The sequence below is a fragment of the Streptomyces sp. NPDC058646 genome (assembly GCF_042716875.1).
GTDB lineage: Bacteria > Actinomycetota > Actinomycetes > Streptomycetales > Streptomycetaceae > Streptomyces.
This window is the reverse complement of sequence record NZ_JBHXRK010000012.1, coordinates 1-114838: the sequence shown is the minus strand read 5'-3', so window position 1 is coordinate 114838 and position 114838 is coordinate 1. Positions and strand designations below refer to the sequence as shown.

At 71.3% G+C, this 114838-nt stretch carries 103 protein-coding genes, 1 tRNA gene and 1 pseudogene (1 of these 105 cut by a window edge); 45 read left to right on the top strand and 60 right to left on the bottom strand.

What is annotated here, in order from left to right:
- A protein-coding gene (gene glgB / locus ACFWUZ_RS16965) for a 1,4-alpha-glucan branching enzyme (protein ID WP_384372811.1) crosses the window boundary here: on the top strand, positions 1–1906 show its 3' portion. Its footprint begins 434 nt before the window's first position; the window shows 1906 of its 2340 coding nt (coding positions 435–2340); its start codon lies off the left edge, out of view; it ends in the stop codon at positions 1904–1906.
- Here glgB and trxA read toward each other — a convergent pair.
- Together trxA and ACFWUZ_RS16955 are read right to left on the bottom strand one after the other, a co-directional pair.
- Positions 1896–2249 (bottom strand): thioredoxin, encoded by a 354-nt coding sequence (gene trxA / locus ACFWUZ_RS16960; RefSeq protein ID WP_384372809.1) that lies wholly within the window; start codon positions 2247–2249, stop codon positions 1896–1898. The two genes, glgB and trxA, sit on opposite strands and share 11 nt — an antisense overlap.
- 49 nt (positions 2250–2298) lie before the next feature.
- Positions 2299–2691: a MerR family transcriptional regulator gene (locus ACFWUZ_RS16955; RefSeq protein WP_384372807.1), complete on the bottom strand. Its 393-nt coding sequence runs from the start codon at positions 2689–2691 to the stop codon at positions 2299–2301.
- Between the two features lie 383 nt (positions 2692–3074).
- On the opposite strand from ACFWUZ_RS16955, the gene ACFWUZ_RS16950 reads away from it, so the two are divergent.
- Positions 3075–3698, top strand: a complete 624-nt coding sequence (locus ACFWUZ_RS16950) for a helix-turn-helix domain-containing protein (protein ID WP_384372994.1) — start codon at positions 3075–3077, stop codon at positions 3696–3698.
- Positions 3699–3888: 190 nt separating this feature from the next.
- Here the strand turns inward: ACFWUZ_RS16950 and ACFWUZ_RS16945 are convergent, their stop codons facing one another.
- Positions 3889–4914: an ATP-dependent 6-phosphofructokinase gene (locus ACFWUZ_RS16945; protein WP_384372805.1), complete on the bottom strand. Its 1026-nt coding sequence runs from the start codon at positions 4912–4914 to the stop codon at positions 3889–3891.
- A gap of 225 nt (positions 4915–5139) precedes the next feature.
- Between ACFWUZ_RS16945 and pta the strand changes: the two genes are divergently transcribed.
- From pta to pyk, 3 genes are all read left to right on the top strand, one after another.
- Positions 5140–7233, top strand: a complete 2094-nt coding sequence (gene pta, locus ACFWUZ_RS16940) for a phosphate acetyltransferase (RefSeq protein ID WP_384372803.1) — start codon at positions 5140–5142, stop codon at positions 7231–7233.
- Between the two features lie 47 nt (positions 7234–7280).
- A complete protein-coding gene (locus tag ACFWUZ_RS16935) occupies positions 7281–8507 on the top strand; it encodes an acetate kinase (RefSeq protein WP_384372801.1) in 1227 nt (408 codons plus the stop codon).
- A 62-nt stretch (positions 8508–8569) separates the two neighbouring features.
- The gene (gene pyk, locus ACFWUZ_RS16930) at positions 8570–10000 is read left to right on the top strand and encodes a pyruvate kinase (protein WP_384372799.1); all 1431 of its coding nucleotides are present in this window, start codon (positions 8570–8572) and stop codon (positions 9998–10000) included.
- Between the two features lie 153 nt (positions 10001–10153).
- On the opposite strand, the gene ACFWUZ_RS16925 is transcribed toward pyk, so the two are convergent.
- From ACFWUZ_RS16925 to ACFWUZ_RS16910, 4 genes are all read right to left on the bottom strand, one after another.
- A complete protein-coding gene (locus ACFWUZ_RS16925) occupies positions 10154–11500 on the bottom strand; it encodes a hypothetical protein (protein WP_384372992.1) in 1347 nt (448 codons plus the stop codon).
- Entirely contained in the window at positions 11490–12074 is a 585-nt protein-coding gene (locus ACFWUZ_RS16920; protein WP_384372797.1) for a DUF6114 domain-containing protein, read from the bottom strand. Before ACFWUZ_RS16920 ends, ACFWUZ_RS16925 begins: the two co-directional genes overlap by 11 nt.
- A 108-nt stretch (positions 12075–12182) precedes the next feature.
- Positions 12183–12836, bottom strand: a complete 654-nt coding sequence (locus ACFWUZ_RS16915) for a DUF6230 family protein (RefSeq protein ID WP_384372795.1) — start codon at positions 12834–12836, stop codon at positions 12183–12185.
- A 595-nt stretch (positions 12837–13431) separates the two neighbouring features.
- Entirely contained in the window at positions 13432–14436 is a 1005-nt protein-coding gene (locus ACFWUZ_RS16910) for a tetratricopeptide repeat protein (protein ID WP_384372793.1), read from the bottom strand.
- Positions 14437–14728: 292 nt separating this feature from the next.
- On the opposite strand from ACFWUZ_RS16910, the gene ACFWUZ_RS16905 reads away from it, so the two are divergent.
- On the top strand, positions 14729–15379 hold the full coding sequence (locus tag ACFWUZ_RS16905; RefSeq protein ID WP_384372791.1) for a TetR/AcrR family transcriptional regulator: 651 nt from the start codon (positions 14729–14731) through the stop codon (positions 15377–15379).
- Between the two features lie 204 nt (positions 15380–15583).
- Here the strand turns inward: ACFWUZ_RS16905 and ACFWUZ_RS16900 are convergent, their stop codons facing one another.
- The 4 genes from ACFWUZ_RS16900 to ACFWUZ_RS16885 form a co-directional block, all read right to left on the bottom strand.
- Complete coding sequence (locus ACFWUZ_RS16900; protein ID WP_384372789.1) at positions 15584–17284, bottom strand: methylmalonyl-CoA mutase; 1701 nt, start codon at positions 17282–17284, stop codon at positions 15584–15586.
- 77 nt (positions 17285–17361) lie between these two features.
- Positions 17362–17691: a DUF3817 domain-containing protein gene (locus ACFWUZ_RS16895; protein ID WP_384372787.1), complete on the bottom strand. Its 330-nt coding sequence runs from the start codon at positions 17689–17691 to the stop codon at positions 17362–17364.
- Positions 17692–17771: 80 nt separating this feature from the next.
- Positions 17772–18281 (bottom strand): MarR family winged helix-turn-helix transcriptional regulator, encoded by a 510-nt coding sequence (locus ACFWUZ_RS16890; RefSeq protein WP_384372785.1) that lies wholly within the window; start codon positions 18279–18281, stop codon positions 17772–17774.
- Between the two features lie 21 nt (positions 18282–18302).
- The gene (locus ACFWUZ_RS16885; protein ID WP_384372783.1) at positions 18303–19574 is read right to left on the bottom strand and encodes an MFS transporter; all 1272 of its coding nucleotides are present in this window, start codon (positions 19572–19574) and stop codon (positions 18303–18305) included.
- 153 nt (positions 19575–19727) lie between these two features.
- Between ACFWUZ_RS16885 and ACFWUZ_RS16880 the strand changes: the two genes are divergently transcribed.
- Both ACFWUZ_RS16880 and ACFWUZ_RS16875 read left to right on the top strand, forming a co-directional pair.
- Positions 19728–20720, top strand: a complete 993-nt coding sequence (locus ACFWUZ_RS16880) for a DUF5937 family protein (protein ID WP_384372781.1) — start codon at positions 19728–19730, stop codon at positions 20718–20720.
- 134 nt (positions 20721–20854) lie between these two features.
- Positions 20855–21853 (top strand): annotated as a pseudogene (locus ACFWUZ_RS16875) (glycoside hydrolase family 6 protein).
- Between the two features lie 7 nt (positions 21854–21860).
- On the opposite strand, the gene ACFWUZ_RS16870 reads toward ACFWUZ_RS16875, so the two are convergent.
- Positions 21861–22157, bottom strand: coding sequence for an MTH1187 family thiamine-binding protein (locus tag ACFWUZ_RS16870; protein WP_384372779.1), 297 nt, complete (start codon positions 22155–22157; stop codon positions 21861–21863).
- Positions 22154–22498, bottom strand: coding sequence for a DUF3817 domain-containing protein (locus ACFWUZ_RS16865; protein ID WP_384372777.1), 345 nt, complete (start codon positions 22496–22498; stop codon positions 22154–22156). The genes ACFWUZ_RS16870 and ACFWUZ_RS16865 overlap by 4 nt, the downstream gene beginning before the upstream one ends.
- A gap of 187 nt (positions 22499–22685) precedes the next feature.
- On the opposite strand from ACFWUZ_RS16865, the gene ACFWUZ_RS16860 reads away from it, so the two are divergent.
- The 5 genes from ACFWUZ_RS16860 to ACFWUZ_RS16840 all read left to right on the top strand — a co-directional run bounded on the left by ACFWUZ_RS16860 (position 22686) and on the right by ACFWUZ_RS16840 (position 26043).
- Complete coding sequence (locus ACFWUZ_RS16860; RefSeq protein ID WP_384372775.1) at positions 22686–23324, top strand: AIM24 family protein; 639 nt, start codon at positions 22686–22688, stop codon at positions 23322–23324.
- On the top strand, positions 23324–23974 hold the full coding sequence (locus ACFWUZ_RS16855; protein ID WP_384372773.1) for an AIM24 family protein: 651 nt from the start codon (positions 23324–23326) through the stop codon (positions 23972–23974). The genes ACFWUZ_RS16860 and ACFWUZ_RS16855 overlap by 1 nt, the downstream gene beginning before the upstream one ends.
- Positions 23971–24780: an AIM24 family protein gene (locus ACFWUZ_RS16850; protein ID WP_384372771.1), complete on the top strand. Its 810-nt coding sequence runs from the start codon at positions 23971–23973 to the stop codon at positions 24778–24780. The genes ACFWUZ_RS16855 and ACFWUZ_RS16850 overlap by 4 nt, the downstream gene beginning before the upstream one ends.
- Positions 24781–24844: 64 nt before the next feature.
- Complete coding sequence (locus tag ACFWUZ_RS16845; RefSeq protein WP_384372990.1) at positions 24845–25348, top strand: MarR family winged helix-turn-helix transcriptional regulator; 504 nt, start codon at positions 24845–24847, stop codon at positions 25346–25348.
- 125 nt (positions 25349–25473) lie between these two features.
- On the top strand, positions 25474–26043 hold the full coding sequence (locus ACFWUZ_RS16840) for a PepSY domain-containing protein (protein WP_384372769.1): 570 nt from the start codon (positions 25474–25476) through the stop codon (positions 26041–26043).
- A gap of 76 nt (positions 26044–26119) precedes the next feature.
- On the opposite strand, the gene meaB is transcribed toward ACFWUZ_RS16840, so the two are convergent.
- Both meaB and ACFWUZ_RS16830 read right to left on the bottom strand, forming a co-directional pair.
- A complete protein-coding gene (meaB, locus tag ACFWUZ_RS16835; protein WP_384372767.1) occupies positions 26120–27079 on the bottom strand; it encodes a methylmalonyl Co-A mutase-associated GTPase MeaB in 960 nt (319 codons plus the stop codon).
- 41 nt (positions 27080–27120) lie between these two features.
- Positions 27121–28320 (bottom strand): acetyl-CoA C-acetyltransferase, encoded by a 1200-nt coding sequence (locus ACFWUZ_RS16830; protein WP_384372765.1) that lies wholly within the window; start codon positions 28318–28320, stop codon positions 27121–27123.
- 137 nt (positions 28321–28457) lie between these two features.
- Here ACFWUZ_RS16830 and mce point away from each other — a divergent pair, with 137 nt between their 5' ends.
- From mce to ACFWUZ_RS16795, 7 genes are all read left to right on the top strand, one after another.
- Positions 28458–28886 (top strand): methylmalonyl-CoA epimerase, encoded by a 429-nt coding sequence (gene mce / locus ACFWUZ_RS16825; RefSeq protein WP_384372763.1) that lies wholly within the window; start codon positions 28458–28460, stop codon positions 28884–28886.
- A 181-nt stretch (positions 28887–29067) separates the two neighbouring features.
- Positions 29068–33537: a polarized growth protein Scy gene (gene scy / locus ACFWUZ_RS16820; protein ID WP_384372761.1), complete on the top strand. Its 4470-nt coding sequence runs from the start codon at positions 29068–29070 to the stop codon at positions 33535–33537.
- Positions 33538–33730: 193 nt separating this feature from the next.
- Positions 33731–34669, top strand: coding sequence for a cellulose-binding protein (locus ACFWUZ_RS16815; protein WP_030386920.1), 939 nt, complete (start codon positions 33731–33733; stop codon positions 34667–34669).
- A gap of 127 nt (positions 34670–34796) precedes the next feature.
- On the top strand, positions 34797–35810 hold the full coding sequence (locus ACFWUZ_RS16810; protein WP_384372759.1) for an ABC transporter ATP-binding protein: 1014 nt from the start codon (positions 34797–34799) through the stop codon (positions 35808–35810).
- A 2-nt stretch (positions 35811–35812) separates the two neighbouring features.
- On the top strand, positions 35813–36571 hold the full coding sequence (locus ACFWUZ_RS16805; RefSeq protein ID WP_384372756.1) for an ABC transporter permease: 759 nt from the start codon (positions 35813–35815) through the stop codon (positions 36569–36571).
- Between the two features lie 176 nt (positions 36572–36747).
- A complete protein-coding gene (locus ACFWUZ_RS16800; protein ID WP_384372754.1) occupies positions 36748–37860 on the top strand; it encodes an ABC transporter ATP-binding protein in 1113 nt (370 codons plus the stop codon).
- Positions 37857–38720 (top strand): ABC transporter permease, encoded by an 864-nt coding sequence (locus ACFWUZ_RS16795; RefSeq protein WP_384372752.1) that lies wholly within the window; start codon positions 37857–37859, stop codon positions 38718–38720. Before ACFWUZ_RS16800 ends, ACFWUZ_RS16795 begins: the two co-directional genes overlap by 4 nt.
- Positions 38721–38738: 18 nt before the next feature.
- Here ACFWUZ_RS16795 and ACFWUZ_RS16790 read toward each other — a convergent pair whose 3' ends face one another.
- Complete coding sequence (locus ACFWUZ_RS16790; RefSeq protein ID WP_384372750.1) at positions 38739–39098, bottom strand: ATP/GTP-binding protein; 360 nt, start codon at positions 39096–39098, stop codon at positions 38739–38741.
- A 249-nt stretch (positions 39099–39347) separates the two neighbouring features.
- On the opposite strand from ACFWUZ_RS16790, the gene ACFWUZ_RS16785 reads away from it, so the two are divergent.
- Complete coding sequence (locus ACFWUZ_RS16785) at positions 39348–40379, top strand: LLM class flavin-dependent oxidoreductase (RefSeq protein WP_384372748.1); 1032 nt, start codon at positions 39348–39350, stop codon at positions 40377–40379.
- Between the two features lie 49 nt (positions 40380–40428).
- Here ACFWUZ_RS16785 and ACFWUZ_RS16780 read toward each other — a convergent pair whose 3' ends face one another.
- On the bottom strand, positions 40429–40821 hold the full coding sequence (locus ACFWUZ_RS16780; RefSeq protein WP_069921977.1) for an SCO5389 family protein: 393 nt from the start codon (positions 40819–40821) through the stop codon (positions 40429–40431).
- Positions 40822–41041: 220 nt separating this feature from the next.
- Between ACFWUZ_RS16780 and nucS the strand changes: the two genes are divergently transcribed.
- Entirely contained in the window at positions 41042–41713 is a 672-nt protein-coding gene (gene nucS / locus ACFWUZ_RS16775; protein ID WP_384372745.1) for an endonuclease NucS, read from the top strand.
- A 58-nt stretch (positions 41714–41771) separates the two neighbouring features.
- Here nucS and ACFWUZ_RS16770 read toward each other — a convergent pair whose 3' ends face one another.
- The 3 genes from ACFWUZ_RS16770 to ACFWUZ_RS16760 form a co-directional block, all read right to left on the bottom strand.
- Complete coding sequence (locus tag ACFWUZ_RS16770) at positions 41772–44387, bottom strand: ATP-binding protein (protein WP_384372743.1); 2616 nt, start codon at positions 44385–44387, stop codon at positions 41772–41774.
- A 181-nt stretch (positions 44388–44568) separates the two neighbouring features.
- Positions 44569–44892: an STAS domain-containing protein gene (locus tag ACFWUZ_RS16765; RefSeq protein WP_267717808.1), complete on the bottom strand. Its 324-nt coding sequence runs from the start codon at positions 44890–44892 to the stop codon at positions 44569–44571.
- 170 nt (positions 44893–45062) lie between these two features.
- Positions 45063–45911, bottom strand: coding sequence for a 3-hydroxyacyl-CoA dehydrogenase family protein (locus ACFWUZ_RS16760; protein WP_384372741.1), 849 nt, complete (start codon positions 45909–45911; stop codon positions 45063–45065).
- Positions 45912–46117: 206 nt separating this feature from the next.
- Here ACFWUZ_RS16760 and ACFWUZ_RS16755 point away from each other — a divergent pair, with 206 nt between their 5' ends.
- Positions 46118–46690 carry a cob(I)yrinic acid a,c-diamide adenosyltransferase gene (locus ACFWUZ_RS16755; RefSeq protein ID WP_384372739.1) on the top strand — a complete coding sequence of 191 codons (573 nt, stop codon included), beginning with the start codon at positions 46118–46120 and terminating at the stop codon, positions 46688–46690.
- 20 nt (positions 46691–46710) lie between these two features.
- Here ACFWUZ_RS16755 and ACFWUZ_RS16750 read toward each other — a convergent pair whose 3' ends face one another.
- Entirely contained in the window at positions 46711–47286 is a 576-nt protein-coding gene (locus ACFWUZ_RS16750; RefSeq protein ID WP_384372737.1) for a hypothetical protein, read from the bottom strand.
- Positions 47287–47507: 221 nt separating this feature from the next.
- Here ACFWUZ_RS16750 and ACFWUZ_RS16745 point away from each other — a divergent pair, with 221 nt between their 5' ends.
- The 3 genes from ACFWUZ_RS16745 to ACFWUZ_RS16735 all read left to right on the top strand — a co-directional run bounded on the left by ACFWUZ_RS16745 (position 47508) and on the right by ACFWUZ_RS16735 (position 51407).
- Positions 47508–48704 (top strand): sensor histidine kinase, encoded by a 1197-nt coding sequence (locus ACFWUZ_RS16745; RefSeq protein WP_384372988.1) that lies wholly within the window; start codon positions 47508–47510, stop codon positions 48702–48704.
- The gene (locus tag ACFWUZ_RS16740; RefSeq protein ID WP_384372735.1) at positions 48701–49366 is read left to right on the top strand and encodes a response regulator; all 666 of its coding nucleotides are present in this window, start codon (positions 48701–48703) and stop codon (positions 49364–49366) included. Before ACFWUZ_RS16745 ends, ACFWUZ_RS16740 begins: the two co-directional genes overlap by 4 nt.
- 184 nt (positions 49367–49550) lie before the next feature.
- Complete coding sequence (locus ACFWUZ_RS16735; protein WP_384372733.1) at positions 49551–51407, top strand: glycosyl hydrolase family 18 protein; 1857 nt, start codon at positions 49551–49553, stop codon at positions 51405–51407.
- 84 nt (positions 51408–51491) lie between these two features.
- Here the strand turns inward: ACFWUZ_RS16735 and ACFWUZ_RS16730 are convergent, their stop codons facing one another.
- From ACFWUZ_RS16730 to ACFWUZ_RS16610, 25 genes are all read right to left on the bottom strand, one after another.
- The gene (locus ACFWUZ_RS16730) at positions 51492–51938 is read right to left on the bottom strand and encodes a DUF2550 domain-containing protein (RefSeq protein WP_384372731.1); all 447 of its coding nucleotides are present in this window, start codon (positions 51936–51938) and stop codon (positions 51492–51494) included.
- Positions 51939–52099: 161 nt separating this feature from the next.
- Positions 52100–52471, bottom strand: a complete 372-nt coding sequence (locus tag ACFWUZ_RS16725) for a F0F1 ATP synthase subunit epsilon (RefSeq protein WP_031150521.1) — start codon at positions 52469–52471, stop codon at positions 52100–52102.
- A 140-nt stretch (positions 52472–52611) separates the two neighbouring features.
- Positions 52612–54054, bottom strand: coding sequence for a F0F1 ATP synthase subunit beta (gene atpD / locus ACFWUZ_RS16720; RefSeq protein ID WP_384372729.1), 1443 nt, complete (start codon positions 54052–54054; stop codon positions 52612–52614).
- Positions 54054–54995 (bottom strand): F0F1 ATP synthase subunit gamma, encoded by a 942-nt coding sequence (locus ACFWUZ_RS16715; RefSeq protein WP_384372727.1) that lies wholly within the window; start codon positions 54993–54995, stop codon positions 54054–54056. The genes atpD and ACFWUZ_RS16715 overlap by 1 nt, the downstream gene beginning before the upstream one ends.
- Positions 54996–55015: 20 nt before the next feature.
- Positions 55016–56611, bottom strand: coding sequence for a F0F1 ATP synthase subunit alpha (gene atpA / locus ACFWUZ_RS16710; protein WP_215148869.1), 1596 nt, complete (start codon positions 56609–56611; stop codon positions 55016–55018).
- A 130-nt stretch (positions 56612–56741) separates the two neighbouring features.
- The gene (locus tag ACFWUZ_RS16705; RefSeq protein WP_384372724.1) at positions 56742–57557 is read right to left on the bottom strand and encodes a F0F1 ATP synthase subunit delta; all 816 of its coding nucleotides are present in this window, start codon (positions 57555–57557) and stop codon (positions 56742–56744) included.
- Positions 57554–58096, bottom strand: a complete 543-nt coding sequence (locus ACFWUZ_RS16700; RefSeq protein WP_384372722.1) for a F0F1 ATP synthase subunit B — start codon at positions 58094–58096, stop codon at positions 57554–57556. The genes ACFWUZ_RS16705 and ACFWUZ_RS16700 overlap by 4 nt, the downstream gene beginning before the upstream one ends.
- Before the next feature lie 41 nt (positions 58097–58137).
- Complete coding sequence (atpE, locus tag ACFWUZ_RS16695) at positions 58138–58362, bottom strand: ATP synthase F0 subunit C (protein ID WP_030545783.1); 225 nt, start codon at positions 58360–58362, stop codon at positions 58138–58140.
- A gap of 77 nt (positions 58363–58439) precedes the next feature.
- On the bottom strand, positions 58440–59246 hold the full coding sequence (gene atpB, locus ACFWUZ_RS16690) for a F0F1 ATP synthase subunit A (RefSeq protein WP_362047621.1): 807 nt from the start codon (positions 59244–59246) through the stop codon (positions 58440–58442).
- A 241-nt stretch (positions 59247–59487) separates the two neighbouring features.
- Complete coding sequence (locus tag ACFWUZ_RS16685) at positions 59488–59925, bottom strand: hypothetical protein (RefSeq protein ID WP_384372720.1); 438 nt, start codon at positions 59923–59925, stop codon at positions 59488–59490.
- Between the two features lie 274 nt (positions 59926–60199).
- Entirely contained in the window at positions 60200–61534 is a 1335-nt protein-coding gene (locus ACFWUZ_RS16680; protein ID WP_384372718.1) for an MraY family glycosyltransferase, read from the bottom strand.
- 116 nt (positions 61535–61650) lie between these two features.
- Positions 61651–62883, bottom strand: coding sequence for a serine hydroxymethyltransferase (glyA, locus tag ACFWUZ_RS16675; RefSeq protein WP_384372716.1), 1233 nt, complete (start codon positions 62881–62883; stop codon positions 61651–61653).
- A 121-nt stretch (positions 62884–63004) separates the two neighbouring features.
- Positions 63005–63664, bottom strand: a complete 660-nt coding sequence (locus ACFWUZ_RS16670) for a protein-tyrosine-phosphatase (protein ID WP_384372714.1) — start codon at positions 63662–63664, stop codon at positions 63005–63007.
- Positions 63661–64308, bottom strand: coding sequence for an L-threonylcarbamoyladenylate synthase (locus ACFWUZ_RS16665; protein ID WP_384372712.1), 648 nt, complete (start codon positions 64306–64308; stop codon positions 63661–63663). Before ACFWUZ_RS16665 ends, ACFWUZ_RS16670 begins: the two co-directional genes overlap by 4 nt.
- A 49-nt stretch (positions 64309–64357) precedes the next feature.
- Entirely contained in the window at positions 64358–65203 is an 846-nt protein-coding gene (prmC, locus tag ACFWUZ_RS16660) for a peptide chain release factor N(5)-glutamine methyltransferase (protein ID WP_384372710.1), read from the bottom strand.
- Positions 65204–65266: 63 nt separating this feature from the next.
- The gene (prfA, locus tag ACFWUZ_RS16655) at positions 65267–66346 is read right to left on the bottom strand and encodes a peptide chain release factor 1 (protein WP_384372708.1); all 1080 of its coding nucleotides are present in this window, start codon (positions 66344–66346) and stop codon (positions 65267–65269) included.
- A gap of 126 nt (positions 66347–66472) precedes the next feature.
- A complete protein-coding gene (rpmE, locus tag ACFWUZ_RS16650; protein ID WP_031150550.1) occupies positions 66473–66691 on the bottom strand; it encodes a 50S ribosomal protein L31 in 219 nt (72 codons plus the stop codon).
- Between the two features lie 183 nt (positions 66692–66874).
- The gene (locus ACFWUZ_RS16645) at positions 66875–67975 is read right to left on the bottom strand and encodes an LCP family protein (RefSeq protein ID WP_384372705.1); all 1101 of its coding nucleotides are present in this window, start codon (positions 67973–67975) and stop codon (positions 66875–66877) included.
- A gap of 272 nt (positions 67976–68247) precedes the next feature.
- Positions 68248–70386, bottom strand: coding sequence for a transcription termination factor Rho (gene rho, locus ACFWUZ_RS16640; RefSeq protein ID WP_384372703.1), 2139 nt, complete (start codon positions 70384–70386; stop codon positions 68248–68250).
- Positions 70387–70809: 423 nt separating this feature from the next.
- Complete coding sequence (gene thrB / locus ACFWUZ_RS16635; RefSeq protein WP_384372701.1) at positions 70810–71736, bottom strand: homoserine kinase; 927 nt, start codon at positions 71734–71736, stop codon at positions 70810–70812.
- Positions 71737–72018: 282 nt separating this feature from the next.
- Complete coding sequence (thrC, locus tag ACFWUZ_RS16630) at positions 72019–73089, bottom strand: threonine synthase (protein ID WP_384372699.1); 1071 nt, start codon at positions 73087–73089, stop codon at positions 72019–72021.
- Positions 73090–73095: 6 nt separating this feature from the next.
- Positions 73096–74400: a homoserine dehydrogenase gene (locus ACFWUZ_RS16625; protein WP_384372697.1), complete on the bottom strand. Its 1305-nt coding sequence runs from the start codon at positions 74398–74400 to the stop codon at positions 73096–73098.
- A 158-nt stretch (positions 74401–74558) separates the two neighbouring features.
- Positions 74559–75950 (bottom strand): diaminopimelate decarboxylase, encoded by a 1392-nt coding sequence (gene lysA, locus ACFWUZ_RS16620; protein ID WP_384372695.1) that lies wholly within the window; start codon positions 75948–75950, stop codon positions 74559–74561.
- 19 nt (positions 75951–75969) lie between these two features.
- Positions 75970–76962, bottom strand: coding sequence for an ArgS-related anticodon-binding protein NrtL (nrtL, locus tag ACFWUZ_RS16615; RefSeq protein ID WP_384372693.1), 993 nt, complete (start codon positions 76960–76962; stop codon positions 75970–75972).
- 212 nt (positions 76963–77174) lie between these two features.
- The gene (locus tag ACFWUZ_RS16610; protein ID WP_384372691.1) at positions 77175–77648 is read right to left on the bottom strand and encodes a response regulator; all 474 of its coding nucleotides are present in this window, start codon (positions 77646–77648) and stop codon (positions 77175–77177) included.
- A gap of 106 nt (positions 77649–77754) precedes the next feature.
- On the opposite strand from ACFWUZ_RS16610, the gene ACFWUZ_RS16605 reads away from it, so the two are divergent.
- From ACFWUZ_RS16605 to ACFWUZ_RS16585, 5 genes are all read left to right on the top strand, one after another.
- Positions 77755–77826: transfer RNA gene (locus ACFWUZ_RS16605), tRNA-Arg, on the top strand.
- A gap of 114 nt (positions 77827–77940) precedes the next feature.
- A complete protein-coding gene (locus tag ACFWUZ_RS16600; RefSeq protein ID WP_384372689.1) occupies positions 77941–81501 on the top strand; it encodes a DEAD/DEAH box helicase family protein in 3561 nt (1186 codons plus the stop codon).
- A gap of 47 nt (positions 81502–81548) precedes the next feature.
- Positions 81549–83042 (top strand): restriction endonuclease subunit S, encoded by a 1494-nt coding sequence (locus ACFWUZ_RS16595; RefSeq protein WP_384372687.1) that lies wholly within the window; start codon positions 81549–81551, stop codon positions 83040–83042.
- Positions 83039–84598: an N-6 DNA methylase gene (locus ACFWUZ_RS16590; protein ID WP_384372685.1), complete on the top strand. Its 1560-nt coding sequence runs from the start codon at positions 83039–83041 to the stop codon at positions 84596–84598. The genes ACFWUZ_RS16595 and ACFWUZ_RS16590 overlap by 4 nt, the downstream gene beginning before the upstream one ends.
- 74 nt (positions 84599–84672) lie before the next feature.
- Positions 84673–85323 carry a hypothetical protein gene (locus tag ACFWUZ_RS16585; RefSeq protein WP_384372683.1) on the top strand — a complete coding sequence of 217 codons (651 nt, stop codon included), beginning with the start codon at positions 84673–84675 and terminating at the stop codon, positions 85321–85323.
- Positions 85324–85377: 54 nt separating this feature from the next.
- Here ACFWUZ_RS16585 and ACFWUZ_RS16580 read toward each other — a convergent pair whose 3' ends face one another.
- Entirely contained in the window at positions 85378–85971 is a 594-nt protein-coding gene (locus tag ACFWUZ_RS16580) for a Uma2 family endonuclease (protein WP_384372681.1), read from the bottom strand.
- A gap of 81 nt (positions 85972–86052) precedes the next feature.
- Entirely contained in the window at positions 86053–86658 is a 606-nt protein-coding gene (locus ACFWUZ_RS16575; RefSeq protein WP_384372679.1) for an ATP-binding protein, read from the bottom strand.
- A gap of 184 nt (positions 86659–86842) precedes the next feature.
- Here ACFWUZ_RS16575 and ACFWUZ_RS16570 point away from each other — a divergent pair, with 184 nt between their 5' ends.
- Together ACFWUZ_RS16570 and ACFWUZ_RS16565 are read left to right on the top strand one after the other, a co-directional pair.
- A complete protein-coding gene (locus ACFWUZ_RS16570; protein ID WP_384372677.1) occupies positions 86843–87724 on the top strand; it encodes a helix-turn-helix domain-containing protein in 882 nt (293 codons plus the stop codon).
- The gene (locus ACFWUZ_RS16565; RefSeq protein ID WP_384372675.1) at positions 87721–87924 is read left to right on the top strand and encodes a DUF397 domain-containing protein; all 204 of its coding nucleotides are present in this window, start codon (positions 87721–87723) and stop codon (positions 87922–87924) included. The genes ACFWUZ_RS16570 and ACFWUZ_RS16565 overlap by 4 nt, the downstream gene beginning before the upstream one ends.
- 76 nt (positions 87925–88000) lie before the next feature.
- On the opposite strand, the gene ACFWUZ_RS16560 is transcribed toward ACFWUZ_RS16565, so the two are convergent.
- From ACFWUZ_RS16560 to ACFWUZ_RS16550, 3 genes are all read right to left on the bottom strand, one after another.
- A complete protein-coding gene (locus tag ACFWUZ_RS16560; protein WP_384372673.1) occupies positions 88001–90265 on the bottom strand; it encodes a hypothetical protein in 2265 nt (754 codons plus the stop codon).
- 226 nt (positions 90266–90491) lie between these two features.
- Positions 90492–92969 carry a helicase-associated domain-containing protein gene (locus ACFWUZ_RS16555; RefSeq protein WP_384372671.1) on the bottom strand — a complete coding sequence of 826 codons (2478 nt, stop codon included), beginning with the start codon at positions 92967–92969 and terminating at the stop codon, positions 90492–90494.
- Between the two features lie 722 nt (positions 92970–93691).
- Positions 93692–93937: a hypothetical protein gene (locus ACFWUZ_RS16550; RefSeq protein WP_384372669.1), complete on the bottom strand. Its 246-nt coding sequence runs from the start codon at positions 93935–93937 to the stop codon at positions 93692–93694.
- Between the two features lie 720 nt (positions 93938–94657).
- On the opposite strand from ACFWUZ_RS16550, the gene ACFWUZ_RS16545 reads away from it, so the two are divergent.
- The 4 genes from ACFWUZ_RS16545 (at position 94658) to ACFWUZ_RS16530 (ending at position 99437) form a co-directional block, all read left to right on the top strand.
- Positions 94658–96394 carry an ATP-dependent endonuclease gene (locus ACFWUZ_RS16545; protein ID WP_384372667.1) on the top strand — a complete coding sequence of 579 codons (1737 nt, stop codon included), beginning with the start codon at positions 94658–94660 and terminating at the stop codon, positions 96392–96394.
- Between the two features lie 225 nt (positions 96395–96619).
- On the top strand, positions 96620–97603 hold the full coding sequence (locus ACFWUZ_RS16540) for an XdhC family protein (RefSeq protein WP_384372665.1): 984 nt from the start codon (positions 96620–96622) through the stop codon (positions 97601–97603).
- A gap of 92 nt (positions 97604–97695) precedes the next feature.
- Positions 97696–98916, top strand: a complete 1221-nt coding sequence (locus ACFWUZ_RS16535) for a DUF6745 domain-containing protein (protein WP_384372663.1) — start codon at positions 97696–97698, stop codon at positions 98914–98916.
- 38 nt (positions 98917–98954) lie between these two features.
- Complete coding sequence (locus tag ACFWUZ_RS16530; protein WP_384372661.1) at positions 98955–99437, top strand: hypothetical protein; 483 nt, start codon at positions 98955–98957, stop codon at positions 99435–99437.
- A gap of 289 nt (positions 99438–99726) precedes the next feature.
- Here ACFWUZ_RS16530 and ACFWUZ_RS16525 read toward each other — a convergent pair whose 3' ends face one another.
- Entirely contained in the window at positions 99727–100050 is a 324-nt protein-coding gene (locus ACFWUZ_RS16525; RefSeq protein WP_384372659.1) for a plasmid stabilization protein, read from the bottom strand.
- A 168-nt stretch (positions 100051–100218) separates the two neighbouring features.
- On the opposite strand from ACFWUZ_RS16525, the gene ACFWUZ_RS16520 reads away from it, so the two are divergent.
- Entirely contained in the window at positions 100219–100614 is a 396-nt protein-coding gene (locus ACFWUZ_RS16520; protein ID WP_384372657.1) for a DUF6479 family protein, read from the top strand.
- Between the two features lie 96 nt (positions 100615–100710).
- Here the strand turns inward: ACFWUZ_RS16520 and ACFWUZ_RS16515 are convergent, their stop codons facing one another.
- Both ACFWUZ_RS16515 and ligD read right to left on the bottom strand, forming a co-directional pair.
- Positions 100711–101595 (bottom strand): ATP-dependent DNA ligase, encoded by an 885-nt coding sequence (locus ACFWUZ_RS16515; protein ID WP_384372985.1) that lies wholly within the window; start codon positions 101593–101595, stop codon positions 100711–100713.
- The gene (gene ligD / locus ACFWUZ_RS16510) at positions 101595–102491 is read right to left on the bottom strand and encodes a non-homologous end-joining DNA ligase (RefSeq protein WP_384372655.1); all 897 of its coding nucleotides are present in this window, start codon (positions 102489–102491) and stop codon (positions 101595–101597) included. The genes ACFWUZ_RS16515 and ligD overlap by 1 nt, the downstream gene beginning before the upstream one ends.
- 31 nt (positions 102492–102522) lie before the next feature.
- On the opposite strand from ligD, the gene ACFWUZ_RS16505 reads away from it, so the two are divergent.
- Positions 102523–103626, top strand: a complete 1104-nt coding sequence (locus tag ACFWUZ_RS16505; protein ID WP_384372653.1) for a Ku protein — start codon at positions 102523–102525, stop codon at positions 103624–103626.
- Positions 103627–103694: 68 nt separating this feature from the next.
- On the opposite strand, the gene ACFWUZ_RS16500 is transcribed toward ACFWUZ_RS16505, so the two are convergent.
- The gene (locus ACFWUZ_RS16500; protein ID WP_384372651.1) at positions 103695–104501 is read right to left on the bottom strand and encodes a nuclease-related domain-containing protein; all 807 of its coding nucleotides are present in this window, start codon (positions 104499–104501) and stop codon (positions 103695–103697) included.
- A 184-nt stretch (positions 104502–104685) separates the two neighbouring features.
- On the opposite strand from ACFWUZ_RS16500, the gene ACFWUZ_RS16495 reads away from it, so the two are divergent.
- From ACFWUZ_RS16495 to ACFWUZ_RS16485, 3 genes are all read left to right on the top strand, one after another.
- Positions 104686–105378 (top strand): hypothetical protein, encoded by a 693-nt coding sequence (locus tag ACFWUZ_RS16495; RefSeq protein ID WP_384372650.1) that lies wholly within the window; start codon positions 104686–104688, stop codon positions 105376–105378.
- A gap of 106 nt (positions 105379–105484) precedes the next feature.
- Positions 105485–106219 (top strand): hypothetical protein, encoded by a 735-nt coding sequence (locus ACFWUZ_RS16490; RefSeq protein WP_384372648.1) that lies wholly within the window; start codon positions 105485–105487, stop codon positions 106217–106219.
- Positions 106216–107484 (top strand): histidine kinase dimerization/phospho-acceptor domain-containing protein, encoded by a 1269-nt coding sequence (locus ACFWUZ_RS16485; RefSeq protein WP_384372646.1) that lies wholly within the window; start codon positions 106216–106218, stop codon positions 107482–107484. Before ACFWUZ_RS16490 ends, ACFWUZ_RS16485 begins: the two co-directional genes overlap by 4 nt.
- Before the next feature lie 19 nt (positions 107485–107503).
- On the opposite strand, the gene ACFWUZ_RS16480 is transcribed toward ACFWUZ_RS16485, so the two are convergent.
- From ACFWUZ_RS16480 to ACFWUZ_RS16470, 3 genes are read right to left on the bottom strand one after another with little or no spacing between them, the layout of a single operon-like run.
- Positions 107504–107773 carry a hypothetical protein gene (locus ACFWUZ_RS16480; RefSeq protein WP_384372644.1) on the bottom strand — a complete coding sequence of 90 codons (270 nt, stop codon included), beginning with the start codon at positions 107771–107773 and terminating at the stop codon, positions 107504–107506.
- 10 nt (positions 107774–107783) lie between these two features.
- Positions 107784–108497, bottom strand: coding sequence for a TetR/AcrR family transcriptional regulator (locus tag ACFWUZ_RS16475; protein WP_384372642.1), 714 nt, complete (start codon positions 108495–108497; stop codon positions 107784–107786).
- Positions 108498–108549: 52 nt separating this feature from the next.
- Positions 108550–109479 carry a diiron oxygenase gene (locus ACFWUZ_RS16470; protein WP_384372640.1) on the bottom strand — a complete coding sequence of 310 codons (930 nt, stop codon included), beginning with the start codon at positions 109477–109479 and terminating at the stop codon, positions 108550–108552.
- A gap of 168 nt (positions 109480–109647) precedes the next feature.
- Here ACFWUZ_RS16470 and ACFWUZ_RS16465 point away from each other — a divergent pair, with 168 nt between their 5' ends.
- Positions 109648–110772, top strand: a complete 1125-nt coding sequence (locus ACFWUZ_RS16465) for a ferritin-like domain-containing protein (protein WP_384372638.1) — start codon at positions 109648–109650, stop codon at positions 110770–110772.
- 21 nt (positions 110773–110793) lie between these two features.
- On the opposite strand, the gene ACFWUZ_RS16460 is transcribed toward ACFWUZ_RS16465, so the two are convergent.
- Positions 110794–112254, bottom strand: a complete 1461-nt coding sequence (locus tag ACFWUZ_RS16460; RefSeq protein ID WP_384372636.1) for a penicillin-binding transpeptidase domain-containing protein — start codon at positions 112252–112254, stop codon at positions 110794–110796.
- Positions 112251–113615, bottom strand: coding sequence for an FtsW/RodA/SpoVE family cell cycle protein (locus ACFWUZ_RS16455; RefSeq protein WP_384372634.1), 1365 nt, complete (start codon positions 113613–113615; stop codon positions 112251–112253). Before ACFWUZ_RS16455 ends, ACFWUZ_RS16460 begins: the two co-directional genes overlap by 4 nt.
- Before the next feature lie 96 nt (positions 113616–113711).
- Here ACFWUZ_RS16455 and ACFWUZ_RS16450 point away from each other — a divergent pair, with 96 nt between their 5' ends.
- Both ACFWUZ_RS16450 and ACFWUZ_RS16445 read left to right on the top strand, forming a co-directional pair.
- Complete coding sequence (locus tag ACFWUZ_RS16450) at positions 113712–114119, top strand: DUF6325 family protein (RefSeq protein WP_384372632.1); 408 nt, start codon at positions 113712–113714, stop codon at positions 114117–114119.
- Positions 114119–114487, top strand: a complete 369-nt coding sequence (locus ACFWUZ_RS16445; protein ID WP_384372630.1) for a hypothetical protein — start codon at positions 114119–114121, stop codon at positions 114485–114487. Before ACFWUZ_RS16450 ends, ACFWUZ_RS16445 begins: the two co-directional genes overlap by 1 nt.
- Positions 114488–114838 lie beyond the last annotated feature (351 nt).

Sequence of the window (114838 nt, the reverse complement as noted above, 5' to 3'; positions counted from 1 at the left end):
CGAGATCCACGACCCGTACCGGTTCCTGCCGGCGCTCGGCGAGCTGGACCTGCACCTGATCGGGGAGGGCCGCCACGAACAGCTGTGGCGGGCGCTCGGGGCCGAACCCATGGAGCACCAGGGGGTGGCCGGGACCCGGTTCACGGTGTGGGCGCCGAACGCCCAGGGGGTCCGGGTCACCGGGGACTTCTCGTACTGGGACCCCGTCGCCTACCCGATGCGCTCCCTGGGGGCGAGCGGGGTGTGGGAGCTGTTCCTGCCGGGCGTGGGCGAGGGCACGCTGTACAAGTACGACATCACCCGGCCCGACGGCAGCCACACCCTGCGCGCCGACCCGATGGCCCGGTCGGCGGAGGTCCCCCCGGCGAACGCCTCGGTGGTCACCGCCTCGCGGTACGTGTGGCAGGACGCCGAGTGGATGGCGCAGCGGGGCGCCCGCCCGGCACACCAGGCCCCCCTGTCGGTGTACGAGCTGCACCTGGCGTCCTGGCGGCCGGGGCTCTCGTACCGGCAGCTGGCGGAGCAGCTCCCGGCCTACGTGAAGGAGCTGGGCTTCACCCACGTGGAGCTGATGCCGGTCGCCGAGCACCCCTTCGGGGGCTCGTGGGGCTACCAGGTCACCGGGTACTACGCGCCGACCTCGCGGATGGGCGGCCCGGACGACTTCCGCTGCCTGGTGGACGCGCTGCACCGGGCGGGGATCGGGGTGATCGTCGACTGGGTGCCGGCGCACTTCCCGCGCGACGACTGGGCCCTGGCCGAGTTCGACGGGCGGCCGCTGTACGAGCACCCGGACCCGCGGCGGGCCGCGCACCCGGACTGGGGGACGCTGGAGTTCGACTACGGCCGCAAGGAGGTCCGCAACTTCCTCGTGGCCAACGCCGTCTACTGGTGCGAGGAGTTCCACGTGGACGGGCTGCGCGTGGACGCGGTGGCCTCGATGCTCTACCTGGACTACTCGCGGAGCGAGGGCGAGTGGACGCCCAACGAGCACGGCGGGCGGGAGAACCTGGACGCGGTGGCGCTGCTCCAGGAGATGAACGCCACCGTGTACCGGCGCTGCCCCGGGGTGGTGACCATCGCGGAGGAGTCCACCGCGTGGGAGGGCGTGACCCGGCCGACGGACTGCGGCGGGCTCGGCTTCGGGCTGAAGTGGAACATGGGCTGGATGCACGACACCCTGCGCTACATGTCGAAGGAGTCGGTGCACCGCAAGTACCACCACCACGACATGACCTTCGGGATGGTCTATGCCTTCAGCGAGAACTACGTGCTGCCGATCTCGCACGACGAGGTCGTGCACGGCAAGGGCTCGCTGGTGTCGAAGATCCCCGGGGAGGACTGGTGGCAGCGGCGGGCCGCGCACCGGGCCTACCTGGGCTTCATGTGGGCCCACCCCGGCAAACAGCTGCTGTTCATGGGGCAGGAGTTCGCCCAGGGTTCGGAGTGGTCGGAGGTGTACGGGCCCGACTGGTGGCTGCTGGACTCCTCCTACGCCGCGTCCGCCGACCACCGGGGCGTGCGCGACCTCGTGCGCGACCTGAACCGCGCGTACACGGCGGCGCCCGCCCTGTGGGAGCGGGACAGCGTGCCGGAGGGCTTCGCCTGGGTGGAGGCGGACGCGGCGCAGGACAACGTATTCGCCTTCCTGCGGTACGCGCAGGACGGGTCGCAGCTGCTCGCGGTGTCGAACTTCTCGCCGGTGGTGCGGCACGGCTACCGCATCGGGGTCCCCGAGGAGGTGCCGCTGTGGCGGGAGGTGCTCAACACCGACCACCAGGCCTACGGCGGCAGCGGCATCCACTACGCGCAGCCGCTGCGGCCGGAGCCGGTGCCGGCGCAGGGCCGCCCGGCGAGCCTGCGGATGACCCTGCCCCCCTTGGCCACGGTCTGGCTCAGGCCGTAGCGGCCGCCTCGCGCTCCTCCTCCAGCTCCTGGAGGAGGCGGCGCTTGGCGCGGGCCCCGACCATCTGCTTCACGGGCTCGCCGTCGCGGAAGACGAGCAGGGTCGGCATGGACAGCACCCCGTACCTGGTGACGGTGCCGGGGTTGGTGTCCGCGTCGATCTGGACGACCTTGAGGCGCCCGGCCTCCTCGGCGGCGACCGCGGACAGCACGGGCGCGAGCTGGCGGCAGGGGCCGCACCAGTCCGCGGTGAACTCCACGAGGACGGGCCGTCCCCGTTCCTCCAGCACCTCGGCCTCGAAGTCCGCGTCGGTCACTTCTGCCACGCCCTGTGCGTGCACCATGCCGTTCCCCTCTCGTTTCCCGTTGTCGGCCGTCCCGCCCGCGGGCGGGTCAGCCCGTCATCTCGCAGCGGGGCGCCGCGGCAGCGCCCGCGGCCTCCTCGGCGCCGGCCAGCTGCCTCGCCACCTGCTCGCGCACTCCGGTCAGCTGGCCGATCAGGCTGTCGAGCTCGGCGAGCTTGCGCCGGTACACGGCCAGCGAGGCCGGGCAGGAGTCCCCGGCCGGGTGCCCGGCGCGCAGGCAGTCCACGAAGGGCCGGGTCTCCTCCAACTCGAAGCCGAAGTCCTGGAGCATGCGGATCTGGCGCAGCAGCCGCAGGTCGTCCTCGTCGTAGGTCCGGTAGCCGTTGCCGTCCCGCCGTGCGGGCAGCAGTCCCCGGGTCTCGTAGTACCTGAGCGTCCGGGTGCTGGTCCCGGCCCGCTCGGCCAGTTCGCCGATGCGCATGTCCCGACGGTAATCCTTGACGCTGGCGTCAAGGCAAGGACGGTGCGGGCCCCTCGCCACCCCCGTATGCGAGGGGCCCCGGTATGGATCACGTACGGGAGTGGCGGCCGGTTCACAGGGTGTGAGCGGTGTCATGGGTCTTGCGCTCATGGGGAATGGCTGGAACCGTATCCTGAGAAAAGATCTTCCCGTGGCACCGATTACCGGACAGTCGCTAAGAAAGCCGACTAATGCCCTGAATTTCATAGGACTTTCCTACGAGTTATGGGCTTGTTTGTTTGGTCTGTAGTCGCCACGCCCCAGCCATCTCTACGGTGTGCCGTGTGCACTCCAGCCCACCTTTCAATGCCCCCGCCGCGCGTCGCCTGCGCGCGGCCCTGGGCATGGCGCCCGGTCATGTCGCCTATGGCCTTCGCGCCCAGTACGGAATGCTCGTCACGCCCGAGACGGTGATGGCGTGGGAACGTGGCGAGATCTCGCCCTCCTCCGCCGAACTCACCGCTCTCGCAGGCGTCCTGTGGTGCTCCCCCGGCGAGCTGCTCGCCGAGCCCGTCACCTTGCGGGAGCACAGGATGGCCAGGGGGCTGGCCGCCGAGGAGCTGGCCCGGCGGGTCGGTCTGGAGGCGAACTCCTACCAGAAGATGGAGGACACCGGGCGCTGGCGGGGCAACGAACGGCAGTCGGCGGCGCTCGCGGCGCTGCTGGGGCTGACGCTGGCCCAGTTCGTGACGGCTACCGGGAAGCAGGAGGAGCTCGCCGAGCTGCTGCGCAGTGCGGTGACCACCCGCTGGCAGGCGTACGTGAAGCCGCTGGGCAAACTGCTGCCGATCCCCAAGGCGCACCTGGAGCGGGTGCTGGACCAGCTGCACGGGGAGTACCAGTCGCGGATGGTGGCGACCCTGAGCTGGGGCGGCGGCGAGGGCGAGGCCGGGCGCGGGGACTCGGGGCGGGAGTTCCTCACGGACATCGTGGACCGGTTCTGGCGCCTGGCGGGCGGTGCGGCCTGACCGGCCGGACGACCCTGCGCCGCCGCTGCCCGGCAGCGCCCGTACGACGGCCGGCGCACCCGGCCGCGGCCCCGTCGTGGACGGACCGGGGCCCTTCGGGGGCCCGGTCGGGGGCGGAAGTCCCCGTCCCGCGGGCCGCAGGGCCGGCCCCGGCGGCCCCGTCCGGGGCCTGCGGGCGGCCCGGGGCGGCTCAGAAGACGGACTCGGCCTCGTACATGCGGGCATCGGGGACGGTCTTCAGCTCGGTGACCGCGTGGGCCAGCGGGGCCATCACGATGTCGGTGCCGCGCAGGGCGGTCATGTTGCCGAAGTCGCCGCGGTGGACCGCCTCCACGGCGTGCCAGCCGAAGCGGGTCGCGAGCACCCGGTCGTAGGCGGTGGGGGTGCCGCCGCGCTGGACGTGGCCCAGGATGACGGGGCGGGCCTCCTTGCCCAGGCGGTGCTCCAGCTCGACGGCGAGGCGGTTGCCGATGCCGGCGAAGCGTTCGTGGCCGTACTGGTCGATCGCGCCCTTCTCGTACGGCATGGAGCCCTCCGCCGGGTGCGCGCCCTCGGCGACGCAGACCACGGCGAACTTCTTCCCGCGCGAGAATCGCTCCTCCACCATCTTCACCAGGGCGTCCACCTCGAAGGGCCGCTCCGGCAGGCAGATCCCGTGGGCTCCGCCGGCCATGCCGGACTCCAGGGCGATCCAGCCCGCGTGGCGCCCCATGACCTCGACGACCATCACGCGCTGGTGCGACTCGGCGGTGGTCTTGAGGCGGTCGATGGCCTCGGTGGCGACCATGACGGCGGTGTCGAAGCCGAAGGTGCGGTCGGTGGAGGAGATGTCGTTGTCGATGGTCTTCGGCACGCCCACGACGGGCATCCCCGCGTCCGACAGCATCCGGGCGGCCGTCAGGGTGCCCTCGCCGCCGATCGGGATCAGGGCGTCGATGTCGTAGCGCCTCGCCAATTCCTGTGCGTTCTCCGCGGCTTCGTGGAGGCGTGCACGCTCCATGCGGGCCGAGCCCAGGATGGTGCCGCCACGGGCCAGGATGCCGCTGACGGCATTGATGTCGAGGGGGCGGTAATGGCCGTCCAGGAGGCCCTTGAAACCGTCCTCGAAGCCGATGACCTCGTCGCCGTGGCCGACCAGGGCGCGGTGTACGACCGAACGGATGACAGCGTTCAGGCCCGGGCAGTCGCCGCCTGCGGTGAGAACTCCGATACGCATCGTGCTGTGTCTCCTGCCGTACAAATGAAGGGCGTAATGATGAAGCCTGTCCGATTGTTCCACGGTCGCGGGGTGCCGCGCGTCTTGTGACGCTCCGGCCACCAGGCCCTTCGACCCCTCCTGCCAGGCCCTTTTCCCGGGGGGCGTCCTATCCACTGGCGGAGGTACTGTCAAGAGGTCGAGTCATACCAATCAGACATTCACAGCATGGGACGGAGAGCACGCGTGACGCGCAGCGTGTACGTGACCGGTATCGAGCGGGGGGACGGCCGGCAGGTCGTCGAACTGGGGATCATGGAACTCCTGACCCGGCAGACGGGCCGGGTCGGCGTCTACCGGCCCTTGCTCCACGACGGACCCGACCGGCTCTTCGACCTGCTGAAGGCCCGCTACCGGATCGACCAGGACGCCGGGACCGCCTACGGCATGGAGTACCGCGAGGCCTCCGTCCTCCTGGCCGAGAAGGGCACCGACGAACTGGTCTCCCAGCTGGTGGACCGCTACCACCGGGTGGCCCGTGACTACGAGGTCATGCTGGTCCTCGGCACCGACTACGCCGACACCAACCTCCCCGACGAGCTGGCCCTCAACGCCCGCCTGGCCAACGAGCTCGGTGCGGTGGTCGTGCCCGTCGTGGGCGGCACCAAGCACCCCGCCGACGCCGTGCGCGCCGAGACCCGCAACGCGTACCGCGCCTACGAGAGCCTCGGCTGCCACGTCGTCGCGATGGTCGTCAACCGGGTGGCCGCGGAGGACCGGGACTCCATAGCCGAGCGGCTGGCCGCCCGGCTGCCCGTCCCCTGCTACGTGCTGCCGGACGACAAGTCGCTCTCCGCGCCGACCGTCGCGCAGATCACCCGGGCGCTGGGCGGCGAGGTGCTCCTCGGCGACGACGCCGGGCTGGCCCGCGACGCCCTGGACTTCGTGTTCGGCGGTGCCATGCTGCCGAACTTCCTGAACGCCCTGACCCCCGGCTGCCTGGTGGTCACCCCCGGCGACCGCTCCGACCTGGTCGTCGGCGCCCTGGCCGCGCACACCTCCGGGACCCCGCCGATCGCCGGTGTGCTGCTGACCCTCAACGAGCGCCCGAGCAAGGACGTCCTCACGCTGGCCTCGAAGCTGGCGCCGGGCACCCCCGTGGTCTCGGTGGCCGGGAACAGCTTCCCCACCGCAGCGGAACTCTTCTCGCTGCAGAGCCGGTTGAACTCCGCGACGCCGCGCAAGCTGGAGACGGCCCTCGGCCTCTTCGAGCGCCACGTGGACACCGGTGAGCTGCGCGACCTGCTGTCGGTGTCCCGCTCGGAGCGCGTCACGCCGATGATGTTCGAGCACGAGCTGCTGGAGCGGGCCCGCTCGCAGCGGCGCCGCGTCGTCCTGCCCGAGGGCACCGAGGAGCGCGTGCTGCGCGCGGCGGACGTGGTGCTGCGCCGCGGGGTCTGCGACCTGACCCTGCTGGGCGAGGAGCAGGCCGTCCTGAAGAAGGCCGCCGACCTCGGCATCGACATCTCGGGCGCGCAGCTCATCGACCCGGCGCTCTCCCCGCTGCGGGAACGTTTCGCCGAGTACTACGCCAAGGTCCGCGCCCACAAGGGGATGACCGTCGAGCTGGCCGCCGATGTGGTCACCGACGTCAACTACTTCGGCACCCTGATGGTCCAGGAGGGCCTTGCCGACGGCATGGTCTCCGGCTCGGTGCACTCCACCGCCGCGACCATCCGCCCGGCCTTCGAGATCATCAAGACCAAGCCCGAGGCGTCCATCGTCTCCTCGGTCTTCTTCATGTGCCTGGCCGACCAGGTCCTCGTGTACGGCGACTGCGCGGTCAACCCGGATCCGGGCGCCGAGCAGCTCGCCGACATCGCCGTCCAGTCGGCCGCCACCGCCGCCGCGTTCGGCGTCGAGCCGCGGATCGCGATGCTCTCGTACTCGACCGGGACCTCGGGCACCGGAGCCGACGTGGACAAGGTCCGCAAGGCCACCGAGATCGTCCGCGAGCAGCGCCCGGACCTGCTGATCGAGGGGCCGATCCAGTACGACGCCGCCGTGGAGCCCTCGGTGGCCGCGACCAAGCTGCCCGACTCCGAGGTGGCCGGCCGCGCGACGGTGCTGATCTTCCCCGACCTCAACACGGGCAACAACACGTACAAGGCCGTGCAGCGCTCGGCGGGCGCCGTCGCGGTCGGCCCGGTGCTCCAGGGCCTGCGCAAGCCGGTCAACGACCTCTCGCGCGGGGCGCTCGTCCAGGACATCGTCACCACGGTGGCGATCACCGCCATCCAGGCGCAGACACCGGCCGAGGACCCCGCCCCCTCCGCATGACCGCCCGTACGACCGTCACCTCCCCCACACGAGAAGGCTCCGCACCCGTGACCGCATCGCGCGTACTCGTCCTCAACTCCGGCTCCTCGTCGGTCAAGTACCAGCTGCTCGACATGGCGGACCGCTCCCGCCTCGCCGTGGGCCTGGTGGAGCGCATCGGGGAGGGGGGCTCCCGGCTGGTGCACGAGCGGCTGGCCGGCGCCGACGGGGCAGCGGCGGCCGGGGGCGCCAAGCGCGAGCGGCTCGGCCCGATCGCCGACCACGAGGCGGCCCTCGGCGCCGTGGCGCAGGAGCTGGCCGCCGACGGGATGGGCCTGGACTCCCCCGAACTGGCCGCCGTGGGGCACCGGGTGGTGCACGGCGGGACGAGGTTCACCCGGCCGACCGTGATCGACGACGTGGTGCTGGCGGAGATCCGGAACCTGATCCCCCTGGCTCCGCTGCACAACCCGGCGAACGTGACGGGCATCGAGGTGGCCCGCGGGCTGCGCGCGGACATCCCGCAGATCGCGGTCTTCGACACCGCCTTCCACTCGACGATGCCGGAGTACGTCGCCCGGTACGCCATCGACGCCGCGACGGCCGACAAGTACGCCATCCGGCGGTACGGCTTCCACGGGACCTCCCACGCCTACGTCTCGCGGGCGACGGCCGGGCTGCTGGGCAGGCCGGTGGAGGACGTGAACGTGATCGTGCTGCACCTGGGCAACGGAGCTTCCGCCTCGGCGGTCCGCGGCGGCGTGTGCGTGGAGACCTCCATGGGCCTGACCCCGCTGGAGGGACTGGTCATGGGGACCCGCTCCGGTGACCTGGATCCGGCGGTCGTCTTCCACCTGGCCCGGGTGGGCGGCCTCTCGGTGGATGAGATCGATTCGCTCCTGAACAAGAAGAGCGGTCTGCTGGGCATGTGCGGCGACAACGACATGCGCGAGGTACTGCGGCGTGCGGGCGAGGGCGACGAGGCGGCGGCGACGGCCTTCGCCTCGTACGTCCACCGCCTGAAGAAGTACATCGGCGCCTACTCGGCGGTGCTCGGGCGGGTGGACGCGGTGGCGTTCACGGCCGGGGTCGGCGAGAACGCCCACCAGGTCCGGGAGGCTGCCGTGGAAGGGCTGGCCGAGCTGGGCCTGGCGCTGGACCTGTCGGCGAACGCGGTGCGCTCCGGCGAGCCGCGTCTGGTCTCGCCGGACTACGCCCGGGTGGCCGTGGCCGTGGTCCCGACGGATGAGGAACTGGAGATCGCCACCCAGGCGTATGCGCTGGTTACCGAGTAGTCACTTGGACTTTCCACCAGACGGAATATTCCGCTACGAAACAAACCGATAGGATCCGCTCCATGCGCCGTTCCAAAATCGTCTGCACGCTGGGCCCCGCCGTCGACTCGTATGAGCAGCTGAAAGCGCTCATCGAGGCAGGCATGAACGTGGCCCGATTCAACTTCAGCCACGGATCCCAGGCAGAACACCAGGAGCGGTACGACCGCGTCCGGCAGGTCTCCGCGGACACCGGGCGCGCCGTCGGCGTCCTCGCCGACCTCCAGGGCCCCAAGATCCGTCTGGAGACCTTCGCCGAGGGTCCGGTCGAGCTGGTGCGCGGTGACGAGTTCACCATCACCACCGAGGACGTCCCCGGCGACAAGTCCATCTGCGGCACCACCTACAAGGGCCTGCCCGGCGACGTCTCCAAGGGCGACCAGATCCTGATCAACGACGGCAACGTCGAGCTCCGGGTGACCGAGGTCTCGGGCCCGCGGGTCAAGACCATCGTCATCGAGGGCGGTGTCATCTCGGACCACAAGGGCATCAACCTGCCGGGTGCCGCAGTGAACGTCCCCGCCCTGTCGGAGAAGGACGTCGACGACCTCCGCTTCGCCCTGCGGATGGGCTGCGACATGGTCGCCCTGTCCTTCGTCCGCGACGCCAACGACGTCAAGGACGTCCACAAGGTCATGGACGAGGAGGGCCGCCGGGTCCCCGTCATCGCCAAGGTCGAGAAGCCGCAGGCCGTCGCCAACATGGAGGCCGTCGTCGACGCCTTCGACGCGGTCATGGTGGCCCGTGGTGACCTGGCCGTCGAGTACCCGCTCGAAAAGGTCCCGATGGTCCAGAAGCGGCTCATCGAGATGTGCCGCCGCAACGCCAAGCCGGTGATCGTCGCGACCCAGATGATGGAGTCGATGATCACCAACTCCCGTCCGACGCGTGCGGAGGCCTCCGACGTGGCCAACGCCATCCTCGACGGCGCGGACGCGGTCATGCTGTCGGCCGAGTCCTCGGTGGGCGCCTACCCGATCGAGACCGTCAAGACGATGTCGAAGATCGTCGTGGCGGCCGAGGAGGAGCTCCTCTCCAAGGGCCTGCAGCCGCTGGTCCCGGGCAAGAAGCCCCGTACCCAGGGCGGCTCCGTCGCCCGCGCGGCCTGCGAGATCGCGGACTTCCTCGGCGGCAAGGCGCTCATCGCCTTCACCCAGTCCGGTGACACGGCCCGCCGGCTGTCGCGCTACCGCGTGACCCAGCCGATCCTGGCCTTCACCACCGACGCCAACACCCGCAACCAGCTCACGCTGAGCTGGGGCGTCGAGTCCTACATCGTCCCGCACGTCGACACCACCGACGCGATGGTCGACCTGGTGGACGGCGAGCTGCTCAAGCTCCAGCGCTACAACGACGGCGACACCATGGTCATCACCGCCGGTTCGCCCCCCGGCGTCCCCGGCACCACCAACATGGTCCGGGTCCACCACCTGGGCGGCGGCGAACAGGCCTGACGCCGCACGGCACCGCACGACTGCGCCGCACAGAGGCCGAGGGCGGCACCCCGCAACGACGGGGTGCCGCCCTCGGCGCGTCCGTGCCCCCGCCGGCGGGCACGGCGATGCTCCCGGCGGCCGGGGCCGCCGGGAGCACGTCCGGGTACGGGACTACTCCGGCGGGCCGATGTAGTTCTGCAGGCCCGGGACGGTCAGGGTGCCGCCGAACTGGCCCGCCTGGACGACCTTGACGTCCGTGAAGAACGCGAAGGGGACGTTCAGGGGCGGCGGGCTGTTGGGGGTGAACTCGATCGGGATCAGCCCGAAGAGGTTGCCCTTGAGGCTCTCGGTGTACATGGTCACCGTGCCGCCGCGGATCTCGGAGGTGGAGCCCGGCCGGGACTTCAGATGGGCGACGTGCCCCTCCTTGCCGACCGTCTGGTACAGGTCCTTGATGTCCAGCGAGTCCGCGGTGAACTTCAGGACCTTCTTGGTCTTGCCACTGGCCGTCTTCACCTCGACGATGCCGTGGTAGTCGAGGCCGTAGAGGGTCAGCAGGGAGCTGTCGAGGTACCAGGGCTGGTCCGGCAGGAGCGGGATTCCCTGCTCCAGTTCGGCGTCGGCCAGGGCCTGGGCGTCGTAGGTCGGGCAGGGGAAGGGTTCCTTCCCGTCCGCGTCCTTCGTCGCCCCGGGCTTCGCCTCCTCGTCGCCGGTCTTCCCCTTGTCCTCGGCCTTGTCCTCGTCCTCGGCCTTGTCCTCGGCCTTGCCGTCCGCCTCCCCGGGCGTACCGGGCTTCTTGCCGGTCTCGTCCTTCGGCGTCTTCGCGGTGTCCTTGACGTCCTGCGGCAGTTCCGCGACCTCGGCGCCGGCCTGCTTCGCCGCCTCCCGGATCGCCTCGGCGGCCGGGTCCGGTGTCTGCGCGCCGCTCGGGGTGGGCGCAGGTGCCGGGGCCGCCTTGCCCAGGCCGCCGGTGAACGGCTTGCCCAGCTCGTCGACGAGGCCCTTGAGGGCGTCGCCGACGCCCAGCGGGTCCAGCGGGTTCGGGGTCCTGGACGGCGCCGGCGTGGTGGCCGGGTCCGGCTTCTTCGCCTCCGGGGTGCCGGCCGGCTTGTCGGCCGCGGGCTCGGACCCGGGCCCGGACTCCGGCTTGACCGCCTGCGGGGTCACGCCGGGCTTGGGCGTACCGGACGCGGAGGGGGACGGTGTCGCGGTGGGCGACGTGCTCGGCGCGGGCGTCTTGGAGGGCGTCGGCGAAGCCGACTCCTCCGGCTCGTCGGACCGCGTCACGCACGGCCCGGGCGCGAAGGGGATCTCTTTGTCGTCGGCCACGGCCAGCTTCGGCGCCATGCCCATCCCGACGAACACGGCGGTCGGCATCGCGGCCAGCGCCATCGTCCGGCCGACGGGTATCTGGAGCTTGTTCAGCAGCGACTTCCTGGGGGCGGCGTGCCGCGGCCCCTTGTTCTCACCGGACTCTGCGGCTGGGGCCGCGCCCCGCTGCGTCTCGTCACCCCGCACTGTTCCTCCCGCCATCGGCGTGGGCTGTCGTCTCGCTCGCGTGTGCAGGCGTTTCCGTCTCGCGCTGTCCGGGGATGCCCTGGGGGCCTGCCATCGCATCGGACTTGCCCAGGCGCACCGGCTCCTGGTGCCCCTGGTCGTCCGCCGCGGCCTCCGCCTCGTCCTCCACCGGGTCGGCGGGAGCCCAGGACAGCGCGAGTGCGCCGCCGATCAGCGAGGAGAGGAAGCCGATGAAGAAGCCGCCGAGGTTGGACACCGGAATCGACACCAGGGCCAGCAGGATCGCCGCGACGCCCGCGAAGACACGGATGGTCTGCTGGAACCACAGGGCCAGGCCCAGCGTGACCAGCAGTACGCCGATGATCAGCGCACCGGCCCCGCCGGTGGTGGCCATGGCGAGGGTGACGTTGCCCAGCCGCAGGTCCGCGTACGGGAAGTAGGCGATGGGCAGACCACCGAGGAGCGTGAACAGACCGGCCCAGAAAGGACGGCTGCCTCTCCAGGCACGGAAGGTGTGGCGAGCCACGGTGAGCCAGTGGTCGTCTGCGGCGTGCACCGGGGACTGGGGGTTCATGGACAACAGCTCCCTGGAAACGGTGGTACGTGAGAACTCTGTGGAGCCCGGAGGGGCGGGCGGCGACCCGCGCCGCCGGCCGCCCTTCCGGTCACCCGCCGGGACGGACTACTTCTCGTCCTGGTAGCACGGCTGGTCGCCACCGAGCAGGCGCAGCTTCAGGTCGGGAAGCTTGAACGTGCCCGCCGTGGTCGCCCACGCCTTCTGGCGCACGTTCGTCAGGACCGCCTTCTCGGCACGCTGCGAGAACGCGTACTTGTTCCGCTCGTTGACCGTGCCCGGCTGCGGCTTCATCTTGTTGTCGTGGCTCGGGTCACTGACCGCGACACCGATGTCCAGGTTCTTGAACTCGGCGTCGGCGTCGAGCTCGGCCACATCCAGGTAGATGTTGTCGGCCTCGGCCGGCGTGCCCTTGTGGCCGGTCCGCAGCTGCAGGGTGATGTTGCCCAGCGGCGTCGGGGTGACCAGGGACTGGCACATGTTCGTGATCTTGGCGTGGCTGAACCCGGAGATGGTGACCGGGTGCTGAACCGGCTTGTTCGTGCCGAGTTCGTGCCCTTCGGCGATACCGCCGTACTGGATGAGGTTGTCACCGTCGAGCTTGTCGGCCGAGACCTTGAAGTCCTGGCCGGAGACGCTGAAGGACGCCGCGAGGGCACCCTGCGCCAGACCCACACCGACCGCGGCCGTGGCCGCGATGCTCGGGACCATGACGAGCGCGAAGCGCTTCCATCTGGTCCCGCCACGAACCTGAGAACTCATTTCGTTCCTCCTTCTCGGACGTACATCTCCGGTCCGGGCCGTGCCCGTCCTGGGATGGGAGAAGTGCTACGTCCTCGGGAAGGAGCGCAGGCGGCCGGGCCGCGACCGTGCCACGTCCGATACACCGGCGTTCACCCCCGAGCGACAACCACTGGGCCACGCGTTCGCGCAACCTGGAGGACAGGCCCCGCCGGTGCGGCAGAGACCCCCCTGTCCCACGGCCGGTGCAACTGCCACCGGCCGGCTCGGTGGGGACCCCTCACTGCGGCTCCGGATGAGCGGCTCCGCGGGAAGGACCGAGCGTCGCCGATCGTGGTCCATTCCCGGCCGGGGCACAAGGGGGTTCGTTACTGACGGGTAACGGTCAGATAACCGGGGCCCGACCCGCTGCCATCGGGCAGCAACACAGGGTGTGACCGAGGGCCACGACAGAACGGTGGAAGTGGGAACACTCCGGACAGTTCACGGAGTTTGACTTACTGCGAGTAACAGCGGCCGCGTTTGCCAAGTTTTGGCAAAACGCGGCCGCTGTTTATCTCCGTGTCAACAAACCGCCGGTGGACCGTCGACGGACGGGAAGCCGTGTGGTGCGGGCCTAGAAGAGCACCCGGGCGAGCGCCGTGCGCGCCGCCGTGACCCGGGGGTCGTCCGCCCCGATGACCTCGAACAGCTCCAGCAGCCGCAGCCGCACGGAGTCCCGGTCGTCACCGAACGTCACGCGGACGGTGTCCACGAGGCGCCCGAACGCGTCCTCCACGTGCCCGCCGACCAGGTCGAGGTCGGCCGCGGCGATCTGCGCCGCGGGATCGCGCGGGTTCTCGGCGGCCGCGGTACGCACCGCCTGCGGGTTCATGTCCTGCACCCGGACGAGCAGTTCCGCCTGGGCCAGGCCCAGCCGGGCCTCGGTGTTGCCCGGGTCGTCGGCCAGCACGTTCTTGTACGCCTGCACCGCACCGCCCAGGTCGCCCGCGTCCAGGGCGACGACGGCCGCCTCCAGCAGCGCGTCGTGCGGACCGGCCGGGGCCTCGGCCACGGCATCGGCGGCGCCCGGACCGGCGCCTTCGGCGTTCGGGTCGACCTCGATGCCGATGAGCCCGAAGCGCTCCTCGGCGACCTGGACCAGCTGGGCGAGGGTCTCGCGGATCTGCTGCTCGGGGGCCAGGCCCTGGAAGAGGGGCAGCACCTGGCCGGCGACCACGGCGAAGACGGCCGGGATGCCCTGGATGCCGAACTGCTGCATCAGCATCTGGTTGGCTTCGACGTCCACCTTCGCCAGGACGAGGCGGCCGTTCGCCTCGACGGTCAGCCGCTCCAGGAGCGGGCTGAGCTGCTTGCACGGCTCGCACCACTCGGCCCAGAAGTCGAGGACGACCGGGACCTCGGCGGAGAGCTGGATCACATCGCGTTCAAAGCCGGCCTCGTCTACGTCGATGACGAGCGCGGACGGCGCGACGGCGCCGGCGGACACACCGCCGCCCCCCCGGGCTGCCTGCCGTGCCGATTCGGCGCGGGCCTGCTCGGCCTTCGCCTTGGCCTCGCCGGCCGCCTTCACCGCGGCGAGGTCGACGACGCCGCTCATGGACATGTTTCTGGGCTGCATGCGTACATCCTCCCCCGAGTGCGCGCGTCGACGAAAAAGATCGCGTGAATTGCCGCGCCCGACCCGCCGTGCAGCGGGTCGGCGCGGGTGGTGCGGTGGTGCTGCGGTCGTGGAACTGCGGTCCTGAACGGTCGGCGCCGGGTCCCCACCTGGCGCCTGTAGCCCTTCGCGTGGTCGTCGCTCTTACGCTACGAGCCGTAGCGTAACTCCTCGCGGCCGCCCCTGCCCCGTGATCTGAACCACAGCGATTCCCGGCCCGGAGCTTCCCCTACCGACCGGTATGGTCTCGCCCATGCGCAACCCGACCACCGGCACGAGCACCGACACCAGCTCCGGGACCGGCCGCACCGGACGGCCGCGGAGCGCCGCGGCGGACGCGGCCATCCTCGCGGCGACGCGGGACGCACTGGTGGAGCTGGGCTGGTCGAAGCTGACGATGGGCGACGTCTCGGCCCGCGCGGGGGTCGCCAAGACCACCCTCTACCGTCGCTGGGCGGGTAAGAACGAGCTGGTCGTGGACGCGGTCGCGGAGCTCTTCGACGAGCTGGAGCTGCCGGACCGGGGCTCACTGGAGGCCGACATCGAGTACGTGGTCCTCCGGTTCGCGGAGCTGCTGCGCCGCCCGGAGGCCCGTACGGCCCTGATGGCCGTGGTCGCCGAGTCCACCCGGGACGAGGCGCTGCGGGACCGGATCCGGTCGGCCATCGTCGAACGGCAGAAACGTCTCGTCGTACTGGGGCGCGAACGGGCCCAGGCGCGCGGCGAGCTCCCGCGCGAGGAGGACGAGGCCCTCGCGGACCACACCACGGACCTGATCTTCGACGTGATCGCGGGCACGGTGGTCCACCGGGCACTGGTGAGCTCCGAGCCGGTGGACGAGCTGTGGGTGGCCACCTTCACGGCCCTGCTGATGCACGGCCTGCGGGGCCCGGACCCGGCCTGACCCCCGCCCTCGGGCGGCCCTCCGGCTCCGTCGGCTCACGGTCCGGCTCCGGCTCCGGCTCCGTCCGCATCAGGTCCGGCTCGGGCTCCGGCTCGGGCCCCCGGTTCCGGGCGGGGCTTCCCGGGCCGGTTCACCCGGGAAGGCCGGTCACGGGGCCCCCGTAAAGGCGCCGCGGCCGGCCGTTCCCCACCCCGTGCGGGCCGCTCAGAAGCCCGGCGGCTCCGTGTAGGTGCCCCACTCCTCGCGCAGGACGTTGCAGATCTCGCCCAGCGTCGCCTCGGCGCGCACCGCGTCCAGCATGGCGGGGATCATGTTCGACCCGTCCCGGGCGGCTTCGAGCATGGCCTTGAGCGAGGCGCCGACCTCGGCGTCGTCCCGGCGGCCCTTGCGCGCGGCCAGTTCCCGCACCTGGACGGTCTCCACCTCGTGGCTGACCCGGAGGATCTCCAGGTCCCCGGTGACCGATCCGTGGTGGACGTTGACGCCGACGACGCGCTTGTCCCCCTTCTCCAGCGACCGCTGGTACTGGAAGGCCGATTCGGCGATCTCGCCGGTGAACCAGCCGTCCTCGATGCCGCGCAGGATCCCCGAGGTGATCGGTCCGATCGGGTGCTGTCCGTCCGGGTGGGCGCGCAGCCCGCGCTCCTTGATCTGGTCGAAGATCTTCTCGGCGTCGGCCTCGATGCGGTCGGTGAGCTGCTCGACGTACCAGGAACCGCCCAGCGGGTCGGCCACGTTGGCCACGCCCGTCTCCTCCATGAGCACCTGCTGGGTGCGCAGGGCGATCTCGGCCGCCTGCTCGCTCGGCAGCGCGAGGGTCTCGTCGAGGGCGTTGGTGTGCAGCGAGTTGGTGCCGCCGAGGACGGCCGCGAGGGCCTCCACGGCGGTGCGCACGACGTTGTTGTACGGCTGCTGGGCGGTGAGGGAGACCCCGGCGGTCTGGGTGTGGAAGCGCAGCCACATCGACTTCTCGCTCTGCGCCCCGTAGACCTCCTTCATCCAGCGCGCCCAGATCCGGCGGGCGGCACGGAACTTGGCGATCTCCTCGAAGAAGTCGAGGTGTGCGTCGAAGAAGAAGGAGAGGCCGGGGGCGAAGACGTCCACGTCCATGCCGCGTGAGAGCCCGAGCTCCACGTAGCCGAAGCCGTCGGCGAGGGTGTAGGCCAGCTCCTGCGCGGCCGTGGCTCCGGCCTCGCGGATGTGGTAGCCGGAGACGGACAGCGGCTTGTACGCCGGGATGCCCTTCGCGCAGTACTCCATGAGGTCGCCGATGAGGCGCAGGTGCGGCTCGGGTTCGAAGAGCCACTCCTTCTGGGCGATGTACTCCTTGAAGATGTCGGTCTGGAGCGTGCCGTTCAGCACGGCCGGGTCCACGCCCTGCCGCTCGGCGGCGACGAGGTACATGCAGAAGACGGGCACGGCGGGACCGGAGATCGTCATCGAGGTCGTGACGTCGCCCAGCGGGATGTCCTTGAAGAGGACCTCCATGTCGGCGGCGGAGTCGATGGCGACCCCGCAGTGCCCGACCTCGCCGAGGGAGCGGGGGTCGTCGGAGTCCCGCCCCATGAGCGTCGGCATGTCGAAGGCGACCGAGAGCCCGCCGCCGCCGGCGGCGAGGATCATCTTGTACCGCTCGTTGGTCTGTTCGGCGTTCCCGAAGCCGGCGAACTGCCGGATGGTCCAGGTCCGCCCCCGGTAGCCGGTGGCGTGCAGGCCCCGGGTGTACGGGTACTCGCCGGGCCACCCGATGCGCTCGAACCCCTCGTACGCATCGCCGGGCCGGGGCCCGTACACCGGGTCCACCGCATCGCCGGAGAGCGTGCTGAAGTCGGCCTCTCGCTTGCGGGCCTTGTCATAGCGGGCCTGCCAGCGACGGCGGCCTTCCTCGATGCCGTGAGCGTCCATGGATACGAATTTACTAGGACGTCCTAGTAAATGTCGATGGGAAACCCCGGGGGATCACCCCCGGGGGTTGCGGGAAATCAGGCCCTGACCGCGGCCGGACCGTCGCTGACCAGCGGCTCGACCTCGGCGCGGATCTTGCGCTCGACGAAGAAAGCGGCCAGCGGAATCGTGCCCGACACGAGCACCCAGAGCAGTTTGCCGAACGACCACTTGGCCTTGGAGCCCAGGTCGAAGGCGAAGACCAGGTAGATCATGAAGAGGACACCATGGGCCTGCGAGACCGCGAAGGTCAGGCCGGCGCCGGTGTCGAAGCCGTACTTCGCCACCATGCAGGCACACAGGATCAGGAGCATGACCGCGGTCACGTAGGCCATGACGCGGTAGCGGGTCAGCACGCTTCGTTTCATGCGGACGAGCCTAACCGTCCGTTTTGCTCGATCTTGACGCGGGCCCGGATCCGGATCGGGGCCGGTCCGGACCGGTCCGGCTACTTCTCCTCGAAGTCCGCGGCGGCCACCCGCAGCGGCCGCAGCAGCGCGAAGATCTCCGCGCACTCCTCGGCGTCGTACGCGCCGAGGCCGAAGTCGATCTCCATCAGGTCCCGGGTGGCGGCCTCGACGACCTCGCGCCCCTTGTCCGTGATGGACGCGAGGGTGCCGCGGCCGTCGTTCGGGTTGGGCCGCTTGTCGACGAGTCCGGAGCGCACCAGCCGGTCCACCGTGTTCGTCACCGACGTCGGGTGGACCATCAGCCGCTCGCCGATCTTCGACATCGGCAGCTCGCCCGCCTTGGAGAAGGTGAGCAGCACCAGCGCCTCGTACCGCGCGAAGGTCAGTCCGTACGGCTTGACCACCGCGTCGACCTCGCCGAGCAGGATCTGGTGCGCCCGCATGATCGAAGTGATGGCGGCCATCGAGGGGACCGGCCCCCAGCGCTGCTGCCACAGCTCGTCGGCGCGGGCGATGGGATCGAAGGGAAGACTGAGCGGCTTGGGCACGCACCAGACCCTACCGGTCGGTCATTTGGCGGCCACCCCCGTCTCACTCCTCGGCCCCGCCCCCTCCCGGGCGGCGGCGCGGAGCTCCGCGAGGAGCAGCAGGACCACGGCCGTGCCGAGGATCCCGGAGCCGGTGACGACCACGTGCACCGGCGCGAACTCGGCGGCGAGACCGGCCAGGGCCATCCCGACGCCCTGGAGGGTCATCAGGCCCGTGCTGAGCAGGGTCATGGCGCGGCCGCGCAGCTCGGCGGGGACGGCGTCCACCCACCACTGGTCGAGCCCCAGGCTGTGGGCGTGGGCCAGGCCGGCGAGCAGGAGCGCCACGAGCACCCCGGGCACGCCGGGCCGCAGCACGAAGAGCACGAGCGGCAGGAGGGACACGGCGGCGAGCGGGGCCACGATCCGGGAACGCGTTCGGGCGGTGAGCACGGAGCCGGCGAACACCTCGCCCGCGATGGTCGCGGCGGGCAGCGCGCACATCAGCAGGCCGAGGGTGGCGGTGCCGGCGCCCAGGCCGTCGACGTACGGGGCGAGCAGCACCTCGGGCACGACGACGAAGACGGGCGGCAGCCAGAACAGCAGCGTGAGGGCGCGCACCCGGCGCCCGCCGAGCACGGCGCGCAGGCCGGCGAGGGCGGCAGGCCCCTTCCGGGCGGACGGGTCGGCCGCGCGGGCCGGGCGGGCGCGGGTGCCCAGGCCCAGCAGGAGCGCCGAGCAGAGGAATCCGGCGGCGGTGAGGGCGAGGGCCGCGCGCGGGGCGAGCACGGTCAGCAGCAGCCCGCCGAGGCCGAAGCCGACGAGCTGGGCGCTCTGCGCCACCATGCGCAGCAGCGACCGGCCGAGGACGAAGGCGTCGCCGCTGCCGAGGATGTCGGCGAGGGAGGCGTTGCGCGTGCCCTGGAACAGCGGTGCCACGAAGGCCAGGGCGCAGCGCAGTACGAGGAGCAGCGGGATCGGCGTGCCCGGGAAGGCCATGGCGGCGGCGCCGGCCACGCAGACGAGGTCGCATCCGACGAGCACCCGCCGGGCCGGATACCGGTCGGCGATCCCGGCGAGCAGGGTGCCGCCGAGGGCGTACGGGAGGAAGCCGAGGGCGAAGGTGAGCGCGCTCATCAGCGGCGAGCCGGTGGCCCGGTAGACGAGGACGGTGAGGGAGATCTCGGCGACGACGAGGCCGAGCACGGACAGGAGGTGTCCGGCGAAGACGGTCCGGAACTCCCGGACGCGGAACACGGAGCGGTAGCCCGGTGGCGGTGCGGACCGCCCGGGCGCCTGGGTGGCGGATGGCATGGGGTCCAGCGTCCCGGCCGCAGGTGCGGCGCCCCAGGGATTCGCCTGGGCGCGAATGTTGGGGCAGTGTCCCGGGAGACGGCGTTCCCTGGGTGCCGTCCCCCGCGACGGCACCGTCGGGCGGAGAGCACGGGAAGAAGGAAGGGGACGCGGATGGGGTTGCACCACCGGTTCGGCCACGGGGACCTGCTGCGGTGCCGGTTCGCGCTGTCACCCGTGTGGGAGACGCAGGAGGCGGTCCGCACCCTGGCCCGCCCGGACCGGCAGGGCTACCACCTGCCCTGGCTGCGGCGGATCCGCGCCGCGGCCGACGGGCTGGACCTGCGGCCGCTGTGGCTGCTGATGCCGCGCCGGGGACACAGCACGGACTTCATCAGCCCGCCGCCGGGCGGCCCCGGAGTCTCCTTCGAGGAGGAGCTGGCGCTGGTCCGCGCCGCCGATCCGGCCGAGGCGCGCGAGGACATGCGCAAGGCGCTGGCCTGCACGCCGGGCGCGCTCGACAGCGAGCTGGGCCGGGCGATGCTCGCCGATCCGGCGCGGGCGGTGCACCAGCTGGCCGATCTGCTGGAACGGGCCTGGAACGTCCTGGTCGAGCCGCACTGGCCGCGGCTGCGGGCCCTGCTGGAGGCCGACGTCCTCTTCCACACCCGCCGCCTCGCCGCCGGCGGACTGGAGTCGCTCTTCGACGGCCTGCACCCGGACCTCTCCTGGGACGCCGCCTCCCTCACCCTGACCATCGAGCGGCCCAGTCACCACGAGCGCGTGCTGGGCGGCCAGGGCCTCCTCCTCATGCCGAGCGCCTTCGTCTGGCCGCAGATCGCGGGCGGCTTCGACCCGCCCTGGCAGCCGACCGTCGTCTACCCGGCCCGGGGCATCGGGGCCCTGTGGACGGCCGGGGCGGGCCCGGCGCCGCAGGCCCTGGCCCGGCTGCTGGGGCGCGTCCGGGCCGATGTGCTGTGCACCCTGCACGAACCCGCCTCCACCACGGCCCTGGCCCACCGCCTCGGCCTGGCCCCGTCCACCGTCTCGGCCCACCTGGGGGTGCTGCGCGCGGCCGGGCTCCTGGTCTCGGCCCGCCACGGGCACCAGATCCTCTACGAGCGCACGCCCCTGGCCATCGCCCTCACGACCGGCGATCACGACTGAAGCGTGCCGGGCCCCGTGACGGCGCTCCCCCGGCAGCGTCATCCGGCGGGATGCGGTGTCGAGACGAGGGCTGACGGACCGTCATGTCAGGATGTCCCGGTTCGCTGCCCGATCCTTCGCACCGAGGAGCCGGGATGTCAGGCCGACGCCGCCCCGCCGGTCCCGCCGCCCCCTCCCGCGCACCCGGGGCCTCCCGAAGGCCCGCCCGTTCCCGCGGTCCCCTCGCCGCCCTCGGCCTCGCCCTGCTGCTCGTGGCGCTCCCCGGCTGCGGCGGCGACCGGCCGCAGGCCCGGCCGGCCGCCGGTGGCGGGACCCCGGCCGCCTCCCCCGCGGGCGGCGCCTCCGCGTTCTGGGTCGACCCCCGCAGCGAGGCCGCCCGGCAGGTCACGGCCTGGGAGGCGCAGGGGCGATACGGCGACGCCCAGGTACTGCGCCGGATCGCGGACCGCCCGCAGGCCCTGTGGGTCCCGGGCGGCGACCCCGGCCCCGAACTGCGCCGGGCCGCGGCGGGCGCGAGGGCGGCCCGGCAGACCCTGGTGCCGGCCGCGCACGGCATCCCGTACCGCGCCTGCGGGCAGCACCCGCCCCGGGGGTGCGCGCGACGCACGGGCCTACCGCAGCTGGATCGGCGCCGTCGCGGACGCCATCGGTGACACCCGGGCCCTGGTGGTCCTGGAGCCGGACTCCCTCGTCCACGCCGCCGGCGGCTGCACGGCGCCGGCCCACCGCGCCGGGCGCGGGCGGCTGCTCGCCGAGGCCGTCGACCGGCTGAAGAAGAACCCGGACACCAGGGTCTACCTGGACGCGGGCGGCCCGGCCCGGATCCCGGACCCGCTCGACCTCGTCGGGCCCCTCCGCGAGGCCGGTCCCGCCCGCGCCGACGGCACTTCGTCCTCGACACGGGCCGCAACGGCGACGGCCCGCTGCCCGGTGACGGGGAGCGGGCCGCGTGCAATCCGCCGGGCCGGTCCCTGGGGGGCGGCGCCGACCGCCGTCACCGGGGACCCGCTCGTGGACGCGTACCTGTGGGTCAGGCGTCCCGGCACGTCCGACGGGACCTGCCGGGGCGGCCCGGACGCGGCAGGTGGTGGCCGGAATGCGCCCTCGGCCTCGCCCGCCGCGCCAAGGACTGATCTGGGGTCAGCCCTCGGCGAGGTGGCGTTCCACCGTCTCGACCTTCGAGGTGATCCCGTCGCTGACGCCGGGACGGATGTCGGCCTTGAGGATGAAGGAGACCCGGGGCGCCCGTGCCTCCACGGCGGCCACCGCGCGCCTGACCACGTCCATCACCTCGTCCCACTCGCCCTCGACGGTGGTGAACATGGCGTCGGTGCGGTGGGGCAGCCCGGACTCGCGTACGACCCGGACCGCGTCGGCCACGTACGCGCCGACCTCCTCACCGACCCCCAGCGGGGTCACGGAGAACGCGACGATCACGCCTCGGCCGCCTCACGGGCGCGGGCCGCGACGACGCTGTCGGCCTCGTCGCGCTTGAGGAGCTTGTCGCCGTACAGGCCGCCGAAGGGCAGCAGCGCGAGGACGAAGAAGAGGAGGACCTTGGTGAACGGCCACTTGGCCTTGTTCCAGACATCCAGCAGGAAGATCGCGTAGATGACGAACAGGATCCCGTGGAGGACGCCGAGCGGCATCATCAGGAAGTCGATGTCCGAGATCCGGCTCAGCAGCGAGCCGAAGATCAGCAGCGCGGGGAAGGACAGCGCCTCCGGGACGGAGATGAGGCGCAGCCGGTGCAGGGCGGAGGCGGTCTTGATGTCCACGGAGAACCTTCGGGGTGGAGGTCAGGGTCGGTCCCAGTGTCTCAGCCGCTTTACGGGATCTTGACCCGGGGGCCGCTCCCCGCGGCCCGGTCCGGCGGGGCCCGCGAAGAGCCCGCGGCGCCCGAGTGTGGCGCATATCGGCCACTGGGCCCTGTTCGTGCTCGCCCGCTGCCGATAACGTCGTCCTGTGGCTCAGTTCCGACTCCAAGGCAGCAAGGTGCTCGCCGTCGACCTGACCGGGGACGCCGTCAAAGCGAAGAACGGCTCCATGGTCGCGTACGACGGTCAGATGGCCTTCAAGAAGATGTCCGGCGGCGGCGAAGGCCTCCGGGGCATGGTGACCCGGCGGTTGACCGGCGAACAGATGACCGTGATGGAAGTGCAGGGACACGGCACCTGCTTCTTCGCCGACCGCGCGAGCGAGATCAATCTGGTCGCTCTCCGCGGCGAGAAGCTCTACGTCGAATCCAGCAACCTGCTCTGCACGGATGCGGGCCTGCGCACCGGCACCACCTTCACCGGCCTGCGCGGCGGGGCGACGGGCAACGGCCTGTTCACCACGACCGTGGAGGGGTCGGGCCAGGCCGCGATCATGTCCGACGGCCCGGCGGTGGTGCTGCGCGTGAGCGCCCAGTACCCGCTCTCCGTGGACCCGGGGGCGTACATCGCGCACACCGGCAACCTCCAGCAGTCGTTCCAGTCGGGCGTGAACTTCCGCACGCTGATCGGCGAGGGTTCCGGCGAGGCGTTCCAGATCCGCTTCGAGGGGGAGGGGCTGGTGTACGTGCAGCCCAGCGAGCGCAACACCGTCGGGGGTGACATCTGATGCCGTTCCGCGAGGTCAACTCCAAGATGGTCGAGGCCCAGGTCGTCCCCGGGCAGAAGATGTACAGCCAGCGCGGCGCGATGCTCGCGTACCGCGGCGAGGTGTCCTTCACGCCGAGCCTGGCCGGCGGTCAGGGCGGGGTCATGGGCATGATCGGGCGCCGCGTGGCGAACGAGCAGACCCCGCTGATGACGGTCGAGGGCAGCGGTACGGTGATGTTCGGCCACGGCGGCCACCACATCCAGGTGATCAACCTGACCGGCGAGACCCTGTACGTCGAGGCGGACCGGCTGCTCGCCTTCGACGGCACCCTCCAGCAGGGCACGATGTTCATGGGCTCGCAGGGCGGGGTCATGGGCATGGTGCGCGGCCAGGTGACGGGCCAGGGCCTGTTCACCACCACGCTCAAGGGCCACGGCTCGGTGGCCGTGATGGCCCACGGCGGCGTGATCGAACTCCCCATCACCCCGCAGCGCCCGGTGCACGTGGACCCGCAGGCGTACGTGGCCCACCACGGCGACGTCCGCAACAAGCTGTCCACCGCGCTCGGCTGGCGGGACATGGTGGGGCGCGGTTCGGGCGAGGCGTTCCAGCTGGAGCTGTCCGGCCAGGGCGCGGTGTACGTACAGGCCTCGGAGGAGAAGCTGTGAACTTTGGCCCCGTGACGGGCGGGCCCGGCGGTCCGACGGTCTTCGACCCGTACACCCTGCCCTCCGACGACAACGTGAACGCGTACACCTTCTGCGTGGAGCTCAAGGGGAGCCAGTGGTTCCTGCAGAAGGGGAAGATGATCTCGTACTACGGGAGCATCGAGTTCAACGGGATCGGCCACGGCCGCTTCGACCGCCTGCTGCGCACCAGCTTCCACTCGCCGCTGCACGCGAGCGACTGGGTGGTGGCCGAGGGGCAGGGCAAGATGCTGCTCGCCGACCGGGCGTTCGACGTGAACTCGTTCGACCTGGACAACGGGAACCTGACGATCCGGTCGGGCAACCTGCTCGCCTACCAGCCCTCCCTCGCCCTGAAGCAGTCGATCGTCCCCGGATTCCTCACGCTGATCGGAACCGGGAAGTTCGTGGCTGCGTCCAACGGTCCGGTGGTGTTCATGGAACCGCCGCTGCGCGTGGACCCGCAGGCACTGGTCGGATGGGCGGACTGCCCCTCGCCCTGCCACCACTACGACCACGGCTACATGGCGGGCGTGATGGGCGGACTGCGCTCGCTCACGGGGATCGGGGGCGCTTCGGGCGAGGAGCACCAGTTCGAGTTCGTGGGGGCGGGCACGGTGCTGCTGCAGTCCACGGAGCTGCTGATGGCGGATCAGGCCGTCGGCACGGTCGGTGCGGGTGCGGCCACGGGCAACGCGCAGGGGGTTCCGGGGAGCGGCCAGGGCGCGCCGGGGGTACCGCGGATGCCGGGGCAGCTGGGTGATCTCCAGCGGCGTTTCGGACTGTGACCCTCCCGACCATACGATTTTGTACGTCATTCAACTTTTTAGGTAGAGTTCATTCATGGAGACCGTGGAGACCGAGTCCGCCACCCGCCCCGAGGCCCCGTCCGGGGAGACCCCCTGGCTGAGCGACGCCGAGCAGCGGGCCTGGCGCACCCACCTGGACGTCAGCAGGCTGCTGATGCACCAGCTGGAGAAGGATCTCCAGCCCTTCGGGCTCACGAACAACGACTACGAGATCCTCGTGAACCTCTCGGAGTCGGGCGACCACCGGATGCGGATGAGCGATCTCGCGACCGCGACCCTGCAGTCCAAGAGCAGGCTGTCCCACCAGATCACGCGCATGGAGGCGGCGGGCCTGGTGCGCCGGGTGAACTGCGAGTCCGACCGCCGCGGCCTGTACGCGGTGCTCACGGACGAGGGCATGGAGACCATGCGCAAGGTCGCCCCGCACCACGTGGCGTCCGTACGCCGTCATTTCATCGACCTGCTGCCCCCCGCGGCCCTGGCGGCGCTGCGCGAATCGCTCAGCCCCGTGGCGGAGCACCTGAGGGACAACCGCGGCAAGGTCTGAGGCCCGGCGTACGGGCGCTCCGCGTGCCGTACGCCGCCCGCGCCCGCAGAATGGTCGGTGATGCTCGCTGCCGGCCGCTCGCCGTGCAACCGTATGCGCCGCGGCCGGCCTGAGGAGGTCCAGCCATGAAGCGCAACGTGTACATCTCCGCGGCCGCGGCCGTCGTCCTGACGGTGGGAGGCCCGGTGGCCGCCGCAGCAGCGGCGACCGCCGACACGGCGAGAACCGTGCCCGCCGCCACCCTTGTCCTGCCCGCCGCCGAAACGGCCGAGGAGGCCTCGGCGGCCGCCCTGAAGCACTTCCCCGGCGTCGTCGAGGCTCTGGACAAGGACGGCACCGTCTGGAACGTCGACATGGTCAGCAAGGACGGCGCGACCCACGTCGAGCTGAAGGTGGCCGCCGACGGGACGGTCACCGAAGGCGACCGCGACACCAACGAGAACGCCTCCGAGAACCAGGAGCTGATCGCCGCCAAGGTCACCGCCGACCAGGCGGTCAAGGCGGCCGTGGCCGCCCATCCCGGCGCGGTCTGGACCGTCGAATGGGACGACGACGACGCGGGCAACTCCTGGCAGGTCGAGGTCCGCGGCTCCGACGGCAGCACCTGGGAGGGCAGGGTTGACCCGGCGACGGGCAAGGTCACCGCCGAGAACGCCCAGAACGACACCGGCCGGAACGGCACCGACAGCAACTGACGGCTCCGCGAACGAGCGGGAAGCGACTCCCCCGCTGCCCGAATCCGACCGCCGGCCCGGGGCCCCAGGCCCCGGGTCAGGCCTCCGTCAGCGTCGCCAGCAGCGCGTCGGCCGCCGCGTACGGATCCAGCTCGCCCAGGGCGACCCTGGCGGCCAGCGCGTCCAGGTGCGCGTCACCGTGCAGGTCGGCCATCCGGGCCCGCAGGGCCGTCACCGCGATGGTCTCCACCTCGCGCGCCGCCCGCGCCGCCCGCCGCTGCGCCAGGACCCCGCGCTCGTCCATCCACGCGCGGTGCTTCTCCAGCGCCTCGACCAGCTCGTCGATGCCCTGGCCCCGCGCGGCGACCGTCTTCACGATCGGCGGCCGCCAGTCACCGGCCCCCCGGGACTCCCCCAGGCCCAGCATGTGGTTCAGCTCCCGGGCGGTGGCGTCCGCACCGTCCCGGTCCGCCTTGTTCACCACGTACACGTCGCCGATCTCCAGGATGCCCGCCTTGGCGGCCTGGATCCCGTCGCCCATCCCCGGGGCCAGCAGCACCACCGAGGTGTCCGCCTGCGAGGCGATCTCCACCTCCGACTGCCCGACTCCGACCGTCTCGACCAGGATCACCTCGCAGCCGGCCGCGTCCAGGACCCGGATCGCCTGCGGGGCGGCCCAGGCCAGGCCGCCCAGGTGCCCCCGGGTGGCCATGGACCGGATGTACACGCCCGGATCGGAGGCGTGGTCGGACATGCGCACCCGGTCCCCGAGCAGCGCCCCGCCCGAGAAGGGCGAGGACGGGTCGACCGCGAGGACGCCGACCCGCTTGCCCGTCTTGCGGTACGCCGACACCAGTGCCGAGGTGGATGTGGACTTGCCCACGCCCGGGGAGCCCGTGAGGCCCACGACGTACGCCCCGCCGGTCAGCGGGGCCAGGGCGGCCATCACCTCCCGCAGCTGCGGGGACGCCCCCTCGACCAGCGAGATCAGCCTGGCCACGGCCCGCGGTCGGCCTTCACGGGCCTGCTCCACCAGCGTGGGGACGTCCACCGTCATACGTGCTGCGCTCCTCGGTTGTACGGGTACGGCAGGTGTGCTCAGTTGCGGACGTGCACGATCAGCGCGTCGCCCTGGCCGCCGCCGCCGCACAGGGCGGCCGCGCCGGTCCCGCCGCCGCGCCGCTTCAGCTCCAGCGCCAGGTGCAGCACCACACGGGCGCCCGACATGCCGATCGGGTGCCCCAGGGCAATGGCGCCACCGTTGACGTTCACCTTTTCCGGGGTCACGCCGAGGTCCTTCATTGACTGCACCGCGACCGCCGCGAAAGCCTCGTTGATCTCGATGAGGTCCAGGTCGGAGACCTGGAGCCCCTCCTTCTTCAGCGCGTGCAGGATCGCATTGGACGGCTGCGACTGGAGGGAGTTGTCGGGGCCGGCGACATTGCCGTGGGCGCCGATCTCGGCGATCCAGTCCAGGCCCAGCTCCTCGGCCTTCGCCTTGCTCATCACGACCACGGCCGCCGCGCCGTCGCTGATCTGCGAGGAGGTGCCGGCGGTGATGGTGCCGTCCTTCTTGAAGGCCGGCCGCAGCTTGCCGAGGGACTCCACCGTGGTCTCCGGGCGGATGCCCTCGTCCTGGGAGAAGACGACCGGCTCGCCCTTGCGCTGCGGGATCTCGACCGGGGTGATCTCGGCCTCGAAGACGCCGTTCTTCTGCGCGGCCGCGGCGCGCTGGTGGGAGGTGGCGGCGAACTCGTCCTGCGGGGCGCGCTCGATGCCCAGGCGGCCGTTGTGCTTCTCCGTGGACTCGCCCATGGCGATGTTCTCGAAGGCGTCGGTGAGGCCGTCGTGGGCCATCGCGTCCAGCATCTCGACGGCGCCGTACTTGTAGCCCTCGCGCGACTTGGACAGCAGGTGCGGGGCGTTGGTCATGGACTCCTGACCGCCCGCGACCACGATGTCGAACTCCCCGGCGCGGATGAGCTGGTCGGCCAGCGCGATCGCGTCCAGGCCCGAGAGGCACACCTTGTTGATGGTGAGCGCGGGCACGTTCATGGGGATGCCGCCCTTGACCGCCGCCTGCCGGGCCGGCATCTGGCCCGCACCGGCCTGAAGCACCTGCCCCATGATCACGTACTGGACCTGGTCGCCGGAGATCCCGGCCCGGTCCAGCGCGGACTTGATGGCGAAGCCGCCGAGGTCGGCGCCCGAGAAGGACTTCAGCGAGCCGAGCAGCCGCCCCATCGGGGTGCGGGCTCCGGCGACGATCACTGAAGTGGTGTTGTTCGATCCGGACATGAGGCACAGCCCCTTGAGGATGAGGAGTGAACGAGGGTTTACCTGAATGTACTGAGCGGTACCCGCGGCGTCACCGGGCAGTCGGTGTGATCGCTGGCACGTTGCGTGACCACCCCCATCGGCGGTGCACTGGTCCCATGCTGACAAGAATCGACCACATCGGGATCGCCTGCTTCGACCTGGACAAGACTGTCGAGTTCTACCGTGCCACGTACGGCTTCGAGGTGTTCCACACCGAGGTCAACGAGGAGCAGGGCGTTCGCGAGGCCATGTTGAAGATCAACGAGACGTCCGACGGCGGCGCCTCCTACCTCCAGCTCCTGGAGCCCACCCGCGAGGACTCCGCGGTCGGCAAGTGGCTGGCCAAGAACGGGGAGGGCGTCCACCACATCGCCTTCGGCACCGAGGACGTCCGCGGCGACTCGGAAGCCATCCGCGGCAAGGGCGTCCGCGTCCTCTACGACGAGCCGCGCACCGGCTCGATGGGCTCCTCGATCACCTTCCTGCACCCCAAGGACTGCCACGGCGTCCTCACCGAACTGGTCACGGCCGACCCGGACCACTGATGGCCCGATTCCCCGGCCGGTAGAGTGGCCATGGCTCGGCCGGGGTTCGGTGCGGAGACGGGGTCGGGGCCTGTGACCCCTGCCCCGGTATCTGACACCATTCCCCGGGGGCGTCGTTCAGCGGGCGAGCGATGCTCATTTGGGAGTGAGCTTGCGACCAGGGGACGGATGGGACCGCGCTGTGCGGGGCTACGAAAGCCAGGAGAGCCATCAGGCCGAGGCCGACCACCTCTCGCGCTTCGAGGCCGAGATGGAGCGGCTGAAGAAGGAGCGCGGGAAGGCCGTCCAGCACGCTGAGGACCTGGGATACCAGGTCGAGGTGCTGCGCGCCAAGCTCCACGAGGTACGCCGAGCTCTGGCGTCCCGCCCCGCCTACGACGGCGCGGACATGGGGTACCAGGCGGAGCAGCTGCTCCGCAATGCCCAGATCCAGGCCGACCAGATGCGCTCCGACGCCGAACGCGAACTGCGCGACGCCCGGGCGCAGACCCAGCGCATCCTCCAGGAGCACGCCGAGCACCAGGCCCGCCTGCAGGCCGAACTGCACGCCGAGGCCGTCAACCGGCGCCAGCGCCTGGACCAGGAGCTGAACGAGCGCCGCCAGACCGTCGAGGCGCACGTCAACGAGAACGTGGCCTGGGCCGAGCAGCTGCGCGCCCGTACGGAGTCCCAGGCGCGCCGGCTCATGGAGGAGTCGCGCGCCGAGGCCGAGCAGGCCCTGAACGCCGCCCGCGCCGAAGCCGCCCGCCTCGCCGAGGAGGCCCGGCGCCGGCTGACCTCCGAGGCGGAGGCCTCCCGCAGCGAGGCCGAGGCCTCCCTGCTGCGCGCCCGCAAGGAGGCCGAGCGGCTGCTGACCGCCGCCTCCGCGCAGGCCCAGGAAGCCAGCGAGCACGCGGAACGGCTGCGTTCCACCACCACGGCGGAGGCCGAGCAGACCCGCCAGCAGACCCTCGACCTCGGCCGGGTGGCCGAGTCACGGGTCCAGGAGGCCGACGCCGCGCTGCGCGAGGCCCGCGCCCAGGCCGAGAAGCTCCTCGCGGAGGCCAAGGAGAGCGCTTCACGGCAGCTCGCCTCGGCGGAGTCCGTCAACGAGCAGCGCACCCGCACGGCCAAGGAGCAGGTCGCCCGGCTGGTCGGCGAGGCCACCAAGGAGGCCGAGGTCCTCAAGGCCGAGGCCGAGCAGCTGCTGGCCGATGCCCGGGGCGACGTGGAGCGGCTGCGCGCGGAGGCCGGCGAGCAGGCCCGTGCGGCCGCCGCCGAGGACACCGCGGCGCAGCTGGCGAAGGCGGCCCGGACCGCGGAAGACGTACTGAACAAGGCGTCCGAGGACGCCCGGGCCACCACCCGGGCGGCGTCCGAGGAGGCCGAGCGGATCCGCCGCGAGGCGGAGGCCGAGGCCGAGCGGCTGCGTTCGCAGGCGGCGGCCACGGCGGACGAGCTGAAGGGCGCGGCCAAGGACGACACCGAGGAGTACCGGGCCCGTACCGTCGAACTCCAGGAGGAGGCCCGGCGGCTGCGCGGCGAGGCGGAGCAGCTGCGCGCGGAGGCCGTCGCCGAGGGCGAGCGGATCCGCGGCGAGGCCCGCCGCGAGGCGGTCCAGCAGATCGAGGAGGCGGCCCGGACCGCCGAGGAGCTGCTCGGGAAGGCCAAGTCGGACGCGGACGAGCTGCGCGGCGGGGCGAGCGCCGAGAGCGAGCGGGTCCGTGCGGAGGCCGTGGAGCGGGCCACCACCCTGCGCAAGCAGGCCGAGGAGACCCTGGAGCGGACCCGCGCCGAGGCCGAGCGGCTGCACGCGGAGGCCTTGGAGCAGGCGGAAGCCGTCCGTTCCGAGGCGGACGCCGAGGCCCGGCGCCGGCGCGAGGAGACCGAAGCGGCCCTGGCGGCGAAGCGGGCGGAGGCCGACGAGGAGCTCGTACGGCTGCACACGGACGCCGAGATCCGGCTGGGCACGGCCGAGCAGACCCTGCGCGACGCCCGGGCGGCGGCGGACGCCGTCCGCAAGGAGACCACCGAGGAGACCGACCGGCTGCGCGCCGAGTCGGCGGAGCGCAACCGGGCCCTCCAGGCGCAGTCGCAGGCCGAGGCCGAGCAGCTGCGCACCGAGGCGGCCGAGGACGCCGGCCGGGTCCGCGCGGAGGCCGAGCAGGCCGCCGTACGGCTGCGCGGCGAGGCCGAGGCCGAGGCGGAGCGGGTGCGTACCGAGGCCCAGGAGACCGCGGACCGGCTGCGCGCGGAGGCGAAGACCGCCGCCGAGCGGGTCGCCGCGGAGGCCGCCGAGGCGCTGGCCGCCGCGCAGGAGGAAGCCGTCCGGCGGCGCCGGGAGGCCGAGGAGACCCTCGCTTCGGCGCGGACGGACGCGGAGAACGAACGGGCGCAGGCCCGGGAGCAGAGCGAGGAGCTGCTGGCCGCGGCCCGCAGGCGCTCGGAGGAGGCGCAGGCCGAGGCGGCCCGTCTGACCGAGGAGGCCGAGCGGCGCGCGTCGGAACTGGTGGCCGCCGCGGAGACCACCGCCCAGCAGGTACGGGACTCCGTGGCCGGGCTGCACGAGCAGGCCGAGGAGGAGATCACCGGCCTGCGCAGCGCCGCCGAGCACGCCGCGCAGCGCACCCGCACCGAGGCGGAGGAGGAGGCCGAGCGGGTCCGCGCCGACGCCTACGCGGAACGCGAGCGGGCCAGCGAGGACGCGAACCGGGTCCGCACCGAGGCGCGCGCCGAGACCGACGCGGCGAAGGCGCTGGCCGAGCGCACGGTCGGCGACGCGATCGCCGAGGCGGAGCAGCTGCGCACGGACACCGCCGAGTACGCGCAGCGGGTGCGTACCGAGGCCACGGACGCCCTGGCGGCGTCCGAGCGGGACGCGGCCCGTACCCGGGCGGACGCCCGTGACGACGCCAACCGCATCCGCGGTGAGGCGGCGGAGGCACTGGAGGCGTCCCGCGCCGAAGGGGCACGGGTCCTCGCCGAGGCGACGGCCGAGGCCGAGCGGATCACCGAGGAGACCCTGGCGGCCAACGCGGCCACGGTGGGCCTGGCGACCGCGGAGGCCGAGCGGATCACCGCCGAGGCGACGGCGGCCGCGGACGCGACCCGCGCCGAGGCGGCCGGGACGCTGGACGAGGCCCGCGGTGAGGCGGGCCGGCTGCGCACGGAGGCGGCGCAGCAGGCCGACCAGCTGGTCGCCAAGGCGGCCGCGGAGGCCGAGAAGCTCACGTCCCAGGCGGCCGCGACGATGGCCGCGGCCGAACGGGACGCGACGCGGATCCTGGTCGAGTCGCGGGCCGAGGGCGACCGGCTGGTCGACGAGACCCGCGCGGCCAACGAACTCACGGTCGGCGAGGCGGCGGCGGAGGCCGAGCGGCTGCGCGCCGAGGCCGCGAAGGCCCTGGACGACGCCCGCGCGGAGGGCGGCCGCATCATCGGCGAGGCCACCGCCGAGGCGGACCGCGTCACGGTCGCGGCGAACGAGACCCTGGCGGGCGCCGAGCGGGAGTCCGAGCAGACCCTGGACGAGGCGCGCGCCGAGGCGGGCCGGCTGCGGAGCGAAGCCGCGGAGCAGGCGGACCGGCTCATCACCGAGGCCGCGTCCGAGGCGGAGAAGCTGACGGCGCAGACCCGTAAGGACAACGAGCGCACGGTCGGCGAGGCCGCGAACGAGGCCGAGCGGCTGCGCGCGGAGGCGGCGGAGGCGCTGTCCTCGGCGCAGGAGCACGCCACCCGCACCCGGTCGGAGGCCGAGCGGGTCAAGGCGGACGCGGCGACCGAGGCGGAGCGTGTGCGCACGGAGGCCCGTACGGAGTCGGAGCGGCTGCTGGACGAGGCCCGCGAGGAGGCCAACAAGCGTCGCAGCGAGGCCGCGGAGCAGGTGGACCGGCTCATCACCGAGGCCGCGGCGGAGGCCGAGAAGCTGACCGCCGACGCGCAGAAGCGGGCGCTGGCCGCCACCACGGCGGCCGAGGAGCAGGCGGACGCGATGGTCGACGCCGCCCGCAAGGAGGCCGCGCGGATCACCTCCGAGGCGACCGTCGAGGGCAACTCCACGGTGGAGAAGGCCCGTACGGACGCGGACGAGCTGCTGGTCGGGGCGCGCACCGACGCCGCTGCGATAAGGGAGCGGGCGGAGGAGCTGCGCGGCCGGGTCGAGGCCGAGGTCGAGGAGCTGCACGAGCGGGCCCGCCGGGAGTCGGCCGAGCAGATGAAGTCGGCGGGCGAACGCGTGGACAAGCTGGTGCGCGCGGCGACGGAGCAGAGCGTCGAGGCCGAGGCGAAGGCCAAGCAGATGGTGTCGGACGCGAGCAGCGAGGCGAGCAAGGTGCGCATCGCCGCGGTCCGCAAGGCCGAGGCGCTCCTCAAGGAGGCGGAGCAGAAGAAGGCCGAGCTGGCGCGGGAGGCCGAGTCTGCTCTGGCGCAGGCCCGCTCCGAGGCCGAACGGATGGTCGACGAGGGCCGGCGTGAGCTGGAGGTCCTGGTGCGGCGTCGCGAGGACATTCAGGCGGAGATCTCCCGTGTCCAGGACGTTCTTGAGGCGTTGGAATCATTCGAGGCGCCTTCGGGCGGTGCGAAGCCCACGGTCGGCGGCCAGGGCGCGGGGGGCGTGAAGGCCGGAGCGGCAGCGGGTTCCACTCGATCGGGTGGTAAGGCGTCAGAGGGCTAGCCGATCGCCTGAATGTGTGCACCTGATGGAGGTTCAGGCGAACGGGTGACAAGCGTTCTGTCGCCTTGCCACTCAAAAGGGGTGTCATTGTCCAGATCAAACGTGGAATGACTCGATGACACGCCGCCCGGGCGCCTAGGATTCCTCTAACACCTCACGTAGCACCTCATCGGTCTCATTCGACAGGAACCCCATGAGCGACACTTCCTCCCCCTTCGGCTTCGAGCTCGTGCGGCGTGGTTACGACCGCGGTCAGGTGGACGACCGCATTACCAAGCTGGTCTCCGACCGCGACAGCGCCCTTGGACGTATCAACTCTCTGGAAAAGCGGATCGAGGAGTTGCACCTCGAGACGCAGAACGCCCAGGCCCAGGTGAACGACGCGGAGCCGTCGTACGCCGGCCTCGGCGCCCGGGTCGAGAAGATCCTGCGCCTGGCCGAGGAGGAGGCGAAGGACCTGCGCGAGGAGGCCCGTCGCGCGGCCGAGCAGCACCGGGAGCTCGCGGAGTCGGCGGCCCAGCAGGTGCGCAACGACGCCGAGTCGTTCGCGGCCGACCGCAAGTCGAAGGCGGAGGACGAGGGCGTCCGCATCGTCGAGAAGGCGAAGGGGGACGCCTCCACCCTGCGCGCCGAAGCCCAGAAGGACGCGGCCTCCAAGCGCGAGGAGGCCGACGCGCTGTTCGAGGAGACCCGCGCCAAGGCCGCCCAGGCCGCAGCGGACTTCGAGACCAACCTGGCCAAGCGCCGCGAGCAGTCCGAGCGCGACCTGGCCTCGCGCCAGGCCAAGGCCGAGAAGCGCCTCGCCGAGATCGAGCACCGCGCGGAGCAGCTGCGCCTGGAGGCCGAGAAGCTGCGTACGGACGCCGAGCGCCGTGCCCGCCAGACGGTGGAGACCGCGCAGCGCCAGGCCGAGGACATCGTGGCCGACGCCAACGCCAAGGCCGACCGCATCCGCAGCGAGTCCGAGCGCGAGCTGGCGGCGCTCACCAACCGCCGCGACTCCATCAACGCGCAGCTCACCAACGTCCGCGAGATGCTGGCGACGCTCACCGGTGCGGCCGTCGCGGCGGCCAACCCGATCGTCGACGACGAGCCGGTCACCCGTGGTGTCCCGGCCCAGCAGAGCCGCTAGTCCACCGGCCGCTGCTGCACCGCACTACGCCGAACTTCTACTCGCTGGTAGCCAAACCGGCGGGTCAGGGCCGTATGTCACCTGTTTGAGGTGGCGTACGGCCCTTCGGCGCTCTAGCGTGGCCCGCATGATCGAGCTCGAGGGACTTACCAAACGATTCGGCGCGAAGACCGCCGTGGACAACCTCAGCTTCCAGGTCAAACCGGGGGTGGTGACCGGCTTCCTCGGCCCCAACGGGGCCGGGAAGTCGACGACCATGCGCATGATGCTCGACCTCGACAATCCGACCAGCGGTACGGTCCGGATCGACGGCAAGCACTACCGGGACCTGCCGGAGCCTTTGAAGTACATCGGTGCGCTGCTGGACGCCAAAGCCATGCACGGCGGGCGCAGCGCCTACAACAACCTCCTCTGCCTTGCCCAGTCGAACCGGATTCCGGAGCGCCGGGTCGGCGAGGTGCTGGACATGGTCGGCCTGACGGCCGTGGCGAAGAAGAAGTCCAAAGGATTTTCGCTCGGCATGGGGCAGCGGCTGGGAATCGCCGCCGCCCTGCTCGGCGATCCGGAGATCCTCATGTTCGACGAACCCGTCAATGGTCTGGACCCCGAGGGGATTCTCTGGATCAGGAATCTCATGAAGGGCTTGGCTGCGGAAGGCCGGACGATCTTCGTTTCTTCCCACTTGATGAGCGAAATGGCCCTGACCGCAGACCATTTGGTCGTGATCGGACAGGGAAGGCTGCTGGCGGACCTGTCCATGGCCGATTTCATCCACCAGAACTCGCGCAGTTACGTCCGGCTGCGCACCCCGCAGCAGGAACGGCTCAAGGACGTCCTGCACGACGCGGGGATCGACGCCATCAGCGTTCCCGCCACCGGAGCGCTGGAGATCGACGGCGTGAGCTCCGAGAAGCTCGGCGAGCTGGCTGCCCAGCACCAGATCGTCCTGCACGAACTCAGCCCGCAACGGGCGTCACTGGAAGAAGCGTTCATGCGCATGACGGCGGACTCCGTCGAGTACCACGCCCACGCACCGGGGGCACCCGTCCCCGCGGGCATGGCCGCTGACAACCCGGCCCGGCCGGCCGAGGTCCCCGCCTGGGGCGCCGGCTACGAGGCCACGCGCAAGGGCGGTGAGTGACCATGTCCTACCCCGCCGTCCTCCGGTCGGAGTGGACCAAGATCCGCACCGTCGCCTCCACGAGCTGGACGCTCGCCCTCGTCTTCCTCGTCACCGTCGGGTTCGCCGCGCTGTTCGCCGCGACCTACGACACGGGGAACACGGAGATGGTCTTCGATCCGACCGCGATGAGCTTCAGCTCGATGCAGTTCGGACAGCTGGCCATGATCGTTTTCGGTGTGATGGTCGTCAGCAGCGAGTACAGCACGAGCATGATCCGCACGTCGCTGGCCGCGGTACCGCACCGCACGCGCTTCCTGCTCGGCAAGATGACCGTGGCGACGGCGCTGGCCCTGGCCGTCGGCCTGCTGACCAGTTTCACGTCGTTCTTCCTCACGCAGGCTCTCCTGGGAGACGCCGGCATCGGCATCGGCGAGGAGAACGTCCTGCGCGCCGTGGTGGGCGCAGGGGTCTACATGGCGCTCCTCGCCCTGTTCTGCATGGGTGTGGCGGCCATGCTGCGCAGCTCCGTCGCCTCGATCAGCCTCCTGATCCCGTTCTTCCTGATCGTCTCGAACCTCCTCGCGGGCTTCGAGGCGACCCGTTCGGTCGGCCAGTACCTGCCCAGCAATGCCGGTTCCAGGATCATGCTGGTCGTGCCCGAGGCCTTCGGGAACCCTGCGACGCCGTACGGCCCCTGGGGCGGTCTCGGAATCATGGTGCTCTGGGTCGCCGCCGCCATGATCGGCGGCCTGCTGGTCCTGAAGAAGCGCGACGCCTGACGGACGGGTCTCCTCCGGGTCCGTCGCAGGACGGACGTCCTCCGTACTACGGGTGATCCCCGGGTCGGTCTCAGGGGCAGCTCAGGGATCGGCCCGGGACGGAACCGGAAGAGACTCGATATCCTCTTAACCCTTACGCGGGCGAAAGTCGTCCCGGCCTGGTAAGGGGCAGCAAGATGATCGAGGCAGTCGGACTGACCAAGCGCTTCGGCGCGAAGACCGCCGTCGACCAGTTGTCCTTCCAGGTCAGGCCGGGGCACGTCACCGGATTCCTGGGGCCCAACGGCTCCGGGAAATCCACCACCATGCGGATGATCGTCGGCCTCGACCGGCCCACGTCCGGTCATGTCACGATCAACGGCCTTCCTTTCCGGGAGCTGCCGAACGCCCAGCGGCACGTCGGGGCCCTGCTCGACGCCAAGGCCGTCCACGGGGGCCGCCGGGCCCGCACCCACCTCCTGTCCATCGCCCAGCTCTCCGGGATCCCGGAGAAGCGCGTGGACGAGGTGCTGGCCGTGGTCGGCCTCCAGGACGTCGCCCGCCGGCGTGCCAAGGGCTTCTCCCTCGGCATGGGCCAGCGGCTCGGCATCGCCACCGCCCTGCTCGGGGACCCGCAGGTGCTGCTGTTCGACGAGCCGGTGAACGGTCTCGACCCCGAGGGCATCCTCTGGGTCCGCAACCTCATGCGGCGGCTCGCCTCCGAGGGCCGGACCGTCTTCGTCTCCTCGCACCTCATGAGCGAGATGGCCCTGACCGCCGACCACCTGATCGTGATCGGCCGGGGACGGCTGCTGGCCGACATGGGCACCCAGGAGTTCATCACGCACAACTCGGCCGGATTCGCTCGGGTACGCGCGGCCGACACCGATCCGGATGGCCGGGACACGCTGGGTACGGCCTTGATCAAGGCGGGCGGCCGGGTCCTCCAGGAGCCCGGCGGAGCACTGCGCGTGACCGGGCTGGAGCTGCCCCGCATCTCCGACCTCGCGCACGAGGCGGGCGTACGGCTGTGGGAGCTGTCGCCGCACCGGGCCTCGCTGGAGGAGGCGTACATGCGGATGACCCAGTCCTCCGTCGAGTACACCTCCACCGAGGACCCCCGGGCCGAGCTGTGGGAGCCGGAGCCGCTGAGCGTCCCGGCGTGGGAGGAGGAGCCTGCGCCCGAGGTCCCGCAGAGCGGCTTCTACGCGCCCCCGCCCCCTGGGGCGGGCGGGCGGCCCTTCCTGATGCCCAGCAGCCCCGGCGAGCTCGCCGGGGCCGCCCCGAACAACCCCGAGGACACCCGATGACCGGCCCCACGCCCACGGGCGCGACGACCACCGGCGCGGCGCGTGCACCCGGCGCGGCGAACAGCAGCGGACCGCTGCCCTCCTCGCGGCCGCACCTGGGGCACGCCCTCGCCTCGGAGTGGACCAAGATGACGTCCGTGCGCTCCACGATGTGGACGCTCGGCTCCCTCGTGGTGATCGTCGTCGGCATCGGGCTCCTCGTCATCGTCCAGACCGACGACCGGTCCTTCCGGGAGATCGCGTTCGCCTCGCCGGCCCTCTTCGGCCTGCTGGTGGGTCAGCTCGCGGTGATCGTGCTCGGTGTCCTGACGATCACCTCCGAGCACGCCACCGGTCTGGTGCGGACCACTTTCACCGCCGCCCCGGAGCGGCACCGGGTGCTCACCGCCAAGTACGTCGTCTTCAGCCTCACGGCCTTCGCGGTCACCGCCGGGTCCGTCGGCCTGGTCGGCGCGGCCGCCGCGATCGTGCACGGCGGTCCGGAGGCCGGCTCGCACACGGCGTCCGAGTGGATCGGCGCGCTGGCCGGCAGCTTCTACGTCACCCTGCTCGGCGTGCTCGCCCTGGCCGTGGGCGCGCTGGTGCGGCACTCGGCCGGGGGGATCGCCGTGATGCTGGGGCTGGTCACGCTCCCGCCGGTGATCGGCGCGATGCTCATCACCTGGAAGGCGACCACGGCCGTCGGCAATCTGATCATCACGTACAACGCGCCCGTGGCGATGATGCAGCTGTTCGGCCTGCAGGGTGGCGGCGAGGTGGGGGCGCCGCCCTCCGACCTGTCCCACCTGCTGCTGATCCTGCTGGTCACGGGCGGCGCGGTGGCCGCCTCGTACGCGACGGTCGGCCGCCGGGACGTCTAGGGAACCGGTGGGCGCAGGCTAGTACTTCGGCGCGTTGCGGGACCGCTGCACCCGGGAGGTGCGGCGGTCCTTCGCGTTCCAGCAGGCCTTGTGCCAGTGGCGCCGGTCGTCGACGCCGCCGTACTCCGGCCAGGCCACCAGGTGCGGGGTACCGGAAGGGATCTCCTGGTCGCAGCCGGGGCAGCGGTAGCGCTTGCCCACCGCGCCGGCGCCCGCGACGTGCCGGACCTTCCAGTCCTCGCCCCGGTACTCCTCGGTGCGCTCCAGCCCGTACCGGTCCAGGCCGCCGGAGCCGCCGCCCGGCCCCGAACCGGTGCCCGGGTCCGAACGGTCGGCTGGATTCCCGCCGCCCCTGGGGCGGTTGTGGCGCGGTGACACGTATACCTCACGGATGGCCGGACGGCAGTGACTTTCTCCCAGACTACGCGCAGCGAGCCCGGGTAGCCGCAGGGTGTCTGACAGAGCCGGCCGCACCGGCGGACTGGCCCGACAATCCCAATAACTTTCCTGTCAGGCCGTGCCTTTGGCACGTGTCAGACGTTGTTGCCAGTAGGACGTCAGTCGTAATGGATCAACAAGCCGGTCCACCTGGGGGAGGCCGCGCCAGCCGCGAGGAGGCTAAAGGCGATGCGCGTAGGAGCGTTCATTCTGGCGGCCCAGTTCCCGGGTCAGGGACAGGGCGAGGCACTGCACCGGGCGGTACGGACCGCCGAGGTGGCCGAGGAGGCCGGGCTCGACTCGGTCTGGCTCGCCGAGCACCACTTCGTCCCCTACGGGGTCTGCCCGTCGGCGGTGACCCTGGCGGCCCTGCTGCTCGGCCGCACCCGGAGGCTGCGGGTGGGCACGGCGGTGAGTGTGCTGCCGAACGTACATCCGGTGGGCCTCGGGGAGCAGGCGGCGCTGCTGCACCTGACCTCGGGCGGCCGGTTCACCCTCGGGGTGGGGCGCGGCGGTCCCTGGGTCGACCTGGAGGTGTTCGGGGGCGGGGCCGACGCCTACGAGAACGGCTTCCCCGAGGCCCTGGACCTGCTGCGGCGCTGGCTGGCCGAGGCACGGGTGGGGGCCGTCGGCGAGCGGTACGCCTTCCGCGAGGTGGCCGTCGTACCGCGGCCTTCGGAGGCCCTCGACGGGGACGGGACCGGTCCGGAGGTGATCGTGGCCTGCACGTCGCCGCGGTCGGTACGGCTGGCCGCGGAGCGGGGACTGCCGATGCTGCTGGGCATGCACTGCGGGGACGAGGACAAGGCCGGGATGGTCGCGCTGTGGCGGCGCACGGCGCTGGCGGCGGGCCATTCGCGGGAGTACGTGGCCGGCGCGGGCCACGTCTCGGCGGGGGTGTGCCAGCTGGCGGACCGCTCGGCGGACGCCCGTGAGGTGCTGCTGAAGGCAATGCCGGGATGGCTGAAGCAGGGCCTGGACGCGCACGTGACGGTGGACGGCCGGATGCGTGCGATGCGGGATCCGGTCGCATACACGGAGCTGCTGTGCGAGCTGCATCCCGTGGGCACTCCGAAGCGGGCGGCGGACCGTCTGGCGGCCACCTCCGAGCGCACCGGCATCACCCGGTTCGCGCTGCTCACGGAAGGATCCGGCGATCTCGCCGCGACGGAGGAGAACGTCCGGCGCCTCGGCGCCGAAGTCCTGCCCCGCCTCGGCTGAGAAGGGCTGCCGCCCCCCGTCGCGGAACGGCAGCGGAGTACGAGACCTGCTAGCAGTCCCGCAGTTCCGGCGACTGGTTGAGCAGCTGGCCGCGGATCGAAGTGAACTTGGCCAGCCGGTCGTCCACCGAGGAGTCCAGCGGGAACACCGCTACCCGGTGGCAGTTCTGGAAGGCCAGGCGTACTCCGAAGTGCCGCTGCAGCGCACCGCGTATCGCGTCACTCGCGAGAGCGCGCAGCAACTGCCCGCGCGCCTGCTCGTCGGGCGGCGGCGTCTGGTTGTCGGCGAACTGTCCGCCGTCCACCTTCAGCTGGGCCACCAGCGAGCTGATCATCTCCCATGCGTAGGGCAGGGAGGTCCGGACGCAGTCGACGAAGGCGGCTTCGTCGACCTCGCCTCGCTCGGCCTGTTCGAGTAGGGCCGGTGAGACGTCGAGCGACATGGGTTCTCCTCTCGCGACCCCGGCTGTTTGGGTTGCCGGAGTCTTACGGGCAGGGAAGGAGGCCGCGACGCAGCGTGCACGCTCGGCAACCTCCCGCTCACCACGGTAGGCGCCCCATGGGTGACGCACCAGGAGAATGCGCATACAACGCGCCATCCGCGAACGGGGCTTTCAGGGGCGAATCGCGTGGAGGCCTATCGGTCGAGTAGCGTTGCCGACCATGCGTCTCGTCATCGCCCGTTGCTCCGTCGACTACGCGGGCCGGCTCACCGCCCATCTGCCCTCGGCACCCCGTCTGATCCTCGTGAAGGCCGACGGCAGTGTCTCGATCCACGCGGACGACCGGGCGTACAAACCGCTCAACTGGATGTCGCCCCCGTGCACCCTCAAGGAGGGGACGGGTGACGACGCGGGCGTGTGGACGGTCGTCAACAAGGCGGGCGAGAAGCTCATCATCACGATGGAAGAAGTCCTCCACGACTCCTCCCACGAACTGGGCACCGACCCGGGGCTCATCAAGGACGGCGTCGAGGCACACCTCCAGGAGCTCCTGGCGGACCGCATCGAAACGCTGGGCGAGGGCTACACGCTCATCCGGCGCGAGTACATGACGGCCATCGGCCCGGTGGACATCCTGTGCCGGGACTCCTCCGGTGCGACGGTGGCCGTGGAGATCAAGCGGCGCGGCGAGATCGACGGCGTCGAGCAGCTGACCCGCTACCTCGAACTCCTCAACCGCGATCCGCACCTGGCCCCGGTCCGGGGCGTCTTCGCCGCGCAGGAGATCAAGCCGCAGGCGAAGGTGCTGGCCACGGACCGCGGGATGGACTGCGTGGTGCTCGACTACAACGCGATGCGCGGCATCGAGGACGACAAGCTCCGCCTGTTCTGACCGGCCCGGCCCGGGTCCCGTCCGTACCGTCCCCGGCGGACGGCGGGACCCGGGCCGGTCACGTCGCGGAGGGCGGGACCGGGACCGAGTTCGTGGTCGTGACCGGAGGATCGGTGGGCGTCGGCGCGGGCGGTGTCTCGGTGACCGGCGGCGACTGCGAGACCGTCGGGTCCGGGGACGACTGCGTGGGCGTCGGCGGACCGGGCTTCGTCGGCGCGGGCTTCGCGGGCGTCGGGGACGGGCGCTGCGACGGGGTACGGACCGGAGTGCGGCCGGGGACGGGGGCGTTGCTCTCCTGCTCCGGGGCGGCCTCCGTCGGCTCGGCCGCCTCGGTCGGCTGCTCCGGGGCAGGATCGTTCCCGCTGGTGCTCGGAACCCCCTGCGGCGGCAGCCGCTTGGGGGTCGGGGAGACCGACGGGCCCTGCGAGGGGGCCGAGGGCTCGTCCGAGGAACCCGTCACCAGGCTCACCAGCGTGCCCAGCGCCACGGCCGTCAGCACACCCGCCGCGGCCAGCAGGGCGGGCCGGCGCCGGTCGGGCCGGCGGGCCGGCGGGCCGGCAGCGGGCTCCGGGGCCGGCTTCGGGGTGATCGGGAACGCGTCCTCGAACACCTGGGACAGCGTCGTCGGGGTCTGCGGGCGCTGTACGCCGGGCGCGGAGGACCCCAGGGGCACCACGGATGTCACCGGCGTCACCGCGTTCGCTGCCTGACCCGCCGGGGTCACAGCAGCAGTCGATGCCACGGGCGTCACCGGGGGCACGGGCGTCACGGGCGCCACCCGCGTCACCGCCTCCGCGGAGGGCGAGGGCAGCGGAACCGTCACGGCCGCCGCGCCGCCCGCCTTCACGGGACCGTTCTTCACGGGACCGTTCTTCGCAGGACCGTTCTTCGCAGGACCGTTCTTCGCGGGACCCGCCGGTGCGGCCGGCAGCGGCCGCGTCACGGCCTCCGGGGCGGCGGACGCCCCTGCGGGCGTCACCGGCGGCTCCAGTCGCAGGGGAGGCGACGCGGCCGCTCCCGCGGCGGCGGTCTCCCGGTCCGTCACCAGCGCCAGCGCCCGCCGTCCCGCCACCGTGCCCCGCTTGTCCGCGAGGGCGCCGCGCAGCCCGATCGAGGCCTCCAGCTCGGCGCGCGCCCGGTCCAGCCTGCCCTCGCACAGCGCGAGGACGCCCAGCTCGTGGTGGAAGTACGCCTGCTCCGCGACCTCGCCCGCCTTCCGGGCGGCCTCGGACCCCGCGCGCAGCACCCGCTCCCACGCCTCCCAGCGCAGCGAGGCCGCGAACGCGGGAGCGGCCGTACGGGCCAGCAGCACGGCCGCCACCACGTCCGCGCCGGCCAGCGCCGCGAGCACCGCGTCCGTCTCCGCCGCGACCCGCTCCGGGGTCACCGAGGTGTGCCCGGTCCACCAGGCGTAGTGCCGGGCGGCCGTACGGGCCTCCTCCGGCGCGGTGTCCCCGTACCCGGCCTCCTCCAGCTGCCGGGCGACGCCTGCGGCCAGCCGGTAGCGGGAGCCGACCGGGGTGAGCAGCCCGCAGCCGATCAGTTCGGCCACGGCCGTGTCCGCGTGGGTGTCCCCCACCAGCGCGGGCAGGTGCGCGTGGTGCGGCATCTCCCCGCCCAGGGCGCAGGCGATCCGCAGGGCGGCGCGCGCCGATTCGCTGACGCGCGAGGCCAGCAGTTCGGCGGGGGCGGCGCCCTCGGCCAGCGTCGGCAGCGGCACCTGGCCCGCCTCGCGCGGGCGCTCCTCGAAGACTCCGGGCTCTTCCTCGTCGTCGTCCTCGGCGGCGCGGTTGAGCTCGTCCCGCTGGCGCAGCAGTGCGGCGGCCTGGACGAAGCGCAGCGGCAGGCCTTCGGAGGCGAAGCGCAGGTCGCCCGCCCAGGCGGTCTCCGCGTCAGTCAGCGGCCGTCCGACGCCCGCCTCCAGCAGTTCCAGGCAGTCGGCCTTGCCGAGCCCGCCCAGGAAGACCTCCTCCAGGTGCGCGTCGTCGGAGGGGGAACGGGTGTCGGGGGTGGCGGCCAGCAGGTAGGCGCATTCGGGGGTGGCCTGCAGCAGCTCGTCGAGGGCGGTGCCGCCGATCTCCAGGTCGTCCAGGAGGACGACGGCGCCTATGTCCCGGACACGGGCGAGGAGGTCGATCCGGTCGGGCCGCTCCGCCGGGGCCTCGTACACGGTCGCGTAGAGGGCGTACAGGAGCTCCTGGGGCTGCTGGTACCCGCGCCCGGAGAGCCGTACGACGCCGTCGGGCGCGAGGCCCGCGCAGGCGCCGGCCACCGCGTCGAGCAGGGCGGTGCGGCCCGATCCGGCGGGCCCGGTCAGCCGTACGGACCGGCCCCGGCCCAGCAGCCGTACGAGGCGCTCCCGCTCCTCCGCGCGTTCCAGCAGCGGCAGGGCGGGCAGGGGCGGGCCCGGCAGGGCGGGCGGGCGCAGGGCCTCGTCCCGGGCCCGGCGGGCGGCCGCGTCGCGCTTGGCGGGGCGGCCGGTGTCCGTGCCGGGGCGGCGCGGCTCGATCTCGCTGCCGTCGACCGGGTTGACGGTGAGGGCGTAGTCCCCCGCGGTCAGGGTGACGACCCGCGCGGGCGCCCCGGATGCCCCGGACGCACCGGGCGTGCCGGCCGCGCCGGGCGTGCCGGCGGCCTGCTCCTGCGGATCGGCCTGATTCTCTGTTCGGTCCATGACCAAGTCCCCCGATCGCGGGCCGTGCGCCTCGCCGTCGTACCGCCCGGCCTTCGCACGCCGCTCTCGTACTGGTCCGGTTTTCCGCCCGAACCCTAGACCGTGGCCACGCGCGCCGGTACCGCAGGGGTGCCATCACCACCGGACCGTTACGTTTCCGCAGGAAAACGGAACACGGTATTCACACCCGTGGCAGGGACTCCGCTTCCAGTCCGCCCTCGATCGCGAGGATGCGGTGCAGGCGGGTGGCGACGAGCAGACGCTGCATCTGCGGCGGCACCCCGCGCAGGACGAGGCGCCGCCCGGTCCGGCCGGCCCTGCGGTGCGCGCCCATGATCACGCCGAGTCCGGTGGCGTCCCAGGAGTCGAGCCCGGTGAGGTCGAGCACGAGATCGCCGTGGCCGTCGTCGAGGGCGGAGTGCAGGACCGTACGGGCGTCCGCCGCGCTGCGCACGTCGAGGCGGCCCCCGACAGCGAGTTCGGCGTGGTCGCCCCTGATGTGCATGTGTACTCCCCGGCGGTACTGCGTACGTATGGTCCGACTGGTCCCTGGTCGGCAACTCTCACTGCAACTGACTGCCGCGAGGGCGGCGAAGTTGCCGACCGTGAGCGAACCGATACCTAATTCACCCTGAGGGGTGATGGCACTCGAACAGTGGTGCTCGACGTGCGGACTCAGTGCTTGTAGAAACCCTGGCCGCTCTTGCGGCCGATGTCTCCGGCGTCCACCATCCGGCGCATCAGCTCCGGCGGCGCGAACTTCTCGTCCTGCGACTCGGTGTAGATGTTGCTGGTGGCGTGCAGCAGGATGTCGACGCCCGTGAGGTCGGCCGTGGCCAGCGGGCCCATGGCGTGGCCGAACCCCAGCTTGCAGGCGATGTCGATGTCCTCGGCGGAGGCCACGCCCGATTCGTACAGCTTGGCGGCCTCGACGACCAGCGCGGAGATCAGACGGGTCGTCACGAAACCGGCGACGTCGCGGTTGACGACGATGCAGGTCTTGCCCACGGACTCGGCGAAGGCGCGCGTGGTGGCGAGGGTCTCGTCGCTGGTCTTGTAGCCGCGCACGAGCTCGCACAGCTGCATCATCGGGACGGGCGAGAAGAAGTGCGCGCCCACGACCCGTTCCGGACGCTCCGTCACGGCCGCGATCTTGGTGATCGGGATGGCGGAGGTGTTGGAGGCGAGGATCGCGTCGTCGCGCACGATCTTGTCGAGCGCGCGGAAGATCTCGTGCTTGATCTCGATCTTCTCGAAGGCCGCTTCCACCACGATGTCGACGTCGGCGACGGCGTCGAGGTCGGTGGTGGTGGTGATGCGCGCCAGCGCCGCCTCGGCGTCCTCGGCCGTCAGCTTGCCCTTGGCGACGAACTTGTCGTACGAGGCCTTGATCCCGTCCGTGCCGCGGGTCAGCGCCGCGTCGGTGACGTCGCGCAGGACGACGTCCCAGCCCGCCTGCGCGGAGACCTGAGCGATCCCTGAACCCATCAGTCCGGCACCGATGACGGCGAGCTTCCCAGCCACTGCACACCCCTTGTTCTCATAAGAAGACACGGCCTCGTGGCCTCTCCGGCGGAGACTAGCGCCCGGGGGGTGCGGTGTGACCGCGAAGTAACACGCGTCACGTCTCAGATGACGGACATCACACCGGTACGGCCCAGCAGCCGTGCGGGGCCGACCAGTTCACCCGGCGTCCGCCCCGGCGGTGGCCGCCCGTCTACCCTGGCCGCATGGTGAACCTGACGCGCATCTACACCCGTACCGGCGACAAGGGCACGACCGCCCTGGGCGACATGAGCCGGACGGCCAAGACGGACCTGCGGATCTCCGCGTACGCCGACGCCAACGAGGCCAACGCGGCGATCGGGACGGCGCTCGCGCTCGGCGGGCTGGCGCCGGAGGTCGCGAAGGTCCTGGTCCGGGTACAGAACGATCTGTTCGACGTCGGCGCCGACCTGTGCACCCCGGTGGTCGAGGACCCGCAGTACCCGCCGCTGCGCGTGGAGCAGTTCTACGTGGACAGGCTCGAGGCGGACTGCGACGCCTTCAACGAGCAGCTGGAGAAGCTGCGCAGCTTCATCCTCCCCGGCGGCACCCCCGGCGCGGCCCTGCTCCACCAGGCCTGCACGGTGGTCCGGCGCGCCGAGCGCTCGACGTGGGCGGCGCTGGAGGTGCACGGCGAGGTGATGAACCCGCTGACGGCGACCTACCTCAACCGCCTCTCCGACCTCCTGTTCATCCTGGCCCGGGTGGCCAACAAGGAGGTCGGGGACGTGCTGTGGGTGCCGGGCGGCGAGCGGTAGGCCGCTCCCCTGCCGGAGCCTCAGCGTTCGGTCTTCGCGAGCGAGGGCTGCGGCTCCCCGGCGCCGGCCGGTGCCTTCTTCGGCCACACGGTGTAGCCGACGGCGACCAGGGCGTGGATGCCGACCGCACGCAGGGCCCCGAACTGCCACCCCTTGAGGGAGCTGACGTCGCCGGCGTCGCCGACGTACCAGATCGCGAGCTGGAGCAGCCCGAGGGCGACGGCGGCGCCCAGGACGGTGCGGGCCCACAGCTTCCACTCGTGGACGGCCCGCGCCGCGCCGTACCCGGCACCGGCGGGCTTCGGTGCGCCGGCGAAGCGGTGGGCGGCGTGGCCGTCGAGCCATTTGACCGTGTAGTGCCCGTAGGCGACGGTGTAGCCGATGTACAGCGCGGCGACGCCGTGCTTCCAGTCCGGTGCGGCGCCGTTCTTGAGGTCGAGCGTGGTGACGACCAGCAGGACCAGCTCCAGCAACGGCTCGCACAGCAGGACCGCGGCCCCCAGCCTGGGCATCTTGGCGAGGTAGCGCAGCGACAGGCCGGCGGCGAGCAGCACCCAGAAGCCCACCTCGCAGGCGATGATCAGGGCGACGATCACGGGGATCTCCGTTCGGTTCGGTGGGTCCGGCGGGTTCGGCCGGTCGGGCGGGTGCGGCAGGTTCGGCCGGTCTGCCGGTTCGGGGGCACCCGGACCCGGACACCTTCAAGACTGGCGCCCGGAACGGCCCGTTTCGTCGTCGCCGATGAGGAATGACGACTGCATCCTTCGATGTAGCCGGTTTCCCCCCAGGAGCCGAGGCCCGTGCCGCTCCCACCGTGTTGGATGGCACCGTGACCCCGAAGAACCTCCGCCCGCACCGCGACGACGTGCTCCTCGCCGTGGGCAGCGTGCTCGCGGGCCTGACCCTGTGGTCGCTCGGCGTCCACAGCACCGGCAACCGGCACCTCCTGCCGGGTTGGGCCGCCCTGGTCCCCCTGGTGGCCCTCGGGGCGATGGAGCTGCTGCGCCGCACCGCACCCCGGGTCACGCTGGTCGTCGGCACCGCCGGACTGGTCGCCGACCAGTTCACCGTCGGGAACCTCGCCACCGTCCTGATCTTCACGGACCTGATGTACGCGGCCGTGGTCTACGGGAAGCCGGCGACGGCCCGGCGGCTGCCGGTCACCACGGGGCTGATCACCGTGGCCGTCACCATCGCCTCGGTGGCCTGGCTGCGGACCCCGCAGGCCCTGCTGATCGGCGTGATCACCGGCCTCGTCAGCTTCGGCCCGGCCCTGACCGGCGCCACCCTGCGCAACCACCGCGAGGCGGCCGAGGCCGCCCGGCTGCGTGCCGAGCAGACCGCGCTGCTGGCCGAGATGGACCGCAGCCAGGCGGTCACCGCCGAGCGGGCCCGGATGGCGCGGGAGCTCCACGACATGGTGGCCAACCACCTGTCCGCCATCGCCATCCACTCCACCGCCGCGCTCTCCATCGACGAGCCCGCGACGAGCCGGGACGCCCTCGGGGTGATCCGGGAGAACAGCGTGCAGGGACTGGCCGAGATGCGCCGCCTGATCGGGCTCCTGCGGTACGCCGGGGCGGAGCAGGAGGCGGTCGCCGTGCCCTCCCTGGACGGACTGGGGGCCCTGCTCGAACAGGCCCGCACCAACGGCGCGGCGAGCGGGCTCGATTTCGTCCTGCACGATGCCCGGCCTCCCGGGGACCGGCTGCCGGCCCCCGTCGAGCTGGCGGCGTACCGGATCGTCCAGGAATCGCTGACCAACACGCTCAAACACGCGGCCCCGGGCACGGTCCGGGTCCGCGTGGGCCGTCCGGCCGGGGCGCTGACCGTGGCGGTGGACTCCCCGTACGGGGACCGCCCGGGCCCCCGCGCCCCGGGCTCGGGGGCCGGGCTGATCGGGATGCGGGAGCGTACGGAGCTGCTGGGCGGGGCCTTCACGGCCGGCCGGTCCGGCACGGTGTGGCAGGTGCGGGCGATGCTGCCCGCCGAGGAGAAGGCGGTGGAGGCATGACCATCCGGGTCGTGGTGGCGGAGGACCAGAGCGCGGTACGGGCCGGACTGGTGCTGATCCTGCGCAGTGCGGGCGACATCGAGGTGGCGGGCGAGGCCGCGGACGGGGAGGAGGCGGTGCGCCTGGCCCGGGAGCTGCGCCCCGACCTGGTCCTCATGGACGTGCAGATGCCGAGGCTGGACGGGGTCTCCGCGACCCGCCAGGTCGTCTCGGAGGGGCTGGCCGACGTCCTGGTCCTGACCACCTTCGACCTCGACGAGTACGTCTTCGGGGCCCTGCGGGCGGGGGCGGCGGGCTTCCTCCTGAAGAACGCGGACGCGGGGGAGCTGATCGAGGCGGTCCGGACGGTGGCGCGCGGAGAGGGCCTGATCGCCCCGGCGGTGACCAGACGGCTGATCGCCGAGTTCGCCGCGCCGCAGCTGCGGCGGCCGCAGATCGCGCCCGGGACGGCCGCCGCGGTGGCCTCGCTGACCCGGCGGGAGCGGGAGGTGTTCGGCTGCCTCGGCGAGGGGCTCTCGAACGCGGAGATCGCCGTGCGGCTGGAGATGGCCGAGGCGACGGTGAAGACGCACGTCAGCAGGCTGCTGGGGAAGCTCGAACTGCGCAGCCGGGTCCAAGCTGCCGTCCTGGCACAGGAGTTGGAGATCCGTGGGCCCGAGTAGAAGTTCGCTCGCGCACCGTCCGCCATGAGGTCTGGACCTCTTGACGCTTGGTCCAGACCTTTCTACGCTCACGGCAACACTGTGGTGAGCGTGCCATGACAAAGCGTGCTCACGGGCGGCGCAGGTCCCACCCCCATGTCGAACGTCGGCCCCACGACCTCGACGGACCTACGGAGGAGCACCCTTGAGCACAGCATCCCCACCCCGCACCAGGCGTACCCGGTTCTTCACGCGGGTCGCGGCCGTCCTGGCCGCCCTCGCCGTGCCCGTCTCCGGCCTCGTCGCCCTGGCCGGCCCCGCACAGGCCGCGACCTCCGCGACGGCGACGTACACCAAGGTCTCCGACTGGGGCTCCGGCTTCGAGGGCAAGTGGGTGGTGAAGAACACCGGAACCACCACCCTGACCAGCTGGACCGTGGAATGGGACTACCCGGCCGGCACCGCCGTCACCTCGGCCTGGGACGCCACCGTCACCAGCTCGGGCACGCACTGGACGGCCAAGAACCTCGGCTGGAACGGCACCCTGTCCCCCGGTGCCACCGCCAGCTTCGGCTTCAACGGCTCCGGCCCCGGCGCCCCCGCCGGCTGCAAGATCAACGGGGGCTCCTGCGACGGCGGCACCCAGCCCGGCGACAACCCGCCGTCCGCTCCGGGCACCCCCACCGCGAGCGCGGTCACCGAGACCTCGCTGACCCTGTCCTGGGCGCCGGCCACCGACGACAAGGGCGTCAAGAACTACGACGTCCGCCGCGGCGGCGCCAAGATCGCGACCGTCACCGGCACCAGCTACGCCGACACCGGCCTGACCAAGGGCACCACCTACGGGTACACGGTCACCGCCCGCGACACCGCCGACCAGACCGGCCCCCCGTCCGGATCCCTCTCGGTGACCACCCCCGGCGGCACCACCCCGCCTCCGGACCCGGGCGGCAAGGTCAAGCTCGGGTACTTCACCGAATGGGGCGTCTACGGCCGCAACTACCACGTGAAGAACCTGGTCACCTCCGGCTCCGCCGCGAAGATCACGCACATCAACTACGCCTTCGGCAACGTCCAGGGCGGCAAGTGCACCATCGGCGACGCCTACGCGGACTACGACAAGGCCTACACCGCCGACCAGAGCGTCGACGGCAAGGCCGACACCTGGGACCAGCCGCTGCGCGGCAACTTCAACCAGCTGCGCAAGCTCAAGGCCCAGTACCCGAACATCAAGGTGCTGTGGTCCTTCGGCGGCTGGACCTGGTCCGGCGGCTTCGGCCAGGCCGCGGCCAACCCGGCCGCCTTCGCCCAGTCCTGCTACGACCTGGTGGAGGACCCGCGCTGGGCCGACGTCTTCGACGGCATCGACCTCGACTGGGAGTACCCGAACGCCTGCGGTCTGTCCTGCGACACCAGCGGCCCCGCCGCCCTGAAGAACATGATGCAGGCCATGCGCACCAAGTTCGGCACGAACAACCTGGTCACCGCCGCCATCTCCGCCGACGGCTCCAACGGCGGCAAGCTGGACGCGGCCGACTACGCCGGAGCGGCCCAGTACGTCGACTTCTACAACGTCATGACCTACGACTTCTTCGGCGCCTGGGCGGCGCAGGGCCCGACGGCCCCGCACTCCCCGCTCACCTCCTACAGCGGCATCCCGCAGCAGGGCTTCGATTCCGAGGCCGCGATCACCAAGCTCAAGGGCAAGGGCATCCCCGGCTCCAAGCTGAACCTCGGGATCGGCTTCTACGGGCGCGGCTGGACCGGAGTCACCCAGGCCGCCCCCGGCGGCACCGCCACCGGGCCCGCGCAGGGCACGTACGAGCAGGGCATCGAGGACTACAAGGTCCTGAAGAACAGCTGCCCGGCCACCGGCACCGTCGCCGGCACGGCCTACGCCAAGTGCGGCAGCAACTGGTGGAGCTACGACACCCCCGCCACCATCGCCGGGAAGATGACCTGGGCCAAGCAGCAGGGCCTCAAGGGAGCCTTCTTCTGGGAGTTCAGCGGCGACACCGCCAACGGTGAACTCGCCCACGCGATCCACACCGGGCTGCAGTGACCCCCACTGACGGCACCCGGTGACGGACGAAGCCGGGGAGACGGGTCCGCCCCCGTCTCCCCGGCTTCTTCACATCACAGCAGGTCAGGCCACATTCACCCGTTGCCCGGGCGGCGCCGCCTCCAGCCACGCCAGGAAGCCGGTCAGCGCGTCCTCGCTCATCGCCAGCTCCAGGCGCGTGCCCTGGTGGACACAGCCGAGCACGATGGCGTCGGAGAGGAGGGCCAGCTCCTCCTCGCCCTCGGGGGCGCGGCGGGAGACCACCTCGATGGAGGACCGCTCCAGGAGCCGGCGCGGGCGCGGCGAATAGCTGAAGACGCGGAACCATTCGATCCGGTCACCGCTGTAGCGCGCGACCCCGTACACCCAGCCCTTGCCGGAGACGTCGGGTTTTTCCGACACGCCCCAGCGCAGGCTGCAGTCGAAGGTGCCGCCGGACCGCTGGATGAGCCTCCGGCGCAGCCCGAAGACAAACAGCCCGATCACCACCAGGACTACGACCAGGCCGCTCACAAGCAGAGCGAGGAGCATCTTCACCGACCTCCTCGCTCATCGAATGCCTCACGAAAAACGGACCTGCATCGCCTCAGCCGCGACCCGGTCTGGAATGTTCCAGAACGGACCGCGGCTGAGGTCTGCTGTGTCCCGGAGGTCGCCCTCCGGGACTCAGCGGTTCGAACTCCGACGGGCGATCAGCCCGTCACGGCGCGCAGCCGGACGTCCGCGCGACGCTCGGCGGCCGCATCGGCCTCCGACTTCGCGCGCTCCAGTGCCCGCTCCGCCCGCTGGACGTCGATCTCGTCCGCAAGCTCGGCGATCTCGGCCAGCAGGGACAGCTTGTTGTCCGCGAACGAGATGAAACCGCCGTGTACCGCGGCGACGACGGTGTCGCCCCCGCTGGTACGGATGGTCACCGGGCCCGATTCCAGCACACCGAGAAGCGGCTGGTGACCGGGCATGACGCCGATGTCGCCGGACGTGGTGCGGGCGACAACAAGGGTGGCCTCGCCGGACCAGACATTGCGGTCCGCCGCGACCAGCTCGACGTGCAGCTCAGCAGCCAAGGTGGCTCCTCGGGTCACCACCCGGCGGGTCAGCCGGGTGTTGGGTCAAATTCTAATGGGCGTGGGGAGAGGGACGGGACATACCCGCCCCTCTCCTGCGTTCCGTCGAACCGGATGCGCTCCGTGAGGAGCGCGCCGGATCAGGAGACGCCCAGCTCCTTGGCGTTGGCCTTCAGGTCCTCGATGCCACCGCACAGGAAGAACGCCTGCTCGGGGAAGTGGTCGTAGTCACCGTCGCAGATGGCGTTGAACGCGGTGATCGACTCGTCGAGCGGAACGTCCGAACCGTCCACGCCGGTGAACTGCTTCGCCACGTGGGTGTTCTGCGACAGGAAGCGCTCGACGCGACGGGCACGGTGGACAACGAGCTTGTCCTCCTCGCCCAGCTCGTCGATACCGAGGATCGCGATGATGTCCTGGAGGTCCTTGTACTTCTGGAGGATCCCCTTGACGCGCATCGCCGTGGCGTAGTGGTCCGCCGCGATGTACCGCGGGTCGAGGATGCGGGACGTCGAGTCCAGCGGGTCCACGGCCGGGTAGATGCCCTTCTCGGAGATCGGACGGGAGAGAACCGTCGTCGCGTCGAGGTGGGCGAAGGTGGTCGCCGGCGCCGGGTCGGTCAGGTCGTCCGCGGGGACGTAGATCGCCTGCATCGAGGTGATCGAGTGACCACGGGTCGAGGTGATGCGCTCCTGGAGGAGACCCATCTCGTCGGCCAGGTTCGGCTGGTAACCCACCGCGGAGGGCATGCGGCCGAGCAGGGTCGACACCTCGGAACCCGCCTGGGTGTACCGGAAGATGTTGTCGATGAAGAACAGCACGTCCTGCTTCTGCACATCGCGGAAGTACTCCGCCATGGTCAGACCGGCGAGCGCGACGCGCAGACGGGTGCCCGGGGGCTCGTCCATCTGGCCGAAGACGAGGGCCGTCTTGTCGATGACGCCCGACTCGGCCATCTCCTCGATGAGGTCGTTGCCCTCACGGGTACGCTCACCGACGCCCGCGAAGACCGACACACCGTCGTGGTTGTTGGCGACGCGGTAGATCATTTCCTGGATCAGAACGGTCTTGCCGACACCGGCACCACCGAACAGACCGATCTTTCCACCCTTGACGTACGGGGTGAGAAGGTCGATGACCTTGACGCCGGTCTCGAACATCTCGGTCTTCGACTCGAGCTCGTCGAAGCGGGGCGCCTTGCGGTGGATCGGCCAGCGCTCGGAGACGTTGGCGTTCTCCTCCGGGTAGTTCAGCACCTCACCGAGGGTGTTGAACACCTTGCCCTTGGTGAAGTCACCGACGGGGACGGTGATGCCCTCGCCCGTGTCGGTCACCGCGGCCTGGCGGACCAGACCGTCGGTCGGCTGCATCGAGATGGTACGGACGAGGCCGTCACCCAGGTGCTGCGCGACCTCGAGGGTCAGGGTCTTGAGCTTGCCGTCCTCGGCCGGGTCGGCGACCTGGACCTTGAGGGCGTTGTAGATCTCGGGCATGGCGTCGACGGGGAACTCCACGTCGACGACCGGGCCGATGACCCGGGCGACGCGGCCCGTGGCGGCGGCCGTCTCAACAGTGGTCGTCATTACTTGTCACTCCCCGCGGTCGCGTCAGCCATGGCGCTCGCGCCACCGACGATCTCGCTGATTTCCTGGGTGATTTCGGCCTGGCGGGCCGCGTTGGCAAGCCGGGAGAGGCTCTTGATGAGGTCCCCGGCGTTGTCGGTCGCCGACTTCATCGCACGACGGCGGGCGGCGTGCTCGGAAGCGGCCGACTGCAGCAGTGCGTTGTAGATACGGCTCTCGACGTAGCGCGGCAGCAGGGCGTCGAGGACGTCCTCCGCCGACGGCTCGAAGTCGAACAGCGGAAGGATCTCGCCCTTCGTACCGCCCGCGGCGCTAGCCGCTGATGTCTCAGACTCCGCAGCCTGGTCGAGGCTGAGCGGCAGCATCCGTCCGTCCACCGGGTTCTGCGTCATCATCGACACGAATTCCGTGTAGACGATGTGCAGCTCGTCGACGCCGCCCTCGGCCGTCTCGGTCTGGATGGCCTCGATCAGCGGCCCGGCGACGCGCTTGGCGTCGGCGTAGGCCGGGCTGTCGGTGAAGCCGGTCCACGAATCCGCGACCTTGCGCTCGCGGAAGCCGTAGTAGGCCAGACCCTTGCGGCCGACGATGTAGGTGTCGACGTCCTTGCCCTCAGCGCGCAGCCGCTCGGTGAGCCGCTCCGCCTGCTTGATGGCGTTCGAGGAGTAGCCGCCGGCCAGACCGCGGTCGCTCGTGATGAGCAGAATCGCGGCCCGGGTCGGCGTCTCGACCTCGGTGGTCAGGGCGTGCTTGGTGTTCGAGCCGGTCGCCACCGCGGTCACCGCACGGGTGAGCTCGGTCGCGTACGGCATCGATGCCGCCACCTTGCGCTGCGCCTTGACGATGCGCGAGGCGGCGATCATCTCCATCGCCTTGGTGATCTTCTTGGTCGCCGTGATGGCACGGATGCGACGCTTGTAGACCCGGAGCTGCGCTCCCATGAGTCAGGTCCCTTCCGTCGTCACTTGGAGACGTTGACGGCCGGAGCGTCCTCGCCCAGGAGCTTGCCGTCCGAGGTCTCGAACTGGCGCTTGAAGCCGGCGATGGCGTCAGCGATGGACGTCAGGGTGTCGTCCGACATCTTGCCGCCGTCGGCGATGGAGGTGAGGAGGTCCTTGCGCTCGCGGCGCAGGTGCTCCAGCAGCTCCGACTCGAAGCGACGGATGTCGTTGACCGGGACGTCGTCCATCTTGCCGGTGGTGCCGGCCCAGACGGAGACGACCTGCTCCTCGACGGGCATCGGCTGGTACTGGCCCTGCTTCAGCAGCTCGACCAGACGCTTGCCGCGCTCCAGCGAAGCCTTCGACGCGGCGTCCAGGTCGGAACCGAAGGCGGCGAACGCCTCCAGCTCGCGGTACTGGGCGAGGTCCAGGCGCAGACGGCCGGAAACCTGCTTCATGGCCTTGTGCTGGGCGGAGCCACCGACGCGGGAGACCGAGATGCCGACGTTCAGCGCCGGGCGCTGGCCCGCGTTGAACAGGTCGGACTCCAGGAAGCACTGGCCGTCGGTGATGGAGATGACGTTGGTCGGGATGAACGCCGACACGTCGTTCGCCTTGGTCTCGACGATCGGAAGACCGGTCATCGAACCGGCGCCCATGTCGTCGGACAGCTTGGCGCAGCGCTCCAGCAGACGGGAGTGCAGGTAGAAGACGTCACCCGGGTAGGCCTCACGGCCCGGCGGGCGGCGCAGCAGCAGCGACACGGCGCGGTAGGCGTCGGCCTGCTTCGACAGGTCGTCGAAGATGATCAGGACGTGCTTGCCGGCGTACATCCAGTGCTGGCCGATGGCGGAACCGGTGTACGGCGCCAGGTACTTGAAGCCGGCCGGGTCGGACGCCGGGGCGGCGACGATCGTCGTGTACTCGAGCGCACCGGCGTCTTCCAGGGCGCCGCGAACGGACGCGATGGTCGAGCCCTTCTGGCCGATGGCGACGTAGATGCAGCGGACCTGCTTGTTCACGTCGCCCGAGCGCCAGTTGTCGCGCTGGTTGATGATCGTGTCGACGGCCAGGGCGGTCTTACCCGTCTGGCGGTCGCCGATGATCAGCTGACGCTGACCGCGGCCGACCGGCACCATCGCGTCGATGGCCTTGTAGCCGGTCTGCATCGGCTCGTGGACCGACTTGCGGACCATGACGCCGGGGGCCTGCAGCTCGAGGGCGCGGCGGCCCTCGGTCGCGATCTCGCCGAGACCGTCGATCGGGTTGCCGAGCGGGTCGACAACGCGGCCGAGGTAGCCCTCGCCGACGCCGACGGAGAGAACCTCACCGGTGCGCTGCACCGGCTGGCCCTCCTCGATACCGCTGAACTCGCCGAGGACAACCGCACCGATCTCGCGCTCCTCGAGGTTGAGGGCGAGACCGAGGGTGCCGTCCTCGAACTTCAGCAGCTCGTTCGCCATGGCGGAGGGCAGACCCTCCACCTTCGCGATGCCGTCGCCGGCAACGCTGACCGTTCCGACCTCCTCGCGCGAGGCCGCGTCCGGCTGGTACGACTGGACAAAGTTCTCCAGTGCGTCCCGGATCTCCTCCGGCCGGATCGTGAGCTCCGCCATCTGGGTTCCCTGCTCTCCTTGTTGGGCCTGAAGCTTCTTAGGGGTCTGGGGGCGACCCCCAGGAATCTTCTGCAAGTTCTGCACGGCCCAACCGGGCCGCTAGGAATGCTTTTGTTCTATTGGTGGCTGGTCAGCCGGCCATGCGGCGGGTCGCCTCGGAGAGGCGGTCCGCGATGGTGCCGTCGATGACCTCGTCGCCGACTCGCACCGAGATCCCGCCGAGGACCTCGGGGTCCACGTCGAGGTTCAGGTGCATCTGGCGGCCGTACAGCTTGGCCAGCACCGCACCGAGACGCTGCTTCTGCACGTCGCTGAGCGGAACCGCGGTGGTCACGGTGGCGACCATGCGGTCACGGCGCTCGGCGGCGAGCTTGGAAAGGGACTCCAGTCCCGCTTCCAGGCTACGTCCACGCGGGTGCGTGACGAGACGGGTGACCAGACGCTCGGTGACGGCGTTCGCCTTGCCGCCGAGCAGGCTGCGCAGCAGCTCGCCCTTGGCGGAGGCGGTGGCCGCCCGGTCGGTCAGCGCGGACCGCAGCTCGGTGCTCGAGGAGACGATCCGGCCGAACCGGAACACCTCGTCCTCGACGTCGTCGAGCGCGCCCGACTGCTGGGCCGCCGTGAGGTCGGCGGTGGCCGCCAGTTCCTCCAGCGAGTCCACCAGGTCGCGGGACTGCGACCAGCGGGACCGTGCCATGCCGGACACCAGGTCGAGGGTCTCCCCGCCCACCTGGGCCGCCAGCAGCCGGCCCACCAGCTCGGCCTTGGCCTCGCCGGACTGCGCCGGGTCCGTGATGACCCGACGCAGCGAGACCTCACGGTCGAGCAGCGCGGTGACGGCAGCCAGCTCACCGGCGAGCTTCGCCGCGTCGACGGACGTGTTGTCCGTCAGCGCGTCGAGACGCTCGCGCGCGGAGGCCAGCGCCTCGCGGCTCGCTCCGTTCATCGGGCGGCCTCGGCCTTCTCCTCGAGTTCACTGAGGAAACGGTCGATCGTGCGGCTCTGCCGGGCGTGGTCCTCGAGGGACTCACCGACGAGCTTGCCGGCCAGGTCGGTGGCGAGCTTGCCCACGTCCTGGCGCAGCGCCTGAGAGGCGGCCTTGCGGTCGGCCTCGATCTGGGCGTGGCCGGCAGCGATGATCTCCTCACGCTGCCGCTGGCCCTCTGCGCGCAGTTCTTCCTTCAGCGCAGTGCCCTGCTCCAGCGCTTCCTGGCGCAGGCGCGCGGCCTCGTGCCGGGCTTCGGCGAGCTGGGCCTTGTACTGCTCCAGGACGCTCTGGGCCTCGGTCTGAGCGGCTTCTGCCTTCTCGATACCGCCTTCGATGGCCTCGCGACGCTCGTCCAGAACCTTGTTGATGTTCGGGAGGAGCTTCTTGGCGAGGAAGCCGAAGACGATGACGAAGGCGATCAGACCGATGACGAGCTCGGGGATCGGCGGGATGAGGGGATTCTGAGGCTCCTCAGCCGCGAGAACCAGGAGGTTCACATCAGTGCCTTTCGTCGATTCGGACTAGTCGTGGGTTCGTCTTAGTAGACGAACGGCATGACCAGACCGATGAGGGCGAGCGCCTCACAGAAGGCGAAGCCGAGGATCTGGTTGGCGCGGATCAGACCGGCAGCCTCAGGCTGACGGGCGAGAGCCTGCGTGCCGTTACCGAAGATGATGCCGACGCCGACGCCCGGGCCGATGGCCGCGAGACCGTAACCGACAGAGCTGAGGGAACCTTCGACGGCAGCAAGGGTCTGGGACATGCCAGTTCTTCCTTCTCTTTCATGGACCGGTGGGGGTTGGCCACCGGACGATTCGGGGGTGTGCGGAGCGGACTCGCTCAGTGGTGCTCGGCGAGCGCGCCCTGCAGGAAGCTGCAGGCCAGGAGCACGAAGACGTAAGCCTGGACAGCCTGGATGAAGAGCTCGAACGCGGTCATCACGATGACCATGACGAACGAGACGCCGGCGTAGGCGATGCCGATCCCGTTCAGCAGGTACCAGCTGGCGATGGTGAACAGCAGCAGCAGGGTGTGACCGGCGAACATGTTCGCGAACAGTCGGACCGCGTGGGTGAAGGGGCGGACGATGACGTTCGAGAAGAACTCGATCACCATGACCATCGGCAGGATCGCGCCGAGGGACTTGTCGTAGCCCGTGACGTTCTTCAGGCCGCCGACGAAGCCGTGACGCTTGAAGGTCACCGACATCCACATGACGTAGATGACGAGCGCGAGCCCGACCGGGTAGGCGAAGACCGCCGTGACCGGGAACTGGGCGAGCGGCACGATCGACCACAGGTTCATGATCCAGACGAAGAAGAACGTCGCGACCATGAAGGGGACGTACTTCTCGCCTTCCTTCTTACCGAGCGTCTCGTAGACGATGCCGCGGCGCACGAAGTCGTAGCCCGCCTCGGCGACCATCTGCAGCTTGCCCGGGACGACCTTCGGCTTCCGGAACGCGGCCCAGAAGAACGCGACGATGACGATCGAGCCCAGGAGGGCGAGCAGCATCGTCTTGTTGAAGTACAGACCGTCCGCATCGCCGAAGATCGGCTTGAAGAGGAACGAGTACAGGGTCGGGGCCGGGAAGCCACAGCCAGTGCCGTCTTCGAAATGACAGTTGATATCGAAGGCGAGCGTCATGTCAGCAGCACTCACCGCAGGGCTCCTTCAGCGTGGCGCATAGGTACGGCAACCTCGTTGTGTCGGCGCGGCGCGCAGCCGCGGTTCGGCACTGGACTGGTGTAACGGATGGTGGGGCGGCAGTCAGGCATCGAGCCTCGCGATGGAACAGGCGTCAGCTCAGATGCCCGCGCCCGCAGTGCCGCAGTTGGCACCGGACGATAGCAGGGTCCCGAACGCGTACTTATGCCGCCCCTACCCTTCACGACTTCGACCCCGGGTTCTCGGGCTTGTCGCCCTTCACCGAGTCCGGTTCGACGTAGAGGATCTTCGCCTTCATATGAGCACGCGTCTGCGCGCCGATCCACACGAGGGTGGTGGCGACGAGCGTGATCGCGAAAGCCTTGGGGTGGAACAGCGTGGTGTTCTTGAACGCGGCGAGAAAGACGAAGAGCAGCAGAATCTGAGCCGCGTAGAGCATGAGCCCCATGGCCTGGAAGAGATGCGGGAGTGATTTCGCCGTGCGCTGGAGAACGACGAATCCGATGCCCATGAACAACATCACGACCAGCGTCGCGACGACGGCTCCGACTGCACCCTTGCCTCCGACGACCAACGCGCTGATCGCTGCGGCGAGAGCGCCGGCGACAGCCGTGGGTACGGCGGCTTGCATGAGGAATCGGACATCATCTGACCGCATGGCGGTTTGCTCCGCGTGGTGGTGGGGGCAAGGGACTCGTACGGGACGAGCGTAAGCCCGGTCCGAGTGAGAGCCTCGGGCCAAGGGACCGTCGCACTACGGTCCTTCGGCTCTGTCGCCGGGTTTAGTGAACGGTATCACAAACTATTTGATGAGAGCTTTACCTGCGTGGTGTGCTAACTGTCACACATGAGAGGGACCCTGCGCGTGTGTGCGCGATAAGTGGTCGCTTTGTCTGGTAAAGGGCAACCATGTCGGACATGCGCCGGCGGCGTCAGCGGGTCGATCCGGCCTTACGCCGGTCGGGGAAGCGCGAACGGGGGCCCACGGCAGTCGCCCCGTTGACGCCCGAGACTCCGGCCACGATCGGCCGCACCGGCTCCGGCTCCGCGCCCGTCGCCTCCCGTACGGCCGCCTCGGCAGCGGCCTCCGCGGCCCGCCCGGCGTGCCGGTAGCGGGGCGGCACCAGACCCTCCGCCCAGCGCGGAGCGCGCGGGGTGAAGCGCGGCAGGAGGAGCAGGACCAGACCCAGCGCGCTGAGGGCGGCGATCGCGAGCACGATCCACATCGAGGCCGAGTTGACCGAGTACGCCACGGTGCCGAAGGCGATGAGCCCCGACCAGAAGTACATGATCAGCACCGCGCGACTGTGCGAATGTCCGAGTTCCAGGAGCCGGTGGTGCAGGTGCCCGCGGTCCGCCGCGAACGGCGACTGCCCCTTCCAGGTGCGCCGCACGATCGCCAGGACCAGGTCCGCGACCGGGATCGCGATGATCGTCAGCGGCAGCAGCAGCGGGATGAACACCGGCAGCATCGCGTGCGTCGCGTTGCGCTCGCCGCCCGCGAAGAGGGCCAGCGCGTCCGGGTCCACCTGCCCGGTGATGGAGATCGCGGAGGCGGCCAGCACCAGGCCGATCAGCATCGAGCCGGAGTCGCCCATGAAGATCCGGGCGGGGTGCATGTTGTGCGGCAGGAAGCCCAGGCACATGCCCATCAGGATGGCGGCGAAGAGGGTCGCGGGGGCCGCGGCCTCGATCCCGTAGCCGAACCAGATCCGGTAGCCGTAGAGGAAGAGCGCGCCGGTCGCGATGCAGACCATGCCGGCGGCCAGACCGTCGAGGCCGTCGACGAAGTTCACCGCGTTGATGGTGATCACGACGAGCGCCACCGTCAGCAGGTTGCCCTGCCACTGGGTGAGCGGGACCGTGCCGACGCCCGGGACCGGGATCCACAGGATCGTCAGACCCTGCATGACCATCACGCCCGCGGCGATCATCTGACCGCCGAGCTTGATCAGGGCGTCGATCTCGAACTTGTCGTCGAGGACGCCGATCAGCCAGATCAGGGCCGCGCCCGAGAGCAGCGCCCGTGGTTCGTTCGACCGTTCGAAGACCCCGTTGAGGTTCTGCAGATGGTCCGCGACCAGCAGGCCCGCGCACAGACCGCCGAACATGGCGATGCCGCCGAGGCGGGGCGTGGGCTCGCGGTGCACGTCACGGGCGCGGATCTCCGGCATCGCCCCGGCCGCGATCGCGAACTTCCGCACGGGCCCGGTGAGCAGGTAGGTCACCGCGACCGTGACGCAAAGCGTCAGCAGATATTCACGCACGGGCTGCCCCAGATGTATCGCCGGCCATCTCAGCCCCACACATTAGCTGCGATGTCCCCTGTACCGAGGACGCCGGGTGGTCCCTTCCCGGTTCCCCTACGACCCACTTGTCCCGCTTACACCCCGTACGGGGGAAATCCAGACGTCAGCTGCTTGACCTCCGTACGGGTCTTCGCGGCTTCCCCGCGCAGTGCGGCCGCGAACAGCGCGGCGATGGCCTGCATCTCCGCCTCCCCCATGCCCTGGGTCGTGACGGCGGCCGTGCCGAGCCGGACGCCGCGCTGGTCCCCGTACGGCAGGGCGCAGGTGTCGAGCACGATCCCGGCGGCGGCCAGCCGGCCGCGCGCGGTGGGACCGTCGATGCCCAGCGGACCCGGGTCGGCGGTGATCAGGTGCGTGTCGGTGCCGCCGGTGGTGACGGCGAACCCGAGGTCCGCCAGCGCCTGCGCCAGGACCCGGGCGTTGGCGACGACCCGGTGGGCGTACGTGGTGAAGGCGGGTCCGGCGGCCTCGCCGAACGCCACGGCCTTGGCGGCGATGGTGTGCATCTGGGCGCCGCCCTGGGTGAAGGGGAACACCGCCCGGTCGATGCGCTCGGCGTACTCGGCGCCGCACAGGATCATCCCGCCGCGCGGCCCGCGCAGCACCTTGTGCGTGGTCGCGCAGACGATGTCGGCGTACGGGACCGGGCTCGGCGCCGCCCCGCCGGCGACGAGCCCGATCGGGTGGGCGGCATCGGCGATCAGACAGGCCCCGGCCTCGTCGGCGATCTCCCGGAAGGCGGAGTACTCGGGGTGGCGGGGATAGGCGATGGACCCGCAGACGATGGCCTTGGGACGGTGGGTCCGCGCGAGCTGCTGCACCTGCTCGTAGTCGATGAGCCCGGTCTCCGCGTCCACGCCGTAGCCGACGAAGTCGAACCACCGGCCGGAGAAGTTCGCGGGCGACCCGTGCGTGAGGTGTCCCCCGTACGGGAGCCCCATCGCCAGCACGGTGTCCCCGGGCCGCAGCAGTGCGGCGTACGCGGCCAGGACGGCGGAGGACCCGGAGTGCGCCTGGACGTTGGCGTGCTCGGCCCCGAACAGGGCCTTGGCCCGCTCCACGGCGAGCTGCTCGGCCAGGTCGGCGTACTCGCAGCCGCCGTGGTGCCGGGCGCCGGGGTACCCCTCGGCGTACTTGTTGGCCAGGGGCGAGGCGAGGGCGGCGAGCACGGCGGAGGAGGTGAAGTTCTCGGCGGCGCTCAGCTGGAGGGCGGCGGCCTGCCGCTGCCGCTCCCCTTCGAGGATGTCGGCGAGCTGCGGATCCTGGCGCCGCAGGAGGTCCGCCGGCTGCTCGGTGGTGACAGTCATGGCACGACTCCCCGCGCGGTGGGTGTACCGGGTAGCCCCACCATATTCCCGGCGTCCTTCTCCCGCCGCCCGAGGCGCGGGGGGCAGGCCGGGCCCGCACGGCCCCGTGCGCCCCGGTGCCTCAGCGGGAGGACGCGGTGACGCCCGTCAGGGCGGTGACCACCGGGTCGAGCGCCTGGTTGATCTCGTCGCCGATGGAGCGGAAGAAGGTGATCGGCGCGCCGTACGGGTCGTACACCTCGTCGGCGTCCGGCGAGGGCGCCAGGAGCCAGCCGCGGAGCGCCGCAGCGGCCCGGACCAGGGCCCGGGCGCGCTCCGCCATCCCGTCGTCCAGCGGCGGCAGCGTGGCGGGGTCTATGGCCCGCACCAGCCGGGTGAACTCCTTCAGCGTGAAGGTCCGCAGCCCGGCCGAGTGACCCATCGAGATGACCTGCGCCCGGTGGTCGCGGGTCGCGGTCAGCACCAGGTCCGCCCGTATGACGTGCTCGTCGAGCAGCTCCCGGCCGGTGAAACCGCTCGCGTCGGCCCCGAAGTCCGCCAGCACCGCGGCCGCGTTCGCCTCCATCGGGGCCCCCTCGTGGCCCCAGGTTCCGGCGCTCTCCACGATGAGGTCGCCGGTGACGAGCCCGCCGAGGCGGTGCGAGAGGGCGTGGCGCGTCAGCCGCTCGGTGATGGGCGAGCGGCAGACGTTGCCGGTGCTGACGTGGAGTATGCGGAAGGTGTCTCCTCCGGCGTCCGCCGGGAGGTGCCCCCTTGCTATGCCACGCCCCTCAGGGCTCACGGGGCGACCTCGAGGTCGGGTACGACCTCCCGCAGCTGGTCCGCGGTGAGCGCGCCCTGGCGCAGCAGTACGGGGACCTTCCCGGTCACGTCGACGATCGACGACGGCTGGATGCCGGGCGTCGGCCCGCCGTCCAGGTACACGGACACGGAGTCGCCGAGCATCTCGCGCGCCGCGTCGCAGTCCTCGGGCGCCGGGTGGCCCGACAGGTTCGCCGAGGACACCGCCATCGGGCCGACCTCGGTCAGCAGCTCGATCGCGACCGGGTGCAGCGGCATGCGCACGGCCACCGTGCCGTGGGTGTCCCCCAGGTCCCAGGCGAGCGACGGCTGGTGCTTGGCGACCAGCGTCAGCGCGCCCGGCCAGAACGCGTCGACGAGCTCCCAGGCCTGCTCGGAGAAGTCCGTGACGAGACCGTGCAGGGTGTTCGGGGAGCCGATGAGAACCGGTGTGGGCATGCCCCGGCCGCGGCCCTTGGCGGCGAGCAGGTCGGCCACGGCCTCCGGGCTGAAGGCGTCCGCGCCGATCCCGTACAGGGTGTCGGTGGGCAGCACGACGAGCTCGCCGCGGCGCACGGCGGATGCGGCTTCACGCAGACCCGTCTTGCGGTCCGTCGCGTCGTTGCAGTCGTATCGCCGGGCCATCAGCGGGCCTCCTCAAGCAGCAGGGGGGTGACGGGAAGGGTCGCGCCGGTCACGGCAGCGCCTTGCGGGCGGTCGCGAAGCGCGGGCGGTTGTTGAGGTCCGGGTGGTCGGCCGCATCGGCCCAGCCCCGCTCCTCGGCGAAGATCCACGGCACTTGGCCGCCCTGGGTGTCGGCGTGCTCGATGACGACGATCCCGCCGGGCCGCAGCAGCCGGTGGGCGGTGCGTTCGATGCCGCGGATGGTGTCGAGGCCGTCCTCGCCCGAGAAGAGCGCCATCTCCGGGTCGTGGTCGCGGGCCTCGGGGGCGACGTACTCCCACTCGGTGAGCGGGATGTACGGCGGGTTCGAGATCACCAGGTCGACCTGGCCGTCCAGCTCGGGCAGGGCGCTCAGCGCGTCGCCCTGGTGGACGGTGACCCGGGAACCCTCGGCGTTCTTGCGGGTCCACCGCAGGGCGTCCTCGGACAGCTCCACCGCGTGCACGCGCGAGCGCGGCACCTCCTGCGCCATGGCGAGGGCGATGGCGCCGGAACCGGTGCACAGGTCCACGATCATCGGCTCGACCACGTCCATGGCCCGGACGGCGTGTATGGCCCAGTCCACCACCGACTCGGTCTCGGGCCGCGGGACGAACACCCCGGGCCCGACCTGGAGCTCCAGGTAGCGGAAGAAGGCGCGGCCGGTGATGTGCTGGAGCGGCTCGCGCGCCTCGCGGCGGGCGACCGCCTCCCAGTAGCGGGCGTCGAAGTCCGTGTCCTTGACGTGGTGGAGTTCCCCCCGTTTGACGCTGTGCACGAAGGCGGCGAGCTCCTCCGCGTCGAAGCGCGGTGAGGGAACGCCGGCGGCGGCCAGCCGCTGGGTGGCCTGGGCCACCTCGGCAAGCAGCAAGTTCACGCTGGTCCTCCGGGCTGCTGTCGTACGGGGGGTGGTACCGGGGTGGTGCGGGTGCCTCGCGGTCTACTGCGCGGCGGCGAGCTTGGCTGCCGAGTCGGCGTCGACACAGGCCTGGATGACCGAGTCGAGGTCGCCGTCGAGCACCTGGTCCAAGTTGTACGCCTTGAAGCCGGTGCGGTGGTCCGAGATCCGGTTTTCCGGGTAGTTGTACGTCCGGATCTTCTCGGAGCGGTCCACGGAGCGCACCTGGCTGCGGCGCACGTCGGAGGCCTCCTGCTCGGCGGCTTCCTGGGCCGCGGCGAGGAGCCGCGAGCGCAGGATGCGCATGGCCTGCTCCTTGTTCTGGAGCTGGCTCTTCTCGTTCTGGCAGGAGGCGACCACACCGGTCGGCAGGTGCGTGATGCGCACGGCCGAGTCGGTGGTGTTGACGGACTGGCCGCCGGGGCCCGAGGAGCGGTACACGTCGATGCGGAGGTCGTTCATGTTGATCTCGACCTCGACCTCCTCGGCCTCCGGGGTGACGAGCACGCCGGCGGCGGAGGTGTGGATGCGGCCCTGGGACTCGGTGGCCGGAACCCGCTGGACGCGGTGCACGCCGCCCTCGTACTTCAGGCGGGCCCACACGCCCTGGCCGGGCTCGGTGGCGCCGTTGCCGCCCTTGGTGCGGACGGAGACCTGGACGTCCTTGTAGCCGCCGAGCTCGGACTCGGTGGCGTCGATGATCTCGGTCTTCCAGCCCACGCGCTCGGCGTAGCGCAGGTACATGCGCAGCAGGTCGCCGGCGAAGAGCGCCGACTCGTCGCCGCCCGCGCCCGCCTTGACCTCCAGGAGCACGTCCTTGTCGTCGCTGGGGTCGCGCGGGACGAGCAGCAGGCGGAGCTTCTCGGTGAGCTCCTCGCGCTGCGCGCTCAGCTCCTTGACCTCGGCCACGAAGTCGGGGTCGTCGGCCGCGAACTCCTTGGCCGTCTCGATGTCCTCGGCGGCCTGCTTCCAGGCGCGGAAGGTCGCCACGATCGGGGTCAGCTCCGCGTAGCGCTTGTTCAGCTTGCGCGCGTTGGCCTGATCCGAGTGGACCGAAGGGTCGGCGAGCCTCTTCTCAAGATCGGCGTGCTCGCCGATCAGTTCCTCGACCGCCTCGAACATCGGGGGCTCCTGTGGTGAAAGTACGAAGGGAATGCAGGGGGTGTCGTGACGAGACGACGACAAAGGCGCCGGTCCGGCCGCCCCCGAGTGGACAGGGAGCGGCCGGTGACCGGCGCCTGGGTCGCGCTACTTCTTGGCCGCACCCTTGCCGAAGCGAGCCTCGAAGCGGGCCACGCGGCCACCGGTGTCGAGGATCTTCTGCTTGCCCGTGTAGAACGGGTGGCACTCGGAGCAGACCTCGGCACGGATGTTGCCGGAGGTCAGCGTGGAGCGGGTGGTGAACGACGCGCCACAGGTGCAGCTGACCTGGGTCTCGACGTACTCGGGGTGGATCTCGCTCTTCAAGGTGTCTCCTAGATTCGGGAGGGCGCCGGGTCGCAGGAGCCGAATTGCGCACTGCGTGAACCGGGGCCGACAGACCAGTCTGCCAGGACCGGGCTGCCTGTCAAAATTCTGAGGACGCCTCCCTCAACGGGAGGGGGCCGGCATCTATTCCGCGCCCCCTCGGATCCCGCCGCGGCCCGGTCCCTACTGGACGATCCCGCCGGCCGAGCCCTTGTCCCCCATGGAGTTCGCGGTGGCTTCCGCCGGGATCGGCCGGTCCGCCAGCAGGGCTTCCCAGACGAGCTGGGACTCCTTGGTGAGCGGTGCCACACGGTCGGTGTCGCGGGGGTCCGGGGTCACCGGGAGGGTGATCATCTGCATGTCCTGGGCGTCGATGCCCTGGAGGCCCTGGGCGAAGCCCATGAGGGACTTCACGTCGCCGAGCGCCTTGTCGGTGGTGAGCGCCTTGGTCCCGGAGTCGGCGAGGTCGAGCAGCCGCTTGGGGTTGTCGAACAGGCCGATGCTCTTGACCTGCTTGATCAGCGCCTTGATGAAGGCCTGCTGGAGCTGGATCCGGCCCAGGTCACTGCCGTCGCCGACGCTCTTGCGGGTACGGACCAGACCGAGGGCCTGCTCGCCGTCGAGCTTGTTGGGGCCGGCCGCGAGGTCCAGGTGGCTGGCGTCGTCCTTGATCGGCTTGGTGGTGGTCACCTCGACGCCGCCGAGGTTGTCGATGATCTTCTTGAAGCCCGTGAAGTCGACCTCGATGTAGTGGTCCATGCGGATCCCGGACATCTTCTCGACCGTCTTGACCGCGCAGGCCGCCCCGCCGATCGTGTAGGCCTCGTTGAACTGCCTGCGCGTCCCGCCCGGGTCGGTCTTCCCGTCGCCCGTCGTGCAGGGAGGGCGGGCGGTCATGGTGTCGCGGGGTATCGATACGACGCTGGCCTTCTCGTGGCCCTCGTACAGGTGGACGATCATCGCGGTGTCGGAGCGTGCCGAGCCGCTGTCGTCGCGGCCGTACTCGCCGTTGGCGCCGCCGCGGGAGTCCGAGCCGAGGACGAGGATGTCCATCGAGCCGTTGTTCACGTTCTGCGGCCGGTCGGCGCCGAGGGCCGCGTCGATGTCGACGGTCTTCAGGTTGCCGTTGAACTTGAAGTAGAAGTAGCCGAGGCCCGCACCGCCGAGCAGGACCACGCCCGCGGCGCTCCATGCGGCGATGACGAGGGCCCTGCGGCGCCTGGGCGGTTTCCGCCGGCGGCGGCCTGCGGCTCGCCGGCCTCCGCCCGTGCTGTCCTGGCTCATGCTCTCCTCAGTCCTGGGTCCGGCCCCCGATCGCCTCGGCCGGTCGCTTCTCACCCTGCGGTCCTCTGACACAGACGGCCTAACGGGCCCCAGGGTTCCACGGCCGCCGGCCGGGCCCGACCGCCCCGACCGCCCCGGCCCCGGTCGGCCGCACCGGCGACGCCGCGTCGACCTGGAGGTTTACCGGGGGGCGCCGGGGTGCGGTGGGGCCCGGTGACGGCCGGAGTGTGGGAAAGCTCGCACCGGGGCGGCCCTGTTCGGGCGGCGGGACGTCAGTCGTCGTTCTTGCCCGACGGCGTCGTCTTCGCGATCTGCATCAGGAACTCGGCGTTCGACTTCGTCTGCTTCATCTTGTCGAGCAGGAGCTCGATCGCCTGCTGCGAGTCGAGGGCGTGCAGCACCCGGCGCAGCTTCCAGACGATGGCGAGCTCCTCCGCGTTGAGGAGGATCTCCTCCTTGCGGGTGCCCGACGGGTCGACGTCGACGGCCGGGAAGATGCGCTTGTCGGCGAGCTTCCGGTCGAGCTTGAGCTCCATGTTGCCGGTGCCCTTGAACTCCTCGAAGATCACCTCGTCCATGCGCGAGCCGGTGTCGACCAGCGCGGTGGCCAGGATGGTCAGCGAGCCGCCGTCCTCGATGTTGCGCGCGGCGCCGAAGAAGCGCTTCGGCGGGTACAGCGCGGTCGAGTCGACACCACCGGACAGGATGCGGCCGGAGGCGGGCGCCGCGAGGTTGTACGCGCGGCCCAGACGGGTGATGGAGTCCAGCAGGACGACCACGTCGTGACCCAGCTCGACGAGGCGCTTGGCGCGCTCGATGGCCAGCTCGGCGACGGTGGTGTGGTCCTCGGCCGGACGGTCGAAGGTCGAGGAGATGACCTCGCCCTTGACCGACCGCTGCATGTCGGTGACCTCTTCCGGACGCTCGTCGACCAGGACGACCATCAGGTGGCACTCGGGGTTGTTGACGGTGATCGCGTTGGCGATCGCCTGCATGATCATGGTCTTGCCGGTCTTCGGCGGGGCCACGATCAGGCCTCGCTGACCCTTGCCGATCGGCGACACGAGGTCGATGATGCGGGTGGTCAGCACGCCCGGGTCGGTCTCCAGGCGGAGCCGGTCCTGCGGGTACAGCGGGGTGAGCTTCTGGAACTCCGGTCGGCCGCGGCCGGATTCGGGCGCCATGCCGTTCACCGAGTCCAGCCGCACGAGGGCGTTGAACTTCTCGCGGCGCTCGCCGTCCTTGGGCTGGCGCACGGCACCGGTGGTGTGGTCGCCCTTGCGCAGACCCGCCTTGCGGACCTGGGCGAGGGAGACGTACACGTCGTTGGGGCCGGGCAGGTAGCCCGAGGTCCGGATGAACGCGTAGTTGTCGAGGATGTCCAGGATGCCCGCGACGGGGATCAGGACGTCGTCGTCGGCTACCTGCGGCTCGTTCGGCGCGAACTCGTCGCGGCCACGACGGCCGCGGCGGTCGCGGTAACGGCCCCGGCGGCCGCGGCGGCCGCCCTCGTCGTCGAAGTCGTCCTGCGGCCCGTTGTCCTGCGGACCCTGGCGGTCCTGACGGTCCTGACGGCCCTGCTGACCCTGACCCTGGCCCTGGCCCTGGCCGCGGCCGCCCTGCTGCTGGCGGTCCTGACGGTCGGCGCGGTCCTGACGGTCGGCGCGGTCCTGGCGGCCGCCGCCCTGACCGCCCTGGGCGCCCTGGCCCTGGTCGTCGGTCTTGACGCCGCGGTCACGGCGGTCGCGCTGACGGTCGCCGCGCTCGGCACGGTCACCGCGGTCGCGGCGGTCGCGACGGCCGCGGCCCTCGCCGTCCTGCCCCTGCGCCTGGCCGGAGACGGCCGTGGCGGCCTCGGCCTTCGGCTCGGCGGCGGGTTCGGCCTTGACCGTCTCGGTCTTCTGCTCCACCTGCACGGCGGCGGGGGCCGAGGCCTCCGGGCTGCCGGAGGGGGCGGTGGCGCGACGGCGGCGGCGCTCGCCGGCCGGGGCGTCGTCACTGGCGGGCTGGCCCGGGATCTCGATCTGCGCCTGTGCGGCAGGCTTCTCGGCGGGCGCCTCGGCGGCGGCCTCACCCGTCTGCGAAGCATCGGCGGCAGCCGAACGGGCCTTGCTGGTGGCACGGCGCTTCGGCTTGGCCTCGGCGGTGTCGGCGGCTCCGGCGGAGGAGGACGCGGCCTTGGGGGCACTGCCGCCCGCCTGCGCCTCCTTGATGACCTCGATCAGCTGGCTCTTGCGCATCCGCGCGGTGCCCCTGATACCGAGGCCCGACGCGACCTGCTGCAGCTCGGCCAGGACCATGCCGTCGAGGCCGGTGCCGGTGCGGCGACGCTTGGGTGCGGCGCCCGCGGCGGGGGCACTGGTGTCGACAGTGGTGTCGGCAGCGCCCATCAGATCGGTGGTGTCGCTCACGAAGGGTCCTTCCCTGGAGCGGACGTCGGCCTGTCTGGCTCGGCGACCGGTTGTGCTGTCCGACAGCAGTCCTAGGTGTGGACCGTGCCGGGGCGGTGGTCCGCCGGTAGAGATACGGCGGAGAGAAACGTGCGTGGGTGGTTCCGGCGAGAAGCCCCGAGCTGGAAGCGTGGGAATGTCACGCCGATTCCGGAGCGTGCTCGAAACTGCTGGAGGTGATCAAAGCAGTCGGGGAGGCTCCCGGAAGAAAGGTGGTCCCGGAGGGGGACACTGAGCACCGAGCCATGGCGGCTTCGGATGCGCACTTGAGATTAACACTACCGGATCCAACAGACATTCCCCCTCTCAATCACCGGCAATCGCGCGTTCCCGCGTGGACGGCCTGCCCTGGCCGCCCGCCCCGGACCGGCCGGGCCCCAGGGCTCAGCCGCCCTGGGTACCCAGCGGGAGCACGCTCGCGCCCGCGGCGTCGAGGGCCAGCCGGGTGGCGGCCCATCCCTCGCCCGCGAGCTGCGCGACCTTGTCGGCCGCGCCGTTGTCGACCAGCGCCAGGACCGTGGGGCCCGCGCCGGAGATGACCGCGGGGATGCCGTCCGCCCGCAGTCGGCCCACCAGTGCCACGCTCTCGGGCATGGCCGGGGTCCGGTAGTCCTGGTGGAGCCGGTCCTCGGTCGCTGCCAGCAGGTATTCGGGACGCCTGGTCAGGGCCTCCACGAGCAGGGCGGCGCGACCCGCGTTGACCGCAGCGTCCACGTGCGGGACGGTGCGCGGCAGCAGGCCGCGCGCGGTCTCCGTCAGGACCGGCTTCGAGGGGACGAAGACCACCGGAACGATGGAATCCGCAGGCTCCATCCGGATCGCCTTGGCACTGCCCCCGTCCATCCACGCCAGGGTGAAACCGCCGAGCAGGCAGGCGGCCACGTTGTCGGGGTGGCCCTCGATCTCGGTGGCGAGCTCCAGCAGCGCCGCGTCGTCGAGCTTGGCCTCGCCGCCTATGGTCACGGCGCGGGCGGCCACGATGCCCGCGCAGATGGCCGCGGAGGAGGAGCCGAGGCCCCGGCCGTGCGGAATGCGGTTCGCGCAGACGACCTCGAGGCCCCGGGGCTGTCCGCCCAGCAGGTCGAAGGCCGTGCGCATGGAGCGTACGAGCAGGTGGCTCTCGTCCCGCGGGAGGGTGTCGGCACCCTCACCCGCGATGTCGATGTCCAGGCCGGAATCGGCCACGCGGACGACGACGTCGTCGTAGAGCCCCAGGGCGAGGCCGAGGGTGTCGAAGCCCGGGCCGAGGTTGGCACTACTGGCGGGGACGCGCACCCGTACGGCGGCGGCGCGGAACGCTGGACCGGCCATCGTCCGATGACACTCCTTGTGACTGTGCGAGATCTTCGCTCTTCGCTGGCTCGCTGCGAATGTACTCGAGAACGTACGACACCCGAAGGGCCTCGGGGCAGCACCGCAGTCATATGCGCGGTGGCGGATGTAAGTACAGCTTATCGAAGGAAGGTTCTCTCGCGACATAGGGCGCACACGAGGCGCACGATGCGTGTCGCGGACCTCCGCCGCACCTTTGTCGTCGTACGGGGTGAGTTGCCGGGTTCCGGAAGGCTCCGGAACCCGGCTCTCGGGGGTACGTCAGACCAGGCCGAGGCGGATCGCGGCGGCTTCCGCGTCCACCGGAACGGTGACCGGCTGCGGAGCGCCGGCGATCGCCCAGTCGGGGTCCTTCAGGCCGTTGCCGGTGACGGTGCACACGATCTTCTGGCCGGGGTCGACCAGGCCCAGCTCGGCGGCCTTGAGCAGACCGGCGACGGAAGCGGCCGAGGCGGGCTCGACGAAGACACCCTCTTGAGCAGCCAACAGGCGGTAGGCGGCCAGGATCTGACGGTCCGTCACCTCGTCGATGAGGCCGCCCGACTCCTCGCGCGCGGCCAGTGCGAACTCCCAGGACGCCGGGTTGCCGATCCGGATCGCGGTGGCGATGGTGTGCGGCTCCTTGACGACCTCGCCGCGCACGATGGGCGCGGAACCGGAGGCCTGGAAACCCCACACGCGGGGCGTACGGGAGGCCAGGCCGTCGGCCTTGTACTCCTTGAACCCCCTCCAGTACGCGGTGATGTTGCCCGCGTTGCCGACGGGCAGCACGTGGATGTCGGGGGCGTCACCGAGCGCGTCGACGATCTCGAACGCCGCCGTCTTCTGGCCCTCGATGCGGACCGGGTTGACGGAATTGACCAGCGCCACCGGGTAGTTGTCCGACAGGGCGCGCGCCAGGTTGAGGCAGTCGTCGAAGTTGCCTTCCACCTGAAGGATCTTGGCGCCGTGCACGAGCGCCTGGCCCATCTTGCCGAGCGCGATCTTCCCCTGGGGCACGAGCACCGCGGAGACCATCCCGGCGCGCACCGCGTACGCGGCGGCGGAGGCCGAGGTGTTGCCGGTGGAGGCGCAGATGACCGCCTTGGCGCCCTCCTCCTTGGCCCGGGTGATCGCCATGGTCATGCCGCGGTCCTTGAAGGACCCGGTGGGGTTCGCCCCCTCGACCTTCAGGTGCACCTCGCAGCCGGTGCGCTCGGAGAGCACCTGCGCGGGGACGAGGGGAGTACCGCCCTCGCGGAGCGTGACCACGGGAGTGGTGTCCGTCACCGGCAGGCGGTCCCGGTACTCCTCGATGATGCCGCGCCACTGGTGGGTGCGATTGCTGCTCATGGGTCCTTACTCCCCTTCAACACGCATGATGCTGGCGACACCGCGGACGGTGTCCAGCTTCCGCAGCGCCTCGACGGTCCCGGAGAGGGCGGCGTCGGGTGCCCGGTGAGTGACGACGACGAGGGAGGCTTCATTGCCGACCCCGTCAGGACGTCCTTGCTGGCGTACCGTATCGATCGACACGCCGTGCTCGGCGAAAGTGGTCGCCACCTGGGCGAGGACGCCCGGCTTGTCCGCCACGTCGAGGCTGATGTGGTAGCGGGTGACGACCTCACCCATGGCACTGACCGGCAGCTGGGTGTACGCCGACTCGCCCGGCCCCGTTGCCTCGGCGAGCTTGTTGCGGCAGACGGCGACCAGGTCGCCCAGGACCGCGGAGGCGGTCGGCGAACCGCCCGCGCCGGGCCCGTAGAACATGAGCCGCCCGGCGGCCTCCGCCTCGACGAAGACCGCGTTGTACGCCTCGCGGACGGAGGACAGGGGGTGGCTGAGCGGGATCATCGCGGGGTGCACGCGGGCGGTGACGGACTGGCCGTCGGCGGCCCGCTCCAGGATCGCCAGGAGCTTGATGGTGCAGCCCATGCGCCTGGCAGAGGCGAAGTCGGCGGAGCTGACCTCGGTCATGCCCTCGCGGTAGACGTCGTCGAGCCGGACCCGGGTGTGGAAGGCGATGCCGGCCAGGATCGCGGCCTTGGCGGCGGCATCGTAGCCCTCGACGTCGGCGGTGGGGTCGGCTTCGGCGTAACCGAGGGCGGTGGCCTCGTCGAGCGCCTCCTGGTACCCGGCGCCGGTGGAGTCCATCTTGTCGAGGATGAAGTTCGTCGTGCCGTTGACGATGCCCATCACCCGGTTGATCTTGTCGCCGGCGAGGGACTCGCGCATCGGGCGCACCAGCGGGATCGCGCCCGCGACGGCCGCCTCGTAGTACAGGTCCAGCCCGTGCTGCTCGGCGGCGGCGTGCAGCGCGGCACCGTCCTGGGCGAGGAGTGCCTTGTTCGCCGAGACGACGGACGCGCCGTTCTCGAAGGCGGTGGTGATCAGCGTACGGGCGGGCTCGATACCGCCGATGACCTCGATGACCACGTCGATGTCGCCGCGTTTGAGCAGGGCGGTCGCATCGGTGGTGACCAGCGCGGGGTCGATGCCCTCGCGCACCTTGGACGGGCGGCGCACGGCGACACCCGCGAGCTCCACGGGCGCGCCGATCCTGGCCGTCAGATCGTCGGCGTGCGTCGTCATGATGCGCGCCACCTCTGAGCCGACCACTCCACAGCCCAGCAGCGCCACCTTCAGCGGACGCGTACGCATCATTCGACCTACGCCTTTCGATCTTCCATCAGTACCCGGACACGCGGTTTGCCCGCCGGGTGTGAACCAGTCTCACTCAATGGACAGCAGTTTCCATCCTCGGTCCATTGAGTGAGACACCTATTTTGGGGGTCTGGGGCCTTCCACCAGAAATATGGGAATCATCCCAGGTCGAGACGCAGGAGATCTTCCTCCGTCTCCCGGCGGACGATGACGCGCGCCTGACCCTCGCGCACGGCGACGACGGGCGGGCGGAGCGCATGGTTGTAGTTGCTGGCCATGGAACGGCAGTACGCGCCGGTCGCCGGGACGGCCAGGAGGTCGCCGGGGGCGAGGTCGGCGGGCAGGAACGCGTCCTTCACCACGATGTCACCGCTCTCGCAGTGCTTGCCGACGACACGGACGAGCATCGGCTCGGCGTCGGAGCGGCGGGAGACCAGCGAGATGGAGTACTCGGCGTCGTACAGGGCCGTCCGGATGTTGTCGGACATCCCGCCGTCCACGCTCACGTACGTACGCAGTCCCGCGAGCGGCTTGATGGTGCCGACCTCGTAGAGGGTGAAGGCGGTCGGGCCGACGATGGCCCGGCCGGGCTCGACGGAGATCCGGGGCGCCCGCAGCCGGGCCGCCTCGCACTCCCGGGAGACGATCTCGGTCAGCGCCTTGGCGATCTCGTGCGGCTCGCGCGGGTCGTCGTCGGCGGTGTACGCGATGCCCAGGCCGCCACCGAGGTCGATCTCGGGCAGCTCCACCCCGTGCTCGTCGCGTACGGAGGCCAGCAGCTGCACCACCCGCTTGGCGGACACCTCGAAACCGGCCATGTCGAAGATCTGCGAGCCGATGTGGGAGTGGATGCCGAGCAGCTCCAGCGAGTCGTGCCCGAGCACGCGGCGCACCGCCTCGGCGGCGGAGCCGTCGGCCACGGCGATGCCGAACTTCTGGTCCTCGTGCGCGGTGGCGATGAACTCGTGGGTGTGCGCCTCGACGCCCACCGTCACACGGACCTGCACGGGCTGGCGTACGCCCAGCTCACGGGCGACGTGCGCGACGCGGGCGATCTCCTGGAAGGAGTCGAGGACGATGCGCCCGACCCCGGCCTCCACCGCGCGGGTGATCTCGGCGACCGACTTGTTGTTGCCGTGGTACGCGATCCGGGAGGCGGGCATCCCGGCGGCCAGGGCGGTGGTCAGCTCACCGCCGGAGCAGACGTCGAGGTTCAGCCCTTCCTCCTCGAGCCACTTCACGACGGCCTTGGAGAGGAACGCCTTCCCCGCGTAGAACACGTCGGCGTCCTTGCCGAAGGCGTGCGCCCAGGCCCGGCAGCGCGCCCGGAAGTCCTCTTCGTCCAGGAAGTACGCCGGGGTCCCGAACTCCTCGGCGAGCCTGGTCACTTCCATGCCGCCGACGGAGACCACGCCGTCGTCGCCGCGCCGGACGGTCCGCGCCCACACCTTCTCGTCGAGGACGTTCAGGTCCGCGGGCGGCGGGGAGTAGTGCCCCTCGGGCAGGACATCGGCGTGGCGGGGTCCGGCGGGGTGCGCGGAACGGCTCATCGGAATCTCTCTTCGCAGGTCACAGGCGTTCGGGTGCGTCTATACCGAGGAGGGCCAGGCCGCCGGCCAGCACCGTCCCGGCGGCTTCGGCAAGAGCCAGCCGGGCGCGGTGGGCGGCCGAGGGTTTCTCGTCCCCGTGGGGCAGTACGCGGTACTGGAAGTCGAGGAGGGCGTCGGCCAGCACGACGAGGTGCCGGACGAGCCGCTCGGGGGCGCCGTGGTGCGCGGCGGCTTCGAGGACGAGCGGGTATTCGGAGAGGGCCCGCAGCAGCGCCGGGGCGTCGACGTCCCCGGCGGCGGGTCCGAAGCCGAGGTCGGCCGCATTGCGCAGCAGGGCCCGGCTGCGGGCGAAGGCGTACCGGACCCGGAAGAACTCGTCGGCCTCGCCCTGGAGCAGCAGGGCCGGGGTGAAGACCGGGGTCTCCTGGGGGGCGACGGTGAGCATGGCCCAGCGGGCGGCGTCCGCCCCGTAGCGGGCGACGACGTCACCGTCGCGCCGGGCGACGGGGGCGACGGGGGCCACGGGGGTGGTGGGTGCGGTCGGCGCGGTGGGTGCGATTCCCGGAGGCGGGGCGGGGTCGAGGCCCTGGCTGCGGCGGATCCGCAGCACGGCCCCGTGCACGGCCTGCTCGCGGAGCCCGGTCACGCCGGGCAGGGGCGCCTCCTCCGCGCACCGGGGTCCGTGGGCCCGCGCGGCGCGGACGACGTCGGCAGCGGAGGGCGGGGCGAGCACGAAGTTCAGGAAGCCCGCGCCGGTGATCTCGACCCGGTCGATCCCGGGCACCTCGTCCAGCCGGCGGGCGAGCAGCCGGGCGACCTCGGCGGGGCGGCGTCCGGCACCCTTGGCGACCTGGAACGCGACGGGGGTGGCGTACTCCCCCACTCCGCCGGGCCGCGTCCGCTCGACGACCACCCGCCCACCGGGCACCCCGGCACCGGCCGGCAGCTCCCCGTCCTCGACGGCGCAGCGCACGGCGCGCACGACGGTACGGGAGAGGTCAGCGGGGGTCACGGGACCAGCCTAGGGGAGAAGGCCCCGGGTTCCGCGAAGGGTTTCGCCATATGAACAGGCCCCGTCCGCCCAGGCGCCGCCTACCCCGGTCACGCCTCTCGGCCGGCAGCGCGGCGAGGCACGGGTACGGGCCTGCGCCGGCCCGGAACGGGTCGCCCCAGGAGGTGCCCTGCCGGTCGGGCCGGGCCCGGATCGGCGGGGACGGACGCTCCCTAACCCCTCCCCCGCCCGGCGGGGGTCCCCTTCCACCCGTCGCGCCGGTCCTTGCGCTCGACGAGCCGCCGCACGACGCGCACCAGCTCGGCGGGCTCGAAGGGCTTGGCCACGAAGGCGTCCACCCCGGCCGCGATCCCGGTCTCCACCTCGTTCTGCGTACAGGCACTGACGATGGCCACCGGAAGGTCCCGCGTCCGCGGATCGGCCCGCAGCTGCGCGGCGGTGGCGAACCCGTCCAGACGGGGCATGACCACGTCGAGCGTGATCGCATCGGGGCACACGCGACCCACGACGTCCAGGCATTCGGCACCATCGTTCGCGGTCACGACCTCGAAGCCCTCCAGCTCGAGATTGACCTTGATCAGCTGCCGGATGACCTTGTTGTCGTCGACAACAAGCACCCGGCCCGAGGCGCCTGGCACAACTCGAGAGTAGGTCGAGCCGGGCCCCCGCGTCCGCGTTTTCGGCACTTCCACCCCCTGAGGGCGAAGCACCCCCCTGAACCCGCCAAACCGGTTCCTGATCACCCCGGGGAAGCTGGTAGTGTTCAACCCGTCGCCGCAACACGGCGGACGCGCCCCCGTAGCTCAGGGGATAGAGCAACGGCCTCCGGAGCCGTGTGCGCAGGTTCGAATCCTGCCGGGGGCACTTCGCAGGAAGTGCCAGAGAGACCCTCCAAACAGTGTCACTAGCTGTTCGGAGGGTCTTCTTGTGTTTCGCACCGTGGATACCCGCAGACCAGATTTTCGGGGGGACAACACCGTGGACGACAGGCTTCGCGATTTCGCGAAGGGATCACCGAACTTCGGGGTCCTCTACCAGCACCAGCCCCTACTCTCCCTGTACGGCGCCTCGGCCGAGGCCACGGTGTTCACCCACCCCAACTCATCGCTGGTGCAGGCAGGACAGTTCGGTGAGGTCCTCGCGGAGGAGCTGATCACCCGCATCGGCATGCGGGTCGAGGGAGACCGGCAGATCGACCGGCTGACCGCGCTGACCCGTGCCGGGGTACTCGTCCCCGAGATCCGTGATGACTTCGACCGGTTGCGTCGCGACCGGAACAAGGCCGCGCACAGCCACCTCTTCGACACCGCGCGCGCTTTGGCCGCCGTACGCGTCTGCTACAAGCTGGGCCTCTGGTTCCACGACGCCATCGAGGGCCGGCGTACGGTCGCCCAGTTCGTGCCGCCCACGGACCCCGGTGACACCGCTCAGGTCACGGACCCTGCCGAGCTGGCCGAGCTGCGGGAGGCCCTCGACGGCCACCGCCAGGCGCTGACCCAGGCCCGGACCCGGCTCGCCGAGTCCAGCGACGCTCTCGAAGCTGAGCGCAGGGCACGGGCCGAGGCCGAGCACCTCATCGCCAGCGCCGACGCGAACAAGAGCGAGCTGCTGGCCCGCGTCGAGCAGCTGACCTCGCAGATCGATGAGCTGCGCACCACTCAGCAGGCGAAGTACGAGGCTGCCCGTCAGCAGCCCCGGCAGGTGGACGCCAAGCGCCGCGAGGCGATCATCCACCGTGCGCAGCGGCCGGCCCCGCTCAACGAGGTGCAGGCGCGCGACGCCATCGACGGGATGCTGCGCGCGTCCGGCTGGGTCGTACAGGACCGCGACCAGGTCAACCCGGAGGCGGGTCAGGGCGTGGCGGTCCGCGAGTTCACCCTCGCGACCGGCCGCGCGGACTACGTCCTCTACGTCGAGGGGCACATCGTCGGCGTGGTGGAGGCCAAGCGCGAGGGCGACCACCTGTCCAGCGCCGTCGAGCAGAATGACCGGTACGCGTCGGGAGTCCTGAAGGAGCACCGCCTCGCCGTCTGGCGCGAGGCCGAGCCCTTCGCGTTCCGGTACGCGACCACCGGCACCGAGACGTACTTCATCAACCGCCTCGACCCCGACGCCCGCTCCCGCGAGGTCTTCTCCTTCCACCGGCCCAAGACGGTGGCCGCGTGGATGCGGCGCGCGGAGGAGAACCCGGACGCCCTCACATTCCGCGCGGCTCTGCGCCAACTGCCCGTGCTGGAGGCCAACGGCCTGCGCCTCGCCCAGATCGACGCGATCACCGGTCTGGAGAAGTCCCTGGGTGAGGACCGCGCGCGGGCGCTGATCCAGATGGCGACGGGCGCCGGCAAGACCTTCACGGCCGTGGCGCAGACGTACCGGCTGCTCAAGCACGCCAAGGCGCGCCGGGTCCTGTTTCTCGTGGACCGCAACAACCTGGGCAGGCAGGCGTACGACGAGTTCCGGAAGTTCACGACGCCCGACGACGGCCGCAAGCTCTCCGACATCTACAACGTCGACCGCCTGGGTGCCGCCGGACTCCAGGACACCTCGTCGGTCACCATCTGCACGATCCAGAAGATGTACTCGCTCCTGCGCGGGGAAACCCTCGCCGAGGACGAGCAGGCGGACGAGGCCGCGGACAGCGAGGCGTACGAGGACACGTACGCGACCGACCTGCCGATCGACGTCTCCTACAACCCCGATGTGCCGATCGAGTCCTTCGACCTGATCATCGTGGACGAGTGCCACCGGTCGATCTACGGGCTGTGGCGCGGGGTCCTGGAGTACTTCGACGCGCACCTGGTCGGCCTGACCGCCACGCCCACGCTCCAGACCCTCGGCTTCTTCGGCCGCAACCTGGTCTCCGAGTACACGTATCCGCAGGCGGTGGCGGACGGGGTGAACGTCGACTTCGACGTCGTACGGATGCGGACCGACCTGCGCGAGAACGGCGGCGCGAAGATCGAGTCGGGTACGACGGTACGGATCAAGGACCGCAAGACCCGGCGGCAGCGCTACCAGGAGCTGGACGACGACTTCACGTACACGACCGGGCAGATCGGCCGGTCGGTGGTCACGGTGGACGAGATCCGGGCGGTCCTGACGGCGTACCGGGACAACTGGCAGCGCTGGTTCCCCGGCCGGAGCGAGCTGCCGAAGACGTTGATCTTCGCGGTCGGCGAGGACCACGCCGAGGACGTACTGGCCCAGGTCAAGGAGATCTTCGGGCGCGGGGACGATTTCGCGAAGAAGATCACCTACAAGAGCCGCCAGGCCGGCGAGGACCCGGACGAACTGATCCGCGCGCTGCGGACCTCGCCCCGGATGCGGGTCGCCGTCACCGTCGACATGATCGCGACGGGCACGGACGTGAAGGCCCTGGAGTGCGTCATCTTCCTGCGGGAGGTGCGCAGCGCGGTGCTCTTCGAGCAGATGAAGGGGCGCGGCGCCCGGACCATCGACGCGACGGAGCTCCAGGAGGTCACGCCGGACGCGGACGCGTCGGTGCGCAAGGACCGCTTCGTGCTGGTGGACGCGGTGGGCGTGACGGACTCGCCCCTGGTGGACGCCCGCCCGCTGGTTCCGGCGGGTGAGCGCCAGGTATCGCTGGCGAAGCTCCTCGACAAGGCCGGCACGAAGTCCATCAGCGCGAACGAGGCCGAGATCCTGGCGGGTCGGCTGGCTCGCCTCAACCAGCAGCTGACGACGGAGGAACGCGAGCAGCTGACGCGGGCTGCGGGCGGGCGGACGCTGTCCGAGATCGCCGGGGCGATCGTCAAGGCGGTGGACCCGGACCGGCAGGAGCGCGCGCTGGACGAGGGCGGCCAGGCGGCCGCCCGGCGACTGATCGAGAACGCGATCGCGCCGCTGACGGAGCGGCCTGAGCTGCGGCGGCACATCATCGAGATCCGCCGGGACAAGGACTACGTCTTCGACGAGTTCACGCCCGTCGCGATGACGGCTTTGGACGAGATCCCGCGCGAGGAACGGGCGAAGGAGCATATCGACCGCTGGAGCCGGCTCCTGAAGGAGGAGCGCGACCGCATCACGGCGGTCAGCATCGCCCTGACGAGCCCGCGGTCGGTCTCCCCGGCGGAGACGTACGCGGCGCTCCAGGAACTGGCGCTGGAGATCCGCCGCCCGCACTTCGGGTGGACCCCGAAGGTCCTCTGGACGTACTACGAGGACCTGGGCGCGGCAGCCCACTCCCCCGGCCGTGAGGCGGGCGTACCGGATCTGATCTCCCTGATCCGGTACGAACTGGGCGTGGACGAGGAGCTGCGGCCGTACCGTGAAACGGTGGAGGAGCGCTTCGAGGCGTGGCTGCTGAAGCAGGGCCAGGCCGGGGCGGACTTCTCGGACGAGCAGCTGTGGTGGCTGCGGTCCATACGGGACGTGGTGGCGAGTGACGTCGGCATCAGCACCAAGGAGTTCAACGCGGAGCCCTTCAAGGGGAAGGGCGGGGGCCGCGGCTTCCAGCACGCGTTCCCGGGGCGGGATGTGCGGTCTTTGTTGAGTGAGTTGAATCGAGAATTGGCTTGAGTGACGTGGAACTTCCGGGGGGTTGGGCTGTAGCCGAACTCGGAGATTTGCTGCGCGAACCGTTGCGCAACGGACACTCGGCACGCATCACGACAGAATCCGACGGGATCAGGACCCTCAGCCTGACTGCTGTCACCCTCAATGACTTCAGCGAGAAGTACACGAAAGTCACCTGCGCAGACCCGGAACGCGTGGACGACCTGTGGCTCAAGCCCGGCGACATCCTCATCCAACGGTCGAACACGCCTGACCTCGTCGGAACCTCAGCACTTTACAAGGGGCGCGAGAACTGGGCGATCTACCCAGACCTCCTCATTCGCGTGAGGTTGAACTCCTGCATCACGCCCGAGTTCGCTGCCCTAATGCTGCGCAGCAAGACCGTCCGCGATTACTTCAAGGCGCACGCGAAAGGACTGGCGGGCTCGATGCCGAAGATCGACCAGTCAACCATCGCGAGCGTCAGAATGCCGGTTCCGCCGCTTGCAGAGCAGCACCGCATCGTCGAAGCCCTCGAAGACCACCTCTCCCGCCTCGACGTCGGCATCGCTGAACTGGCCAAGGCTCGGGCGAAGGCCAAGCGACTTTCATCGGTTCTATACGGACGCGCGGTGTCTGGCGGCTTCAGTCGCTCGGTACACGCCGACGAGGCCGTAGACCAGAGTGCTGCTCGCCAGGCGAGCAGCAAGATGGCTGTCCGCCGCTGGAAGCCCGTACAGCCCGTACGGATCCCCGACTACACTCTTCCAAAGAATTGGACGACCGTCAGCCTGGGAGATCTGTCGTACTCATCCGGATACGGCACATCGACCAAGTGCGACTATGGGGCGTCTGGCTATCCGGTTCTGCGTATTCCAAATGTCCAGCAGGGATCACTCGATCTCTCGGACATGAAGTATGCGCTTGACCCCACTCTCGATTTGGCCAAGTTCGCCATCGATCCCGGGGACCTGCTATTCGTTCGTACGAACGGCAGCCCAAGCCTCATCGGCAGGGTGGGCGTCGTGGAGGAATCACTTCCCTACGCCTTTGCGTCCTACTTGATCAGATTCCGCCTCACGCCCGGAATCGTGGAACCGCGCTGGGTTCAACTAGTCACGCAGAGCCCGCTTTGGCGGCAGGCGATCGAGCGGTACGCCGCATCATCGGCTGGCCAGTACAACCTGAGCGCAGAAACTCTCTCTCAGCTTCCAGTGCCACTACCTCCCCTGGCGGTTCAGCAAGAGACTCTCGAAGCTGTGGCCGCAGCCGCGGCTAAGGCCATGCGGCTCTCCGTCGCAACCGACGTCGCCCGGACGCGGGCGGACCACCTGCGCAGTGCACTGCTACAGCGCGCATTCACCGGTCAACTCGTCCCCCAGGACCCCGCCGACGAGCCCGCCTCCGTGCTCCTCGACCGAATCCGGGCCGAGCGCGAAGCTCAGGGCGGCAAGGTCAAACGGGGCACGCGTCGGCCCCGTAAGGCGGCCGAAGCCGCGCCGCACCCGGCCCCCGCATCAACCCCCTCCCCCGCCACCGCCGTTCAGCAGGAGCTTCCGCTGTGACCCCCGCATCCCCCGCCCTGGCGCACGCTCAGACCAACACCCTGGTCGCGAAGCTCTGGAACTACTGCAACGTCCTGCGGGACAACGGCCTGTCCACCATCGAGTACGTCGAGCAGCTCTCGTACCTGCTCTTCCTCAAGATGGCCGACGAGATCGCCTCCGACCCCTTCACCGAGGCCGAAGCCCGGACCGTCGTACCCGCCAAGTACGACTGGCAGTCGCTCGCCTCCAAGAAGGGCATCGAGCTCGAAGTCCACTACCGCGAGATCCTGGCCGAGCTCGGCAAGAGCCCCGGTACCACCCTCGGCCGGATCTTCGCCAAGGCGCAGAACCGGATCACCGAACCCGCCCTCCTCGAAAAGCTCGTGGTCGAGCTGATCGGCAAGGAGGACTGGACGATCCAGGGCACGGACCTCAAGGGCGACGCCTACGAGGGCCTGCTCGCCAAGGGCGCCGAGGACACCAAGACGGGCGCCGGCCAGTACTTCACGCCCCGGGCGCTCATCGATGCCATGGTCGACGTGATGCAGCCCCAGCCGGGCGACACCATCACCGACCCCGCCTGCGGAACCGCCGGCTTCCTCATCGCCGCGCATGCCTACATCCGCAAGCACCACATGCAGAACCTCTCCCGCGAGGAGCGGCTCGCGCTCGGGGACGGCAAGATCTGGGGCAACGAGCTGGTCACCGGTACCGCCCGCCTCGCCGCGATGAACATGCTGCTGCACGGCATCGGTGACGCCGACGGAAAGTCCCTGATCACCGAGGGGGACGCACTCGCCGAACAGCCCAAGCAGCACGCTTCCCTGGTCCTCGCCAACCCGCCCTTCGGCAAGAAGTCCGCGATCACCATCGTCGGCACCGACGGCAAGGCCGACAAGCAGGACATTTCCTACGACCGTGCCGACTTCCGCGCCACCACCACCAATAAGCAGCTGAACTTCCTCCAGCACATCATGTCGCTGATGGAGATGAACGGCCGCGCGGCGGTGGTCCTCCCCGACAACGTGCTCTTCGAGGGTGGGGCCGGCGAAAAGATCCGGCGTCGCCTGCTCGAAGACTTCGACCTCCACACGATCCTTCGTCTGCCCACCGGCATCTTCTACGCGGGCGGCGTCAAAGCCAACGTCCTGTTCTTCGAGAAGAAGCCGCCGCGCAGCGGAGGCGCGCACAACACCTCGAAGCTCTGGGTCTACGACTTCCGCACCGCCAAGCACTTCACCCTCAAGCAGCACCCGCTGACCCGCGCGGCTCTGGAGGAGTTCGTCGAGGCCTACCTGCCGGGCAAGGACCGAAGTGAGCGCGTCGAGACCGAGCGCTTCAAGTGCTTCGACTACGACGAACTCATCGCCCGCGACAAGGTGAACCTCGACATCACCTGGATGAAGGACCCGGCCCTCGACGACGCCGACAGCCTGCTGCCTCCCGAGGTGATCGCTCAGGAGATCGTGGAGGACTTGCAGGCCGCGCTCAGCGAGTTCGCCGCGATCGCGGAGGCGCTCGGTGGCGAGATCGCGGCCGACACTGACGAGATCGAGCCAGCTGAAGGCGCTTAACCGCAACTGAGTTGACCCGTCCCCGTCTCGCCGGAAGTCTTGATCTCGATCAATCAGCGAGACGGGGGCATCCCATGGCAGTTCCGCATCCGCAGACGCGCGAGTTCCAGGCGTTCAAGACCAACATCGAGTACGCCCGGAAGATGGTCCTCGCCGGCCAGAGCCTGGCCGCCTTCCAGTCCCCCGTCTTCGACATCGGTGACTTCTACCGCGCCGCGTGGGTGCAGGCGGTCAGCGCCATCGACCACTGGTTCCACGAGGAGCTGTACCGCCGGGTGGCCGACCTCGCCGCAGCGGACAGTCCTGGAATGCCGTACCAGCTGACGAAGTTCGAGCTGCCGCTGGAGAAGGTCGAGGAGGTACGACGGGGCACCACCACGCTCGCCGACGCCGTGTCCGAGCACGTCAAGGCGAAGTGGGCCAACGCCTCCCTCCAGAACCCGCGCAAGATCAGCGAGGCGCTGAAGCTGGTCACGGAGGAGAACATCTGGGCCAAGGCCGCGGTCCAGCTCAACGAGTGGCACCACGGCCGCACGGGGATGACCGACCAGACGCTGAAGAAGCAGTACATCTCCATCACCGACCGCCGCAACAAGATCGCCCATGACGCGGACCTGTTGGACGGCGATCTCAAGCGGCGGCGCCCGATCTCCGACGCCGACGTGACGGACGCGATCGACTGGGTCGAGCGGATCGCTCTCGCGATCGCCAAGGTTCTCGGCTGACCTCTGGGATGGGTGAGGGCGCTGTGGACTGCTGCCCGTGGCGCCCTCGGCGTCTCAAGCGCCGGGCGGCGTCCCGTACAGGGGGAGGCCCGAAGTGGGCAGGTCGCCGCCGAGGTCGTCGGGCAGCGGGACCGGTTCGCCGTACTTTCCGTGGACGACGCCCTTGTACTCGCCTTCTCCCGGACGGGTGAACAGGGACCACGTGCCCGTGCGCGGGTCGATCTGCAACAGGCGGGCGACACGTGCCGCCGCGTACCACGCGGTCTTCTCGTTGATCCCCCTCAGCCGCTCGCTGGGTGAGATGACCTCTACCGCGAGGGCGATCGCGTCCGCCTCCAGGAGCCAGCCGTCGTCCTCCTTGAAGGCGCGGGGACCGATGGTCAGGTCCGGGGTCGCGTAGTCGTCCGGATCGTCGGGCATTGGGACGGACACGTTCTCGTACGCCTCGTATGCGGCGGCGAGGCTCGGACGGATGGCGTCGCGCAGGTCGATGACGGTCCCGGCGTGCTTGCCGCTCGGGCTCGGGGACATCATGAGGGTGCCCCCGATGATCTCCACGCGCATGCCGGTGGCTTGCTCGATCTGCTCGGCGGCGTCGCGCAGGTGTCCGCGGCGGACGGGGATGGGGTGGTGGGCCGGGTCCGCCACGGTGTCGCCTCCTTGCCTGCGGGGAGTGATTGCGGGGCCTGGGTGTACATCGCACTCGGCACTCGTACGGCGCGTTTCACCTTACGGCAGCCCTCGTACGGACAGCGGTTCCGCAGCGGGCAGGCGCAGCGGCGGGCCTTCGTCCAGGCCGAGGACGACGGTCAGGCCGCCGGTGGCGTGGCGGGCCGTCCGCACGGTACGGACCTCGCGCCACGCGCCCCAGACGCGGATCTGTTGGCCGGGGCTGACCGTGACCGCCGCGACCTCCCTCGTTGACGGGGTGGGGAGGAGGTCGGGGGCCTTCAGCTCCGACCAGACCGTCTTGCCGATGCCGCCCGCGCGTGCGGTGACGCCCCAGCGGTGGCTGAGCGCGTCCACGAGCCGTAGCCCCCGGCCGCGTTCGTCGTCCATGGCGGGGTGGCGGAGTTCCGGCCGGCCGGATCCGGCGTCGCTCACTTCCAGGCGCAGCAGCCCGTCCGTCGAGGAGTGCGCGATCCGTACGCCGACCTGGCGGTCGCTGGGTGCGGGTGCGCGGAGGGCGTTGGTCACGAGTTCGGAGAGGACGAGTTCGGCGGTCTGGAGGAGGTCGTCCCCCGCGCCCCAGTCCCCAAGTAGGGCGTGCAGTGCCGCGCGGGCCCTTGGCGCGCTGCGGGGTCGGCGTGAGAGCCGGAAAGTGACGTCGATCAACCCAGTCATGATGCAACCCCCTGAGGGTCGGCGATCCACCAGCGCCAGGCGGCCGGTGCCGTGTTCATGAGCATGGCCGGGCGTCTCGCCAACTTGCAACGTTGCCAGTAGATTTGTGAGCTAGTTTCGCTCCTTCGAGTTACGGCAGACCCCTGAGGCGTCACGCTCTGCTAGAGGTGTTGACATGGAAGCCAAGAGCACCACCACTCCCTCGACGGTCCTTGGGCGCCAACTTGGTGATGAGTTGAGGCGTTTGCGCGAGGCAGCCAACCTGACGACCGCAGATGCGGCCGAAGCACTCGACTGCACCAAGGGCAAGATCAGCCGCATCGAGAACGGCCGGGTCACGGTCCGACTGCCGGACCTCACCGCCATGCTGCAGGCGTACGGGGTCGCTGACGGAGAAGTGCTACCCCGGCTGAGTGCGCTCGCCAAGAAGGCCAACCGCCGCCGCAGGGAGAGCTGGTGGAGCCAATACGGCCCGGTTCTCGCCGACACATATCGCGACTTCATCGCGCTGGAAGCGATCGCCGGATCCATCCGTACCTTCCAGGCCCAGCTCATTCCCGGGCTCCTTCAAACCCCCGACTACGTACGTGCGGTGACTGTCGCCTCCCAGCAGTGGCAAACCGGCGACGAGATCGAGAAGTTCGTTCAGGTACGACTCGCGCGACAGGACCGGCTGACTGGCGAGTCGCCTCTTCAGCTCTGGGCTGTGCTTTCGGAAGGTGTACTCCTCCAGCAGGTTGGTGGTCCGCACGTGATGCACGCGCAGTTGCAGCACTTGCTGACCGCCTCCGAGTTGCCCAACGTCACCGTCCAAGTGCTGCCATTTTCACGCGGGGCCCATGCGAGTATGTTCGGCCCGTACGTAGTGCTGGGGTTCCGCGAGGAGGGGGCACTCGACGTGGTGCTGGCGGACAACCCGACCGGATCCATCTGGTTCGAACGGGAAGCGGAGGTTGCCCGTTACCAAGATCTGTTCGACGCTGCACGCACGTCCGCGCTGTCACCCGTCGAGTCCCGCACTGTCATTCAGCGCAGAGCCAAGGAGCACAGAACATGATCAGCGAACGCCATGGGGCGCCCGATCTGACAGGCGCGATGTGGCGCAGCAGTACGTTCAGCGGTGGCAACAACGAGTGCGTCGAGGTCGCCGACAACGTCCCCGGCGTCGTCCCCGTCCGCGACAGCAAGCGGCCCGCCGGGCCTGTGATCGGGTTCGGGGCCGGCGCCTGGCGGGCGTTCGTCACGCAGGTGCGCTGAACGGGCGGCCCGGGGACAGGAGCCGGGCGGGCGCGGGCCCCGGCTCCGCGTGGCCCCGGCCCGGTGTTCACGTCGGTCAGCGCCGCTTGCGTTTCCCGCCCGCGCGCTTGGCGGGCTTCTTCCTGCCCGGAGAGCGGGTCGTACCGCTGGTCTCGAAGGACCGCCAGGCGCGACGGGCCTGTTCGGCGGTGGCGCGGTCGGGGTGGTGTGAGAGCTGCCCTGCCAGGAAGGCGGACGTATACGGGTCCGCCGCCGTGAGGGCGGTGACCAGGGCCGGGCCGCCGCTGGGCCAGGCTGCTGCGGCCTTGTCGAAGACGGCGTGGACTTCGGCGAACAGCTCGGGCTCCTCCTCATTCGGAGACGCCGTCATGCGGTGGTCGAGGGATGCGGCGCTCCGTACGGCTTCGAGCGCGTCGAGCAGGTACACCGCGCGGGCCGACAACGGAACGGCTGAGGGGTCGGGCGCCTGGCCGCGTGCGTGCAGGGTGTGTTCGGCCCAGCCGCCCAGGACCGGGTCGGCCAGCAGTGTGTACAGGGCCTCGTCGGGCACGGCCATCGCGTCGAGAGCGGCGAGCAGCGCCCGCCGCCTCGCGGGCTCGGCCTCGGGGCAGGCGGCGGAGATCGCCGCGAACAGAGGGGTCCATCCGTCGGTGCCCTGTGCGTCCAGCCAATCGCCGATGGTCGGCCGGGCGGCCCGCTTCGGCCACCACTGGGCTGCCGCGACGAGCCGTTCCGCATCCCAGGCGAGCATCTGCTCCCGCGTGGGGAAGACATCGGCGGCGTCGCCTTCGAGACCCACGAGGAGGGTGTCGCGCAGCAGGGCGGAGCCGAGAGGGGTGAGGCTGACGGCGTCTCCGGTGCGCTCGGTGATACCCAGAGCGGCCAGGCGGTCCATCAGGCGCACGAGGCGGGCAGCGGACGGGATCAGATCCGTACGGTCGGACTCGGTGAGTGCCGGGATCCCCAGGACCGCGGACAGGGCTTGGGGGTCGGGCAGTTCGTAGTCTCCGGTGATCGGGACGGACGCGTCGGGGTCGCTCTCATGGCCCGGCGGCACGAACCACATGTCGTTCAGGGCGGCCACGCGGGCCACGGACTGCGCCATCCCCGCTTGCTCGCACAGGAGGTAGAGGGTGAGCAGGTGCTCGCCGTCGTACTCCTCCGCGGTCTCTTCCTCCCCGGCCGGCTGTGTCAGCACGACGCCGAGCAGGTTCAGGGTCAGCCCGGTCAGCTCGGCGGGGCCACCCTCACGCCAGGCCTCGGCCGATGGCCCCGCGCTCAACGCGCCGCCCTGCTCCCGCACCAGGAAGCCGCTCGCCAGCGCCAGTTCGCGCGTTCGCTCGTCCGCGCCCTGCGGATCGGCGGCGGCTCGCGCCAGGAGCTGGGGGAGCGGGGCGGAACGCAGCAGCGCGGCCTGCTCCTCCGGGGAGTCCGGCAACGGGGCCGGGGGCAGCGGCGCGAAGGCGTCGCCATTCATCTCCAGGTGCTGGCCGGCCATGGCCTCGACGAGGGCGAGGAGAGGAGTGGGAGCGCTGCCGCCGCCCGGCGCCAGGTGCGCGAAGGGTCCGCGCAGCAGGGCGTCGAGCCCGGCTGCCGTCCAGCGATCCGCGAGCACCGCCGCCTGCGCCTCGTACCAGTCGTCCCTCTCGTCGTCCGGCTTGCCTGCCGGGGCATCGGCGACCAGCAGGCCCTCGCCGGGGCGGGGCCGCACCTGCTCGGCCAGCGCCACGGCCTCCAGCCGTGCGGCGAGCAGCGGACGGGCCTGCCGGGAGCGTTCCGCGCACAGTGCCTCCGCGTATGCCGCCTCGGCGAGCGGTCCGTTCGGAGAGGAGGAGGCGAAGCCGAACGCGGCGTTCCGCTCGGCCTGCGGGCGCGCGGCGAACGCCTCCAGCCAGTCGCGCACAGCCCGGGGATCGGTGGCGTCCACGCCCGCGGCGCGCAGCAGGATTCCGTACAGCCGCGGCCAGGTGAGGCGGCGGGGGCTGGTCATCGCCTGGGTGAAGCCCTCGGCCAGCTCGTGCACCCGCGACACGAGTCTCGCCTGCCGCTTGGCATTGAGGCGGCCGACCTCGTGGGTGTGGTCGACCAGTGCGACCAGCGCGGCCACGAAGGCCGGCAGCTCTTCCTCGGTGGCGCTGACGTACAGCGGGAGCAGGATGTGCAGCAGTTCCTCGGCGAGCTCCTCGGTGGGCTCGGGCAGGCCGGTCCCGCGGCGTGCCTCGCCCAGCGCGAGCAGACCGAGGACGGCCTCGGCCGCCCGCGCGTCCAGCGGGGCGCCTCGCTCTTCGGCCCGGGCGAGGAACGAGTCCAGATCAAGGAGAAGTGGCGTGGCGGTGTTCACCCCGGCAGCCTAGCGACGCGGCACGGCCGCCCGTTCCCATCGGCGAAATCCGGGACGGCGAACGGGACGGCGGCGCGCGAAAGCACATGTACGCCATCGATGCCGTGCACAGCGCCACCGCCCCCCAGCTCGCCCGGCCCTGTCACCGGGCTCACCTCCACACCGATGGACCTGACGGCGTTGTGCGGCGGTCGGGTCACCGTCATCGAGGTCTGACCCACGCGTCCTAGCCGGCCGAGGTGAGTGCGGAGGCCAGGGTGCGGGCGCTGGCCGGGACGCCGCGGGCGGGTTCGCCGTACAGGGGGTGGGCCTGGTCCAGGGTGGGGAGGAGGCTGCGCGCGCGTTCGGCCGGGGCCCGGTCGAGGACCGTGGTGCCGGTTTCGGCTTCCTGGGTGGGGGCGTAGCCGGCGGCGCGCAGGGCGGTGAGGGTCTCCTCGGGCGGTGCTGTGGAGATCAGGACGGTGGGGGCGATCCGGCGGAGGCGGAGTTTGGCCAGGCCGCGGGCCTGGGCCACCTCGGCGATCAGTGCGGTGTCGTCGGAGCGGATGCAGCAGGCGGAGCGGACGACCTTGAGCTTTCCGTGGGTGCGGGCGGTGTCCTTGATCGTGTAGGCCAGCGGCTGCGGCAGTGGGGTGCCCCGTTCGCTCACCTCGGTCAGGCGGTCGAGGAGTTCGTCGGCGCTCCAGCCAGCGTCCAGGGCCCGGCGTACCGAGGCCGCGGTGATGCGCCAGACCACCGCGTGCCCCTCGGACTCGATGTCTCCGGCGGCTGAGAGCAGGTCGGCGAGGGCGGGCGCGGGCGCGCCGGTGACGGTGGCGGTCAGGTCGCTCTGGAAGCGGGCGGTGACGCTGGGCTCGGGCAGGGCTGCGTACAGGGCCTCGCGCAGCGCGGTCACGGCCTGGGCCAGCGCGGGGCGGTGGGCAAGGTCCTCGCCCAGGCCCTCGGAGCCGCGGGCGGCCGGGTCGGCGCCCGCTCCGGGCACGGCCGGGTAGTGGTGGGCGGCGCCCGCCTCCACCAGGTGGCACAGGGCCCGTCCGACGGGGGTGAGCGCGCCGTGGGCGACCACGCCGAGCAGGGCCGCCTCCTCCAGAGTGGCGGCCAGCCGGTCGAGCAGTTCGTCACCGCCGGTCAGGGTTCCGGTGCCGTCCTCGGCCAGGTGGGCGCGCAGGGCGGGCCGGAACCATGCGGCCAGGACCAGGAGTTCGGCGTATCCCTGCGCGTCCCCCGTCAGTCCCTGTCCGTCGGGGAGGGTGGCGAGAGCCCGCAGTACCCCGGTGCGCAGGGTCACGGCGTCCTCGTCGCTCGGGCTGATGAGCGCGACCGGGGTTTCGTCGGGGTCCGGCCAGTGGCTGAGGACCTCGGGGACGACCGCCCAGGCGGCCAGCAGCGGCAGCAGCTTGCCCGCGGGCGGGGCGGCGGCCCAGGCGTCGTAGCGGTCGCTGGGCAGCAGCCGGGCGGAGGGCTTGGGGGCGTTGCTGTTCCGTCGGCCCCGGGTGGCGGGGGCCGGCTCGTCGTCCTGGGGTGAGGCGAGCCCGGCGTTCACGGTGAGGTCGAGCCACAGCCGGGTGTCGGCCTCGTCAGCCCCGGCCGCCTTGGCCAGCCGCCGGGTGTCCCGGACGGCGATCCCACCCGCCTTGCGGATGGCGACCGGCTGGGCGGCCAGCGCCCGCAGGACCAGTTCGGCCCGCCAGGCAGCGGCCGCGGCGGCGGTGCCGCCCTCGCCCTCCCAGCCGGGCGGCAGCGGCGCGGTGGCCGTGAGCGGCTCCGGTTCCAGACGGGGCATGGGTGCCGTGGCTTCGTCGCGGAGCGCACGCGCGACTTCGTACGGAAGCTCCACCAGGTCGGCCCCTACGGGGACCACGAGCCCGCGCGCGGCCAGCCAGTCGGTGCCCTCGTCGCCGCTGCCGCCCTCCCGGAAGACGTACTTGGAGTCCGGGCCCGCGTACTGCGCCCCGGACCGGCTGACGAAGCAGTGCGTGCGCAGCAGGGGCGGACCGGGCACCAGGTGATCCAGCAGCTCCCGGGCGCGGGACGGGGCGTCGGCAACCAGCGCCCGTACGTGGGTGGGGTCGGCGAGGATCTCGGTGATCAGCTCCTGGGCCTGGTCACGGGTACGGGCCGCACCCTCACCGAAGAGGTTCGCGGCGATCCGCTTGACCTCCGGGGCGTTGTAGGCGGCGGTCAGCAGCGTGTCGACGGTGCGCCCGTAACCGTCGAACCCAGTGGCCCGGACATGCAGCAGCGGCGGCAGCGCCAGTTTCCCCTTGGGCGCGGGGAGCAACAGCGCGCGATCCCGCAGCCCGGCGAGCGTGTGCTCCGCCCGCTGGCGCTCCTCCCCCGGCTCGAACCAGGCCAGTACGTCCCGCTCGGGCACCAGTCGGTCCGCGGGCTCCACCGCGGCGACGGGCTTCCGCTGTTGCCAGGGATACCGGGGCCCGTCCTCGGCCTCGCCACCGGCTACGGGACCGTGCCGCTCCAGGGCGAGGGCGGCGATGGAAGCGAGCAATTCCAGTTCTCCGGCGGTGCCCGCCATCAGGCCCTGGCCCACCGACGCGTCGGTGAGCAGGTGTTCGGCGAGCTCGCGGAGGGTGGTGATCCGTCGGTACTCGGCGGCGAGCGGCAGATCCCGCTCCTCCAGCAATGCGGTCAGCCGCTCGGGATCCAGGGTGCCCAGCCATTTCGCGAGGGCAGTACGCGCATTCACCCGGCCAGGCTAGCGCCGTCCGGTCACCCCGCGGAGGTGAACCGGCCGCGTCCCCTCGGACCCCGTGCTCAGTGCCGGCGCAGGCTCCCGCCTCCGGGCCCATCACCTTGCCGCCGCGCGTAGGGGCTTCGGTGCCCGGAGGGTTCTCGGAGGACGGTCGATGCCTACTGCCATGGGGCGCCCGAGGTAGGTACACCACCATGACCACGCTGGCGGTTTCCCTGACTACCGCCAGGCTCGGACAAGGTCTTCCGGACCCCAGTGCGCCGCCTCCGGAGCCGTGTGCGCAGGTTCGAATCCTGCCGGGGGCACTGCGCAGGAAGTGCCCGAAGACCCCGCCATCAGCGAGTCAGCTGAGACGGGGTCTTCGCGTATGCGCGGCCAACTGCCGCCCTGCGCAGCCGTATGACAGCTCTGCGACCTGTGCGCGGCCTGGATCCTGCCGGATCCTCACGGGTCGACCCGGACAACACGCATGCCCCGGGGTTCGCGCTCATCGATGCGGCGGCTACCCACCTGCCGTCGGCATCTCCCCCCTGTTTGCCAGTGAGCTCGGCGACACGGGGAGAGCGCCGAGTACCGGGGGCGGCCGCCGGGGTGGTCGTTCCACCTCGATACCGGTCTCGTCGTGGCCGATGAGCGTGTCGTCCAGGGGAAGGCCTGACGCAGGCCCTTCCCTGGCAGTGCCGATAGGGGAAGGGCCTCAGGGCGTCTGCCCGGTGTTACAGACCCCGGTCCCGGTTCCAGCGGCTCACATGCATCGCGTAGAAGACGTTTCCGATGCCCGCTGTGAAGAGAAACAACCAGAAATGAACCGCGAGCGACTGCCGTCGGCGCCTCGGTCCCACCCCACCGATCATTGCTGCAGCCGATGCCGTGGCGGAGCTGCTGGTGTTGTTGTTGATGATGATGGTCGGAGGCGGCCCGTAATGCGCCTGGGCAGGCTGTTGGTCCGGCGATGTCGTCATGCTGCGTCGACTCCTCGGTGCGCCAATACGTAAGAGAGCGAGACGCACCATAGATGCGCGTATGCGCTTGCTGAGGAGAAATCATCCACGTATCACCCGGCCGAGTGGGCGGCGCGGGAATGCGGCCAGGCCCCGGGGTGGGCGCAGATGTGGTGGCTGCGGGTCAGCACAGGGCCGTCGTCCTGCGACCCGAAGGAGCACACCATGACCTGCACCGGCTCCTGGTGCGGCGGCCCCGTCATCCCCACCCCGTACACGGCCGACCCCGGAGCCCTCTCCCCCCTGTCCCCCGGCTGACCCGGCGACCACCACGGCTACGTCGGCTCACAATCCCTGGGCCCCGACACGAGCCGGAACCCGCTGGCGGCATGTGCGGCGGCGCCGGTGCCCTACCGAAGCCGCTGGGGCCGGATCCCCGAACGCCCCGCGCCGGCGAGTTCGCCGAGAAGTCTCGCCCATGCGCACCCCAGCGCCCTCGCCACACGGCCGGGTGCCTGTAGTGACCGCGGCTGCGGGAGCGTTGCGACCTCAGAGAGTTGCCTCGAGCCTCTCCGCCGCCCGTCCGCACGCAGGCCCGGGTGCGGGCGGTGGGCCATTGCACCCCGGAGGGCTGCAAAAGGACAAAAGGCGTACGGTGGCGGGTCGCCCTCTCCTACGATCGGCCGTCACGGGCTGCTCGAGGGCGACCGCCGGCCCGGTGCGAGGCAGAGAGGGCCCAGGGTGATCAGTCACATCAAGCTGCGGAACTTCAAGGCATTCGAGAATTTCACCATCACACTCAACGAATCGTCACTCCTCGTAGGGCCCAATAGTGCAGGAAAGAGTACGATTCTCTCCGCTTTGAAGTTCGCGGAGGCGTGCTTGAAGAGTGCCAAACGGACCAAGCCTTCACTGAGCCGCCAGCACGGATCCTCCTGGGTTCAGGGTTACCCGATCCCCGTCAAGGATTTCGAGCTGCTCAACGAGAGCGTGCGGCACGAGTTCAGGGAGAACACCGAAACAAGCCTGGAACTGTCATGGAAGAACGGGTCCAAGCTTCGCGCCGTCTGGCCGAACACCGAAGACGAGGCCGATGACACCCCCTACTTCTACCTGACGAACGAAGCCGGCAGGACCCCCAGGTCGCCGAAGCAGGTCAAGGACGAGTACTCCCCCATCGGCATCATTCCCGCACTGACTCCGCTGGAGCACGTGGAGGAGATCTTGACCTCCGATTACGTGAAGAAGAATCAGACCTCGCGGCTCAGCAGTCGACACTTCCGGAACCAACTGCGCTTCCTCAGCGATGAGGACTGGGGCGATTTCCTCGAATTCGCCGAGCCTTGGACGGGTGGAATGGAGATTTCACCTCCGGTCACCCAGTACGGGCCCAAAACGAGCATCGACGTCTTCTACACGGAACCCGGGAGCGGAAAGGAAAAGGAACTCGTCTGGGCAGGTGACGGGGTCCAGATCTGGCTTCAACTCCTTCTCCACATCTACCGTCTGAGGGATGCTCCCACTCTGGTTCTGGATGAGCCCGAGGTGTTCCTCCACGCCGACCTGCAGCGACGACTGATCAGGTTGATCGACTCCCTGGGCATCCAGGTGGTGCTGGCTACGCATTCGAGCGAAGTGCTCGCCGAGGCCGACATCCGATCCATCGTGTGGATCGACAAATCGAAGAGGAACGCCATTCGAGCCCCCAAGAAGGAGGGCATGGAGATCCTCAGTGCGGCTCTGGGTACCGCGTTCAACCTGGGCATGGCGAAGGCCCTTCGAGCCAAGGGCATCGTGTTCGTCGAAGGGAAGGACCTGAGGACGCTTCGCATCCTCGGCAGGAATCTCGGGTTCGCCCACCTCGTAGCCGATATGGACCTGGCGGTCGTACCCATCAACGGCTACTCGAACTGGGGTAACGCCGAAGCGTTCGGCTGGCTGGTGCAGGACTTCCTGAAGAGTTCCGTGGGGTCTCTGGTGATCCTCGACCGCGACTACAGGACGCCTGCGCAGGTGGAGGCCGTACGGGCCAAGCTCACCAAGGCCGGTCTGGACTGCCACGTGTGGGCGAAGAAGGAGCTGGAGAGCTATCTCATCTCCCCTTCTGCCATTTCCCGTCTTTCGAAGTGCCCGGTTCCTGAGGTCGAGCAGACGATCGAGGCACTCATGGAGGAGATGCGCAACGCCGTGTTCGCGCAGTTCAACTGCGAGCGACAGGCCACCGAAAGGTCGGCCAAACTCGACGATGCGACGATCACCGCCACCACCCTCGCGGATTTCGAGGCACGGTGGACTTCCGTCGAGTACCGCCGGTCCGTGTGCCCACCCAAGGGCATCATGTCCGGCCTGAACACGTACTTGCAGAGCAACGGCTACAAGGCCGTATCTTTCGACGCCTTGGCCAAGAACGTCCGCGAGGATGAGGTTCCCGCGGAGATGCTGACCGTGTTGCAGCGGATCAACAGCCTTGCGGAGTAGGGAAAACCGGAGAAATGAGGGGGCCGAGGCGGACCACGGGCCCGACGGGCCGAAGCCGGGCCGGTTCCGGTTCCGGTGGTCTGTACGAGGGGGGTGGGGTGGGGTCTGTGGGTTTGGGGGATGGGTAGGGGTGAGGGGCGTGCATAGGGTGGTTCTTGAGGCCGCACTGTGCCGTTGACCTGGTGCTTTGCGGGGAGTAGCGCGCAGAAGGATGGGGCGGCACAGATGCGTGAGCTGGTGGGTACGGCGCGGCAGTGGATGGCCGAGGGGCGGGCGGGATACCTGGCCCGGCCCGTGACCGAGCAGGGGTTCGGGCCGCGGGATCCGGCGGGAGCCGTGCTCGTCGATGCGCGGGGGGAGTGCGTCGGGGCGCTGTACCGGGGGGTGTTCGACGCCGAGCTGGTCGCCGAGGCCGGTGCCATGACCGCGGGGGACACCGCCCGGGTGTGTGAGGTGTCGGTGCGCGGGGCCGAGGCCGTGGCGGCGAAGCTGACCTGCGGCGGGCAGGCGGAGATCCTGCTCCAGCCGCTCACGGCGGTCCCGGCCGAGTGGTGGGAGCTGCTCGGGCAGGGGGCCGGGGTGGCGTTGGTGACGCGGCTTGACGACACCGCCCGCCAGGCCGTCAGCGAGGTCGTACGGGCCGCGGACACCCCGCGGGACGATGCGGGGCGGCGGGCCGGCGAACTGCTGGCGACCCGGCGCCCCGGGCGGGACGCGCTGTACGGGGATCCGGGGCTGGTGCTCGTGGAGGCGTACCCCTCGGCCCCGTACGTGGTCATCGGCGGCGGCGGCGAGCTGGCCGAGATCATCGAGCGGCAGGCGGCCCTGCTGGGATGGGGCGCCCGGACCGTGGAGGCGGCCGCGGAGGCCGAGAAGGTGCTCGGGGAGCACAAGGACGCCGCCTGCCTGGTGCTGCTCAGCCACGAGCCCGACTTCGACGTCCCGACGCTGCGGGCCGCGCTGGCCCTCGGGATCCCGTACGTGGGGGCGCTGGGTTCCCGGCGGACCACGGCGCGCCGCCGGGAGGGGCTGGTCGCGGCCGGGGTGGGCGAGGCGCAGCTGGGCCTGGTGCACGGGCCGATCGGGCTGGACCTCGGCGCCCGGACCCCCGCGGAGACGGCGCTGGCCATCTGCGCCGAGATCGTGGGCGTGCTCAGCGGGCGCGAGACCCGGGCGCTGCGCGACTCCGACGGCCCGCTGCGGGGGTGATCCGGAAATGGGTTGATGCGGGGCACGGCAGCTGGCACTGTGCCCCGCATGATGATTCTCGATGATCGAAAGGCGGACTCCGCCGGGCGCCTGTGAGCGCCCCGGAGTTCGACCGCGCGCCCGCCCGCCTGGACGAGGCGTGCGGGCTGCGGGACGAGTGGCTGGCGTACGGGCTGAGTGCCCGGCCGGCCCTGCGCGCGGAGGCCGAGGACGCAGTCGGTGAGATCTACCGGCTGCTCGGGGAGGCTCCGCCGCGTTTCGAGTGGGCCGCCTCGCCCGCCGCCGCGCTGGACCTCGTACGGGAGGAACCCGCCTTCCGGCACGCGCCGTTGCGTTACGCCGAGCGGAGCCGGGCGTCGTTCCGGCTCCGGCTGCCGCTGGTGGAGCGGCTCGCCGCCATGGAGTCCGGCCTGCGGGAGCGGCTGGGCGACGCGGCGGACGACCCGTGGCGCAGCGAATGGTCGGCGTCCGGGCCGGTGGCCGCCCCGGTGCCGGCCGCGCAGGCGCTGGCCGGCGGGAAGCCGCTGCGCCAGGTCGTGCGGACGGCGGTGGGTGACGCCCTGCAGGCCTCGGTCTCGGACGCGCTGCGCTCGGTCGTACGCGCCTCCGTGCCCGGGCTGGCCTCCGCATCCGGCCTGATGACCTGGTACGGGCAGCACTCCGCGCACTGGGTCGGCCACTACGACGTCTGCGGCCGGATCGGGCTGGCCCGTTACGCGCCGGACGACGCGCACCTGCTCGCCCTGTGGGCGCGGCTCGCGCGGAGCACCGGCTGGTGGTGGGCGGCCCCGGGGCGGTGCGTGATGGCCGAGCGCCCCGTCGCCGTGCACACGGAGCCGGCGCCCCGGGCGGTGCACGGCGAGATCCGGCTGCACCGGGACGACGGGCCCGCGGTCCGGTACGCGGACGGCAGCGGGGTGCACGTCCTGCACGGCGCGGTGGTGCCGGAGTGGGTGCTCAGCGGGCCGACCGTCGAGCGGATCCACGCCGAGCCGAACGTCGAGGTCCGGCGCAGCGCCATCGAGCGCATCGGCTGGGACGCCTACGTGGCCGAGGCCGGGCTGGAACTCGTCGGGGCCTCCGATGATCCCGGGAATCCGGGGTTCCGGCTGGCGCTGTACGACGTACCGGCCGGGGCGTGGGGCCGGCCCGGCCGGCTGCTCCTGGCCGTGAACGGGTCCGTGGAGCCGGACGGGCGGCGTCGGCGGTACGGGCTCGGGGTCCCGGCCCACATCGACGATCCGCTCGACGCGGCCGGCTGGTCGTACGGGGTGAGCGGGCAGCAGTACGCGCAGCTCGTGCGCAGGACATGACGGCCGGCGATGAACACGACAAGGATGGGGTGGGGAACATGATGACGCTCGGGGAACTGACGGAGCGCACGGGGCTCGACGTCCTGGAGCACCTGGCGCGCGAGACGGCCGTGCCGGTGGTGGACGGGATGCAGGCGCAGGGCGATCTGCTGGTGGTGCCGATGGGGATGCTGGGGAATGTGCGGCTGGGCATGCGCTGGTTCCCGGAGGCGAGATGGCTGGCGGTCCCGCCCCAGGGGGTCGAGCTGCTGCGCAGCACGGGGGGCGGGAACCCGCACACCCTGGTCGCCGACCCCGGGCAGTGCCGGTGGACGTCGGACGTCACGGATCCGACGGACCTGGCGATCGGGGTGCTGGAGGCCGCCGCGGTCGTCCACCTGATCCATCCGGAGCACGGGGCGACGGGCATCGCGCCCGGGCGGTACGTGGTGCGGCGGCAGCGTGAGCGGGCCCTGGGGGCGGCGCCGGGCGGACTGCGGTCGCGGCTGATGCGGGGCGCGAACCAGTTCGTCTGCGACTGACCGGCCACCGGCGCGGGCGGCGGGCTGCGCCCGGGCCGTGCCGTGCGCTGGCCGCCGGGCTCCCCGCACGGACCGGGCGGCCGTGAGAGGAGCCCGCCCGTGCGGGGCCCGGCCCGTGCGGGGCCCCGGGCGGCCCAGCGGCCCGCCGGCCGGGCCCCTGCCCGCAGCTCGGCGTGATCAGGCCGCAGCTCAGCGGGTCTACGGCCCGCAGCTCAGCGCGGTCCGGCCCGGCGCCCAGCGGAGCCCTTGGCCCGCGGCTCGGCAGGCCCCGGCCAGGCCCCGGCCGCGCTCAGCGGCCGAGGGCGCGTTCGAGCTGGGCCTTGTTCATGTCCGAACGGCCGTGGATGTTGCGGCGGCGGGCCTCCGCGTAGAGCTGGTCGTACGTGGGGCCCTGGGCGCCCGAGTGGGAGCGCAGGCCTCCGCGGCGGCCGGAGGAGATGTCCTCCAGGGACTGCCTGCTCGCGGTCTTCGACTCCCCGGCCCGGGCGCGTTCCTTGTTGACCGTGCGGGCGGCGATCTCCTTCGCTTCCTCCTCGGGCATGCCGCGCCGCTCGGCGCTCTCCTTGATGTGCTCGTACTGGCGCTCCCGCTTGGGGGAGGATCCGCGGGGCATCTCCGGGCCTCCTTCCGGAATCGGCAGTCCGGGGCAACGGGATGGAAGATCCGGCAGCGGATCCGGGCTCCCCGTAGCCCCTTGCTCATCGCGCGCGTACCCCGAATGCCGCAACGTATCCAGGCCACAATGGCGCATATCGGACAGAAGTGCGGGAAAATGAGGTCTATGGACACGACCCTGAGCGTGGACTCGACCCTCACCGACATCGCGTGGTTCCTGGTCGTCGGAATCATCGTCGCCGGCTTCCTCCTCGGCGCCTTCTGGCTGGGCAAGAAGGTCCGGTCACAGGAGCCCGCACCGCCCAGCGCCGAGAGCCAGCCACACCTGCCCGAGGGCGGGGCGGTCTACGAGGTCCGCGAGGAACGCGACCACGTGGAGTTCCCCGCGAGCGGCCTGAGGCCGCACGAGATGCAGGGGTACGGGAACTTCGGTTCGACCACCTCCAGCCACCCCGAAGAGGTGCGGGCCCGGCGGGAGTCCGGCTACGCGCATCCGGAGGGCCCGCCGCCGCACGCCCAGCCGGGTGCTCCGCCGGACGCGGGCAGCGGCGCCCACAGCTGACCGGCCCTTCCGCACCTGACCCCCGCCCGCGACGCACCGCCGGCCCCGTTCTCCGGCCCGTCCGGTCCCTCCTCCGACCCGTGCCTCCCGCGCGGGTCAGAGGTCTGTCCGCAGCCGCAGCACCTCCGGCGGCGGGTGGCGCGCCGAGGCGTGCCGGACCTCCGCCGTGAGTGGCGGGTCCAGCGGCCGGAAGGGGACCTCGCCCAGTCCGATCGCGGTGACGGTGGCCCCGGCCGGAGCGGTGGCCGCCCGGGCGCTGACGGCCGCCGCCACCTCCGTACGCAGCGCCGCCGACAGCGGGCTCGACACCAGCGGCGTCTCGTCGCCCACCGGCAGCACCAGCACCAGGGCCACCGGCCGCCGCGGGGTACCGGTGTAGCCGACGACCGCCGCGTCCCGCACGTCCGTGTGGCGCAGCTTCTGCCAGCCGCGGCGGCCGGCCGGGTAGGCCTGGTCGAGCCGTTTGACGACGAGGCCTTCGATACCGCTCGCGGGCAGCGTCTCGTACCAGGTGGCGGCCAGCTCCGGGTCGGTCGTCATCGGCACCGGCTGGAGCGGGGGGCCGAGCGGGAGCAGCAGGTCGACGAGGAGGGCTCGGCGCCGCTCGTACGGGCGTGCCCGCAGGTCGAGTCCGGCCAGCTCCAGTACGTCGAAGGCGGCGTACGAGGCCGGCAGGCTCTGCGCGAGGAGGACGGCCCGCGCGGGGGTGGCCGCCGCCCGGCGCTGGACGAGGGCGAAGTCGGTGCGGCCCGCGTTCCAGACCACGACCTCGCCGTCGAGGACCGTCCCGGCGGGCAACTGCCGTGCGGCCGCGGCCAGGTCCGGGAAGGCACTGGTGACGATCCGGCCGGAGCGGGCCTGGAGCACCACGTCCTGCTCCGAGCGGAGGACGACGAGCCGGTGGCCGTCGAACTTGGGCTCGTAGGCGAGCCCCACCCCGCGCGGCAGGGTGCGTACGGCGGTGGCCAGCGCGACGTGGATCACGTCCGCTCCCCGGGCAGTCTCCCGGCGCGGCCGGGGTCGGTCAGCGGCGCGAAGAGGTCACCGTCGCGCTCCAGCCGGGGAGCGATGTCGTCGGCGAGGAAGACCAGGTCGGCCGGGTCACGGCAGGCTTCGACCTCCGCCCAGGACACCGGGGCGGAGGCCGTGGGACGGGCCCGCGCGCGCAGGGTGTAGGGCGCGGCGGTGGTCTTGGCGGCGGCGTTCTGGCTGTGGTCGACGAACACCTTGCCGGGGCGCAGGGTCTTGGCCATGCGGTGCACGACGAGGCCGGTCAGCTCGCGCTCGGCCTCCTGGGCGATCAGCTTCGCGTATGCGGAGACCTGCTCGGACGGGGTCGGTTCCAGGGCCACGGACAGGTGGAGGCCCTTGGAGCCGGAGGTCTTGGCGTAGGCCTCCAGCCCGTCGGCGGCGAGCCGTTCGCGCAGCCAGAGGGCGGCGGCGCAGCACTCGACGACGGTGGCGGGCGGGCCGGGGTCGAGGTCGACGACGAGCCGGTCGGCGACGGCCGGGCTGCCGGCGGGCCACTGGGGGGTGTGGAACTCCACGACCAGGTTGGCGGCCCACATCAGGGTGGCCATGTCGGCGATGACCACCTGTTCGGCGGAGGGGTCCTCGGAGCGGGGCACGGGGGCGGTCTTCACCCAGTCGGGCGTGCCGGGCGGCGGGTTCTTGGTGAAGAAGAGCTGGCCCTCGGGGCCGTCGGGATAGCGCAGGAACGACACCGGGCGGTCGTGGACGTGGGCGAGGAGGGCGTCCGCGACGGTGGCGTAGTAGTGGAGCACCTCGCCCTTGGTGAATCCGGTCTCCGGGTACAGGACCTTGTCGAGATTGCTGAGCGCGATGCGACGACCCTCCACCAATGTGATCGGCGTCATACGATGAGACTGCCACGAATCAGGAGGAACCGTGCGATCCATTTGGAACGGGGCGATCTCCTTCGGCCTGGTCAGCATTCCGATCAAGCTCGTGAACGCCACCGAGAGCCACTCGATCTCCTTCCGGCAGATCCATCTCGCCGACGGCGGGCGCATCCGCTACCGCAAGGTGTGCGAGCTGGACGGCGAGGAGCTGTCGGGTGCCGAGATCGGCAAGGGGTACGAGCAGGCGGACGGGTCGATCATCCCGATCACGGACGAGGACCTCGCGCAGCTGCCGCTCGCGACGGCCCGGACGATCGAGATCATGTCCTTCGTCCCGGCCGAGGAGATCGATCCGCTGCAGATGGACGCGGCGTACTACCTCGCGGCGAACGGGCCGACGGCGGCCAAGCCGTACACCCTCCTGCGGGAGGCGCTGAAGCGGAGCAGGAAGGTCGCGATCGCCAAGTACGCGCTGCGGGGGCGGGAGCGGCTGGGCATGCTGCGGGTGGTCGACGACGTGATCGCGATGCACGGACTGCTGTGGCCGGACGAGATCCGCGTCCCGGAAGGGGTGGCTCCGGAGGGTTCGGTAACGGTACGGGATGCCGAACTGGACCTGGCGGACGCGCTGATGGCGACGCTGGGCACGGTGGAGATGACCTCCCTGCGCGACGACTACCGGGAGGCCGTGGAGGCGATGGTCGCGGCGAAGGCGGGCGGCGCGTTCGAGCCGGCGGAGGCGGCCGTGGAACCGGCCGGCGGGCAGGTCATCGACCTGATGGCGGCGCTGGAGAAGAGCGTCCGGGCGGCGAAGGCCTCCCGCGGGGAGCCGGAGCCCGCTGCCGGCGAGGAGGCCGCGGGCGGCGGGGCACCGGCCGAGGTCACTCCGATCAGGCGCAGGACGGCCGGTGCGCCGAAGGCGGTGGGCGGCAAGAAGTCGACCTCGGCGGCCGCGAAGAAGAGCACCGCGGCGGCGGGCAAGGGGGCGAAGAAGAGCACGTCGACCGCGGGCAAGAAGACCGCCACGACGGCGGCGAAGTCGACCAGGACGGCCAAGTCGGCGGCGACGAAGTCGACTTCGGCCGCGGCGAAGAAGGCGGCCGCCGCGAAGAAGCCCGCACCGGCCCCCCGCAGACGCACCTCGGCCTGACACCCCCGCCCGCCGCACGGGTCCGGGGCGGTTCGCCGTCCCGGGTGCGCGCGGGGCCGGGTCGGCGGTCAGGGTGGGGGGCGGAGCCAGGTGCGGGAGTCGCGGGCCTGGGCGAAGAGGGCTTCCACCGCCGGGGGTTCGAGGAGCGCCGGGGCGGCTGCGAGGTCCGGGGCGGCCGTGGGCGGCCGCAGGACGCGGATGTCGCGGACGGACGGGGCCACCTCGACGCGGGAGGCATCCACCAGGGCCAGGGCCGGAGTGACCCGGGCCCCGAGGGCGGCGGTGGCACGGGCTGCGGCGCGGCGGATCCAGCGGGGGTCGGGGCGGGGTTCGGCCCGGCCCACCGTGAGCAGCAGGTCCCCGACGGCCGCGCGCTGGCGGTGGCCCGCCACGGTGCGGACGCAGAGGATCCCGGACGGCCCGATGAGCAGGTGGTCGATGCGGCCCTCGCCCGGGAGGGGGACGCAGTGCAGGACCCGCCAGCCGTGCGGTTCCAGGGCGTCGAGGGCGTCGCCCATGCGCTGCTGGGCCGTCAGGTCCTGGCGGATGCGGTGGCGGGCGCGGGTGCCCGCGGAGCCGTGGTCCAGTTCCCCGAGCAGGGCCTCGCCCGGACGGTTGGGGGCCAGGTCCGCGTCCGGCGGGAGGGAGAGACGCAGCAGGTCGGCGGCCGTCGGGACCGGGGGCGGGCCGATGGACACCGACCCGGTCACGTAGGGGCGCAGGGCCTTCAGCACCGCCTCTCGGTGGTCCTCCGCGAGGACGCTGATCCGGTTCGCCTGCCGGTCGTACCAGGCCACCGCGCGGCCGTCCGGCAGGTTGACGTACAGCAGGGCGCGGCCCGGCCGGCCGCTCGGCAGCACCCTGAGTCCCCGCATTGGTCCTCACCCCCGGCGTCCATGGGAGCAGCCGGAGCGGCATGCGGCAATCCCCCGGTTGTGTAACGACTCCGCCGGGACCCTGCGGCCTCGCTGTTACAAGAACGGGGCCCGGCCGCAACGGCGGGGGCCTAGGTTGGTGCCACCTGGACACGCCAGGGCACGACCGCACCGAAGGACTCCCGTGAGCACCGTCAGCCGCCGCACTCTCGTTCGCGCCGTCGCCGTGACCGCATGCGCCGGAAGTCTGCTGGCACTGCCCGCCGCCGCGGCTCTCGCCGAGGGGGTCCCGGCCGCCTCGTCCGCGCACTCCGCGTCCCCGCAGCCGACCCTGGTCAAGACCCTCTCCCTCGCGGACGGCGTCTCCACGGCGAAGGTCTACCGGATCGCCGCGGGTGTCCACCGGGCCGACATCCTGACCTCCGACGGCCGCACGGCCGCCACCTTGACCAGCCGTGACGGCGTCACCGTGTTCGGCTCGGCGGGCGAGCTGAACGCCGCGCTGGACTCCGACGGGCGGCTGACGTCCTGGGTGGGTGACGCACCCGCGCGGGGCGGCAGCCACCCCGTCGACGGCGACGGCGACGGGCACAAGACGGGGACCCGGAACGGGCAGGTGATCGCCGCCTCCCTGCCGAGCCCGGGCTCCGCCCCCGGCAACGCCGGCAGCAGTGACGGCAAGGGCGTCGACGAAGCCGCCAGGGCCGGTGACAGCCGTTCGGTCGCCGCCGCCCGCGGCGAGGTGCTCCGGCTGAAGTCGCTGGCCGACGGTCCGGGCGAAGGCGTGCTGCTGCTGGGCGCGGGCGCGGGCATCGCCGCGGTCGGCGCCGCCGGCCTCGGCTTCGCGATGCTGCGCCGCGGGCGTACGAGCGACTGACAGCGCCTGCGCTGCTACGGCGGACCGTGCGGTCAAAAAGGATGAAACTCCGCATAAGGTTGACGTGACCGACCGTGGGACCGCGGACAGAAGGGCGCAGCGGGCTGTGAAGACGTCACCCTTCCGTACGACCGCCGCCACCCGGCCCCTGCTGTGGATCCTGCCCGCACTGCTGGCCCTGCCCCTCCTGGCGGGCTGCGGCGAGGCCGGCGGGCTGGCCGCGGCCGGTCCCACCCCCACCGCGAACGGGCCCGTCCACCTGTGGCCCGACCGCCGGCCGGCCTCCGTACCGCCTCCCGACCCGGGCGGCGCGCCACCGGAGTACGTCCCGGGGCTCCCGGCCGTCCGCAACCAGAACGTGCACGAGGTCGATCCGATCGCCCTCGTCCAGGCCGAGCTGCGCTCCCGCCCGGGCACGTACAGCGGCGCCGACGGGATGCCGCAGGAGACGGCCGCCGCCGTCGCCGCGTGCGGGAAGGACGGTCAGGACCCCGCGAAGTGCCCGGTGCTGACGCCGTACTACCGGGACCTCACCGGGAACGGCAGGGACGAGCTGATCGCCGGGATCGAGCTGCCGGACCGGATGATGTCCGTACGGGTCTACACCGCGGACCCCGACGGCCGGCTCAACCGGATCATGGCGACCACGCAGACCGTCATCGCCGTGGAACTGGCCGGCCAGGACGTGGTCCTGCGCGTCCCGAGCGGGAACGACGGCTACGAACTGATCACCGCCTGGTCCTGGGACGAGAAGCAGCGCAGCATGCTGCCGACGCGCGAGCAGATCGTACGGGTCCCTGCGGGCGCCCAGACCCCGCCGAGCGTGACGGGCGCGCCGTGAGGCCCCGGCTGCCGGCCTGGACGGCCACGCTGACCTGGAAGTCGGCGTGCTTCATCGTGGTGATGTGCTGCTCGCTGGCGGCGGTGCTGGGTGTGCTCGTGCACGTGGAGGTGACCCGCCAGACCGTGGCCACGGCGCGGGAGAAGGCGCTCGGGAAACTGCACGACGCCTCCCGCGCCTACGAGGCCGGCGAGGCCCTGCCGCCCGATTCGGGGCTCGACCCCGAGGGTCTTCCGCCGAAGCTGCGGGCGCTCGCCCTCGCCGGGCAGCGGGCGACGATCGTCGCCGACCACGCGGGCCGCCCGATGATGTGGGCCGCGGCGCCCGCGGACGGCCGGGCCCTGGCCACGGTCGTCGACTACGGCCAGAGCGCGCGCACGATCAGCGGGCTGGACAACGCGATCATCGGCTCCTCCGTCCTGGCGATCGGCGGGACCCTGCTGATGGGGGCCTTCGCCGTGACCCGGGTGACGCGGCGGCTGCACCAGACGGCGACGGTGGCCCGGCGGATCAGCCAGGGCGACCTCGACGCGCGCGTGGGCGATCCGCGCACGAAGGACCCTTCGCGGCACCAGGACGAGGTGGCGACCGTCGCCGGTGCGCTGGACACGATGGCGGCGAGCCTGCAGGCGAAGCTGCTGAGCGAGCAGCGGTTCACGGCGGACGTGGCGCACGAGCTGCGCACGCCGCTGACCGGTCTGCAGGCGGCCTCCGAACTGCTGCCGGAGGGGCGGCCGACGCAGCTCGTGCAGGAGCGGGTCCGCACGATGCGGCAGCTGACGGAGGACCTGCTGGAGATCTCGCGGCTGGACTCGCGCAGCGAGCAGGTCGAGACGGACCTGCACCAACTGGGCCGTCTGGTACGGCGGGTGGTGCGGGCGTCCGGGACCCGGACCGAGGTGGTGATCGTCCGGGACGCGCAGGTGGAGACGGACCGGCGCAGGCTGGAACGGGTCCTGGGGAACCTGGTGGCCAATGCGCACAAGCACGGGCGCCCGCCGGTGGTCCTGACGGTGGACGGGCCGGTGATCAGCGTGCGGGACCACGGGGACGGCTTCCCGGAGTACCTGGTGGCGCACGGCCCGCAGCGGTTCCGTACGGAGCCGGGGGCCGGGGTGAAGGGGCACGGGCTCGGGCTCACCATCGCCGTCGGGCAGGCGGCGGTGATCGGCGCGCGGCTGGACTTCCGCCCCGCGGAGGGGGGCGGGGCGCTGGCCGTCCTGACCCTGCCGGACTCCGGCGGGACGGACCGCCCCGCACCCTGAGCGGGGGCGCGGCCCGGACCTATGGGCGGGCGGGCTTCGTCCAGGGCCAGCGGGGCCTGGGCTTCACGCCCGACGGACTGTGGACGTACTTCCAGCCCTTCTGCAGGTGCAGCCGCTCGGAGTAGCCCGACGGAACGCGTTCGTACAGGAGCACCGTCGGGGGGCCGCCGTCGGCCGCCGGGACCGGGATCTCGTACCACTTCGGGGGGTGGCCGGTCGGGCCGAGGAGGATCGGGAGGACCCGGCCGTCCATCGGGCCGCCCTCGAAGGGGGTCGGTTGGCTTCTCACCCCACCAGTGTCACAGGAGGTGGGCCGCCTCGGAGACCACGGGCATCACGCGGCGGGCCAGGACCCCGACGGGGCCGTCCGCCGATTCCAGGGCCAGCGCCGCACGGGCGGCGGCGGCCGTCTCCGGGTCGGTGGCGGCCGTGGCCGTCAGGAGGGCGACGAACTGGTCGACCAGCCAGTCCCGGAGCTCGTCCACGCCCGGCTGCTTGCCCTCGTCGATCCAGATCAGGGAGGCCGCCTCGACGGCCGTGATCCACGTCCGGACCATCATGCGCAGCCGGGGGCCGGGGGCGGGCACCCCGAGGTGGAGGAGGATCTGCTGCGCGGCGGCCCGGCGGATGCCGTCCACCGTCGCCGTCGTGCGGGAGGTCTCCACGACGCTGCCGCCCTGGAGGAGGGCGGTGAAGCCGGTGTCGTGCTCGTCGACGAAGGCCAGGTAGCGGTCCAGGGCCCGGGCGAGGCGCTGGGTCAGGGGGCCCTGCTGGGGTTCCGCGAAGCAGAGTTCGAGGAGGTCGGCGGCGGAGCGCAGGGCGGCCTCGTAGAGCTGCTGCTTGCCGCCCGGGAAGTAGCGGTAGACGAGCGGGCGCGACACCCCGGCCGCCTCCGCCACGTCGTCGAGGGACACGTCCTCGGGCGCCCGGTGCGCGAACAGCGAGAGGGCCGCGTCGAGGAGCTGGGCCCGCCGCTCCTCGACGCCCAGCCTGCGGTAGGCGCGTACGGTCATGCCCGCAGGGTAACCCCCGGCCGCCGCGGCCGGGCGGGGTGCGGCCGGGACCTCAGGCCAGGAGCCCCGAGCTCTGCCACAGCTTCCGGCCGACCCCGCGGAGCACGCCGATGTCGTCGAGGAAGTCGGTGAGCCGCTTGGCGCCGGACTGCATGACCTCGCGCCGGTGGCCGCTCGCCTTGACCTGGGCGAGTGCTTCGCGGCGGTCCAGGCCGATGTTCTCGTAGACCTGGGGGTTGACGAAGGCGAGCGAGAAGACGCGGGCGGCCTGGCCGCAGCTGATGCGGGTGAGCTCCTGCTCCCAGCGCGGGGCGGTGACCATCTGGCGGCGCAGCTCCTCGCGGGCGTAGCGGACGTGCCGGGCCTCCTCGATGACGTGGATGCGGGTCACTCCGCGGACGAGGGGCTGGATGCGCTCGTCCGGGAAGGTCAGGCGCTGCATCCAGTCGAGGATCTCCTCGCCGAGGAGGGTGCAGGCGAAGGAACCGGGGGTGGTGGAGACGGTCTTCAGGATCCGCGCCAGGTTGTGGTTGACGCGGGAGACCGGGTAGGCGGGGGCGCCGGCCTTCTGGATCATGCGGGCGAACATCATCGAGTGGCGGCACTCGTCGGCTATCTCGGTGAGCGCGTAGCGGACGTGATTGCTGGTCAGGGACTTGTCGTAGATGTGCCGGACCAGGAGCTGCATGAGGATGATCTCGAACCAGATGCCCAGCGAACCGAGCGCCGCCGCCTCGTGGCGGGAGAGGTCGATGCGCTGCTCCTCCCCCATCTTCTTCCACAGCGGGGTGTCGTAGAGCGAGAGCAGCTCGGGCGGCCAGTAGTACTTGCCCTCGATCACCGGGGCGTCCCAGTCGAGTTCCTTGTCGGGGTCGAAGGAGTGCTTGGCGGAGGATTCGAGCAGCCGCTCGGCGATCTGCTCCCGGTCCTTGAGCAGGCCGAGAGCGTCCTTCAGCGCGGCTCGATCGGTCACGGTCGTCATGGCTTCGGACACCTCGTGGGTGAGTTACCGGCGGTCACTCCTTATGAGACTGCTTGTCAGCAAGGTCGTCAATCCCCCGCGCACGACTTGTTGACCGGCTGTCTACCAACGTGTGACCCTGCCAACCATCCGGTCCTGTACGGCAGTACGTGAGACGAGGAGGCGTCAGTGTCGACGCACGAGCTCTACACCGACAGCCCGGCCGAAGGCGTCTGGCAGGTACCCGCCTCCGGTTCGGCCCGCTTCAGCTGGGAGTACGACGGCGGCCGCGAACGGCTCCTCGCGCTCTACCAGAAGGGCAAGGACAAGCAGTGGGACGGCGCCAAGCGCATCGACTGGGACATCGAGGTGGACCCCTACGACCCGCTCGGCACCCCCGACGAGGCCCTGACGCTCCACGGGACCCGGCACTGGGCCAAGCTCACGGCGAAGGACAAGGGCGAACTGCGCCGGCACTACTCCTCCTGGCAGTTCAGCCAGTTCCTGCACGGCGAGCAGGGCGCGATGGTGTGCGCGGCGCGCATCGTCGAATCGGTGCCCGACCTGGACGCGAAGTTCTACTCCGCCACCCAGACCATGGACGAGGCCCGGCACGCCGAGATCTTCGGACGCTTCCTGCACGAGAAGGTCGGGATGCTCTACCCGATCAACGACAGCCTCCAGGGGCTGCTGGGTGACACCCTGCGCGACTCCCGCTGGGACATGCCCTACCTGGGCATGCAGGTGCTGATCGAGGGGCTGGCGCTGGCAGCCTTCGGCATGCTCCGCGACACGACCGACAAACCGCTGCCGAAGCAGATCCTGGCGTACGTGATGCAGGACGAGGCCCGGCACGTGGCCTTCGGGCGGATGGCGCTGCGGGACCACTACCGGCAGCTGACGGACGCCGAGCTGCGCGAGCGCGAGGAGTTCGTCATCGAGGGCTGCTACCTGATGCGGGACCGGCTGCGCGGGGTGGAGGTGCTGGAGAACTTCGGCATCCCGAAGAAGGAGGCGGAGCAGTTCAGCGAGCAGTCGGAGTTCCTGCACCTCTTCCGGAAGCTGCTGTTCAGCCGGATCGTGCCGTGCGTGAAAGACATCGGGCTGTGGGGCGAGCGGCTCCAGAAGGCGTACCTGGACATGGGCGTCTTCGAGATGGGCGACTCCAACCTCGACCTGCTGATGAGCCAGGACGAGGAGATCGCCGAGGCTCTCGACCGCGAGCGGTTCGCGACCGAGGAGGAGCTGCGGGTGGCGGAGGTCCGGGCGACGATCGCGGAGGGCGGTGCGGCTGCGAGCAGGCTGCCCGGGTGAGCGTGTCGTCGCCGGGGCGTCTCAGCGGGCGGACAGGGCGGCCCGCATCACCGCGCGGGCGATCGGCGCGGCCGCGCCGTTGCCGCTGATGTCCCCCCGTACCGCCGAGGCGTCCTCGACCACCACGGCGACCGCGACCGCCGGCAGGGGCGCGCCCCGGGCCTTGGCCCAGGAGATGAACCAGGCGTACGGGGTGCCCGCGTTGCCGACGCCGTGCTGCGCGGTCCCGGTCTTGCCGCCGACCACGGCACCGGGGATCGCGGCGTTCTTGCCCGTGCCGTCCTCCACCACCTTCACCATCAGCTCCTGGAGCCGCAGGGCGGTGGCCGGGTTCATGGCCCGGGTGAGGGTCCGCTGGTCGGCGCGGCGGACGGGGTCGCCGTCGTCCTGGGTGGTCCGGTCCACGAGGTAGGGGGTCTTCACCTCTCCCCCGTTGGCGACCGCCGCCGCCACCATCGCCATCTGCAGGGGCGTCGCCTTGGTGTTGAACTGCCCGATGGAGGACAGGGCCAGCTGGTCCCGGCTCATGTCGGTGTCGAAGTTCGACCGCGACACCCAAGCCGGGACGCGGAGCCCCTCGTCGTTGAAGCCGAACCGCTCCGCCGCCTCCACCATGCCCCGCAGCCCGACCCGCACCCCGATCTTCGCCATCACCGTGTTGCAGGACCACTGCACCGCCTCCGCCATCGAGGCGTCCTGGCAGCCCGTGGCGGCGTTCGGCAGCAGGGTGCTGGTCCCGGGCAGCGGATAGGGGTCGGGGGTCTCGGTGGGCGCGTCCACATCGGTGACCACGCCCGCGTCGAGCGCCGCCGCAGCCGTCACGATCTTGAAGGTGGAGCCCGGCGGGTACGTCTCGCGCAGGGCCCGGTTGAGCATCGGCTTCGCCGGGTCCGCGTTCAGCCGCATCCAGGCCTCCTTGACGCCCGCACCCGTACCCGAGAGCACGGAGGGATCGTACGAGGGGCTGCTGACCAGCGCGAGGATCTTCCCGGTGGCCGGCTCGACGGCCGCCACCGCCCCGCGCTTGCCCGCGAGTCCGGCGTACGCGGCCCGCTGCACGGCGGCCCGGACGGTGGTGTCCGCGTCCCCGCCGGCGGGGCGGCCGCGCGCCAGGTCGTACCAGAGCGGGAAGGCGGAGAGTCCCGGGTCCGTCCCCGACAGGACCGCGTCCTCCGCCCGCTCGACGAAGCTGGTCCCGTACGTCTGCGAGGAGAAGCCGGTGACCGGGGCGTACAGCGGGCCGTCCGTGTACGTCCGCTCGTAGCGCAGCAGTTGGCCGCTGTCACGGGAGCCGGTGACCGGCCGCCCGTCGACGAGGACGTCCCCGCGGGGTTCGGCGTACCGCTCGATCGCGGACCGCTTGTTGGCCGGGTTCGACCCGTAGGCGGCGGACTCCCACACCTGCACGCGGGCGATGTTGACGAGCAGGGCGACGAGCAGCAGTGCGCAGAAGTACGCGCACCAGCGGATGTAGCGGATCACTCGGCGGCCTCCCGCGGTTCGGGTCTGCGGGCGCTGTCGCTCAGCCGGACCAGCAGCGCGACGATGATCCAGTTGGTGACCACGGAGGAACCGCCCTGGGCGAGGAAGGGCATGGCCATGCCGGTGAGCGGGATGAGCCCGCTGACCCCTCCGGCGATGACGAACACCTGGAGGGCGACGATCGAGGCGAGGCCGGTGGCGAGCAGCCGGCCGAAGGGGTCGCGCAGCGCGAGCCCGGCACGGAAGCCGCGGGAGACGAGGAGCCCGTAGAGCAGCAGGATGGCGGTGAGGCCGGCGAGCCCGAGTTCCTCGCCCGCGGTGGCGAGGATGAAGTCCGACTTGGCGGCGAAGCCGATCAGGAAGGACTGGCCGTGGCCCAGCCCCGCGCCGAGGAGGCCGCCGGCACCGAAGGCGAAGAGGGACTGGGCGAGCTGGCCGGGGCCCTCGCCTCGGTCGATGGAGGCGAAAGGATTCATCCAGTCGTCCACGCGGCTGTTCACGTGCGGTTCGAAGGTCCCGACGGCGTACGCGCCCACGCCGGCCAGGACCACGCCGATCGCGATCCAGCCGATCCTCCCGGTGGCGGTGAACAGCATGATCACGAAGAGGCCGAAGAACAGCAGCGAGGTCCCGAGGTCGCGCTCCAGGACGAGCAGGCCCACGCTGAGCAGCCAGATGGTGAGGATCGGCCCGAGCACCCGGCCGGGCAGCAGACGCAGCTTCCAGAAGAGCCGGCGGCCGGTGAGCGCGAGGGCGGTGCGGTTCGCGGCGAGGTACGAGGCGAAGAACACCGCGAGCAGGATCTTGGCGAACTCCCCCGGCTGGAAGGAGAGTCCGGCGAACCGGATCCAGATGTGGGCGCCGTTGACCGCCGGGAAGAAGACGGGGACCAGCATCAGGGCGAGTCCCGCCGCGACCGACAGGTACGCGTAGCGCTGGAGCACGCGGTGATCGCGGAGCAGCATCACGGCCAGGACGAACAGGGCCACCCCGAGCGCGGACCAGCGCAGTTGGTCCCCGGCGGTGACGTGCTCGGGCGTGGTCACGTCGAGGCGCTGGATCAGGACGAGGCCGAGCCCGTTGAGCAGGAAGGCGATCGGCAGCACCAGCGGGTCCGCGTACGGGGCCCTGAGCCGGACGGCGAGGTGCGCGAGCAGCGCGGTGCCGGCGAGGCCGCCGGCGTAGCGGGCGGCGGAGGGCGGGACGTGGCCGGTGGTGGCGAGACCGACGTAGAGGTAGCCGAGGACGGAGACCAGGACGGCGCCGGTGAGGAGCGTCAGCTCGACGCCGCGGCGCTTGGGAGCGCGGGCGTCGGGAGGCGGGGGCGCGGGCTCCGCCACCCTCGCCGTCAGAGCGGTCATACGCGAAACGTAGCAAGCACAAGGATGCTATGTCCGCTTATGTCATAGTGTGCCGAAGAGTCGTCAGAATCGGTCAGGAGTGAGGAGCCGAGGCACATGGGACCTGTGGAATTCATCGTCCTCGCCTTCCCGGAGGAGCAGCTGCGGGTACCGGCGGTCGAGGCCGTGATGGGACTGCGCAAGACCGGGGTGGTCCGGCTGATCGACGGGCTCGTGACGACGAGGACCGCCTCGGGCGACGTGCTGGCGGCGGAGTTCGACGAGTTCGAGGAGCTACGGGGCCTGCTGACGGGCCGGGACGCGGCGCGGCTGATCGGGCCGGAGGACGTCCAGGAGGCGGCGGGGCTGCTGGAGCGCGGGAGCTGTGCGCTGCTGCTGGTGGTCGAGCACGTGTGGGCCGAGGACGCGGCGATCGCCGTTCGGGCCGCCGGCGGGCGGATCGTCGGCTCGGTCCGCATCCCGCCGGACCGGGTCCCGGCCGGCTCCCGGGCGGGGGCGGCCTGATGTTCATCCGCCCGGTGGGGGTGACGGTGGCCCCGGCGGACCGCCCGGCGGGCCGCCCGCTCCTACGGGGCCTGCTGGCGCGCGCGGCGGGCACGCCGGAGGCGGGCACGGTCCACCCCGACACCCCGCCCGACCCCGCCACCCCCTGGCCCCAGGAGCCCCCGGAGCCCCCGGAGCCCCCGGCAGCGGACCCGGCCGAGCACCTGGAGCCCCCGGCCCCCGCGACCCCCACCCCGGACGTCGGCCCGGAAGACACCCCGCGCGGCGGCCTGGCCGCAGACCTGACCCAACTGGCCGACCTGGCCCGCCAAGGCCACCTCACCCCGGCGGAGTTCACGGCCGCGAAGGCCCGGCTGCTGCGGGGGTGAGGGCCTGGCTACCGGACGGTGCCCGCTCATGTCCAGCAGCAGACGCCAAACGACATACAACACCCACCCCAGTGGCGGCTGATGCCCAGCCCCAGACGGGCCGCAGACGCTGAACCACGAAGCGACGAGCGGAGAGCGGATGCGCCCCCCGACCCTGCCGACGAGTCGGTCGAGGTCTGGCTCCGGCAAGGGCTCTGGAGGTCAGGCCCTGCAACGCTGACCACCCCGCATAGGCACCGGTCCCCGGTGAGCGTCCTTTTGGGGGGTTCCCGTCGGTCCTGTCTTTCCGTGGCGGGGCGGGCGGTCAAGGGGGGCCGAAGGCCATCGCGAAGCGACGCGACGAAGGAGCGC

Bases quoted from the DNA above. Each gene is read 5' to 3' on its own strand.
- trxA (WP_384372809.1), bottom strand. From the start codon at position 2,249: ATGGTGCACGCACAGGGCGTGGCAGAAGTGACCGACGCGGACTTCGAG.
- ACFWUZ_RS16955 (WP_384372807.1), bottom strand. From the start codon at position 2,691: ATGCGCATCGGCGAACTGGCCGAGCGGGCCGGGACCAGCACCCGGACG.
- ACFWUZ_RS16950 (WP_384372994.1), top strand. From the start codon at position 3,075: ATGGCGCCCGGTCATGTCGCCTATGGCCTTCGCGCCCAGTACGGAATG.
- ACFWUZ_RS16945 (WP_384372805.1), bottom strand. From the start codon at position 4,914: ATGCGTATCGGAGTTCTCACCGCAGGCGGCGACTGCCCGGGCCTGAAC.
- pyk (WP_384372799.1), top strand. From the start codon at position 8,570: ATGCGCCGTTCCAAAATCGTCTGCACGCTGGGCCCCGCCGTCGACTCG.
- ACFWUZ_RS16920 (WP_384372797.1), bottom strand. From the start codon at position 12,074: ATGAACCCCCAGTCCCCGGTGCACGCCGCAGACGACCACTGGCTCACC.
- ACFWUZ_RS16915 (WP_384372795.1), bottom strand. From the start codon at position 12,836: ATGAGTTCTCAGGTTCGTGGCGGGACCAGATGGAAGCGCTTCGCGCTC.
- ACFWUZ_RS16910 (WP_384372793.1), bottom strand. From the start codon at position 14,436: ATGCAGCCCAGAAACATGTCCATGAGCGGCGTCGTCGACCTCGCCGCG.
- ACFWUZ_RS16905 (WP_384372791.1), top strand. From the start codon at position 14,729: ATGCGCAACCCGACCACCGGCACGAGCACCGACACCAGCTCCGGGACC.
- ACFWUZ_RS16900 (WP_384372789.1), bottom strand. From the start codon at position 17,284: ATGGACGCTCACGGCATCGAGGAAGGCCGCCGTCGCTGGCAGGCCCGC.
- ACFWUZ_RS16895 (WP_384372787.1), bottom strand. From the start codon at position 17,691: ATGAAACGAAGCGTGCTGACCCGCTACCGCGTCATGGCCTACGTGACC.
- ACFWUZ_RS16885 (WP_384372783.1), bottom strand. From the start codon at position 19,574: ATGCCATCCGCCACCCAGGCGCCCGGGCGGTCCGCACCGCCACCGGGC.
- ACFWUZ_RS16880 (WP_384372781.1), top strand. From the start codon at position 19,728: ATGGGGTTGCACCACCGGTTCGGCCACGGGGACCTGCTGCGGTGCCGG.
- ACFWUZ_RS16855 (WP_384372773.1), top strand. From the start codon at position 23,324: ATGCCGTTCCGCGAGGTCAACTCCAAGATGGTCGAGGCCCAGGTCGTC.
- ACFWUZ_RS16840 (WP_384372769.1), top strand. From the start codon at position 25,474: ATGAAGCGCAACGTGTACATCTCCGCGGCCGCGGCCGTCGTCCTGACG.
- meaB (WP_384372767.1), bottom strand. From the start codon at position 27,079: ATGACGGTGGACGTCCCCACGCTGGTGGAGCAGGCCCGTGAAGGCCGA.
- ACFWUZ_RS16830 (WP_384372765.1), bottom strand. From the start codon at position 28,320: ATGTCCGGATCGAACAACACCACTTCAGTGATCGTCGCCGGAGCCCGC.
- mce (WP_384372763.1), top strand. From the start codon at position 28,458: ATGCTGACAAGAATCGACCACATCGGGATCGCCTGCTTCGACCTGGAC.
- ACFWUZ_RS16815 (WP_030386920.1), top strand. From the start codon at position 33,731: ATGAGCGACACTTCCTCCCCCTTCGGCTTCGAGCTCGTGCGGCGTGGT.
- ACFWUZ_RS16810 (WP_384372759.1), top strand. From the start codon at position 34,797: ATGATCGAGCTCGAGGGACTTACCAAACGATTCGGCGCGAAGACCGCC.
- ACFWUZ_RS16805 (WP_384372756.1), top strand. From the start codon at position 35,813: ATGTCCTACCCCGCCGTCCTCCGGTCGGAGTGGACCAAGATCCGCACC.
- ACFWUZ_RS16800 (WP_384372754.1), top strand. From the start codon at position 36,748: ATGATCGAGGCAGTCGGACTGACCAAGCGCTTCGGCGCGAAGACCGCC.
- ACFWUZ_RS16795 (WP_384372752.1), top strand. From the start codon at position 37,857: ATGACCGGCCCCACGCCCACGGGCGCGACGACCACCGGCGCGGCGCGT.
- ACFWUZ_RS16785 (WP_384372748.1), top strand. From the start codon at position 39,348: ATGCGCGTAGGAGCGTTCATTCTGGCGGCCCAGTTCCCGGGTCAGGGA.
- ACFWUZ_RS16780 (WP_069921977.1), bottom strand. From the start codon at position 40,821: ATGTCGCTCGACGTCTCACCGGCCCTACTCGAACAGGCCGAGCGAGGC.
- nucS (WP_384372745.1), top strand. From the start codon at position 41,042: ATGCGTCTCGTCATCGCCCGTTGCTCCGTCGACTACGCGGGCCGGCTC.
- ACFWUZ_RS16770 (WP_384372743.1), bottom strand. From the start codon at position 44,387: ATGGACCGAACAGAGAATCAGGCCGATCCGCAGGAGCAGGCCGCCGGC.
- ACFWUZ_RS16765 (WP_267717808.1), bottom strand. From the start codon at position 44,892: ATGCACATCAGGGGCGACCACGCCGAACTCGCTGTCGGGGGCCGCCTC.
- ACFWUZ_RS16755 (WP_384372739.1), top strand. From the start codon at position 46,118: ATGGTGAACCTGACGCGCATCTACACCCGTACCGGCGACAAGGGCACG.
- ACFWUZ_RS16740 (WP_384372735.1), top strand. From the start codon at position 48,701: ATGACCATCCGGGTCGTGGTGGCGGAGGACCAGAGCGCGGTACGGGCC.
- ACFWUZ_RS16730 (WP_384372731.1), bottom strand. From the start codon at position 51,938: ATGCTCCTCGCTCTGCTTGTGAGCGGCCTGGTCGTAGTCCTGGTGGTG.
- atpD (WP_384372729.1), bottom strand. From the start codon at position 54,054: ATGACGACCACTGTTGAGACGGCCGCCGCCACGGGCCGCGTCGCCCGG.
- ACFWUZ_RS16715 (WP_384372727.1), bottom strand. From the start codon at position 54,995: ATGGGAGCGCAGCTCCGGGTCTACAAGCGTCGCATCCGTGCCATCACG.
- atpA (WP_215148869.1), bottom strand. From the start codon at position 56,611: ATGGCGGAGCTCACGATCCGGCCGGAGGAGATCCGGGACGCACTGGAG.
- ACFWUZ_RS16705 (WP_384372724.1), bottom strand. From the start codon at position 57,557: ATGAACGGAGCGAGCCGCGAGGCGCTGGCCTCCGCGCGCGAGCGTCTC.
- atpE (WP_030545783.1), bottom strand. From the start codon at position 58,362: ATGTCCCAGACCCTTGCTGCCGTCGAAGGTTCCCTCAGCTCTGTCGGT.
- atpB (WP_362047621.1), bottom strand. From the start codon at position 59,246: ATGACGCTCGCCTTCGATATCAACTGTCATTTCGAAGACGGCACTGGC.
- ACFWUZ_RS16685 (WP_384372720.1), bottom strand. From the start codon at position 59,925: ATGCGGTCAGATGATGTCCGATTCCTCATGCAAGCCGCCGTACCCACG.
- glyA (WP_384372716.1), bottom strand. From the start codon at position 62,883: ATGACTGTCACCACCGAGCAGCCGGCGGACCTCCTGCGGCGCCAGGAT.
- ACFWUZ_RS16665 (WP_384372712.1), bottom strand. From the start codon at position 64,308: ATGGCCCGGCGATACGACTGCAACGACGCGACGGACCGCAAGACGGGT.
- prfA (WP_384372708.1), bottom strand. From the start codon at position 66,346: ATGTTCGAGGCGGTCGAGGAACTGATCGGCGAGCACGCCGATCTTGAG.
- ACFWUZ_RS16645 (WP_384372705.1), bottom strand. From the start codon at position 67,975: ATGAGCCAGGACAGCACGGGCGGAGGCCGGCGAGCCGCAGGCCGCCGC.
- thrB (WP_384372701.1), bottom strand. From the start codon at position 71,736: ATGGCCGGTCCAGCGTTCCGCGCCGCCGCCGTACGGGTGCGCGTCCCC.
- thrC (WP_384372699.1), bottom strand. From the start codon at position 73,089: ATGAGCAGCAATCGCACCCACCAGTGGCGCGGCATCATCGAGGAGTAC.
- ACFWUZ_RS16625 (WP_384372697.1), bottom strand. From the start codon at position 74,400: ATGATGCGTACGCGTCCGCTGAAGGTGGCGCTGCTGGGCTGTGGAGTG.
- lysA (WP_384372695.1), bottom strand. From the start codon at position 75,950: ATGAGCCGTTCCGCGCACCCCGCCGGACCCCGCCACGCCGATGTCCTG.
- ACFWUZ_RS16585 (WP_384372683.1), top strand. From the start codon at position 84,673: ATGGCAGTTCCGCATCCGCAGACGCGCGAGTTCCAGGCGTTCAAGACC.
- ACFWUZ_RS16570 (WP_384372677.1), top strand. From the start codon at position 86,843: ATGGAAGCCAAGAGCACCACCACTCCCTCGACGGTCCTTGGGCGCCAA.
- ACFWUZ_RS16565 (WP_384372675.1), top strand. From the start codon at position 87,721: ATGATCAGCGAACGCCATGGGGCGCCCGATCTGACAGGCGCGATGTGG.
- ACFWUZ_RS16550 (WP_384372669.1), bottom strand. From the start codon at position 93,937: ATGACGACATCGCCGGACCAACAGCCTGCCCAGGCGCATTACGGGCCG.
- ACFWUZ_RS16540 (WP_384372665.1), top strand. From the start codon at position 96,620: ATGCGTGAGCTGGTGGGTACGGCGCGGCAGTGGATGGCCGAGGGGCGG.
- ACFWUZ_RS16530 (WP_384372661.1), top strand. From the start codon at position 98,955: ATGATGACGCTCGGGGAACTGACGGAGCGCACGGGGCTCGACGTCCTG.
- ACFWUZ_RS16525 (WP_384372659.1), bottom strand. From the start codon at position 100,050: ATGCCCCGCGGATCCTCCCCCAAGCGGGAGCGCCAGTACGAGCACATC.
- ACFWUZ_RS16520 (WP_384372657.1), top strand. From the start codon at position 100,219: ATGGACACGACCCTGAGCGTGGACTCGACCCTCACCGACATCGCGTGG.
- ligD (WP_384372655.1), bottom strand. From the start codon at position 102,491: ATGACGCCGATCACATTGGTGGAGGGTCGTCGCATCGCGCTCAGCAAT.
- ACFWUZ_RS16500 (WP_384372651.1), bottom strand. From the start codon at position 104,501: ATGCGGGGACTCAGGGTGCTGCCGAGCGGCCGGCCGGGCCGCGCCCTG.
- ACFWUZ_RS16475 (WP_384372642.1), bottom strand. From the start codon at position 108,497: ATGACCGTACGCGCCTACCGCAGGCTGGGCGTCGAGGAGCGGCGGGCC.
- ACFWUZ_RS16470 (WP_384372640.1), bottom strand. From the start codon at position 109,479: ATGACGACCGTGACCGATCGAGCCGCGCTGAAGGACGCTCTCGGCCTG.
- ACFWUZ_RS16455 (WP_384372634.1), bottom strand. From the start codon at position 113,615: ATGACCGCTCTGACGGCGAGGGTGGCGGAGCCCGCGCCCCCGCCTCCC.
- ACFWUZ_RS16450 (WP_384372632.1), top strand. From the start codon at position 113,712: ATGGGACCTGTGGAATTCATCGTCCTCGCCTTCCCGGAGGAGCAGCTG.
- ACFWUZ_RS16445 (WP_384372630.1), top strand. From the start codon at position 114,119: ATGTTCATCCGCCCGGTGGGGGTGACGGTGGCCCCGGCGGACCGCCCG.